The organism is Staphylococcus sp. HMSC06C11 (genome assembly GCF_001808345.1).
GTDB classification, from domain to species: Bacteria; Bacillota; Bacilli; order Staphylococcales; family Staphylococcaceae; genus Staphylococcus; species Staphylococcus capitis.
Window position 1 is genome coordinate 286,683 of the sequence record NZ_KV793047.1, and the last position, 115,343, is coordinate 402,025.

Here is a 115,343-nt window from a genome sequence, read left to right on the forward strand (position 1 = left end):
GTGAGAAAAGCATCTGGTAAAAGACTCGCTGAAGAAAGCCCTGCAAAAGCTGATATGGTTATTGGAGTACCTAATTCTTCACTGTCTGCAGCGAGTGGTTATGCTGAACAAATTGGCCTTCCTTATGAGATGGGTCTCGTTAAAAACCAATATGTTGCACGTACATTTATTCAACCGACACAAGAATTACGTGAACAGGGCGTACGTGTTAAATTATCGGCAGTTAAAGATATTGTCGAAGGTAAAAAAATTATTCTTGTAGATGATTCAATCGTGCGTGGCACTACGTGTAAAAGAATTGTGAAAATGCTTAAAGATTCAGGAGCTGATGAAGTGCATGTGAGAATCGCTTCTCCAGAGTTCATGTTCCCTAGTTTCTATGGTATTGATGTGTCGACTACTGCAGAGTTAATTTCAGCAAGTAAATCACCAGAAGAAATTAAAGATTACATTGGTGCTGATTCACTAGCATATCTAAGTGTTGATGGGCTCATTGACTCAATTGGTTTAAATTATGATGCACCGTATCGTGGATTATGTGTTGAAAGTTTCACAGGAGATTATCCAGCAGGTCTTTACGATTATGAAAAGAATTACAAATCACATTTAAGCGATCGTCAGAAAGCTTATATAGCTAATAATAAACATTATTTTGATAGTGAGGGAAACTTACATGTCTAAAGCGTATGAACAATCAGGTGTAAATATTCATGCAGGTTATGAAGCGGTAGAGAGAATATCAAGTCATGTTGAACGTACAATGCGTAAAGAAGTCTTAGGTGGACTTGGAGGTTTTGGTGCTACTTTTGATTTATCTCAACTTAATATGAAAGCACCCGTACTCGTTTCTGGTACAGATGGTGTAGGTACGAAATTAAAACTTGCTATTGATCATGGCAAGCACGATACGATTGGTATTGATGCTGTAGCCATGTGTGTGAATGATATTTTAACGACTGGAGCAGAACCTCTATATTTCTTAGACTACATTGCTACAAATAAGGTAGTTCCATCAATTATTGAACAAATCGTCAAAGGTGTGAGTGATGGGTGTGAACAAACGAATACCGCATTAATTGGTGGAGAAACTGCTGAGATGGGTGAAATGTATCACGAAGGTGAGTACGATATTGCAGGTTTTGCAGTGGGCGCTGTTGAAAAAGATGAGTACATAGATGGTTCTAAAGTAGAAGCAGGACAAGCAATTATAGGTTTAGCATCGAATGGTATTCATTCTAATGGCTATAGTTTAGTTAGAAAGCTTATTAAAGAATCTGGCATCAATTTACATGATAACTTTAATGGAAAGACTTACTTAGAAACGTTTTTAGCACCCACTGAATTATATGTAAAACCAATTCTAGAATTGAAAAAACATGTAGATATTAAAGCAATGAATCATATTACTGGTGGCGGATTCTATGAAAATATACCAAGAGCTTTACCTAAAGGGTTGTCGGCTAGAATAGATACAACTTCGTTCCCAACATTAGACGTTTTTAATTGGTTACAGCAACAAGGGAACATTAGTACAGATGAAATGTATAATATCTTCAATATGGGTATAGGCTATACCGTTATAGTAGATAAAAAAGATGTATCAACAGCTTTAGCGGCTTTACAAGAGCTTGATGTGAAAGCTTATGAAATTGGTGAAGTGATTGAAGACGCTGATACGCCACTTCATTTAATGGGGGTAGAATCGTGATTAAAATAGCGATTTTTGCCTCAGGTTCAGGTAGTAACTTTGAAAATATCGTTAAACGTGTTAAAGATGGCGATTTGCAGAACATAGAAGTGACTGCACTATATACTGATAAAGCTAATGCTCAGTGTATAGAACGAGCTAGAAAATTAAATATACCTGTTCATGTTAACCAACCTAAAGACTTTGCTTCAAAGTCATCTTATGAACAACAGTTGCTTAAACATTTATCCGATGAAGGGGTTCAATGGATAGTTTTAGCAGGTTACATGAGATTGGTTGGTCAAGATTTACTTCAAGCCTTTGAAGGACGAATGTTAAATATACATCCTTCACTATTGCCTAAATATAAGGGGTTAGATGCAATAGGCCAAGCATTTGATAGTGGAGATACAGTGACAGGTTCAACCGTGCATTATGTAGATAGTGGCATGGATACGGGAGAAATTATTGAACAACAACAATGTGATATTAGAACGGACGACACGAAAGAAGATTTAGAAGAGAGAGTCAAAAATTTAGAATATGAACTTTATCCTAGAGTTATCACTAAAATCATTAAATAGAGGAGTATCTAAGAAATGAAAAAAGCAATTTTAAGTGTTTCAAATAAAAGTGGAATTGTAGAATTCGCTAAATCATTAACTTCATTAGATTATGAATTATATTCTACAGGTGGCACTAAACGTGCGCTAGAAGATGCGGGTATCGCTGTAAAGTCAGTATCTGAATTAACTCAATTTCCTGAAATAATGGATGGTCGAGTAAAAACATTACATCCAGCTGTCCATGGGGGGATCCTAGCAGATCGTGATAAACAAGAACATCTCGATCAATTGAATGAACAACATATCGACCTTATCGATATGGTTGTCGTCAACTTATATCCTTTCCAAAAAACAGTAGAAAATCCGGATGTTACTGAAGCAGATGCTATTGAAAATATTGATATTGGCGGACCAACGATGTTGCGTGCTGCAGCTAAAAACTTTAAACATGTAACAACAATAGTACATCCTTCAGATTACAATGAAGTCATTGATAGAATTAAAAATAATCAATTAGATGAAGATTATAAAAAATCCTTAATGATTAAAGTATTTGAACATACAAATCAATATGATCATGCCATTGTAAGTTTCTTTAAAGGTGATAAAGAAACTCTTAGATATGGTGAGAACCCTCAACAATCTGCATACTTTGTAAGAACATCAAATAGTAAACACACAATTGCTGGTGCAAAACAATTACATGGTAAACAGTTAAGCTTTAATAACATTAAAGATGCGGATGCGGCTTTAAGTTTGGTTAAAAAATTTGAAGAACCTACAGCAGTAGCAGTTAAACATATGAATCCTTGTGGCGTAGGTGTTGGAGAAACGATTGAAGATGCATTTAAAAATGCATATGATGCTGATAATCAATCCATTTTCGGTGGAATTATTGCATTGAACCGTACTATAGATGCTAAATTAGCAGAAACATTACATTCAATTTTCTTAGAAGTAGTTATTGCTCCTAAATTTACTGAAGAAGCACTTGAAATTTTAACTCAAAAGAAAAATATACGTTTACTTGAAATAGATATGACCATTGATAACGCTGAACAAGAATTTGTTTCTGTTTCTGGTGGTTATTTAGTGCAAGATAAAGATAATAAGGATGTCACTCGTGAAGACATGACTGTTGCTACTGAAGTACGTCCAACTGAATCACAGTGGGAAGCAATGTTATTAGGATGGAAAGTTGTAAGTTCTGTAAAAAGTAACGCTGTGATTCTAAGTAATGATAAACAAACTGTTGGTATAGGTGCAGGGCAAATGAATCGCGTAGGTTCAGCTAAAATTGCTATCGAGAGAGCAATTGAAATTAATGATAATGTTGCGCTAATTTCTGATGGTTTCTTCCCAATGGGGGATACAGTAGAATATGCGGCAGAACATGGTATTAAAGCCATTATTCAACCTGGTGGCTCTATTAAAGATCAAGAATCTATTGATATGGCTAATAAATATGGTATCACAATGGTTATGACTGGAATGCGTCACTTTAAGCACTAAGTTTTACTTAAAGAAAGGAGTAAACTTATGAAAGTTTTAGTTATCGGAGCAGGTGGACGTGAACACGCATTAGCTTCTAAAATTAATCAATCCTCACTCGTTGAAAAGGTCTATGCTATACCAGGTAATGAAGCAATGGTTAACGTTGCTGAAATTCATAATGAAATAGCCGAGTCAAGTCATCAAGAGATAATAGATTTCGCTATAAATAATAACATTGACTGGGTGGTCATAGGACCTGAACAACCATTAATTGATGGCCTAGGAGATTTACTTAGACAACAAGGAATAAAAGTGTTTGGCCCAGGGCAAGCTGCTGCTCAAATTGAGGGTTCGAAGCTCTTTGCGAAACAACTTATGGAGAAGTATGACATTCCTACTGCAGATTATAAAGAAGTAACGAATCGATCTGACGCGCTAACGTATGTTAAAACGTGTGAATTGCCGGTAGTTATTAAGAAGGATGGTTTAGCAGCTGGGAAAGGAGTAATAATTGCCAAAACCCGAGATGAAGCTATCGAAGGTGTAGAAACGCTTTACACTAAAGAGCAAGGGCAAGTGGTTTTTGAGAGCTTTTTAGAGGGTGAAGAGTTTTCATTAATGACATTTGTTAATGGTGATTATGCAGTTCCTTTTGATTGTATCGCTCAGGATCATAAACGTGCTTATGATAATGATGAAGGTCCTAATACTGGAGGCATGGGGGCATATTGTCCTGTTCCGCATATTAGTGAGGATGTACTTCATCAAACCAATGAGCGCATTGCTCAACCTATTGCTCAAGCGATGAGTAAAGAAGGGTATCATTTCTTTGGCTTGCTCTATATTGGTGCTATTTTAACAAAAGAGGGTCCTAAAGTGATAGAGTTCAATGCAAGATTTGGTGATCCAGAAGCGCAAGTGTTACTCACGCGTTTAGAAAGTGATTTAATGCAACATATTATTGATTTAGAACAACGTCAACCAATTCATTTTAAATGGAAAGATGAAGCAGTTGTAGGAGTCATGTTAGCATCTAAAGGGTATCCAGGATCATATGATAAAGGATATAAAGTTAGTGGTTTCGACCCAGATTCTCATTATTTTGTTAGTGGTTTAAAGAAAGAGAGAGACCATTTTGTTAATGCTGGTGGTCGTGTGATCCTAGCCATTGGTGAAGGAGCTACGGTTAAGGATGCACAAGCTGCTGCATATAACAACGCTGAAAAAATTAAAAGCGATAATCTTTTCTATCGTAATGATATAGGCAATAAAGCAATAAAATAGTAAAAAAGGAGATGCACAATAAATGTTGCATCTCCTTTTTAATGTCTATCATTTAATTGATTAAACTTTATTAAATATAGTGAAATTTTTATCCTAATTTTCCAAAACGTACATCATGAATGCCAGTTAATGGTAAATAGCCTGATAGTATGAAAGATAGACCAATAATCATTAACACACAAACAATAAATACTACATCTTTATATGAGAAAGGTGTCTCGTAGTAATACGTTCTAGGGCCATCTTTAAAACCTTTAGATTCCATAGCAACTGAGAGTTGATGTGCACGTCGTATGTTTTGACTCAATAATGGAATAACTAAATGATTTAATCTTTTTAGTCCTTTATAATTTGAGGCATCAATCATTTGGTATCTCATTTTTAATGAGCGTCTCAATTGGATTAATGAACTTATAATTAAAGGAACCATTCGTATTGCTGCCATGAAGGCATAGGCAATTTTGGGTTTGATTTTTAGATGTTGCATTAAACTATAAAAAATCATAACTATTTGAGATGTTAATGCTATAAGAATCCCGAACATTGATACTGTGATTGTTCTTAAAGAGAGATGTAAGCCTCGTACTATACTTTCTTCACTAATTTGAACGATTCCAAATTTAACTAACATATGCTCACCATCACCATAAAGTATCATAAATAATGAGGATAGTAAGGCGAATAGGGTGGTAACTAGTATGAATATACCTGTAATTTTAAATTCTGTACCATTAAATAATAGTAAGAAAATAAACATGAGTAACACGATATAAATCATAAAATCGAAATTATGAATGAAGATAATAAAGAAAAAAAGTGCGATTCCTAGTATTAATTTCGTTATAATATTTACATCATCAACAAAGGTGTGACGTTTCTTCCATCTTTCAAACAACGTGCTCACCTTCAATCTCTTTAAGTATTCCATCTTCAACATGTAAACGACGTGTTGGATATCGACGAATGATTTCCGAATCATGTGTGACCATAACTATTGTTTGCCCTTGTTTAACGCGTTCTTGAAAAAGTTTAATAAGTTGGAACGTATTATGACTATCTAAACCAAATGTAGGTTCATCTAACAATACAATTTCTGCCTTTGAACTAAGGGCAGTTGCTACGCTTAATCGGCGTTTTTGTCCCGTTGATATTTCAAAGGGATGATGATTTTTAACCTGATCTAGATGAAGTAATTTAAGCAATTGAATAGTTTCTTGTTCAGCATTTTCAGGGTCTAAATGGTTATAATGAATGTAAACTTCATCATAAACTGAATTCGTAATAAATTGTAATTCTGGATTTTGATACACGAGATACATGTGTTTTGCTGCTTGTTTAATCTTTTTCAGTTCTTCATTATTATAAGTCATTCGACCTTTATATTTTATTAATTGAAGTATTGATTCGAGCAAAGATGTTTTACCAGCACCATTTTCTCCTGTTATAGTTAGCCATTCTCCTTTATGTAATTCAAAGTCATCAACAGAGAAGAGCGTTTGTTTACCACGTACGATTTGGCCTTGTTGAAATTCAAATAAACTATTGGAAGGTTGAATATCTAGTTTAATAGGACGTGGCGCATAATTCCAGGCTTTAGGATGCCACACGCCATACTCAGTTAATAAATGTTCGTAGTCATTAAGAATGTGTTGAGGAGTATCATCAGCTATGATTTTTCCTTCATAATTCATTAGTAGTACGCGATCGACATGTTGCCAAATATGTTCAACCTTATGTTCGACGATTAATACTGTTTGTTCATCCCACAATTCTATTAATTTCTTCCATAAATCCTCAGTTGCTTGAACATCTAACATAGCAGTTGGTTCATCTAAGAATAAGGTTTCCGCTCTTTGTAAAATGGTTTCTACGATAGCTAACTTCTGCTTCATACCTCCGCTTAGTTGATTTACATAAGTTTGGTCAGAGACTTTAAGATTTACAGATTCAAGTGCTTTTTTAATTTCATTATCCATTTCACTACGAGGGATTTTGCGGTTCTCTAACACAAAAGCTAACTCTTCATATACTTTAGGCATACAGAATTGTGTATCAGGATTTTGGAAAATGACACCACTTTGATGATCGACATGTAATTCATCATATTTCATTGGTAGTTCAATTAAATTAGGAACAATACCACTTAGTACATTAAGTAATGTGCTTTTACCCGACCCTGATGGGCCGAGTAAAAGCACTTTTTCCTTATCATTAATCTCTATATTTAAGTTATCAAAAATTTTTCTATCCCCGTTAGGGTATTTCAAGCGTAAATTTTTTACTTTTAACAATTAAAAAATCCCCTTATAGGTTATCGTAGTCATGTTTAGAAGCTGGTCTAAAGAGTTTAGTAACTCCCGTTTTATCAAGTGCTCTAACAAGCCAATAGGACACTAATCCTGTGATAACAATTCCGCTAATTGATCGGAATAGAATGAATAAGAATAAGTTCCATCCCGCGACTTCATTTAAGTAACCGTAAAAATAATCTACTGGGAAAGTGGCCAGTGCAGTGACCAAACCAGCAAGCATTGCTACTGCTGCAGAACGAGATTGATATTTAAAAATTGCGAAGATAATTTCGCATGCTACACCTTGTAATAAAGCATAGATAATTGTAGGTATATCAAATTTACCCATGACAATTGTTTCGCCAGCCCCTGCAGCTAGTTCAGCTAAGATTGCGATACCTGGTTTTGGAATAATTAAGTAGCAAACAACTGCTGCCATAAACCAAACACCATATGTAAGCTGCTCTAAGTGAATACCAGCAACTTGTGTAATATTGTAGAAGAACCACCATAAGTTATAGATGATTGCGAAGACTACAGATATTAATACAGTTACAAGTATTTCTGATAGTTTTAAACCTTTTGACATTGTGTCTCCTCCTAAAAAAACGCACAACCCTCCCTAGGAAAGTTGTGCGTCAGAAGATATATCTTAATGAAGTAAGTTCATCAGATTCTATAGTTAACTACACTTTCCTACGCTAGTATCTAGCTAGATCAGGTTCGAAGGGTTTGAGGATTTCCTCATCTCAGTAAATATACACCCCTAGTGCGTCGATATTTTAATTTAAATTAAATGTATGATTTTTCTATTGTATTGTCAAGGTAGTTTGAGGATTTTGAGGATATGGATAAATAAGTTAATAAAGTTTTTATAAAAAGCTCTCAAAGTATAAACTTTGAGAGCTTTTCAATGGCAAATATTTATAGTAATTAATCTAATGTATCTTGTACATCTTTTTTCGTTTGTTCAATATCATCAGTTTTTTCTTCATTTTGTTCTTTTAGTTTTTCTTCTGCCTCTTTAGCTTTTTCAGCAGATTTCTTTTCGAATTCTTCTTTTCCCATAGTATTTCCACCCCTTAAATAGGAATAATTGTTTACACAACAACTTTACCCCGTTATTCTATAGATAAACCCTAATAGGTCTATAGACGTATTTCATGGTTAATTTAAAGACAATTAGAAAATCTTCATATATAATAACGTTTGAGGTGAACAGTATGTCTTTTCTTAGGAAACACACCGAGATCATATTTAGCTACATTATCGGTATCGTTTCACTTTTCACAGGTCTCATCATTCTAATTAACTTACCATTGATTAAACAATTTAATGGTGATAAAAAAGTTAATACTCATGTACATAATGTATGGGAATTTCTTAATGCATTCTTCGCTGAAATTATAAAAGTGATGAGTAGGTTTATAGGTAGTTTCCCAGTTATAAGTGCCATTATTATTATTTTGTTTGGTATCTTAGTTATGCTTTTAGGTCATACTTTATTCAGAACTATTAAATATGACTATGACATATCCATTTTCTTCTTAGTTATTGGTATTATGTATTTTATTATTACACTAATATTAATGACTCAAGTTTATGGTTTCTTCGCAATTGTGTTTATTATACCGTTCATCGTTCACATCGGATACATTGTTTATAAAGATGAATTAAATAAAAATAATCGTAAAAGTCATTATATGTGGATTATCGTGACATATGGTATTAGTTATTTAATTACACAAATTTCTTTATACGGACGTATAGATGCGAATGAAATTGAATCTATAGATATTTTAAGTGTGAACACATTCTTCATTATTATGTGGTTATTAGGACAGATGTCTATATGGAATTTCTTATTCTTAAGACGATCATTACCATTAACTAAAGAAGAGTTAGGCGAGGAAGAACCTGAACTTTCTAGAACAAATAAAGGAAACGTATCTAATCAAACTAAAGTTCACTTAAAACAACTACAAGATAAGACAACAGAGTATGCACGTAAGACTAGAAGAAGTGTAGATTTAGATAAAATAAGAGCTAAAAGAGATAAATTTAAGGAAAAAGTTAAAAATATTGTAGATATTCAAGAAGATGATATTCCTAATTGGATGAGAAAGCCAAAATGGATTAAACCAATGTATGTTGAGTTGTTCTGTGGAGCTGTTATTTTATTCTTTACATTTCTTGAATTTAATAACCGCAACGCCCTATTCTTATCAGGAGAATGGGAACTTTCTCAAACGCAATATGTAGTAGAGTGGGTCACACTCATATTATTACTATTCATAATCATCATCTTTATTGCTACAACTTTAACTTATTATTTAAGAAATAAATTTTATTACTTACAGCTCTTCATGGGTAGTATTTTATTCTTTAAATTCTTAACTGAATTTATCAATATTATGATTCACGGTCTATTGTTATCAATTTTCATCACACCAATTTTACTGTTAATGTTAATTGCAATGATTGTTGCTTATTCATTACAGTTAAGAGAGAAACCATAATTGATTACTAAAAGTCATTGTTATTGTTTATTCAATAACAGTGGCTTTTTTACATATAATTAAAGACTGATATTTGTTAAAATGATTTTGAAATTGTGCTTACGTATTAATTTTTGAAAAAAGAGAATAGAAAGTGAGGTAAAAGTAAAAAATGAAAATAGCAACATTGAATAGAGGTAAAGAAACTAAATATCTTAATCAATATCCTTTAATTGATGAGGAAGATATTTACCAACATGACCACCTTAAAGAAGGGGATTTAGTTAAAATTGTGACTGATCAACAACAGTATATCGCAACTGGCTATGTTGGCCGTCAACATAAAGGATTAGGTTGGGTATTAAGTTATGATGAAAATGAGGACATTAACACTCAATTCTTCGTAAAATTATTTGAAAGTGCATTAGAGGAAAGAGAATATTATTTCAACATTGATGGTACAAATGCTTTTAGACTTTTTAATGCTGAGGGTGACGGCGTAGGAGGCCTCACAATTGATAATTATGATAGTCATTTATTAATTCAATGGTATTCCAAAGGCATTTATAAATTTAGATATCTTATCATAGAAGCAATTAAAACAGTATTTGGTTATACGTCTTTATATGAAAAAATGAGATTTAAGGATACAACATACACAGGTGGATTTGTTGATGGTGAAGCCCCTGAGTTTCCAATTACTATTGAAGAAAATTTCACATTTTATAATGTAGATTTAGAAGATGGTTTAATGACTGGTATCTTTTTAGATCAAAAGGAAGTACGTAAAAAATTAAGAGACCAATTTTCTGAAGATAGAGATGTATTAAATTTATTTAGTTATACAGGAGCGTTTTCAGTTATAGCAGCTCAGAATGCACGTTCAACTACAAGTGTTGACTTAGCAAATCGTTCAAGAGGCTTAACGGAAGAAAACTTTGGTTTAAATGGTATTGATCCTAAATCTCAATACATTTATGTGATGGATACGTTTGACTATTATAATTACGCGGCACGTCATGGTCTTCAGTATGAAACGGTAGTCATTGATCCGCCAAGTTTTGCACGCAATAAGAAAAAGACATTCTCAGTTCAGAAAGACTATGGTTCACTCGTTAAAGGCGCCTTAAGTGTATTAGCTCCAGAGGGTTCACTGCTATTATGTACAAATTCAAGTGCATTTTCTTTAAAAGCGTTCAAAAATGTGATTAAAAAGACATTAGATGAAGAGGGGGTAGAGTTTGAAATAAGAGAGGTCATGGGACTTCCTAAAGATTTCAAGACTCATCCACATTACAAACCTTCAAAATATTTAAAAGCTGTATTTATAGATATTAAGCATTAAATTTTTAAATATTGGGTATAAGATTTTATTGAAACAATACTAAGAAAGGATGTATGAATTTGGGTATTAGAAGTAAATTCACAAATGATATCACTAATAAAGTGGGCAATGAACTTTTAAATATAGAAGAAATTAAAGAAAAAAATAATTTACCTAAGACTAAAGAAGAATTAGCGCGTCGCCGAGAACAGGCGTTAACGTTAGTTAAAAAGAAATCAATACTTTCATCAGGCGCAAGTATTGTACCTATCCCAGGATTAGACTTCGGTGTAGATATTAAATTAATGAGAGACATTATTGAGGATGTTAACAAAATTTATGGTTTAGATCATAAAGAAGTGAATTCGTTAGGGGATGATGTAAGAGAGAGAGTGATGTCTGCTGCAGCGATTCAAGGGAGTCAATTTGTAGGAAGAAAAGTTTCAGAAGCACTCTTAAAAGTTGTTATTAAAGATGTAGCGAAACGAGCAGCTGCTAAACAAACAAAATGGTTCCCAGTAATCGGTCAAGCTGTTTCAGCTTCAATTAGTTACTACTTTATGAATAAACTTGGTAAAGATCACGTTGAAAAATGTGAAAAAGTTATCAATAACCTATAGTAAGTGATATAATTTCTAATGTAACGTAAATAATGATATTGAAACCGGTTTTAAACGAATTGAATTTAACAATCGGTTTTGGTAAAGTTATTGTATAAAATATATGTTAGATTGTAATAATATTGAAGATTCTAACTATACGAAGGAGAATATAACTATGGAACAAAAATCATATGTAATTATCGACGAAACAGGGATTCACGCTCGCCCTGCTACAATGCTAGTTCAAACTGCATCAAAATTTGATTCAGATATTCAATTAGAATATAACGGTAAAAAAGTTAACTTAAAATCAATCATGGGTGTTATGAGTTTAGGTGTAGGTAAAGATGCTGAAATCACTATTTATGCTGACGGTAGCGATGAAACTGATGCTATTGAATCTATCAGTGATGTCTTATCAAAAGAAGGATTAACTAAATAATTATGTCTAACTTAATTAAAGGGATTGCTGCCTCTGATGGTGTAGCAATCGCAAAAGCTTACTTATTAGTAGAGCCAGATTTATCTTTTGACAGTAACGAACAGGTCACTGATGTAGAAGGCGAAGTTAATAAATTCAATAAAGCTATCGAAGCATCTAAAGTTGAATTAACTAAGATTAGAAATAATGCAGAAGTTCAATTAGGCGCTGATAAAGCAGCTATTTTTGATGCTCATTTATTAGTTCTAGATGATCCAGAATTAATTCAACCTATCCAAGATAAAATTAGAAATGATAAAGTTAATGCGGCTACAGCATTAAACGATGTGACAACTCAATTTGTTACTATTTTCGAATCTATGGATAATGAATACATGAAAGAACGTGCAGCAGATATTAGAGACGTTTCTAAACGTGTTTTAGCGCACATTCTAGGTGTAGAATTACCAAACCCAAGTATGATTGATGAAAGCGTTGTTATAATTGGTAACGATTTAACACCTTCAGATACTGCACAATTAAACAAGGAATTCGTCCAAGGCTTTGTAACTAACATCGGTGGTAGAACGAGCCACTCTGCAATAATGAGTCGTTCACTTGAAATTGCAGCAGTTGTAGGTACGCAAACTATTACTCAGCAAGTTAAACAAGGTGATATGATTGTTGTAGATGGAATTACAGGTGATGTAATTATCGATCCAACTGAAGACGAATTAATCGCTTATCAAAACAAACGTGAACGTTTCTTTGAAGATAAGAAGGAACTACAAAAATTACGTGACGCGGATACGGTAACTGTTGATGGTGTGCATGCTGAATTAGCAGCGAATATTGGTACGCCAAATGATTTACCAGGAGTTATTGAAAACGGTGCTCAAGGTATAGGTTTATACCGTACAGAATTCCTTTATATGGGAAGAGACCAAATGCCAACTGAGGAAGAACAATTTGAAGCCTACAAACAAGTACTAGAAACAATGGATGGTAAACGTGTTGTTGTACGTACTTTAGATATCGGTGGAGATAAAGAGCTTCCTTACTTAAATTTACCTGAAGAAATGAATCCATTCTTAGGTTATAGAGCAATTCGTTTATGTTTAGCTCAACAAGATATTTTTAGACCGCAATTACGTGCATTATTACGTGCATCTGCTTACGGTAAATTAAATATCATGTTCCCAATGGTTGCTACTATCAAAGAATTCCGTGATGCTAAAGCGATTCTTTTAGAAGAAAAGAAAAACCTTGAAAATGAAGGTTATGACATTTCTGACGATATCGAATTAGGTATCATGGTTGAAATTCCAGCAACTGCTGCATTAGCAGATGTCTTTGCGAAGGAAGTAGACTTCTTTAGTATCGGTACTAATGACTTAATTCAATACACACTAGCTGCTGATCGTATGTCAGAACGTGTATCTTATTTATATCAACCATATAATCCTTCTATTTTACGTCTTGTTAAGCAAGTAATAGAGGCTTCTCATAAAGAAGGTAAATGGACTGGTATGTGTGGTGAAATGGCCGGAGATGAAACAGCTATTCCATTATTACTAGGTTTAGGATTAGATGAGTTCTCAATGAGTGCAACTTCTATTCTTAAAGCTAGAAGACAAATTAATGGTTTAAGTAAAAATGAAATGGCTGAATTAGCTAATCGCGCTATTGAATGTGCTACACAAGAAGAAGTTATGGAATTAGTTAACAATAAAGCAAAATAATATAGCTTAATAATACAGCATGAGAGAGTGAATGCAACATTGCATTTACTCTCTTTTTAATCTGTAATTGAAATAAGCTGGCCTCAATTATTAAAAAATCACTCAACATCCTAGAAAAGATAATGTTGAGTGATTTTTATGACTAATTTTTACTATTTAAATTCAATGTAGAATTTATTTTGTCCATGTCTACACTATACATTGGTTCATTATTTAATAAAATAAAAGGCGTTGCAAATGCATCATAATCAATCATTTCATTACGATATTGATTATTTTTAATATTCTTTTCAATAAAATCAACGCCTTGCTCTGATAAATAATTTTTCACGAAAGTGCATGGTGGACAATCATCTTGGGTATAAATGACAATGTTCGAAGTCATATAGGTCGTCCTTTCATTAGTATTTCTCAAAATACTATATAGAAAAATGTTGAGAATTTCAAACATGTGAACATTATGTGTCTTGTCAAAAAATGTACATATAAATTTAAAGCAATTTAATTTTGTTCAAAGTCATGAGGTTTTATAATTTTAGACACTTGTGACTCCAATTATTAATAAAAATAGATAAAAAAGGTGATTTATATATGGATTCAGTTGAAATTAGCCGATTTCTCACTGGTATGACATTAGCAGTGCATATTATATTTGCCACAATCGGCGTAGGTATGCCTTTAATGTTTGCGATTGCAGAATTTATCGGTATTAGAAAGAATGATGCAAACTACATTGCATTAGCGAAAAGATGGTCAAAAGGGTACACAATTACAGTAGCCGTTGGAGTCGTGACAGGTACTATTATAGGCTTACAACTTTCGCTTGTGTGGCCAACATTTATGAAAATGGGTGGGCATGTTATTGCTTTACCTTTATTTATGGAAACTTTCGCTTTCTTCTTTGAAGCAATCTTCTTAAGTATTTATCTGTATACTTGGGATAGATTTAAAAATAAATGGACGCATTTTATTATTTCATTACCTGTAATTATTGGTGGTTCATTCTCGGCGTTTTTTATTACATCAGTTAACTCATTTATGAATACACCAGCAGGTTTTGAAATGAAAAATGGACGCATGGTTAATGTACAACCATTAGAGGCAATGTTTAACTCCTCATTTATTGTCAGAGCATTCCATGTAGTAGCTACTGCTGGCATGACGATGGCATTTATATTGGCTGCAATAGCGGCGTTTAAATTATTACGTAATAAACACTCTGAAGATAAAACTTATCATAAAAAAGCATTGAAAATGACAATGATAGTTGGTTTCTTATCAACGATATTATCGATGGTAGCTGGAGATCTTTCCGCTAAATTCTTGCACAAAGTGCAACCAGAAAAACTAGCTGCTTATGAGTGGCATTATGATACTCAATCACATGCTAACTTAGTATTCTTTGGTGTGCTCAATGAGAAGACACATGAAGTAACTGGTGCTATTGAGATTCCGGGATTACTTAGTTTCTTAGCAGATGACAGTTTCAAAACAAAAGTTAAAGGATTAACTGATTTTCCTAAAAATGATTTACCACCTATGATTGTTCATTATTTCTTTGATTTGATGGTTTCTATGGGTGTGTTCTGTTTCATTATTTCAGGACTATATATGTTAATTTTATTCTTCAAGAAATTACGTAAATTTAAAGTTAATAAAGCTATGCTATATGCAATACTTTTAACTGGCCCAGCCTCATTACTTGCAATAGAATTTGGTTGGTTCTTAACTGAAATGGGTCGTCAACCTTGGATCATTAGAGGTTATATGCGTGTGTCTCAGGCTGCTACACAAGCAGGTGGTATCACGTTAGTTACGATTCTCTTCGGTATACTGTATCTCGTGCTTATGGTAACAGCAGCTTATGTACTTATTCGTATGTATCGAAATAAACCTGCTTATCAAGATGTAGACAAAGTGATTGAAGAAAGAGGTGGAGCAAAATGATTTACGCATATATTGGGATAACAGTATTATGGATATTTTTATTTTGTTACATCATCGTAGCATCAATTGACTTTGGTGCTGGATTTTTCGCTTTACATTCTAGAATTACTGGTGAAGAGAAGAAGATCAATCACTTAATTCATCGTTATCTTAATCCAGTGTGGGAAGTTACAAATGTTTTCTTCGTCTTTTTCTTCGTTGGATTTATTGGGTTCTTCCCTGATTCTGCAAAGTATTTGGGAACCGTTTTATTAGTTCCAGGTTCAATAGCATTAATTCTTATCTCCATTAGAAGTAGTTTTTATGCTTTTGAAAATTACGGACAAGATACGAAGTTACCATGGATAGTTCTCTACGGTTTTACAGGATTACTTATTCCAGCATCATTAGCTACTGCACTAACTATCTCGGAAGGTGGATATATCAGAGAACATGGGTCTCATATAGATTTGAACTGGGTACAATTACTATTAAGTCCATTTGCCTGGTCTGTGGTATTCTTGGCTATCATTTCGGTTCTATATATTTCTTCAGGTTTCTTAACATTTTATGCTAGTAAAGCGAAAGATAAACCTGCATACCACTTAACAAGACAATGGCATATTTTCTGGGGCCCGCCTATGATTGTTATTTCATTGTTTGTATTTTTATCTTTAAGAATACAAAATGCAGATCATTTCAATAATGCTGTATTTAACTATTGGTGGATGTTTGTAATCAGTTTTATCTTCTTTTTAATTGCAGGTGTATTAACGATTCTTAAGAAAAATCATGGATTAGCTTTTGTCATGGTCATATTACAGATGTTCTTTGCATTCTTTGGCTATGGTATGAGTAAATTGCCATTTTTATTACATCCATTTGTGAAAATCACAAGTTCTCATGTTAATCCAGAAATGGGATTAGCATTAGTTATAGCCTTTATTTTAGGTTTACTTTTATTAATTCCATCGTTAATATTATTATTAAGATTATTTGTATTCGATAAAGAGTACGTAGAAGGAAAGAAATAATATAACCTTTGAGTATAAGGGGAGATATGTTGATATATTTTATCATCAAACTCTCTTTTTCTCTTTTATTTAATGGAGGACGCATATGGATAAAGAATACGTCGTTATTGGACTAGGTCGTTTTGGTGGCAGTATTGTTAGAGAACTTAACGCTTTAGATATGGATGTCATGGCAATTGATAATGATGAAAATCGTGTTAATGAATATAGTGATATCGCAACACATGCAGTTGTAGCTGATACGACTGATGAAGCGGTCATGAAAAGTTTAGGTATACGTAACTTTGATCATGTCATTGTGGCCATTGGTGAAAACATTCAATCAAGTACGTTAACTACTTTAATTTTAAAAGAGTTAGGTGTTAAAAAGGTAACTGCAAAAGCACAAAACGACTACCATGCTAAAATATTAAATAAAATAGGTGCAGACACTGTCGTTCACCCAGAACGTGATATGGGTAGACGTATAGCGCATAATGTAGCAAGTGCGAGTGTATTAGATTATTTAGAACTTGCTGATGAGCATTCAATTGTAGAGCTTAAAGCGACTGAAAAAATGGCTGGACAGACTATAATTAATTTAGACATCCGAGCACAATATGGCATAAATATCATTGCAATTAAACGAGCGAAAGAATTTATCGTTTCCCCAGATCCGAATCTTAGTATAGAGATTGGTGATATTTTAATCATGATTGGTCATGATAATGATTTAGGTCGTTTCGAGAAAAATATAGCCAAATAATCGGTGACGATAAATTAAGATATACGTTTTTTCTTTTAGCTTATAAATGAATTGAGTTAAAATTCATTTATAAGCTTTTTTGTATAGAATTATTTAATTGAGTCGGTTATACCCATCATACGATTTCATGCTAATCTATACATAAAAAAATAATAAAGCTTCAATCAATTTAAAAACAAAATAAAATATGAAATATTGTGATTGATTAAATCTATAATTTATTAAGTTTTGCGTAAACACTTGAGAAATAGAATATATCAATTAGGGAAGATAACAAAAATTTTAAAACAATGATGTTAACATTAAATTTGAAAAAATTAATAAGGAGAGTGGATATGTGTAAATTTGTTTTAAAATGCACATCATTGTTAGTAATTGTTTTGTTATTATGTAGTTGTTCGAACATAAAAAATGGCTCATTTAATAATCATTCAAACCGCACTAAATGCATAACAATTTATGGTGATTACAAATGTGCCTATTGTAAAAAAATTGAAAATACTATCGTTCCTAAATTGAAAAAAGATTATATAAAAAAAGACAAAGCGGAAGTTAATTTTGTTAATCTCGGTTTCTTAGGTAAAGACTCTATGAAAGCTGGACGAGCAGCATTAGCAGTCAAACTCATATCTGATAAAGAGTATTTAAAATTTAATCACTTAATTTTTAACGAACAACCTAAAAATAGCCATAAAACTTGGATTACTAATAGATTATTAGATAAGCAAATAGATAAACTTAACTTGAATGATGAAGAAATAAAAAAAGTTAAGAAAATGTATAAAGAAAAAGATAGTAAAGCATGGGAAATGGCTAATGATGATAAAAAAGTTGCTAAAAAGAAAAAAGTTAAGAAAGTTCCTTTAGTATACATAAATGGTGAAAAAGTAAAAAACCCATATAAATATAAAGAATATCAACGCATATTAGACAAAAAGACATCGTAAAATTATATATTCATGCAACAACTAGAGTGAAAACTAAAGGAGAAAAAAAGTTAATTAAAAACAAGCAATATATACTTAGTATTATCACACTCATGATTATAGACATTATCTAATTTAATAATGATAATGTTATCAAAAGCCCAATTGGTTACAGACTTATTTATTTAATTATGTTTATTTCATTTCTAATGATTGTAATAGGAACTACTGTTAGAAAGAGAAATAAATAAAAGGCAAGGACATGTGTCCTTGCCTTAAATATTTAAACAGATAAATTTTATAAGTTAAAATTATTTAGATTCATTTTTATCTTGTTTGTTATTTTTCTTATTAGAAGGTTTATTGTTACCTTTATCTTCATTCACTTTCATAATTACTGGTAAAATCATCGGTCTACGAGCTGTCTTTTCATATAGATAAGGTTGAAGTGTTTCAATAATTGATGATTTAATCTGATGCCATTGAATATCTTTGTTACCATTTAATTTAGATATCACGTCTGTTTTAATTTTACGTTGTGCGTCATAAATTAGTTGACCGGATTCGCGCATATAAACAAAGCCACGTGAAATGATATCAGGTCCTGATAATAACTTATTAGTATTAAAATCGATACTTACAACAACAATGACTAAACCTTCTTCAGAAAGTAGTTTACGATCTCTAATAACTACATTTCCGATATCTCCAATACCGCTACCGTCTACTAACACATTACCTGATGGGATTCTTCCAGCTTTACGAGCTGAATCATGTGTTAAAGCTAAGACATCACCGATATCGAAAATGAATACCTTATCCTCATCTACACCACATTCAACACCCGTTTGACCATGTGCTTTCAACATACGATATTCACCATGAATAGGTAAGAAATACTTAGGTTGAATTAAACGTAGCATCAATTGTTGGTCACCTTGTGAACCATGACCTGACGTGTGAATATTTGAAATCTTACTGTGAATGACATCCGCACCAGCTTTATATAAAGCATTTATAGTGCGATTGATACTTTTGGTGTTACCTGGAATAGGAGATGAACTGAATACTACAGTATCTTCAGGTATAATTTTGATTTGTTTATGTGTACCATTTGCAATTCTTGATAATGCAGCCATTGGTTCACCTTGTGAACCAGTACAAAGAATTAACAATTCGTGTTTAGGTATATTGTTAATTTTATTAGGTTCAACAAATGTTTCAGGTGGAGCTTTAATATATCCAAGCTCCATACCAATTTTTATGTTATTTTCCATTGAACGACCAAAAGTAACGATTTTACGATTATATTTTATCGCTGCTTCAACTGCTTGTTGTACACGATAAATATTAGATGCGAAGGTCGCAAAAATGATACGGCCCTTGCAATTTCTAAAAATCTTATCAACGTTTTGTCCAACTTCACGTTCGCTAAGCGTAAAATCAGGTACTAGTGAATTTGTTGAGTCAGATAACAAACATAGTACGCCTTCTTCTCCAAGTTTAGCCATTTTAGCTATATTAGCTGGCTCTCCAACTGGAGTGAAATCAAACTTAAAGTCACCAGTATGAACAATTTTACCTTCTGGTGTATCAACGATAACTCCGTATGCTTCAGGAATACTATGAGTAGTTAAATAGAATGATATTTCAAAATGCTTAGATTTTATTACACTACTCTCATCAATTTCATGTAACTCAGTAGTTCTAAGTAAATGATGTTCTTCTAATTTATTGCGTATGAGACCTAATGCTAATGGACCACCGTAAATAGGTACATTAATTTGTTTTAATAGGAAGGGCACACCACCTATATGGTCTTCGTGTCCATGAGTAATAAACAGACCTACAATTTTGTCTTGGTTCTGTTCTAAGTAAGTGTAGTCAGGAATAACATAATCTATTCCTAGTAAGTTATCATCTGGGAATTTAATACCTGCATCAATGATAACAATTTCATTCTTGTACTCGATGGCGTAGGTATTTTTACCAACTTCACCTAAACCACCAAGTGCATACACACCTACTTCATTAGAATGTAATTGCTTCATTATTCAGCATTCTCCACATTGAAGTGAGTTGAGTGTTCTTTCTCATAGTCTAAATGTGCGCCCTCTAATTTAGTAATAAACTCAATATTATAATTACGATCTTTCAAATAACGTCGAACCTGTTCTTCAGTTTGTCCTTCAACATAAATTGTTTGAGTGTTCTCACGAACGATGACTTCGTCTTTATTATGTTGATAAAATACTTTAAATACTGCCATTTTATATATTTCCTCCTAGAATAATTTCCATAATTTATTTACGACCCTAGTCATTAATACTCGGGTTATTAAAGAATATTCATGCGTACAATTAAGTCTTCAATAATCTAGTGTTCTAATATTTTATTTAGAAACATACCAGCTCAATCTAAACTTTAATATATATGTTCGTTTAATTTCACTGCCCAGTATGTTTTCTAGGGTAATAGTGTCGTTCCTAATTAGAAATTAGTATTGATATACTAAGATTTCAGTTAAGTTATATTTTACATGATGTATTTGAATAAATAAAGCAGTTTTATCTTACTAATTATTGAGTCATACGTATTATTATATATAGTAATATTTTTATTTTGAAAAATAAAAAATACACTTCATCAAGCGTGATAAGTTGTCAACTTGATAAAGTGTATATAAGTTTAATAATTTTACTTAAACTTCGACTGCATCGTCGTGAGGTTTAAGTGGTTCATTAGCGTCAATATAATCATAAAACATAACGCCATTTAAATGATCAATTTCGTGTTGAAACACAATTGCTGGATAGCCTTTTAATCTTAGTTTAACTTCATTACCGTCTATATCTTGAGCTTTAATTGTCACTCTATTATGACGGTGTACTAATCCTGGAATGTTTTCGTCAACACTCAAACAACCTTCGCCAGTTGGTAGATAAGCTTCCTGCACACTGTAGCTCATAACTTTAGGATTGACGAGCATATAATCATAAGATTTTCCATTACCATCGTCTGGTAAATAAACTGCTATCATTCTTTTAGCCACATCAATTTGTGGAGCTGCCAAACCAACGCCAGAACGTAATCCATAACGTTTTGCAGTTTCTTCATCTTGACTATTAATTAAAAACTCTCGCATAGAGCGTAAAGTTTCTTTATCTTCTTCAGAAAGAGGAAAACTTAATTCTTTAGCCTTCTCACGAAGCGTTGGATGACCGTCTCTAATAATATCTTTCATAGTTAACATGTCATACACCTTCCTTAAGTAATAATATATCAGATACCATAGAGATTAGTACATTAATAGGTATTTGATTTTGAATGAAGGTTTTATATTATATGTGGAACAGACATTTTAGACTATTCCATTTAGCTTCAATGAATCGTTTTATTAGTGTATATTGATTTATGAACAATAATTATTTAATATTACAAGCGAACAACTATGAGGAGGTAACAGTTAATGAAGTTCGGTAAAACTGTCGCAATTGTCCTAACATCAACAGTGTTATTAGCTGGATGTACAACTGACAAAAAAGAAATTAAAAAATATGACAACCAAGTTCAAAAAGCTTTTGACCAAGAAAAATCAGTAAATAGTACTAGTAAAAAAATAAATGATTTAGAAGAAAAGAAACAAAAATTATTTAAAAAAGTAAATGGTAAAGATCAGAATACAAGAAAACAAGCTGCAGAAGATATCGTAAAAAATGTAGAGAAGCGTCAAAAAGAATTTAAAAACGAAGAACAAGCATTGAATAATTCTGAAAAAGAATTTAAAAAAGCTAAACAGTATATGAATCATATTGATAACTCGGCTAAGAAAAAAGAAGTAACTCAACTTAATGATGCACTCAAAGAAAAATACGAAGCACATGATGCATATGCAAAGGCTTACAAAAAAGCTTTAAACAAAGAAAAAGAACTGTTTACATTCTTGAACCAAGATGGTGCTACACAATCAGAAGTAGACAGTAAATCTAAAGATTTATCAAAAGCATATAAAGATATGAATAAAAAATTCAATACCTACTCAAAAGCGATGAGAAAGGTTACTCAAGAGAAACAAGACGTAGATCAATTGAAATAAATTATCAGACTGATACAGTTGTGCGGAAAGTACTATAACAGACCGTGCAACTGTATCTTTTTCTATTGAAACAGAACTTTATGAAATCGTTTAACAGGAAAAATCATTTGTGATACAATTAGGGAGGATAAAATGAATTTCTATTTACATGGGAAAGGTATGGTGAATTGAATGGCTCCTAAGTTACAAGCCCAATTCGATGCAGTTAAAGTATTAAATGAAACTCAATCGAAATTTGAAATGGTTCAAATTTTGGATGAGGATGGTAATGTCGTAAATGAAGACTTAGTACCTGATTTAACAGATGAACAATTAGTAGAATTAATGGAAAGAATGGTATGGACGCGTATTCTTGACCAACGTTCTATCTCATTAAACAGACAAGGACGTTTAGGTTTCTATGCACCTACAGCAGGTCAAGAAGCATCTCAACTTGCTTCACAATATGCTTTAGAAAAAGAAGACTTCATCCTACCTGGTTATCGTGATGTTCCTCAAATTATTTGGCATGGTTTACCACTTACAGAAGCTTTCTTATTCTCTAGAGGACACTTCAAAGGTAACCAATTCCCTGAAGGCGTTAATGCACTAAGTCCACAAATTATTATCGGTGCTCAATATGTACAAACAGCTGGAGTAGCATTCGGTCTTAAAAAACGTGGTAAAAACGCAGTAGCAATTACTTATACTGGTGATGGTGGTTCTTCACAAGGTGACTTCTATGAAGGTATCAATTTTGCATCAGCGTATAAAGCGCCTGCTATTTTTGTAATTCAAAATAATAATTACGCTATTTCAACACCACGTAGTAAACAAACTGCTGCAACAACATTAGCTCAAAAAGCTATCGCAGTTGGTGTACCAGGTATTCAAGTAGATGGTATGGATGCTTTAGCTGTATATCAAGCTACATTAGAAGCGCGTGAAAGAGCTGTTGCAGGTGAAGGTCCAACAGTAATTGAAACATTAACTTATCGTTATGGACCACATACAATGGCTGGTGATGATCCAACTCGTTACAGAACCTCAGATGAAGACGCAGAGTGGGAGAAAAAAGACCCATTAGTACGTTTTAGAAAATATTTAGAAGCAAAAGGTCTTTGGAATGAAGATAAAGAAAATGAAGTCATTGAACGTGCTAAATCTGAAATTAAAACAGCTATTAAAGAGGCTGACAATACAGACAAACAAACTGTTACTTCTCTAATGGATATTATGTATGAAGATATGCCTCAAAATTTATCAGAACAATATGAAATTTACAAAGAGAAGGAGTCGAAGTAAGCCATGGCACAAATGACAATGGTTCAAGCGATTAACGACGCGCTTAAAAGTGAACTTAAAAGAGACGAAGACGTTTTAGTTTTCGGTGAAGACGTTGGTGTTAACGGCGGTGTATTCCGTGTTACTGAAGGTTTACAAAAAGAATTTGGTGAAGATCGAGTATTTGACACACCATTAGCGGAATCTGGTATTGGTGGTTTAGCGTTAGGATTAGCTGTAACAGGTTATCGCCCAGTTATGGAAATCCAATTCTTAGGATTCGTATTTGAAGTATTTGACGAAGTTGCAGGTCAAATTGCTCGTACACGTTTCCGTTCAGGCGGGTCTAAACCAGCACCAGTTACTATTCGTGCACCATTTGGTGGTGGAGTACACACTCCAGAATTACACGCCGATAATTTAGAAGGTATCTTAGCACAATCACCTGGTTTAAAAGTGATTATTCCATCTGGGCCATATGATGCGAAAGGCTTATTAATTTCAGCAATTCAAAGTAATGACCCTGTTGTCTACTTAGAACATATGAAATTGTATCGTTCTTTCCGTGAAGAGGTACCGGAAGAAGAATATACAATTGACATTGGTAAAGCTAATGTTAAAAAAGAAGGTAATGATATATCTCTAATTGCGTACGGTGCTATGGTTCAAGAATCTATCAAAGCAGCTGAAGAGCTTGAAAAAGATGGATACTCTGTCGAAGTCATCGACTTACGTACAGTTCAACCAATTGACATTGATACATTAGTTGCATCAGTAGAAAAAACTGGTCGTGCAGTAGTTGTTCAAGAAGCACAACGCCAAGCTGGTGTAGGTGCACAGGTTGCTGCAGAATTAGCTGAGCGTGCAATTCTTTCATTAGAAGCACCTATCGCTCGTGTAGCTGCAGCTGATACTGTATATCCATTCACTCAAGCTGAGAATGTTTGGTTACCAAACAAAAATGACATCGTTGAACAAGCTAAAGCTACATTAGAGTTCTAATTTAAACTCATTAATAAATTAAGTAGCTAACTATAGCAATGAGTAATGAATAAGTGTAAACTAGGTTGTAAGGGCTTCCTTAACTTGCAACTTTAGTATATAAGTATTTGAAATGATTTGATTAAGTAAAATCTTAGGAGGACAAGAACGTGGCATTTGAATTTAGATTACCCGATATCGGGGAAGGTATCCACGAAGGTGAAATTGTAAAATGGTTTGTTAAAGCTGGAGATACCATCGAAGAAGATGATGTCTTAGCAGAAGTGCAAAACGACAAATCTGTAGTAGAAATCCCATCGCCTGTTAGCGGAACTGTTGAAGAAGTTTTAGTAGATGAAGGAACTGTTGCAGTAGTTGGTGACGTTATTGTAAAAATTGATGCTCCTGATGCTGAAGAAATGCAATTTAAAGGTAGCCATAGTGATGACTCTTCTAAACAAGAAGAGAAACAAGAAGAAGCACCAGCTGAAAAAGAATCAACTTCATCATCACAATCTCAGGAAGCTTCAACAGCTTCTACTCAAGAAGCAGAAGTTGATGAGAATAAAACAGTTAAGGCTATGCCTTCTGTACGTAAATACGCTCGTGAGAATGGTGTAAACATTAAAGCTGTTACAGGCTCTGGTAAAAACGGACGTATTACTAAAGAAGACGTAGACGCATACTTAAATGGTGGAAGCACGGATTCAGCTTCTAACGAAAGTGCAGCTGCATCATCTACAGGTAGTGAAGAAACTAGTGCTTCAGCTAGTCAATCAGTACCAGAAGGTGACTTCCCAGAAACAACTGAGAAAATCCCTGCAATGCGTAAAGCAATTGCTAAAGCAATGGTTAACTCAAAACATACAGCACCTCATGTTACATTAATGGATGAAATTGATGTACAAGAATTATGGGATCACCGTAAAAAATTCAAAGAAATTGCAGCTGAACAAGGTACTAAACTAACGTTCTTACCATATGTTGTTAAGGCTTTAGTTTCTGCACTTAAAAAATATCCAGCACTTAACACTTCATTTAATGAAGAAGCTGGCGAAGTTGTACACAAACATTATTGGAATATCGGTATCGCAGCTGACACAGATAAAGGTTTATTAGTTCCTGTTGTTAAACATGCGGATCGTAAATCAATCTTCGAAATTTCAGATGAAATCAATGAACTTGCAGTTAAAGCTCGTGACGGTAAATTGACTTCAGATGAAATGAAAGGTGCAACTTGTACAATCAGTAATATCGGTTCAGCTGGTGGACAATGGTTCACTCCAGTTATCAATCACCCAGAAGTAGCCATCTTAGGAATTGGCCGTATTGCTCAAAAACCTATTGTTAAGGATGGAGAAATTATAGCAGCTCCAGTATTAGCGTTATCACTAAGCTTTGACCACAGACAAATTGATGGCGCAACTGGTCAAAATGCTATGAATCACATTAAACGTTTATTAAATAATCCAGAACTATTATTAATGGAGGGGTAAAAACATGGTAGTTGGAGATTTCCCAATTGAAACAGATACTATTGTAATCGGAGCAGGTCCTGGCGGATACGTTGCAGCAATTCGCGCAGCGCAATTAGGACAAAAAGTAACAATCGTTGAGAAAGGTAATTTAGGTGGTGTGTGCTTAAACGTTGGTTGTATTCCATCTAAAGCATTATTACACGCGTCTCATCGTTTTGTTGAAGCGCAACATTCAGAAATCTTAGGGGTTATTGCTGAAAGCGTGTCTTTAAACTACGAGAAAGTCCAAGAATTCAAATCATCAGTAGTAAATAAATTAACTGGTGGTGTTGAAGGATTACTAAAAGGTAACAAAGTTGAAATCGTTAAAGGTGAAGCATACTTTGTTGATAATAATAGCCTTCGCGTTATGGACGAAAAAAGTGCTCAAACTTACAATTTCAAACATGCTATTATCGCAACTGGTTCTAGACCAATTGAAATTCCTAATTTTGAATTTGGTGAGCGTGTTATCGATTCAACTGGCGCTTTAAATTTACAAGAAGTTCCTGGTAAACTTGTTGTTGTTGGTGGCGGTTATATCGGCTCTGAATTAGGTACAGCATTTGCTAACTTCGGTTCAGAAGTAACAATCCTTGAAGGTGCTAAAGACATCTTAGGTGGATTCGAAAAACAAATGACTCAACCAGTTAAAAAAGGCATGAAAGAAAAAGGTATCGAAATTGTCACTGAAGCTATGGCTAAATCTGCTGAAGAAACTGACAATGGCGTTAAAGTTACGTATGAAGCTAATGGTGAAGAACAAACTATTGAAGCTGACTACGTATTAGTTACTGTAGGACGTCGTCCAAACACTGATGAATTAGGCTTAGAGGAATTAGGTCTTAAATTCGCAGATCGTGGTTTATTAGAAGTAGATAAACAAAGCCGTACTTCTATTGAGAATATCTTTGCAATTGGTGATATCGTTCCTGGTTTACCACTTGCACATAAAGCAAGTTACGAAGCTAAAGTAGCTGCTGAAGCAATTGATGGTCAAGCTGCTGAAGTTGATTACATTGGTATGCCTGCAGTATGCTTCACTGAACCAGAATTAGCTCAAGTAGGTTACACTGAGGCTCAAGCTAAAGAAGAAGGTTTATCAATTAAAGCTTCTAAATTCCCATATGCAGCTAATGGACGTGCGTTATCATTAGATGATACTAATGGTTTTGTTAAATTAATTACACTTAAAGAAGATGATACTTTAATTGGTGCTCAAGTTGTTGGTACTGGCGCATCTGATATCATCTCTGAATTAGGTTTAGCAATTGAATCAGGTATGAATGCAGAAGATATCGCATTAACTGTTCATGCTCACCCAACTTTAGGTGAAATGTCAATGGAAGCTGCTGAAAAAGCAATTGGTTATCCAATCCATACTATGTAATTATTAAACCTTAATCACAATAGTTAAAGATTAATCATTATATACTGCTGAGACTCGTCATGTGCGGGTCTCAGCTTTTTTAATTATTTTTTGTATCGGTTGTTTTATAAAAATGGCTCCGATACACTGTACTTACATAATTATTACAGGAGGTTATTAAGACAATGGAATATCAATATCCTTTAGATTTAGATTGGACGAATGAAGAAATGATGCAAGTCATTCATTTTTTTAATAAAATTGAAAATTACTATGAATCTTCTGTTAAAGGTGAAGATGTAAAAAAAGCTTATAAAAAATTTAAAGACATTGTACCTGGCAAAGCTGAAGAAAAACAAATCTTTAAAGAATTTGAAAATAAAAGCGGATATAATAGTTATAAAGTTGTTCAAGAGGTAAATAAATATCCTGAACAGCAGAGATTTGGTAAAGAATCTTAATTGATTTTAGATACACTTATTATCTAAAAATTTATACTTACTTGTTTTCTAAAACAATTGAATAAAACTATTGCTTACAAAGCTATATTCTGTTACTTTTATAAAGCACTAAACAAAATGTTTGATATTAGTAAACTTAATGTAGCTTTTTTAGGTGGTTAAAAATATGGATATAGGATATAAATTAAGAAATTTAAGACGTATTAAAAATTTTACTCAGGAAGAACTTGCTGAACGTACGGATTTGTCAAAAGGGTATATCTCTCAGATTGAGAGTCAACATGCGTCTCCAAGTATAGAGACGTTTTTAAACATTTTAGAAGTTCTTGGGACATCAGCTAGTGACTTTTTTCAAGAGCGCCCAAGTGAGAAAGTGTTATATAAAAAGAAAGATCAAATTACATATGATGAATACGATCGGGGTTATATTCTAAATTGGCTAGTTACAGATTCAAATGAATTTGAAATGGAACCATTGATCCTTACATTGAAACCTGGAGCATCCTATAAAAATTTTAAACCATCTGAGTCAGACACGTTTATATACTGCTTAGAAGGTGAAGTGTCATTGCTACTTGGTAATCAAACTTATAAAGCGAGTACTGAAGATGTACTTTATTTTAAGGCGAGAGATAAACATCGCTTATACAATGAAACTCATGAAGAAGTGAAAATATTAATTGTTGCCACAGCTTCATATTTATAGGGAGGAATGTTTATGAATCCGTTACTTTCATTCAAATCTGTAAGTAAAGGCTTTGATGATGTACAAATTTTAGATGAAATTGATTTAGATATTGAATCAGGTTATTTTTATACATTATTAGGACCTTCTGGCTGTGAAAAAACAACAATATTAAAGTTGATTGCTGGGTTCGAGTATCCTGACAGTGGAGAAGTGATATACCAAAATAAACCTATCGGAAAGTTACCCCCAAATAAACGTAAAGTAAATACAGTATTCCAAGATTATGCGCTCTTTCCACATCTTAACGTTTATGACAATATTGCCTATGGCTTAAAATTAAAAAAATTAAGCAAGTCTGAGATAGATGAAAAGGTCATAGAAGCTTTAAAACTAGTGAAGTTACAAGGTTATGAACAACGACAAATTGAAGGCATGAGTGGGGGACAAAAACAACGTGTAGCGATTGCTCGAGCGATAGTAAACGAACCTGAAATACTTTTACTTGATGAATCATTATCTGCATTAGATTTAAAATTGCGTACGGAAATGCAATATGAGTTACGTGAACTTCAATCTCGTTTAGGAATCACTTTCATATTTGTGACCCATGATCAAGAAGAGGCTTTAGCATTAAGTGATTATATCTTTGTTATGAAAGATGGGAAAATTCAACAGTTTGGTACGCCTATTGATATATATGATGAACCAGTTAATCGTTATGTCGCTGATTTTATTGGTGAATCAAATATCGTTGAAGGAAGAATGGTTAAAGATTTCGTGGTGAATATTTATGGTCAAAACTTTGAATGTGTAGATATGGGGATACCTGAAAATAAAAAAGTAGAAGTTGTAATTAGACCAGAAGACATATCACTCATTGATAAAGAACAAGGACTTTTTAAAGCAACTGTAGATTCAATGCTATTTAGAGGTGTACATTACGAAATTTGTTGTATTGATAGAAAAGGCTACGAATGGGTTATTCAATCTACTAAGAAAGCTGAAGTTGGAAGTGAAGTAGGTCTATTCTTTGAACCAGAAGCAATTCATATTATGGTACCTGGTGAAACTGAGGAAGAATTTGATAAGCGTATAGAGAGTTATGAGGATGTAGACCATGCGTAATATCAATAAATTACTACTTGTTCCATATTTATTATGGATGGTTATTTTTATTATTATACCTGTAATTTTACTTGTTTATTTCTCATTCACTGACGTGCATGGTCATTTTAGTTTTACAAATTATGAACAAATTTTTTCGTTGCGTTATTTTAAAATGTTTGCGGATTCCATATGGTATGCATTTCTAATCACTCTCATTACTTTATTGATCAGTTATCCAGCAGCATACTTTATTGCTCAATCTAGATTTCAGAATATATTACTAATGGTAATGATTATTCCAACGTGGATTAATTTACTTCTGAAGACCTATGCTTTTATAGGGTTATTAAGTCATGATGGTATTATAAATCAAGCACTACATGTTTTTCACTTACCAGTATTTAATATGCTTTTCACAAGTGGAGCGTTTTTATTGGTTGCAAGTTATATTTATATCCCTTTTATGATTTTACCTATATTCAATAGTATGAAAGCAATACCTAATAACTTATTACAAGCCTCTAGTGATTTAGGTGCTAGTCCGTTAATTACTTTCAGAAAGGTCATCATTCCTTTAACTAAAGAGGGAGTAATGACGGGGATTCAAGTGACCTTTATACCTGCGTTATCACTATTCATGATTACGCGATTGATTGCAGGTAATAAAGTTATTAATATAGGTACATCGATTGAAGAGCAATTTCTAACAATTCAAAATTACGGTATGGGCTCTACAATTGCGTTATTCCTAATTATATTTATGGCCTTTATCTTAATCTTAACTAAATCTAAGTCATCTAATGGGAAGGGGTGAACGACGTGAAATGGTATGGAAAGATGTACATAGGTATTTTAATAGCAATACTTTATATACCGATATTTTTCTTGATGATATATTCATTTAACTCAGCTGGAAATATGATTCATTTTGAGCATTTCTCGTTAGAACATTATCGTACTCTCTTCCAAGATGATCGATTAATATCTGTAATATTTAACACGGTCGCGGTTGCCCTATTAGCTGCATCAGTGTCTACGGTAATTGGTACGTTTGGCGCGATTGCTTTATATTATTTACGCAATAAAAAATTCAAAGTAACATTATTGACTTTGAATAATGTACTCATGGTCTCATCGGATGTAGTTATTGGTGCATCATTTTTAATTATGTTTACCGCAATTGGACATTTTACTGGTTTAGGTTTAGGATTCTTTACTGTATTAGCATCACATATCGCATTTTGTATACCTATCGTAGTGATTATTGTGTTACCACAACTTTATGAAATGAACGATAACATGTTGAACGCAGCTAGAGATTTAGGAGCTAATGAATCGCAATTATTGAGTAGCGTCATTATACCTAATATCATGCCTTCAATTATTGGTGGATTTTTCATGGCTCTAACATATTCTTTAGATGACTTTACAGTTAGCTTTTTCGTAACAGGAAACGGATTTAGTGTCTTATCTGTGGAAGTTTATGCAATGGCTAGAAAAGGTATAAGTATGGAAATTAATGCTATATCGACTATATTATTTATAGTTATTTTATTAGGTATCATTGGATATTATTTAATGCAACACTTTGTTAAATGTCAAAAGACGGTGAAACGGGGTGTAAGTGAATGAAACGATTTCTACAACTTATCTTTTCTGCAGTAATTATTGGTATTTTATGTTTAGTTATGAGTCATTGGTTTAAATCTAAAGAGAACACCCATACGCAAGAAAAGATTTATGTTTATAACTGGGGAGAATACATTGATCCTAGTTTGATTAAAAAGTTCGAAAAACAAACAGGCATACAAGTTGTATATGAAACGTTTGATTCAAATGAAGCCATGGAGGCCAAAATACGTAATGGGGGTACACATTATGATGTGGCATTTCCAAGTGAGTACACCGTGCAAAAGCTTAAGCGTTCCAATTTGTTAGTTCCTTTAGATCATACTAAAATACCCAATATCAAAAATCTTGATTCTGATTATATGAATATGTCTTATGATCCTCATAATAAATATTCATTACCTTATTTCTTTGGTACAGTGGGTATTTTATATAATAAAGATAAATATCCTCATGATAATTTCAATAGTTGGAGTGATTTGTATCAATCTAAGTATAAAAATGATATTTTATTAGTAGATGGTGCTCGAGAAATGATGGGAATGGGATTAAACAAATTAGGTTATAGTTTGAATGATAACCATTCTTCTCATATTAAAAGAGCTGAAGTGGATTTGAAAAAGTTAGTTCCGCAAGTAAGAGGTGTCGTTGGTGATGAGATAACAATGATGCTTCAACAACATGAAGGTAACATCGCTGTAGTTTGGAGTGGTGTGGCAGCACCTTTAGTTCAAGGTAGTAATAAGTATAACTATGTCATTCCCAAAGAGGGATCTAATCTTTGGTTTGATAACATGGTTATTCCTAAAACTGCTCAGAATAAAGAAGGCGCATATAAATTTATGAACTTCTTATTAGATGAGAAAAATAATAAACAGAATACAGAGTGGGTAGGCTATGCAACGCCTAATAAAGCAGCTAGAGATAAGCTACCTAAAGAAGTTAGAGAAGACCATAGATTTTACCCAACAAAAAAAGAACAAAATCGTTTGGAAGTTTATAAGGACTTAGGCCAGAAAACACTTAGCGAATATAACGAAAGCTTTTTAAATTTTAAAATGAACTTAAAATAGATTGATGATAAATAGTAGTTATTTACTCATATTTCTTATATAATGATTTGATAGTAAAGTAAGGAGTTGTAGCGGATGTCAGGAGAGCAATACACACAAATTAAGCGTCCAGTCGGTCGGCTAACTGAAAAAGTACTAGGTTGGTTTAGTTGGGTATTTTTACTCATATTAACGATTGTAACGATGTTTATTGCACTTGTATCATTTAGTAATGATACATCGATTGCTAATTTAGAAAATTCATTAAATAATAATGAGTTGGTTCAACAAATTTTAGGTAACAATGATTTAAGTACAACTCAATTTGTTATATGGTTACAAAATGGTGTTTGGGCTATCATTGTTTACTTCATCATTTGTTTATTGATTTCATTCTTAGCTTTAATTTCAATGAATATTAGAATACTTTCAGGTTTCTTATTTCTATTAGCAGCTATAGTTACGATTCCATTGGTATTATTAGTTGTCACATTAATTATTCCAATTTTATTCTTTATCGTCGCTATCATGATGTTTGCTAGAAAAGATCGGGTAGAAACCGTACCAGCATACTATAATGATGATTATGGACAACCATACTATGATAATTATGAATACTATGATAAACGTAGACCACAGTCTACCTCTCATAATGACTATTACGAAGATGGGTACAATCACGGTTATTACGATGATTACGAACAACCACGTGATAATAAAGAATATAGAAACACACGTCGTAAACGCAGAAAAGAACGTCAACAAAGAGAAGCCTATGAAGCAGAGCACCAATATGAACCTCAACAACATGACGCTTATATGAATGATGAGTCAGAGAGTCATAATTATGATGAGACAGATGATAAATATGCTCAATTTCCAAAACGCGCTGTAGAAAGTGAATACAAGTCCACTCAGCAGGAAGAAGAAGAACCGGCGATTATGTCTAGACAGGCGAAATACAATAAGAAATCTAAAAAAGCTAAGCGTGATGAACAATTCCAAGAAGATTATTATCAAAATGAAGATGATAGTTACGGTTATGAGGATGGTTATGCTTACAACCAAGAGCCACAAGAACCTCAAGTTGATCCTAGAGAACTTAAGGCTCAACGCAAGAAAGAAAAAGCTGAAATTCGTGCGAAGAAAAGAGAAAAGAAAAAAGCTTATAATAAACGCATGAAAGAAAGAAGAAAGAATCAACCTAGTGCAGTCAATCAACGGAGAATGAATTACGAGGAACGTCGTCAAATGTTCCAAGGTGAACAACCTCAAGAAGATAATCAAGAGAACCAAGTTGAACACAAAGACGACACGGAAAATAAATAACACTATATAAGTGATTGACTTAGAATGAAAAGTCAATCACTTTTTTTTATGTGTTCGCTATAAGTTCTAATTTTTAGTATTATTGTTTTAAGAATGTAACTAAGAGGAGTGTAGCCTAATATGAATAGAAAAACAGAAACTATCTTAGCATGGATAGCTAATGGTTTAAGTATTATATATTTATTATTAACTTGTTTATCACTTTTAGTAATGAAAAGTGGTCAAAATCAACAACAATATAAAGATATAATGAAACAAATGTATGGCAATAATCAAAATGTATCCTCTGATATTTTGTTAGCCTCAATGATGATTTCAATTGGATTTTTAGCATTCTCTACAATATTAGGGATATTTGGAGCCTTAACAATCAAAGGGCGTAAAAATTTAGCAGGGGCCTTACTTATAGCTGCTGCAGTAACAGGTTTAATAACTATGAATTTCATTGCAATGATTTTATGGATTATTGCTGCTATTATGTTGTTTAGTAAAAAGAAAGACCACAACAATCATGCACATTATAATCAATCTCATAATAGAGATCAATTTAACGATAATTACCATGAAAACAAACAATCACATAATGAAGAATGGGATCCAGACAAAGAACTAAAAAATCACAAGAAAGATGATCCATACATTTATTAGGATTAAAAAAGGTAGAAATTTTACAATTTAAAATCTTTTTAAAGTAGATTATTTAAAGATGTAAATTATTCGACATACTTAATCTACTAAAAAGCACAAAGATGATTTTTAATTGAATCATCTTTGTGCTTCTTTTTATGAGTATATTGTATAAATTTTTTATAATTCTTGGAACGTTTGAATGATTAAGTAAACATTTAATCCACTTAGAATGACAATTAGCGTCCATGAAATAATATTAACCCACGTTTTATTAATAAAAGGTCCCATTAATTTTTTATTACTTGTAGCAAGTTGAAGCGGTATTAATGAGAAAGGTAATGCGATACTTAGAAATACTTGCGAAAATACAAGAAGTTGTTCAATTTTTTCAGAGTTGCCTTTAAAAATAATTAAACAAATGATAACTGGGATGACTGCAAGCGCTCGAGTAATCAAACGACGTAACCAGTTAGGAATTGATAATCGTAAAAATCCTTCCATCACAATTTGACCAGCCAAAGTACCTGTAATAGTAGAATTTTGTCCAGAAGCTAATAAAGCTACTGCAAATAGTGTACTCATCACGCCGCCTAAAGTTGCGCCTAATACGGGTTCAGTTTTTAAGGCATGATATAAATCGTAGAAACCACCTAAATCATTTGTTTTAGTTCCAAAAAATAGAGCTGCACCTAAAGTTAATAATAAACAATTAACTACAAAAGCTATAGATAATTGAAGGTTTGAATCAATTGTAGCGTACTTAATTGCTTGGGCTTTCTCTTCATTGTCATGTCGATCATATTTACGTGATTGAACAATTGAAGAATGTAGATATAAATTGTGAGGCATGATTGTCGCTCCAATAATACCTAAAGCAATATATAAAATGCCTTGATTAGTAACAATTTCTTTATGTGGTACAAAGCCATTCAATATATCAGTTAATTGTGGAGAAGATATAAAAACTTCAAATACAAATATCGCTAATACAGTAAATATCAATGTTCCAACGATGGCTTCAATTTTTCTGAAACCGAAGCGCATAATGAATAACAATAAGAAAACGTCGAATACGGTAATTAAGGCGCCGACAATTAATGGAATACCAAAAATTAAGTCTAACGCGATAGCACTACCAATAACTTCTGCGATGTCAGTAGCTATGATGGCTAATTCAGCGATAATCCAAAATATGATAGCTACAGGTTTACTTAAAAAATGACGTGTCATTTGCGCAAGATCTTTACCGGTTGCTATTCCTAATCTAACCGTCATACTTTGTAATAACATTGCTGCTAAACTTGAGATTAAAATCACGAATAGCAAGGTATAGCCATATTGTGCGCCACCCTGCATGGATGTAATCCAGTTGCCGGGGTCCATATAACCTACTGCCACGAGTAAACCAGGACCTAAAAATGCTAAAAACTTCTGACTTGCACTACTTTTATGGTCAAAATGAATAGTATTATTTATTTCGTCTAAACTTTGTTGTTGTTCATAGTTGTCGTCTTTTAACTTCAATCATATCACTCCTAAAATCTTATGAAAATATATTAACCTAAACAAAAAGTTAGGTCAACCTAAAAATATTGTGCGACTATAAAAAAGCTTGAATAGAATTGTAATCATTCCATTCAAGCTTAAAAATGAAGATGTATTATTGGTAAAATCTTAAAAACGCATCAAATGTTTCTTCAATAAACTGTAGAAAGGCTTTATCACTTTTTAATCTTTGATCAGAAGGCTGAATTTCTCGTGCTATGAAAAATTCACCTTTCTTAACATTAATTGCGCGATCAATAGCTTTGTGAAGATCGTCATCGTTCATATCTTTAATAAGTGTCTTTTCAGGTTTCATATGATCTAAGCAAACACTATAGTCTTCAGGTAAGTCTTTAATTTTATCGAAATGCTTTTTAAAGACTTTCATCTGATTGGCTTTATTTTTAGCCTCATGCATTACGCCGAACATTACAAATAATTGGTCTCTAAATAATCCAATTTGAAAATGTGGCAACATCTTATATCCACGTTTATTAGGAGCAAATGCTACCCACGTATCTTTTGGTGGATTAACACTACGACGCGCATGTTTAGCTACATGAGGGTAGAACTCTTCGCCAGTTTGAGTACTAAAATAATCTGCAAAGTATGTTCCTAAATTATTTAATTGAGGTCTAACATATTCATTGAGTGCTTCCATACGATTGTCTAGACCTTCGACATCGAAAGCTTTAAAATCTTTTGGAGCAAATGTATATTGAGTCATTTTATGCCTCCTAATAATTGATTACATATATTGTAGCATAGTTAAGGATTTCTAACCTAAAGTATAAGCTTGTTAATTAGGCGTTTGAATTCTTTAAAATAAGGTAAATCTATGTGTATTAATATAATTTTGAAGATGACATCATGTATAATGGTAAGTAATAGGAGATGATACGATGGCATTATATGATTTTGCAAAGGGAATAATACTAGAGGCTGGTAATAAAGTTCGTCATATGATGAAAGATGATCTGGATATAGAAATGAAATCTAATCCGAATGATTTAGTCACGAATGTTGATAAGGCCACTGAAAATTATCTTTATGAAACGATTCATCACAATTATCCTGAACACCGAGTTATAGGTGAAGAAGGGCACGGACATAATTTAAAAGATACACAAGGCATCATTTGGGTCATAGATCCCATAGACGGTACGCTAAACTTCGTTCATCAAAAAGAAAATTTTGCGATATCAATTGGTATTTACCATGATGGTAAACCATACGCTGGGTTCGTATATGATGTAATGAGAGACGTTCTATACCACACTAAAGTTGGTGAAGGTGCCTTTGAAAATAGCCATCAATTAAAGCCACTAGAAGATTCCGAACTTAAAACAAGTATCATTGGTATAAATCCTAACTGGTTAACTAAACCAATAATGGGCAAAGTGTTTGCGCCAATAGTAGAGGACGCTAGAAGTGCAAGAGCTTATGGTAGTGCTGCATTAGAAATTATAAGTGTGGCTAAAGGTCAACTCGCTGCGTACCTTACACCAAGATTACAACCATGGGATTTTGCTGGAGGCTTAATGATATTGAATGAAGTGGGAGGCGTAGGTAGTAACTTATTAGGGGACAGACTTGAAATGAACCACCCTAATTCTATTTTAATGGCTAACGCAAAACTTCATCGAGAGATCCTTAATAACTATTTAAGTGAATTTGAAGAGACGATTGCTAAACATCATGAACAACGATTTGGTAGAAAACGAGAAAAATAAAAGCAGAGACGACATTGAATCGTCTCTGCTTTAACTTGTTGATCTAACATTATAATGTTAGATTTCTATGTTACAGCCAGTTGTTTTCTCTGTATTTCTTTTTAACAGTGAAACCAACGCCAAATGTTGCAATGAGTAATATAAATGTTAAAATCATCCATGGAACATTAGCAGCACCTAATGCAAAACTAAAAGATACTAAGAAAATGACTGCTAAAATAGAGAATATCCAGAAGATGCCTTTTGATTTTTTTTGTTGCATCCCATACCCCACCTTTTACTTATCTTTTCACTAATATATGATATAATAAAACAGTTGTAATTAAAAGTGGGAGTTTACTCAAGAAAGGAAATTTATAAAATGACTAATTTAAGAGAAGATGTTCGTAATATAGCGATTATTGCGCACGTTGACCATGGTAAAACAACTTTAGTAGATGAGTTGCTTAAACAGTCTGGTATTTTCAGAGAAAATGAACATGTAGACGAACGTGCAATGGATTCAAACGATTTAGAAAGAGAACGTGGTATTACGATTCTTGCTAAAAATACAGCAATTGATTATAAAGGCACACGTATTAATATCTTAGACACACCTGGCCATGCCGATTTCGGTGGGGAAGTTGAACGTATTATGAAAATGGTTGATGGTGTTGTTCTTGTAGTTGATGCATATGAAGGTACAATGCCACAAACTCGTTTTGTTCTTAAGAAAGCATTAGAACAAAATTTAAAACCAGTAGTAGTTGTAAATAAAATTGATAAACCAGCTGCACGTCCTGAAGGCGTAGTAGATGAAGTATTAGACTTATTTATTGAATTAGAAGCAAATGATGAACAGTTAGATTTTCCAGTTGTTTATGCTTCAGCGGTAAACGGTACAGCAAGCCTTGAATCAGATAACCAAGATGAAAACATGCAATCATTATTTGAAACAATAATTGATTATGTTCCCGCTCCAATTGATAATCAAGATGAACCGTTACAATTCCAAGTCGCATTATTAGATTATAACGACTATGTTGGACGTATTGGAGTTGGTCGCGTATTTAGAGGTAAAATGCGTGTTGGAGATAACGTATCATTAATCAAGTTAGATGGCTCAATCAAGAATTTCCGAGTAACTAAAATATTTGGTTACTTTGGTTTGAAACGTGAAGAAATTGAAGAAGCACAAGCTGGAGACTTAATCGCTGTGTCAGGAATGGAAGATATCAATGTTGGTGAAACTGTGACACCTCATGATCATCAAGAAGCGTTACCTGTGTTACGTATTGACGAACCAACACTTGAAATGACTTTCCGAGTAAATAATTCACCATTTGCTGGTCGAGAAGGTGACTATGTCACTGCACGTCAAATTCAAGAAAGATTAGAGCAACAACTTGAAACAGACGTTTCATTAAAAGTAACTCCAACAGACCAACCAGATGCTTGGATTGTAGCTGGACGCGGTGAGTTACACCTTTCAATCTTAATTGAAAATATGAGACGTGAAGGTTTTGAATTACAAGTTTCTAAACCTCAAGTTATTTTAAGAGAAATCGACGGCGTGTTAAGTGAACCATTTGAACGTGTACAATGTGAGGTACCTTCTGAAAACGCTGGTGCAGTAATTGAATCTCTAGGTGCACGTAAAGGTGAAATGTTAGATATGATGACTACTGATAATGGTCTTACGCGTCTTATCTTTATGGTACCAGCACGTGGTATGATTGGTTATACTACAGAATTTATGTCTATGACACGTGGTTATGGTATTATTAACCATACTTTCGAAGAATTTAGACCTCGTGTTAAAGCTCAAATAGGTGGGCGTCGTAACGGTGCTTTAATCTCAATGGACCAAGGTCAAGCTACATCATATGCAATTATTAACTTAGAAGACCGTGGTGTAAACTTCATGGAACCAGGTACAGAAGTTTATGAAGGTATGATAGTTGGTGAACATAACCGTGAAAATGATTTAACAGTTAATATTACGAAAGCGAAGCATCAAACTAACGTACGCTCTGCTACGAAAGATCAAACTCAAACGATGAATCGTCCTAGAATTTTAACTTTAGAAGAAGCATTACAATTTATCAATGACGATGAATTAGTTGAAGTTACACCAGAAAATATTAGATTAAGAAAGAAAATCTTAAACAAATCAGCACGTGAAAAAGAAGCAAAACGCGTTAAACAAATGATGCAAGAAGATCAATAATATAGATAAAAGGTGCGGCTTAAGTTATGGGTAACTTAAACCGCACCTTTTTTTATAATTCATCTTTATCGATTGAATGATTTTCTGTTTTAGAAATGTATTCCATCACTTGTGGTTTGCGTTGTTTAGGTGTATCTAAACGACTTTTACAATCATCGCACATAAAGGTGCGAATAGGATTGTTTCTTAAGCGTTTAGCCTCAACTGTTTGTTCATCAATAAACACTTTTGTATCACAAATGATACATTGAACTTCTAGCACATTAAATCACCTCTATATGAGTTACATATTTGAATTCATATGTATACCCATCCTCTGGCACATAAACAAAGCTATCAACGGCATTGTCGCTATATAATCGTTTGCCATCTTTCGCGAATTGGAAGAATAAGTAAGGTAATAATTCAATTGGTATTTCGATAGCATCATTATCATTATAAAGTTTTATTGCTGTTGCTTTATCGTGTGGTTCAGCATTTTTGAAAAATGGTGTCATATTAATGACGAAAGATCCTTCTAAAACTGAACGCTTTTTATATTTAATTTCTGAATCAAGTGTAGGTGGATTGGTTTGTCCTTCTAAAATAGCTCGATTCCATTCAGTGTTATCTTCGAAGTTAACAGGTCTAGTACCGTCGAAAACCCCACGCTCTAAATCATCGATACTCACTTTTCTGTCATCGAAAATCCAAGTTGTACTATCCAAAGAGATAGGAAACTTAACTGCACCCTTAATTTGGATCATATATGCCCACTCCCTCATTTTTTATCTTTAATTATTTTAACATAAAATCATAGTGACTTAATTTAAATTCACTTGCTTTTTAATACCTATTAAGATAAACTTCTAATGTGAAGATATTAATTGAAATGATAGGGGGAGTATGTCATGGCTAACCAATCGAAATTAAATAATGCGGCATATGACCAGTTGAATAAAGATGCTGATAGAATCTTACATCTTATTAAAGTTCAGATGGATAACTTAACTTTACCTTCTTGTCCGCTTTATGAAGAAGTGTTAGATACTCAAATGTTTGGCCTTCAAAAAGAGGTTGATTTCGCTGTTCAACTTGGTTTAGTTGATAAAGAAGATGGTAAGCAATTAATGTTAAGATTAGAAAAAGAACTTTCTAAATTACATGAAGCTTTCACAAATGTTTAATGTTTTACTTCCAATAGATTTAGCATAACGCACGTATTTAAAGTGTCAATATGAATGCGTTAATAACATATATATTTACGACAACGTATAGACTTAATCGTACATATACGTCATCGTATGAGTGACTGAGATGATATCTGAACGTGATATCTTTCTCAGTCATTTTTGTTTCAGGCTTATCCTATAAAATAAGTTGATGCTTAACCTAATAATATTTGTTTAATTGAAGGGTTCAAGTATATAATAGGTAAGACAGCTTTTTAAAAAGTGAAGATAAATGAATTAAGTCAACGAAGTGATTAACTTTAAAAATTTAGAATTGGATGATCTAGTATATGAATAATTTTAAAAATATAATGCGGTATATTGGAAAAACTTCTAAATTTATCGATTATCCATTATTAATTACATACGTACTCCTGTGTTTGATTGGATTAGTAATGGTATACAGCGCAAGTATGGTAGCTGCAACTAAAGGTACTTTAACTGGTGGTGTAGCCGTTGCAGGAACTTACTTCTATAATAGACAACTTTTATACGTTATTATGAGTTTCGCTATAGTCTTTTTTATGGCATTTATTATGAATGTAAAAGTCCTAAAGAAGCCTAATGTTCAAAAAGGAATGATGATTGGTATTTTCGTACTACTATTACTGACTTTAGTTATTGGTAAAAATATCAATGGTTCCAAGAGTTGGATTAATTTAGGTTTTATGAATCTACAAGCATCAGAGTTACTAAAAATTGCCATCATTCTTTACATACCATTTATGATTGAAAAGAAAATGCCTGCAGTAAGACAGAACATCAAGTTAATCTTAGGTCCAATTCTATTCGTAGTAACGTGTTTGGTTCTTGTTCTTTTCCAAAAGGACGTTGGGCAAACGATGTTAATACTAATCATCTTTTTCTCAATTATTTTCTATTCTGGTATTGGTGTTCAGAATATGTTGAAGTGGGGATTATTAGTAGCTTTAGGATTTGTTATTATTGCATCGTTTATGTTGATACTACATATGGTTCCTAGTTATTTAGAAGCACGTTTTAGTACGTTAACAAATCCATTTGGACAAGAATCAGGAACAGGGTATCATATTTCTAATTCCTTAATGGCGATAGGTAATGGTGGGCTATTTGGACGTGGATTAGGTAACAGTATAATGAAATTGGGTTACTTGCCAGAACCTCATACTGATTTTATCTTTGCGGTGATATGCGAAGAGTTAGGTTTAGTGGGTGGCTTATTAGTAATTATTTTAGAATATTTCATTGTATATCGAGCATTCCAATTAGCTAATAAAACAAATTCTTATTTTTACAAATTAGTTTGCGTCGGTATCGCAAGTTATATAGGAAGCCAAACATTTGTTAATATCGGTGGTATTTCAGCTACAATCCCATTAACAGGTGTACCGTTACCATTTATTAGTTTTGGTGGTTCAGCAATGATTAGTTTAAGTATTGCCATGGGTCTTTTATTAATTACTGCTAAACAAATCAAACAAGATGATAAACGCCAAAAGCAACGTAAAATCGATATGAAACGCCGTTATAATTAAATAAGTTATTAAAGACAATCTATAGTTAAATGATTTTCAAGAAGTTGAGATCAAGCTACTATAGATTGTCTTTTTTATTATTTTAAAAATTAAAATAATGTAAAGCTTTTATTCTAAACTAGCACATATGTACTATTAATGATAAAATTATGTTATCGATAATAATAAGATTATCTGAAGTTATAGATTTGATAGTGTAGAGAAATTTCATGATCATTTTGTTGCATTGTAAAGTGTTACAAAAAATTAAATTATCTTTAACTTTGTAAATTACTATAGAATTATTCAATCATTTAAGATAAAATCTTATTATCTAATTAGTTAGAAAATTCAAAAAATATGAGGGGTGTCTTCGCTTTTGAAACATATAAAGAAGTTACTTGTTGCTAACCGTGGTGAAATTGCCATCAGGATTTTTAGAGCAGCAGCAGAGTTAAATATCAATACAGTAGCAATATATTCTAATGAAGATAAAAGTTCATTACATAGATATAAGGCAGACGAATCTTACTTAGTTGGTAGTGATTTGGGACCTGCTGAAAGTTATTTAAACATTGAACGCATCATCGAGGTAGCGAAACGTGCAGGTGTAGATGCGATTCACCCTGGATATGGTTTTCTAAGTGAAAATGAACAGTTCGCACGTCGTTGTGCGGAAGAAAATATTAAATTTATAGGTCCCCATCTTGAACATTTAGATATGTTTGGAGATAAGGTCAAAGCGAGAACAACTGCTATTAAAGCCGATTTGCCTGTTATTCCAGGTACAGATGGGCCTATTGAAAGTTTTGAAGCAGCCAAACAATTCGCAGAAGAAGCTGGCTTTCCACTAATGATTAAAGCAACTAGTGGTGGAGGCGGTAAAGGTATGCGTATTGTACGTGAAGAAAGTGAACTTGAAGATGCTTTCCACCGTGCTAAATCAGAAGCTGAAAAGTCTTTTGGCAATAGCGAAGTTTATATTGAAAGATATATTGATAATCCTAAACATATTGAAGTACAAGTTATTGGTGATGAATTAGGCAATATTATACATTTGTATGAAAGAGATTGTTCGGTACAACGACGCCATCAGAAAGTTGTTGAAGTTGCGCCTTCAGTAGGATTATCAAACAGTTTAAGAGAACGTATTTGTGAAGCAGCTATTCAGTTGATGGAGAATATTAAATACGTAAATGCCGGAACAGTTGAATTTTTAGTCTCAGGTGATGAATTCTTCTTTATTGAAGTCAATCCACGTGTACAAGTTGAACATACAATTACTGAGATGATCACAGGTATAGATATTGTTAAAACTCAAATTTTAGTGGCTGATGGCGAGTCACTTTTTGGTGATAGAATTGCTATGCCAAAACAACAAGATATTCAAACGCTTGGATATGCGATTCAATGTCGTATTACTACTGAAGACCCATTGAATGATTTTATGCCAGATTCAGGAACAATCATCGCATACCGTTCGAGCGGTGGATTTGGAGTTAGATTGGATGCTGGCGATGGTTTCCAAGGAGCTGAAATCTCACCATATTATGATTCTCTATTGGTTAAATTATCTACACATGCGTTTTCTTATAAACAAGCTGAAGAAAAAATGGAACGTTCACTACGAGAAATGCGTATACGTGGAGTTAAAACCAACATTCCGTTTTTAATCAACGTGATGCGAAATGATAAATTTAGAAGTGGAGATTATACAACTAAATTTATAGAAGAAACACCAGAATTATTCGATATTGCACCTACACTTGATAGAGGTACTAAGACACTGGAATATATTGGGAATGTAACTATAAATGGCTTCCCTAATGTGGAACAACGTCCTAAACCAGATTACGAATCAACATCAATCCCGAGAGTATCTCAAGATCGTATTAATCAATTATCTGGAACGAAACAAATTTTAGATGACCAAGGACCTAGGGGGCTTGCTGATTGGGTACGAGCACAGGAAGACGTACTCATTACAGATACCACATTCAGAGATGCGCATCAGTCATTATTAGCTACTCGTGTAAGAACGAAAGACATGATGAATATTGCATCTAAAACTGCTGAAGTATTTAAAGATAGCTTTTCATTAGAAATGTGGGGTGGCGCAACCTTTGATGTGGCATATAATTTCTTAAAAGAGAATCCTTGGGAACGTTTAGAAAGATTGCGTAAAGCAATACCTAATGTCTTGTTCCAAATGTTATTACGTGCATCTAACGCCGTTGGTTACAAAAACTATCCTGATAATGTAATTAAGAAATTTGTACATGAAAGTGCTAACGCAGGTGTAGATGTCTTCCGTATCTTCGACTCATTAAACTGGGTCGATCAAATGAAAATTGCTAATGAAGCCGTGCAAGAAGCAGGTAAAATATCTGAAGGTGCAATTTGTTACACAGGCGATATTTTAAATGTCGAACGTTCTAATATCTATACATTAGATTACTACGTGAAAATGGCTAAAGAATTAGAAAGAGAAGGATTCCATATTTTAGCAATTAAAGACATGGCTGGACTGCTGAAACCAAAAGCAGCAAATGAATTAATCGGTGAATTACGTGCAGCAGTTAATTTACCAATTCATCTCCATACACATGATACAAGTGGAAATGGTTTGCTAACTTATAAACAAGCTATTGACGCAGGTGTAGATATCATAGATACAGCTGTTGCTTCAATGAGTGGATTGACAAGTCAGCCTAGTGCGAATTCTTTATATTATGCACTTAATGGTTTCCCACGCAACTTAAGAACTGATATTGAAGGTTTAGAAGAATTAAGTCATTACTGGGCTACTGTTCGTCCTTATTATGCTGACTTTGAAAGTGATATTAAATCACCTAATACTGAAATATATCAACACGAAATGCCTGGAGGTCAGTACTCTAATTTAAGTCAACAAGCTAAAAGTTTAGGTTTAGGTGGGCGCTTTGACGAAGTAAAAGATATGTATCGTAGAGTGAATTTCTTATTTGGTGATATAGTTAAGGTAACACCATCTTCTAAAGTAGTGGGAGATATGGCGCTCTACATGGTTCAGAATGATTTAGATGAATCATCAGTACTTAGCGATGGGTATAAACTTGATTTTCCTGAATCAGTGGTTTCATTCTTTAAAGGTGAAATTGGTCAGCCAGTAAATGGGTTTAATCGAAAATTACAAGAAGTTATTCTCAAAGGTCAACAACCACTTACTGAGAGACCTGGAGAATATTTAGAGCCTGTTGACTTTGACGAGATTCGTGAAGAGTTAGCTGAAAAGCAACAGGGTGAAGTGACAGAACAAGATGTTATAAGCTATGTCCTATATCCGAAAGTGGATAACCAATATATTCAAACAAAAGAGCAATATGGTGATCTATCATTACTTGATACACCGACCTTCTTGTTTGGTATGCGTAATGGTGAAACCGTTGAAATAGAAATTGATACGGGTAAACGTTTAATAATTAAACTCGAAACAATTAGTGAACCTGATGAAAATGGTAATCGTACAATTTATTATGCTATGAATGGTCAAGCACGTCGAATTTATATTAAAGACGAAAATGTGAAGACAAATGCTAATGTGAAACCTAAAGCTGATAAAACTAATCCTAGCCATATAGGAGCTCAAATGCCTGGATCTGTCACTGAGGTTAAAGTTGCTGTAGGTGATGAAGTTAAAGCAAATCAACCATTGTTGATTACTGAAGCTATGAAGATGGAAACTACTATACAAGCACCATTTGATGGTGTAATTAAACAAGTTACTGTAGTAAGTGGTGATGCCATTGCAACCGGCGATCTACTTATTGAAATAGAAAAGCTATCATAATATGCGAAACCCGCCCAATTGTGTGATGATTAAAAGTTTACACAATCGGGCGGCTTTTATATACGCTGGCAATAATGTATGACATATGTGTGGGTATACAGAACGCGCCCTTCAAGGTAAACTTATACTCATTATCCTTGAAGGGCGCGGGTAGCAAATAAATTTGTATTTTCCATTTAACTTAGAAATGAAGGTTAAAAATTTATAGTAATACTATTTCATACTACGTGTTGTTCTTAACATCAATAAGATGAAGTAGGCAATCATTCCAAATAAATATGTGATAAATAATGCATGGAATAATGCAATAATTAAATTTACATTTGTTATAACAGATAGCGCACCTGTAATAACTTGTAAAATAACTAAAATAAATGCAGCAGTATACCCATAGCGTACTGTGCGATTGTCTGAATAATTTTTAATAGCATGAATAAATGTGAACATAATCCACATAAATGTGATAAATGCCATACCTCTATGGGCGAATTGTACCCAATCATGCGCATTATGTGGCACAATATCATTAAATGGCACTGGCCATGCACCATAAGCAAGACTCGACTTAGTATGTCTTACTAATGCACCAGTATAAATTGTAAGGTACACAATAATTGCCATCAGCCATGTTAATGTACGAAGTGGCTTCTTAATAAATAATTCATCAGCTTCATATTTTTGGTCAACAGAAAATATGATTAGAGTCATTACGAATACTGATGAAAAACTAATTAAAGAAATACCAAAATGTAATGCAAGAACATAAGCATTCTGTTGCCATATTACGGCTGCGGCTCCTATTAGTGCTTGGACAAGTAAGAAAGCAACACTAATGATTGAAAGTGGTTTGATTTCTTTAATATATCCAATATTCTTCCATGCTGTGATGACTAACCAAAGCACGACGATAAGAGATAGACCTGATACAGCTCTGTGACTTAATTCAATAATCGTCTGAATTGGTAAATTTTGAGGAAGAAGTGCACCATTACATAATGGCCATGATGATCCACAACCATCTTCTGATCCTGTTTTAGTTACGAGGGCGCCACCCAATTGAACAAAGGTCATAATAATCGTAGCTAAAACACCTAACCATTTAAGGTTCTGCTTTCTAAACAATGATAAACACCCCATCATTAATTAAAGTACGCATTTTTTGCCATCTTTTGTCATTCATTTTAACGTTATTTATTGCATCACATATTGTGGTTATAAGACAAAAAAGACAATATAAATTGTTTTGACACTTGTTATTTTAGTACTTTAAATTAATGTACATATTTTTACTTTTAACTCATTATAACAAGAATACCATTTTTAATTGTGTCACAAAATCGACGATTTATAATGTCGCTAAAGTGTCACAATTTAATTTTATAAAACCTAGTCTTTTAATAAAATATACTATATCATTGTACTATATGAAAAATTCAAGGAGGGGAACTATGAGCAAAGAACACACTTTGTCACAGGATACGGGCCGAGTAACCTTCAAAGAATTACAACAAATCATTAAAATGGGCCTCGTTCAAGGTAACTTGATACCTGCATTTGCAGGCGCATGGCTTGCAGTTGTAATGACAAACCATTCCTTCCTATCGTCTATACCTCAAATATTATTGATGATTGTTGGCTCTACTTTAATCATGGGGGGCGCATGTGCTTTAAATAATTATTATGATCAAGATATTGATAGCATCATGCCTAGTAAACAAAGTAGACCGACTGTAAACGATAGAATCTCAGATAGAAACTTATTAATATTAAGCTTTGGTATGATGTTAATTGGTGAAGCTAGTCTTTTCCTATTGAACGTACCTTCAGGCGTTTTAGGTTTAATAGGTATTGTAGGATATGTTTCTTATTATTCAATTTGGTCTAAGCGACATACAACTTGGAATACAGTTGTTGGAAGTTTTCCTGGTGCTGTACCACCTTTAATTGGTTGGGTAGCTATCGATGGCAATATTAGCTTAGCAGCCATTGCACTATTTTTAGTTGTCTTTTGTTGGCAACCCGTTCACTTTTATGCACTTGCTATTAAAAGAAGTGACGAATATTCATTAGCTAATATTCCGATGTTACCATCAGTTAAAGGTTTTAAACGCACTAGAATTAGCATGTTCATTTGGTTAGTATTCTTATTACCTTTACCATTCTTATTGTCTGGCTTAGGTGTAACATTTGTAGTCATCGCTACATTACTTAATCTAGGATGGTTGGCATTAGGATTGACTACCTTCAAGAAAGATTCTGACCAAACAAAATGGGCGACAAAAATGTTCATTTATTCATTGAACTACTTAGTTGTATTTTTCGTACTTGTTGTTGTCGTTTCATTAATTAAAATGATCTAAATTTACTTAAGTAAGGATGAAACTTATGAGCGTACCCATTTTACCCACGATAAGTACTTCATGTATCGTCATTAGTGCAATCTTAGTGGCTATCGGATGGAGATTAATTTGGAAACGTCAAATTGATAAACATAAAAAAGTCATGTTATGGGCAGCAGTTTTTGCATTAACTTTCTTTATTATTTATGCTAGTAGAACAATTTTCATAGGGAATACTGCCTTTGGTGGTCCAGATTCAGTGAAAATCTACTACACCATCTTTTTAGTTTTCCATATCAACTTAGCTACTATTGGCGGTGTATTAGGATTAGTACAAATTATTTTAGCTTTTAATGATAAATTTAATATTCATAGAAAGATTGGACCGGTTGCATCGATTATTTGGTTCTTCACAGCAATTACTGGCGTGGCGGTGTACATTCTATTGTATGTACTTTACCCAGGCGGAGAAACAACCTCATTAATTAAAGCAACTCTAGGACTATAATTTATTTATTCGTTCTTTCTATTCAACTATACTGATAAAACTTCATTGTAGGTTTTGTCAGTTTTTTTAATTTTAGCTACAATACTAAACTAGAAAACTATAAATTAGCGTTGAAGGTTTAATCGCTTGTCTTGATAAATAATAGACTATTTTTGTACAATAAACTTAATTCTGTAGAGGTGGGTGAGTAATGAAAAAGCTAGTTATCAAAGTAGTAGGTGTTATTTTTTTAATTACTTTTTTAATTTATTTATTTTACTCACCACGTCTTAAATTTGATGTATTAGAGAATCCAAATAAAAGTAATAAAAGTAATCATTCAGAACAATTCCAAAAGTCTAATAAGAATGTTGAAAATCCTAAACCTAAACATGGCATTGGTACTTGGATTGGTAAGGATATTAAATTTATGACTAAACACTATGGTCAAGCTGATCGTACATATCCATTTAAATATGGTTATAAAAATTACATATTCAAAAAAGATAATGAATATTATATCGTAAGTACTAAGAAAGATATTATTACTTCAGTTTATGCAACCGGAAAAGACGTCAAAGTTGATCCGTTAACTATCGGTGAGAGTGCCTCACATCTATTTGAAAATACAAGCATTAACCCGGAACCAACGATACAATCTAATGGTAAGACGTATCGATTTGAAATGTCGGATGAAGACATGAAAACTCAAACATTAATTAAATATGGTAATGTCTACGCGCAAGTTTATTCTGACCAAGAATCAAACAAAATCTTAGCAGTTCGATTCTTAGATTCAGATACATTAGCGGCACTACAACCATATAAATTAAATACCGATGAAGGTGACACTTCAGATTCTAAAGATAAAGCAACACCGTTTGAACAGAACCCGAATCAACTCATTACACTTTATGAAGTAACTAATCAAATGAGAGAGTTAAAGGGGTTAAAACCTCTAAAAATTAATGACGATATTGCACATATAGCTTCAATTAACTTGTATGAAGCAACTGAAAAGGGTACTGATAGTGCCGAATTCACTGAGAATGCATTGACACAACAACTCGATGAAAACAATGTGTCCTACACATCAACGAGTCAGAACGTAGGGTATGATTTTGATGATGTACCAACTTTAATTCATAGTTGGATGAACTCAGATATCCACCGCTCTCGTATGTTAAATAATAAGTATGACGAAATGGGCGGAGAGGTTATGAAAGATTATTATTCATTAATTTTCTTGGAAAAGTAAAATACGAAAGGGTGAGAATATGATTACTGAAGAAACATTATCCATTTTAGATGAGATAGAAAATTTATCTGATATGATTGTTCAATCAGATGTATATCAAACTTATCAATATGCTAAAGATAATTTAGAAAATGATGACGAAGCACATTTACTTTATCAAGCATTTTTAAAGTCAAAAGATCAATACGATGATGTCATGAGATTTGGTAAATATCACCCTGACTATAAAAGAATTATGATGGAGACACGTCAACGTAAGCGTACATATGAAATGTTACCTGTTGTCATGGAATATAAGACAAAGGAAGTCGCATTACAGAATTTAATTGATGAAGTACTGACAAAAATTGCATTTGCAGTTTCGGAAAATGTGAAAATTGAAGCGGGGAATCCATTCTTCCAAACAGGTCATAATGGGTGTGCAACTGGTGGATCTTGCAATTGTTCATTATAAATATAGATAAAAAGAAGATACGAAGAGAGTATTTAATCTAGCAATAAAAACACTTTCGATGAATAAAAAAATGTCATCGAAAGTGTTTTTTAATTATGATTTGATTTATGATGATGCGTCTATGTGAAATGAAATGCTTTTATACAATGAGTTGAAAATCTAACTTTAGGATGCATATTATTTTATATAAAGTCTCTACTGTATCGATAAGTTTAAAGCAATAGTGTTTTACTTATTAAGTAAGGTTTCTTTAAATTGTTTAGCTAAGTCAGGGCGGTCTGTAACTAAGGTGTGAACGCCTTTATTATAAAGGTCTGTCATTAAATCAATACTGTTCACACCATAGAAACCTGGAACAATATTATTTAAATTTAGCCAGTCGATAAAGCGTTTAGACGTTAACGGCACACCTTTAAACTCAGTTGGCATTTGAAATGTATCAGCTTGAGGCGTGAATGTATTTCCAAGCATACTATTAAATTTCAAGAAACATTCAGCTACTTCAGCTTGACTAGCACCGACGGCTATTTCATCATTGCTATACTCAACAAAGCGTCGAATTTGAGTTTTATGAAAACTTGTTACGAGCACACGATCTTGCGCTTGATGTTTAACAATAGTATTGTACATCACCTCAGGAGCAAGTCGACCTTCATACGTATTAGGTGCATCTTTTAAATCAACATTGATATACATGTTTGGGTACATCTCTAATAATTCTTCAAATGAAAGTATTTTGGCATGAGGATCATTGCGATAAGGCGTAGCGCCATTAATATCTGTAAAATGATAGCCTGCGTCTAGACGTTTCAATTCTTCTAAAGTATGTTCGCTGACTTTACCTGAACCATTAGTAGTACGGTCGACAAGCGCATCATGAAAGACAATTAATTTACCATCTTGAGTTAAACGTACATCTGTTTCAAAACCGTCTAGTCCATATTCTACTGCATTGTCGAATGCTAATTGAGTTTGTTCAGGACGAACTGCCATCCCGCCTCTATGGGCAAATAAATAGGGTGCTTGTCCTGAAAAGAATGCTGGAATAGACTTAACTTGTTTAGGTGCTTTATTTTTATTAAAGTAAAACAAACTTCCTAAGATACCAGCGGTTGCTAAAGAACCTTTGACTAACCATCTTTTATTATTACTCATCTATGAGCCTCCTCTTTATTATTAGACATAGCTTAACAAATATTATCTTATTATTAAAAGTATAGTATCTTCATCTTGTATTATCATAATAGTATTCATTTTCATAAATAGTGTGCGTAAGGATAAACTTACATAGAGTGGTTAGGGTGTTTCAAGAACAATCATAGTCATTTCAATACAAACATAGACGTGATATGATTACTTATGTATGAATAATGGAGTGAGCAAGATATGAATTTAATTCCTAGAGTAAGTTTAATTATTTATTTAAAACATATTAAGCACGAACGACAAATAAGAAAATATGGACATATTGTTCATTCAAATAGACAAAGAAAATATGTGGTGATGTACGTCAATGAAGCAGATGCTGATTATGTAGTACATAAACTCATGCAGCTTAAATATGTGAGAGATATTGATGGGTCACCATATAAGTTTTTAAAGAAAACTTATGAGAAGGAAAAACATGAAGTGCTATAAACACTCATGTTTTATTGTAATGGTGGAATCCAACGTTGTAGACGTAAAACGCTGATAAGATAATTAAAATATAAGTCTATATCAGGATAAGTTTCTGGTGGTTGAACATCAATGCCTACAATTGGGATATTATACTTTTCAGCTTCAGTATTAATGATTTCAAATTTCTTATTTCCATCTGGATATGGATAGTTTAAAGCATTAACCATGATATACATAGCTTGGAAGTGGTTGCCAGATGTCGGATTCATAATCATTGCTACTGAAGATAGTTGTTTCTCAGATTGTGGCGAATGAAAGTAAATGATGCGATTGATACGAGGGTGATTGAACTCGATAAGGGTAGTGAATTCAAATAAATCTGTTAAACCTTCACCGATTTTGATAAACGATTGTTTCATAAATTAATCAGTCTCCTTTAATACAACAAATTATATTAAATAACTTATTGAAATGGAAGTGTGAGCGATGCGCGTAATTGCAGGTAAACATAAAAGTAAAGCGTTAGAAAGTCTTGAAGGACGAAATACAAGACCTACTATGGATAAAGTAAAAGAAGGCATTTTTAACAGTTTGCATGAAGTTTCAGGTTTAGGATTAGATTTATTCGCAGGAAGCGGAGCATTAGGCATAGAAGCTTTATCACGTGGTATGGAAAAAGTTATTTTTGTAGATCAAAACTTTAAGGCTGTTAAAGTCATCAAAGCTAATCTAAATCAATTGGATTTAATGCCTCAAGCTGAAGTATATAAAAATAATGCCGATAGAGCGTTAAAAGCACTTGCTAAACGTGATATTCAATTTGATGTCATTTTCTTAGATCCTCCTTACAAAAAGGGGTTAATTGATGAAGCAATTGAGCGAATTTCGGAGTTTAATTTATTAAAAGAAAATGGTATTATCGTTTGTGAGTTTAGTAATCATGAGGATATTAAATTTGAGCCGTTCCAAGTGATTAAGCGTTATCATTACGGTTTGACAGATACTTTGTTACTTGAAAAAGGAGAATAAAATGAGTAAGACGAGAGCAGTTATTCCCGGTAGTTTCGATCCTATTACATATGGACACTTAGACATTATAGAGCGAAGCGCCGATCGCTTTGATGAAATTCATGTATGTGTGTTAAAAAATAGCAGCAAAGGTGGAACATTTGATTTAGAAGAACGAATTGATTTAATAAGAGATTCTGTTCAACATTTATCAAATGTAGAAGTTCATCACTTTAATGGATTGTTAGTCGACTTCTGTGATCAAGTAGGAGCAAGAACGATTATCAGAGGTCTACGTGCAGTCAGTGACTTTGAATATGAATTACGTTTAACCTCCATGAATAAGAAGTTAAACAATAATATTGAAACAATGTACATGATGACAAGCACGAATTATTCATTTATTAGTTCAAGCATTGTAAAAGAGGTAGCAGCCTATAAAGCAGATATTTCAGCATTTGTACCACCAAATGTTGAGAAAGCATTAAAAGATAAATTTGATGTTTAAAAAATAACCATTTCAACAATTTTTACTGAACGAAATTCAATCAGTAAGGGTATGTGTTGAAATGGTTTTTATTTGCGTATGATAGGTGTGTTGAAATCTGTTTGAGATTGTTTGCTGATAAGATTATACACTTGTGTAGCTTTAATTTCATTTTGGAAATAGTGTGCATTTTTTTTATTTATATTAGTGATAAATTGACGCTCAGGAAATTTATTTTTTAAATATTTTAAGTAATTTCTACCAGTATCGTTCATTCCTAAAATTCTAACAGCGGGGATGTCTTTTTTTACATTATGAGCACGTACATTGATTAATACATTCATAAGCACACGTTGTATATGAGTATAAGTGTAACGTTTCGTTTTAAGCTTCTCCATTAGTTCTTTGAACGAGTAACTTTCTTGAACTATAGATTTTAAACGATTCTCAAAGCCTTCATTTACAGTGTATATTGATGCTAAAGCCTCAGTATCTTGCACCATAAGTTGATACTTAATGAAAGGGAATGTATCTTCGATTGAAGCATGAGGTTTATGATACAAAGCGTGTACTGATTCAGGAACCACACGTTTCCACTCATTATCGTTCTTTATTAAAGACTGACGAATAGATGTTCCACTTGCAAAGGTAGGATGCTGTATTTCAGAGTGGTGATGATGTGAACCTTCACGTTTAATTGTCATTGCTTTTATAATTGGTGCAAATCGTTTGATTGCCTTAAGATAACTTATACCTAACATGTTGTTCGGCGATTGAATAAGTTCATGATGATCAGTGAGTTCACTCAATATACGAGGGTAACTCTTTCCTTCTTTAAGTTTACTTTTAAAATCGGGGTGGCTTTCTAAAGTTGAAATAGTAGACGCAAGTTGTTGTAATTCTTCTATATTTGCACTTTCACTACCAAAAGAAATTTCATCAATATCTAAATAATGAGCTACTTTAATAGCCATTTCAGCAAATGTATCTCCTGAAGAGAGACTAGCTATTAACGGTAATTCCACGACTAAATCAACGCCAGTGAGGGCCATTTCAGCACGAGTAAATTTATTATAAATTGCAGGTTCTCCACGCATAACAAAGTTGCCACTCATCAACGCAATTGTTACATTTGAATTGGAGTGAAGTTGAGTTTGTTGTGAGTGATATAAATGTCCGTTATGAAATGGATTATATTCAGTTATGAGCCCAACACTTTTCATTTGCATTTCGTCCTTTCAATATTCATCATTAGTATTGTAACAGAACAATATATGTTAAGAAAAAATCTTGACAACTTTTGTTGGGAAAGTTAAAATAAATTTTGTGCTTGTTAGAGGTGAAGCCATATGAAATGGTCAATAACACAATTGAGAAAGTATCAAGGTAAGCCGTTTGAGTTTAACCAAAAGGCTCATTTTGATCATTTGAAAGAGTCATTAGATTTAATTGATCTATCAGAAATAAATGTTGAAGGCCTATTAACAGTGAAATCTAATGAAGTGATTGCAGATATGCATGTTACTGGTACATATACTATGCCATGTGCACGTACGCTAGAGCCAGTAGATGTGCCTCTAGATGTAACTACTTCAGAAGTATTTGACTTAGAAGGCTACGATGATTATACCGATGATGACGATCAAGAAGATGAACATTATCATCTTGTCACTGATGGTATGATTAATATCAAAGACATTGCTGAAGAACTTGTAATTATTGAAAAGCCTATGCGCGCCTTTTCTGAAAATAGTGATCAAATGCTAACAGAAGGTAATGGCTGGGAAGTCATTGATGAAGATCAATTAATTGAAGTTCAAAAAGAACAAGAAGATGATTCTGAAACTAAGCAAGTTGATCCAAGGCTTCAGAAATTACAACAATTATATGATAAAGAGCAATAGCAGTTTAATTAATGGTATAATAGTATTAATTGAACTGACATTTTAATTAAGTGTCTATTCTTAAGGAGGATTAATCATGGCAGTACCAAAAAGAAGAACGTCTAAAACAAGAAAAAATAAACGCCGTACGCATTTCAAAATTTCAGTACCTGGTATGACTGAATGCCCAAGCTGTGGCGAATACAAATTATCTCACCGCGTATGTAAAAACTGTGGTTCTTACAACGGTGAAGAAGTCGTTTCTAAATAATAAATTTATATATTTATTTTTATCCAGTAATCTGTCTAAGGTTACTGGATTTTTTATTTATTATAAACATCGACCTACAGCATTGTAGGGGATTGCTGTAGGCCGACGATAAATTATTGATTAATATTTTGTAAGATAGTGCTATTAATGTTTGTCACTTTTACGGTTCTTTCTATTTATGAGTAACGTACTACCTAAGAATGCTATTAAGCTTGCCCATATTGTTGTTTGAGAAGAATCTAAACCAGTATTAGGTAAAGTTTTAGATTTGTCAGTTGATTGAGATTTGTTTGACTTACTATCTTTAATAACTGTTACTGTTTGAGATTGGTCAGATTTTCTATCTTTAGTAACTGTTAAAGTTTTAGTTTTTGAAGAAGTCTTTGTAAGTTTTGTTGGACGCTTAGGATTTGGTTTTTCTTTTTTAGGAATTGGAATAGGTTCGAATTCTTTATTAGGTTCATCATTAATTATTCTAATATCATAATTTCCTTTATAGCCGATTTTGGGTACTTCAATACTTACAAATGCGTTATAAACCTTTTGACCCTTTACATAAGGGAACGCAACAGTACGCGTATCATGTTCTTTATCTCTTGCTATTGTAGTTACACGTTGGCCCTCAACTTTAAATTCTTTCCAATAAGAATCATTTTTAATTGTAAGAACTACAAGTTTGTTGCCTTTTTCATCTACAGCTACTTTGATAGGTTTTTGAACGTAATTTTCTATTGCAGAAGGTTGATCTTTTAATTTTTTCAGTATAGAAAAATCAACGGCTTTTTCATCTTTTAATACTGTAGGTGTAGTAATAGCACTTTCAAACTCTGTTGAATTTGGTTTTACTGATGATGTTGTGTTTTGAGTTTCCGCAGGTTTAGCTGTTGGTGTTTCTACAGGGTTAGTCGTTGCATTATTATTGTTTGGATTATTATTTGTAGGATTGTTCGTTTGGTTAGAATCAGCTTTTGGTTTCTCTATAACAGGGAAGTCAAGTGCAAGAGTTGTATCTACTTCATTACCAGTTTTATCTTGTTTAGAAACGACAGTTGTTTTAAGTTGGATTTTATCTAGTAATTTATCAGTAGTTAAAACTGCTTCTTTAACTTTATTACCTTGATCAGTTAATATTATGTTTTCACCATTATGGGTAATTTTAGAGAATTGATATTTAGTTCTCTTAGTGATAAGTGAATTACCATTTGCTTCTTTGACTTTAAAAGTATATTGATATTTGTCTCCAACTTTTTCTACTTTTACATCCTTTTCAAATAAATTAGCGTATGTTGAATCTTGGGCATTGTCTTTTTGATATTTCAAATCTCCTTTGATAGTTACAGGGAAAGCAGTTGGAACTTTAGCTGTTTCAACTTCATGATCTGGAACTGATGATTGGTCATTATTGTTTGTTTGAGTAGTAGTTTGTTGATTCTGTGATGATGGTGCCGGTTTAGTTGTTTTAGCTGGTTTAGATGGACGCTCTTTAGGGTCATTCCATAAGTCATTATTAAATTGACGCGCACTATCATAGTATAATTGAAGTGTTACGTCATGAGCTTGATCTCTACTTTTATTAGGATTATTAATATTTTCAGGATATTTAGTTGTTCCTGTGAGTTGAATTTTCTCTAATAAATCTTTAGAGGTTACGGTGAATTCCTTAATTTTATTCTTTTCATTAATTGTTTTAAGTTCTAATGGTTGGTCTTTATATTCTACTCTGAAAAGTTCAAAATCATAGAATTCTCCGCCGACATCAGCAATTCCAGGATGTAAGTGAACAGTATATTTATATAAATCATTTAATTTTTCAATTTTTACATTAGGATTTAAAGCACCTTCGTATAAAGATGATTCCTCATTATTAATTGCATTTCTAAAATGTCCACTTACAAAAATTGGTAATTCTTTATGTAATTTATTTTTATCATACACAACATCTTTATAAATATTTTTATACGTTGTTGCTTGATAATCTTTAGCAGTTACTTTTTTAGATGAATCACTGTTTTGTGATACATTTGAAGTACTCGTGTCTGTAGAAGTTGATTTATTTTCCGTTGAATCACTTGAAACACGTTTCTTCGCAAATTCATTATTTTGAATTCTTACATGATATTGACCATCATAACCAATATTTTTAACTACAACTTTTACAATCGCATTGTATACATCTTTACCATCTTCATAAGGGAAAATGATTGTACGTGTATCATTCGTTTTATCACGAGAAATAGTCACCACACGTTTACCTTCAACTTTTAAATCTTTCCAATATGAGTCAGTTTTAGTTTGCATTACAACGTATTTTTTACCATCAATAGTCGCTGTTTTAAAAGGATGTTGAACAAAGCCGTCCATAACTGAAGGATTATCTTCAGTACTTTCAAGTACTACGAAATCAGCATTTTTTTCGTCAGTTAAAGTTTTGGGAGTAGGTTTTACATTTTCAAACTCAGGTTTAGCGGACGTTACTTCTTGTTCTAAATCACTTTTAGCTTTGGCAAGTTTTTCCTTGTATTCTTGTTTTAAATTATCAGGTAGTTTATCTTGAATCTTTTCTAATTCATAAACTTGTCTTTCCAATGTTTTAGATTTTCTATAAGGTTCTAATAACTTCTCAGTATCATATTCCTGTTGAGTTTGGAATTGGGATGTATCATTCTGAATTGGCTTTTTAAATACTAATCTTGCGTCATAATATTCTTTGTTGGTACCACCACCCCATACTACTGTAGCAAGAACTCTGACTTCTTTAGTTCCATCTGTAACTGGAAATCTTACATATGCATAATCTTTTTCTGAATCAAATGAAACAAGGTTAACGGGTAATTTAGTATCGCCATTATATACTTCAAATTTTTCAAATGAATCTGCGGTCTGAACTTCAAATTCAACTTTTGCGCCATCTCTTGTAAATATGACATCAGCCGGGTTTTTTGTGCTCGCTTCTATATAGAAAGTTTTTTCACTACTACCTTCTAAACTAAATTCTATAGGGCGTCTGGGCCCTTCATCATGTGGTTGATTTGCGACTGCTGGATCTTTAATTGCTTCTTTTAAATTATCAGCAGAGTGAAATTTAGTTTGTGCATTTTGGCTAGTGTTTGAAGTGGATTGAGTTGTATTACTAGCATTATTATTTGAATTATTTTGAGAAGTTGATGTGCTCTGTGTATCAGATGAAGCTTGAGTAGTATTTTTCGGTTGAGCTTGATCACTTTGATTAGTTGAACTTGAGGTAGAAGCCCCAGTTGGGTGAGCTGTATTAGTGTTTTGTCCAGAAGAAGCAGCCGAATTAGTAATAGCTTGGGAAGTAGTATCTTCAGCAGCTTGAGCTTCATGATTGGTACCTAAGAAGATGGCAGTTCCTAACGTGATTGAAGCTACTCCTACGGTTAATTTACGTATTGAAAAGTAATTGGCATACCTCAATGAATGATTCTTATGTTGTTTGTTCATGGTGTTAACCACTCCTGAAAATAAATTTATAATTGATAAACCTTATCAATTAGCTTAGGGTTATTATACACTATTTATTTTTAATTTGAATACTATTTTAAAAATATTTTATTGATTTAATTTTATAATAAAAAACAAGTACATCGTATAATGATGTACTTGTAGTAAGTCATTAGATATTTTTATTGTTTTTTCTTTTAAGAAGTAATAATGAAGATAATAGGGCGATAAGACTAAATACTAGACTGTTACTATTTGATTCTTGTTTTGAACCTGTTTCTGGTAATTCTTTTGAAGTTTTAGATTTACTATTGTCTTTAACTACAGAATCTTTTCCTTTGGTTTCTTTAGAATCTTTATCATGTTTTTGGTCTTTCTTAGGTTTAGGGCCGTTGGAGTCTTTATGTATTTTATCGCGTTTTTCAGAATGTTTAGCAGCATCAAGTTGTTTATCTTTAGAAGTATCATCTTTTTTATTAGTTTTTACATCTTGCTTTTTAGTAGTATCGCTTACTTGAGCTTCCGGTGTTTTAGTATCTTGTTTTTTGTCAGTAGCTGTTTGTTGATTTTTAGAAGTGTCATCTTTTTTAGCTTGATTATCAGTTTTATCATTTTGATTGTTAGTAACAGTATCACTTACAGGCGCTGAAGGTTTTTTAGCCTTATCCTGTTTATTATCAGCATCAGGTTGTTTATCTTTAGAAGTATCATCTTTTTTATTAGTTTTTACATCTTGCTTTTTAGTAGTATCGCTTACTTGAGCTTCCGGTGTTTTAGTATCTTGTTTTTTGTCAGTAGCTGTTTGTTGATTTTTAGAAGTGTCATCTTTTTTAGCTTGATTATCAGTTTTATCATTTTGATTGTTAGTAACAGTATCGCTTACAGGCGCTGAAGGCTTTTGAGTCGTGTCTTGTTTTTTATTAGCATCAGGTTGTTGATCTGTAGAAGCGTTATCTTTTTTGTCCTGACTATCAATTTTAGTGTTTTGATTATTAGTATCAGTATGGTTTACCGGAGCTGATGGTTTTTCATTTTTAGCTTGATTATTACCAGCATCAGGTTGTTCTACATTCATATTATCATTTTGTTTAGCTTGGTTTTGAGTAGCCGTTGGTTCTGGGTCCTCAATAGTAGGGATGACACTTTCTAATTCAATATGTGTTGTATATTCATGATCATATTTTAAAGCAGGTATTACAATATGAACTTTACTAATAATATTATTCATACCTGGTGTTACTTCCATATTTACTGTTTTAGTATCTTTCTCAGTATTATCATCTACAACTGTAGTGGGTAATTCAGTTTCATTTTCATCGAAAAATCGAAAACTCTTCCACCATGAGGCGTTGTCTAAAGTGATTTGGAAGTAGTACTTATCATCTTTTTTTATTACTTTACCAGGATGCTGCACATATTGATCCATGTGAGAAACGTCGTTTGTTTTATCTTTTTGAACTTGGAAATTTAAAGTTTGAGAAAGTTCATTCGACTTTGAATTACTATTGTTTGTATTAGTAGTTGGCGCATTTTGCGTAGTAGCTTGGTTATTTTGAGTATTTGAATTTTGAGTAGCAACCGTATCGGCTGGTTTGGACTGCGCTTGTTGCGCTGATTGATTCGTATTTTTGTTAGTTTGGTCAATAGTTGTAGAGTTTTGAGTACCTTGACTATTATTGCTTTCAGCGGCTTGAGCTTCATGGTGTGCACCAATAATAAGTGCTGAACCTAATGTGATTGAAGCTACTCCAAATTTAAGCTTTCTAATTGAAAAGAAATTATTTAAAATGAGTGTGTTTTTCTTATGTTGATGTTTCATGTTGTGAACAACTCCTATGTAATTTTTATTGATATTATTTATCAATTAACACAAAGATATTATACACTAATATAAAATTAAGTGAATGATTTTTTAATAATTTCATTATTATATTTTAAAACATAAAAAACGAGCTAATCTTGATTAGATTAGCTCGCCATGAAATTTATAACTATTTAGATTCTTTTCTTTGTCTTCTTAATAGTAATAATGATGCAGCTAAAGTTATTGTGCCGAATACAGTAGTAGCGTAGTCTGATTCATCGCTTAATCCAGTTTCCGGTAATTCAGATTTATCTTTTGAACCATTTGAAGTTTTAACCTCATCGTTAACAACAGTTTGTTTGTTATCACTATCAGTGTTGCCAGTGTCTCCACCAGTTTGACCACCTTTGTCTTCACCAGTATTTCGTCCAGTGTCTCCACCAGTTTGAGTATCTTTGTTTGAACCAGTATTTCCGCTAGTGTCTCCACCAGTTTGGCCATTTCCAGGTTTTTGATCAGTACCAGGTTTAGGATTACCGTTTTCATTAGGTGTTGTTACTTCAGTATTTTGATCTGGATTAGCTGTACCAGGTTTAACACCAGCACCTAATTGGCCATTTTGTTCCGGAGTAGTAGGTTTAGCTTGTCCATTATTATTAGTATCTGGTTTTTCTTGATTATCTTGACCACTTGGTGTTGTTTGACCAGGAGTACCAGTTGAACCGTTATTAGTATCAGGAGCAGGAGTTCCTGTAGTACCAGTAGTACCTTGTCCAGATTGGTTGTTTTGATCAGGAGTAACTGTACCAGGTTTAGGATTACCGTTTTCATTAGGTTTAACTTCAGTATTTTGATCAGGATTAGCTGTACCAGGTTTAACACCAGCACCTAATTGGCCATTTTGTTCCGGAGTAGTAGGTTTAGCTTGTTCAGCATTATTAGTATCTGGTTTTTCTTGATTTTCATTGCCAGGAGTACTTGGTTTTTCTTGATTATCTTGACCACTTGGTGTTGTTTGACCAGGAGTACCAGTTGCACCGATATTAGTATCAGGAGCAGGAGTTCCTGTAGCACCAGTAGTGCCTTGTCCAGCTTGGTTGTTTTGATCTGGAGTATCTGTACCAGGTTTTTGATCAGTGTCAGTACCTTGGTTAGGAGTAGTAGCACCAGCATTATTGTTAGTATCAGGTTTAGCGACACCATTGTCATTAGGTTTTACTTCAGTATTTTGATCAGGAGAAGGCGTTACAGTAGTGCCTGCACCATTTTCACCCGTTTGAGTACCTTGACCAGGAGTACCTGTTTGAGGTGTGTTTTGGCCTTGTTGATCATTACCAGGAGTACTTGGTTTTTCTTGATTATCTTGACCACTTGGTGTTGTTTGACCAGGAGTACCAGTCGCACCGTTATTAGTATCAGGAGCAGGAGTACCTGTAGTACCAGTAGTGCCTTGTCCAGCTTGGTTGTTTTGATCTGGAGTATCTGTTCCAGGATTTTGATCAGTGCCAGGTTTAGGTGCAGTACCTTGGTCAGGAGTAGTAACCCCAGCGTTGTTATCAGTACCTGGTTTAGTTTGGTTTTCATTACCAGCTTGGTTTTGATTAGGAGAAGGCGTTACAGTAGTGCCTGTACCATTTTCACCCGTTTGAGTATCTTGACCAGGAGTACCTGTTTGAGGTGTGTCTTGGCCTTGTTGATCAGTACCAGGAGCGCTTGGTTTTTCTTGACCATTTGGCGTTGTTTGACCAGGAGTACCAGTTGCACCGTTATTAGTATCAGGAGCAGGAGTTCCTGCAGTGCCTGCAGTACCTTGTCCAGCTTGGTTGTTATTTTCAGGTGCAGTAGTTCCAGGAGTACCAGTCGCACCGTTATTAGTTTCAGGTGCAGGAGTACCTGCAGTGCCTGCAGTACCTTGTCCAGCTTGATTATCTTTATCAGCAGGTGGAGTCACAGTAGTTCCTGCATTTTGATTGCCAGCCTCAGGTTTAGCTTGTGTATCTGTAGTCCCTGTATTTTGAGCTGTCCCTGTTTCAGTTGTACCAGGTTTAGATTGAGTACCTTGAGTATCTTGTCCTGTAGTTCCAGGTTGTGGAGTTGTGGCAGCATCATTATTAGTATTACCTGGTTGAGTATCTTGATTGTTTGGAGCAGGTGTAGCTTGATTAGGTTTAGTTTCGCCAGGAGTACCTGCAGCATTTTGAGCATTACCAGCTGAAGTACCTGTTTGTTCTCCATGATCTTCTGTATTAGGTTTCTCTTGATCAGTAGTACTAGTACTTGGTTTAGCTGAACCTGTAGTGTCTGTATTAGGTTGTGTTTCAGGTTGAGATGGAGTAGGTGTTCCAGCACCTACAGTACCAGCTTGAGCACCTTGACCTGTACTATTGTTTTCAGTAGTACCTGGTTTAGATGTAGCATCTTGACCAGTCGTTGCCTCTGGTTTTGTTGAAGCTGCTGGGGAAGTTGCATCATTTTGAGGACTAGGAGTCACAGTAGCTCCATTACCTTGATCTGCTGTTTCAGCATGAGGTTTAGCTTGAGTATCTCCAGTAGCTGTAGTTGGCGCAGTTTGACCTGTGCCAGCAGTTTGAGTTCCTTGTGGAGTACTAGTAGCTTGGTTATCTTGTCCGGTAGTATTTGGACTAGGGTTTGTTTGTGTAGCATCGGCTTGATTAGTTTGAGTTCCTGTAGCTTCTGCAGTGCCTTGACCTTGGTGGTCGGCAGTGTTTGTTTTAGCTCCATCTTGACCTGTTTGTGTAGCAGCAGGAGTACCTGTACCAGCTTGATTATTTTGGTCTTGACTTGTAGTGCTCGGTTGACCAGCTGTGTTAACGGTACCTACAGCTTCTCTTTGCCAAGTATTACCTTCCGTGCCTTCTTCAGCATGTGCCTGTCCGAAGAAAAGGAATGAACCTACAATAATAGAAGCAGTACCAACCGTGAATTTTCTAATTGAATAGTGATTTTTCTGAGTGGGTTTGTCATTTGAAAAATTGTTAGGTTTGTTCATAACTTATTCTCTCCTTTGATAAGTAGTTGTCTCAGTTGTCTTTTGAGAAGTTATAGAATTAGAGTGAAATAAAACATTATCCAATGATAATGGTCAAACAATATATTAGCATATTTTTATAACTTTAAACAACTAATTAAAAATATTATCAATTTTATATTGACGTTGATAACTATTTTCATTTATTATTTTTACAAGAATTAGGGTGAGTAATTTATCAAGTTTTATCACTCTTATGGAGGTTGTATAAATGAAAGTGACTTATAAAACGTTAAGTTTTGTTTTAGTTTTAATAATATTTTTAGTGAATTGGGGACCTAATGTAAGTTACGCAGCCGAAGGTAAGTCTATTAATTTTGAAGTTTTAAAATATAATACAAATGATACTTCGATGGCAAATGACTATTTTGAGAAGCCTGCAAAATTAATTGAAAAAGATGGGAAGAAAGTACTTCAAATCACAGTTAATCATAGTCATTGGATTACTGGAATGACTATTGAGGGTAGCAAAGAGAAAATTATTAGCAAAGATGCTAGTAAAGACATGAGAACATCTGAATTTGTGGTAAACAAAGCTTCTGGTAAAGTAAACGGAACAATTGCAGTTTACATCAATGAGCCAGTAAATGGTAAGCCATTTAAATATGATCATCATTACAATATTACTTTTAAATTTGATGGTAAAGATGGTGGAGCGACTGGATCACCAAATATTGTCCAAGATAAATCAACTGCTGAAAATCCTCAAACTAGTGGTGGAATCCCTACATATACATATTTAATTCCTATAGCTTCTCTATTTGTATTAATTACAATTTCAGTTTTGTCATTCAAATTAAAAAAAGGTAATGAATAATGAAATATTGTAGTCGCTTAATGATGAAATTATTCGTTATAGCGTTTACTTTAGGAATATCTTTAAATAATGATACTTATCAAGTAAAGGCTGATGATAAAAATCTATCATCAGCCGATTATTATATTAAAGAAAGCTTTGAAAAAGATAAAAATCATGCGAAACGCCATAGTGATCATCAACAAATTAGAAATAAGATAGAACAAACGATAGAATTTTACGTTCGTAAACAGAATAATAGGGATGTTTCACATATGGATGAGTATGTAAAACATCCTGGTTATATTGTTAATGACGGTAATCAAACATATTTTGTAATGACTTTATTAAACAGAGAATGGTGGGAAAGTTATAAATTCTACCAACATGATAAAGAATTAAAAGTGAAGATTGTAAATGAGGATAAAGAACAAGATACGGTAACCATTCAAATACCCCTTATTAACATAAAAGAAGAAATAAAATCTCGTATCCACATTAAAATACCATCGATACATTACGACCATACGTATACCACTTATATCGTTATGAAACATAGCGAAAAGAATGATGAAAAGGTTAACCACAAAGACGCTCAGAATAACAAGTCTAATCAGTTTGATGATAAAGAGAGCCTAAAAAAAAATTTAAAAACAGAAGAAGGACAATTTAATGAAATAAAAAATGAGAATAGTCATCTAAAAGAGTCAAAACAATCAACTCAACAAGATATGTCGTCAAATCAGATTATCAATAGAGAAGAACAAAATAAATTTTCTAATTCAAATAGCAATCTATCAATTAAACCAAGTACAGATAAACCGAGCTCAGATTCATTAAATCGGACTAATTCAAATACTCCAGCTAGTTTAAATACAAATACTAATTCTAGGTATAGCCAATTGCCTCAACTTAATCCTTTTAAAAAGGAAAAAGATAAACCTAATCCAAGCTTCAATAGAGATGCTGATAAGAAGAAAGTTGCAAAAAAAGACCATAATGAGGATGTACTCCCTAATCATAGAAATACATACTATCTTCTTGGCTCTGTTATTTTATTGGCAATTTTAGCTTTAATCGCAACATATTTTGTTAAAAGAAAGAGTGAGTCGAAAAAATGAGAAAAACCCGAAAAATTTTTACTATCATATTATTTATCGTTTTACTCAGTGGTTGCGAGGCGGATAATAGCAATAAAAAGAAAGATAAAGCTGAATCGAAGGGTATTCGTATCGTACCTACTACCGTCGCTTTAACGATGACATTAGATAAGTTAGATTTACCTATTGTAGGTAAGCCCACATCTTATAAAAAGTTACCAGATCGATATAAAAATGTTCCAGAAGTCGGCCAACCGATGGAACCAAGTGTAGAGGCAGTTAAAAAAGTGAATCCTACACATGTTTTGAGTGTATCTACTATTAAAGATGAAATGAAGCCCTTTTATAAACAGTTAAACATGAAAGGTTACTTCTATGATTATGATAGTTTAGATGGCATGGAGAAATCTATTACTGAACTTGGTAAACAGTTTAATAGGGAGAAGAAGGCTAAAGAACTAAATCATCACCTTAATTCCGTGAAAGCGAATATTGAAAGTAAAGTTGCAAAACAAAAGAAACATCCTAAGGTACTGATACTTATGGGGATACCTGGCAGTTATTTAGTTGCCACTGATAAATCATATATTGGAGATCTCGTAAAAATCGCTGGTGGAGAGAATGTCATACAAGACCATTCTAAACAGTATATTTCTTCTAACACGGAACATTTAGTTAATGTTAATCCCGATATTATATTAAGACTTCCTCACGGGATGCCAGATGAAGTTAAGAAAATGTTCCAAAAAGAATTTAAACAAAATGATATTTGGAAGCATTTCAAAGCAGTTAAAACGGATCAAGTTTATGATTTAGAGGAAGTACCATTTGGTATCACTGCAAATGTAGACGCTGATGATGCTATGACACAGTTATACAATCTATTTTATAAAAAGTGATGGGGGAAATAATGTTACAACACTACTCTAAATTACTCTTTCTAATTTCAATTATTCTCCTATGTGTGACAGTATATGTGTCATTTATTGTTGGTACGATACCTATTTCTCTTAAAGATATATTAACCCAATTTACTACTGGTCATGTTTCTAATGTAGACACAATCATTGATTTAAGATTACCTAGAATCATTATCGCTTTATGTGTTGGTGCAATGCTTTCGGTATCTGGAGCATTATTGCAAGCAGTTTTGCAAAACCCTTTAGCTGACGCGCAACTACTCGGTGTTTCATCAGGAGCACTTGTCATGCGTATGATTCTATTATTGGTGACACCCCAATTATTTTTTGTCGTACCTTTACTTAGTTTTCTAGGAGGAATGATACCTTTTCTATTATTATTTCTCTTAAGTGTGAAATTCAAATTTCAACCGACACGTATGATATTAATCGGTGTAGCAATGTATGCAATGCTAACCGGAGTACTTGATTTATTTGCACAGAATCCATTTCTGAAAATACCTCAAGGACTAACTATGAAAACATGGAATGATGTTAAGATTATCGGAATATCAGCGAGTATAGGTTTAGTAATCACATTGCTTTTAACATCTAAAGTAAATTTATTAGCTTTAGAGGATAAGCAAGCTAATAATTTAGGCTTTCACATTACTAAATATAGATTAATCATTGGGGGCGTAGCTGTACTTCTAGCGAGTGCTTCTTCTGCAATTGTAGGTCCACTAGCTTTTGTAGGCTTAATTATTCCACATATTGTACGTAAGTTAATTGGTAGTAATTATAAAGAAGTGATACCACTATCTATAATTTTAGGAGGATGGTTTGTTGTTACAACTGATTTGTTAGGTAGAACGTTACATCCACCACTCGAAATACCAGCGAATGTCATTATGATGCTTATAGGTGGCCCAATTTTAATCTATCTTATTTGTAAGGGAGCTGTTAATGATGCGAGTTAAGGGGCTTCATTTTCAATATAAGAATGATTCGGAAATTATAAAAAATCTCTCATTAACATTTAGCTCTAGTGCAATTACTTCTATTATCGGACCGAATGGATGTGGAAAATCCACTTTGTTAAAGTTACTTTCTCGAAATTTGAAGCCTTCAAAAGGAGTTATATATTTAGATGAGTTAGATTTGAAAACATTTAGTAAGAAAGCATTTGCACGTAAACTTGCTACAGTACATCAAAAGATGAATATTCCGGAAGGATTCACTGTAAGACAATACATAGAACTTGGAAGATATAGTCATGAAAGTTGGTTGAAAATGGATGTTAAAAAAGAAACAATTGTTCAAAACATTCTTCAACAACTGAATTTAGTAAATCTTCAGAATAAAAAATTGGCGTCATTATCTGGAGGTGAAGCACAAAGAGTATTTTTAGCAACTGCATTAGTGCAAGAACCTCGTTACATCTTATTGGATGAGCCAACCACTTATTTAGATATTCATTACCAATATCAAGTTTTAGATACTATTCGTACTTTAAAAGATCATTATCATATTACTTTTATTATGGTACTTCATGATATTAATCAAGCAATAGAATATAGTGATGAAGTGATTTGCCTAAATGATAAAGGAGTTATTGCGCAAGGTGCGCCTCAAGAAGTGATTAATGAAACAATTTTAAAAGAAATGTATCAAATTGACGCTAAAGTTATAAATGACAGTGAATGTGGCATGATTGTTTGTAGAAAAAGGGTGAGGGATTCAAATGATTAAATTCGTTAGACTTATTCAAATTGTATTAATAGCAGTCATCCTTATCTTTAGTTATCAGTTGTTTAAAACTTATCTTGAAGACAAAGCGTCAGCTAAAAGGTATAAAAATTTACAACAACAATTTAAGTCAGAGTCCCTGTCTAACGAAAATGAGGTACGTCCACAATTTTCTAAATTAGAATCTATTAATAAAGATATTGTTGGATGGATACAACTTAAAGGGACATCATTAAATTATCCAGTATTACAAGGTAAAACCAATCATGACTATTTAAGAGAAGATTTTGATCATGAAAAGACACGTAAGGGAAGTATTTTTATGGATTATCGAAATTCTGTAAAAACTCCTAATTCGAATACTATTATTTATGGTCACCACATGGGTGATAATACAATGTTTGATGTACTAGAAAAGTATTTAAAGCAAAGTTACTTTGATCAGCATCAAAATATTCAATACGACACGAAATATGGTAAATATCAATTGCAAGTCTTTAGTGCATATCGCACTACTACGAAAGATAACTATATACAAACAGATTTTAAAACACCATCTGAATTTCAACATTTTATAGATAATACAAAGAAAAAATCGGAGATACAAACAAAAGTTCAAATTACTAATCAAGACAAGATAGTTACTTTGTCTACTTGCGAGGACGCTTATAACCAAACATCAGGAAGAATTGTTGTTGTGGCGAAGATAGTCAAAATAAATTAACAGAAAAGAGGAAAACATCATGAAATTTATGGCTGAAAATAAATTAAAATTAGATAAAGGAACAGCTCAAGATATAATAGAAAGGTTCTACACAAGACATGGTATTGAAACACTTGAAGGCTTTAAAGGGATGTTTGTAACAAATACTAAAGAACAACCAGATTATGATGAAGTAAAAATTTTAACATTATGGGAATCTGAACAAGCTTTTATTGATTGGTTACAATCAGATGTGTTTAAAAAAGCACATAAAAATGTTCGTCACCAATCAGCAGATGCATCAAGCCCAATTCTTGAAAATGTAGTTAAGAAATATGATATTGGATACCAATACTTTAAATAATGTGTACTGTAATTAAAAGAAGTAAGTGTGATTAATTGAAATTAAAAAAACTTGATTTCGATACAAACTAAAGCAAGTCGAGAGTTTGTTGTCTAAACATAATTGAAACAAATTATGTCAATTTCAAACCTTCGCTTGCTTCTTTTTATAGTAGTAATTAAATTTAAAAATTATAGTGGACTTTGAAATCAATTGATATTAGATTACAATATGAATACATTAACTTAAGAGTTGGAGAAATGATCATGGAACAAATTACGTCTGCTCAAAATAATAAAATAAAAAATGCAAATAAGTTAAAAAAGAAACGTGATCGTGATAAGACAGGTCTAGCTTTAATAGAAGGAATACACCTTATCGAAGAAGCGTATCAAAGTGGTATTGAAATAAAGCAATTATTTGTAATAGAACCTGACAGAACAGATGAGGACCTAATTGATTACGCGAATGAAACATATGAAATTAATATGAAAGTGGCTGAAGCTCTATCTGGTACTGTAACACCTCAAGGTTTCTTTGCGGTGATTGAAAAGCCACATTATAATGATACCGAAGCGCAACAAGTATTATTAATTGATCGAATTCAAGATCCAGGTAATTTAGGTACATTAATTCGCACTGCAGATGCTGCTGGCATAGATTTAATTGTAATGGAAAAGGGTACTGCAGACCCATATCAAGATAAGGTAATGAGAGCGAGTCAGGGTAGTATATTCCATATTCCTATTGTTATTAAGGGTTTAACAACTTACATTAATGAATTTGATGGCCCAGTGTATGGAACAGCACTCGAAGATGCAGTAAGCTTTAAAGAGATAGAGGCTCAATCACGATTTGCTTTATTATTAGGCAACGAAGGTGAAGGTGTAAACCAAGAATTATTACAACAAACAACACAAAATCTTATCATACCCATTTATGGTAAAGCTGAGAGTTTAAATGTTGCTATTGCAGGTAGTATATTACTCTACCAGTTGAAAGGTTGACCCTTTGTTCAAATTTCGGCTATAATAGTTGATGAATTTATTAAAAAATGAAGTATTCATTAGCTATACATCACTGAAACAATTAAATGATCAACCGATAAAAAGACGTAAATTATTTAGAAAGTTGAAAAGGGAGAATAACCGTGACTGAAAGTTATTCCAACTTGAAATAATTTTGTTCATCTTTTTGGTTACTTAAAGAAATTTAAGTCGGAATTGTCATTCCGTTATCAATAGATATACAAGTGTATGCTTAGGCATAAATTTGGGTGGTACCACGGAAAGCTTTCGTCCCAGTTCGATATGGGGTGAAAGCTTTTTTGATGTTGAAGTATTTGAGTTTTCATTTTCAAAAAATAAAATAGTGGCATTAAAAGGAGGAGTTCGGTCATGACTCAAAATGATACGATGGCGGAATTAAAACAACAAGCTCTCGTTGATATTAATGAAGCAGATAATGAACGTGCATTGCAAGATGTAAAGGTTAAGTATTTAGGTAAAAAAGGTTCAGTAAGTGGTCTAATGAAAAATATGAAAGATTTACCTAATGAAGAGAAACCTGCATATGGTCAAAAAGTAAATGAATTGCGTCAAACAATTCAGAATGAATTAGATGAAAGACAAAAGTTATTAAAAGAAGAGAAATTAAACCAACAGCTTGCTGAGGAAACGATTGATGTGACATTACCTAGTCGCCATATTGAGATGGGTTCAAAGCATCCTCTTACTCGCACAGTTGAAGAGATTGAGGATTTGTTCCTCGGTTTAGGTTATGAGATTGTAGATGGGTATGAAGTTGAACAAGATTATTATAATTTTGAAGCTTTAAATTTACCTAAGTCTCACCCTGCACGAGATATGCAGGATAGTTTCTATATTACTGAAGAAATATTAATGCGTACGCACACGTCACCAGTTCAAGCACGAACAATGGAGAAACGTGGTGGACAGGGTCCAGTTAAAATTATTTGTCCGGGTAAGGTGTACCGTCGTGACTCGGATGATGCGACACATAGTCATCAATTTACACAAATTGAAGGATTAGTCGTTGATAAAAATATTAAAATGAGTGATTTGAAAGGTACTTTAGAGTTATTAGCCAAGAAATTATTCGGTGCTGAACGAGAAATTCGTCTACGTCCAAGTTATTTCCCTTTTACAGAACCATCAGTCGAAGTTGATGTCTCTTGTTTCAAATGTAAAGGAGAAGGTTGCAATGTCTGCAAACATACAGGTTGGATAGAAATTTTAGGCGCTGGAATGGTACATCCAAACGTTCTTGAAATGGCGGGCTTTGATTCTAATGAATATTCAGGATTCGCATTTGGAATGGGGCCAGATCGAATCGCAATGTTGAAATATGGTATTGAAGATATTCGTCATTTCTATACAAATGATGTTAGATTCTTAGATCAATTTAAAGCAGTAGAAGATAGAGGTGACCAATAATGTTGATTTCAAATGAGTGGTTAAAAGATTATGTCAATGTTGATCAACCTGTTCAAGATTTAGCTGAAAGAATTACACGCACAGGTATTGAGGTTGATGACATTATCGATTATACGAAAGATATAAAAAATTTAGTGGTTGGTCATGTTGTGTCAAAAGCACCGCATCCAGACGCCGATAAATTGAATATTTGTCAAGTTGATTTAGGCGAGGATGAGCCGGTTCAAATCGTATGTGGTGCTCCAAATGTTGATGAAGGTCAGCATGTCATTGTTGCGAAAGTTGGAGGTCGTCTACCTGGTGGCGTTAAAATTAAACGTGCGAAGCTACGTGGTGAACGCTCAGAAGGTATGATTTGTTCGTTACAAGAAATAGGTATTTCAAGTCACGTTACGCCTAAAGCGTTCGAATCAGGTATTTATGTATTTCCAACAGAAGTGACTCCAGGTACAGATGCGCTTGAAGCATTATATTTTAATGATCAGGTGATGGAATTTGACTTAACTCCTAACCGTGCAGACGCATTAAGTATGGTGGGCACAGCTTATGAAGTAGCTGCTTTATACCAAACTGAAATGACAAAACCTCAAACTTCAAGTCAAGAAAGTGATAAATCAGCCAGTGATGAATTATCTGTTACAGTTCAAAATGAAGATAAAGTACCTTATTACAGTGCAAGAATCGTTCATGATGTAACGATTGCGCCATCACCAGTATGGATGCAAGCACGCTTGATGAAGGCGGGAATTCGCCCTATTAATAATGTGGTAGATATTTCTAACTATGTTCTATTAGAGTATGGTCAGCCACTTCATATGTTTGACCAAAATCAAATTGGTTCACAAAAGATTGAAGTAAGACAAGCAAATTCAAATGAAAAAATGACGACTTTAGATAACGCCGAGCGCGACTTATTAGATTCAGATATCGTTATTACAAACGGCAATGAGCCGATAGCTCTAGGTGGCGTTATGGGTGGAGACTTCTCAGAAGTTACTGATCAAACACGCAATGTTGTTATCGAAGGTGCGATCTTTGATCCAGTATCTATTCGTCATACTTCTCGTCGTTTAAACCTAAGAAGTGAATCATCAAGCCGTTTTGAAAAAGGTATTGCAACTGAATTTGTTGATGAAGCAGTTGATAGAGCTTGTTATTTACTAGAAAGATATGCAACAGGTACAGTGTTAAAAGATAGAGTAGCAGCAGGTGATTTAGGAGCAATGGTTACTCCAATCAATATTACTGCTGAAAAGGTAAACCAAACAATTGGATTTAACTTAAGTGACGATGATATCGTTAATATCTTTGAACAACTCGGGTTTGAAACCCAAAATCAAAATGGACAATTAACAGTTAATGTGCCATCTCGTCGTAAAGATATTTCAATTAAAGAAGATTTAATTGAAGAGGTTGCACGTATATATGGTTATGACGAAATTCCTTCAACGCTTCCTGTATTTGAAGATGTAACAAGTGGATCACTAACAGATCGTCAATATAAAACACGTACTGTAAAAGAAACTCTTGAAGGTGCTGGGCTTGATCAAGCTATCACTTATTCATTAATATCTAAAGATCACGCTAAGGACTTTGCTTTACAAGATCGTCCTACTATCGAATTATTGATGCCAATGAGTGAAGCGCATTCTACGTTAAGACAAAGTCTTTTACCTCATCTTATTGAAGCTGTGGCATACAATGTTGCGCGTAAAAACTCAGATGTTAAATTGTATGAAATTGGTCGTGTCTTCTTCGGTAATGGGGAAGGAGAGTTACCAGATGAAGTCGAATATTTAAGCGGTATTTTAACGGGACAATATGTTAATCATGCTTGGCAAAGTAAAAAAGAGTCAGTAGATTTCTATTTAGCTAAGGGTGTTGTTGATCGTGTAGCTGAAAAACTAAATATTAAATTTGATTATAGAGCAGGTCAAATCCAAGGTTTACACCCAGGTAGAACAGCTATAGTTTCGTTAAATGGAGAAGATATTGGTTTTATTGGTGAGTTACATCCAACACTTGCTGCAGAAAATGATTTAAAACGCACATATGTATTTGAATTAAATTATGACGCTATTATGAGAGTGTCTGTTGGTTATATTAATTATGAACCAATACCTAGATTCCCAGGTGTATCAAGAGATATAGCGTTAGAAGTGAATCATGAAGTTCCTGCTTCAGATTTAATATCTACTATTCATAATAATGGGGAAGACATTTTAAATGATACGTTAGTATTTGATGTATACGAAGGTGAACACTTAGAAGAAGGTAAAAAATCAGTAGCTATTAGATTGAATTATTTAGATACTGAAAATACTCTTACAGACGAACGTGTAACAGCAGTACACGACAAAATTTTAGAAGCCTTACAACAGCAAGGTGCTACAATAAGATAATTAACTAAAAAAGATCTATCCTTAAAATGAAATTTTTAATGAGGATAGGTCTTTGTATATTTAAGTATATTTTTTCTCGATTAAAGCTAGTGCTTTATCTCGATTTTTAAAATGTTTCTTAGATATAGCATCAAGTTGGCTTAAGCCAGATTTTTGAATGATTTTAGCCGCGAATAAGTCAACTTTATTACTTGCACCTTTTGGAACTTCCATTTTAATTTGTTGTGTTATTTGGTTCATATGTTTTACGAAAGCATATCGCGAGATAATACTAGCTGCTGCAATAGCTAGTGATTTTGATTCACCCTTAGTTTCAAATTGAGTTTTTTTAGGAAAAGGTAGTTCGGAAAGTGCATAATGCTGGTATACTTCCCGTTTAGCAAATTGGTCAATCACGATATAATCTAAGTGATCCACGTCAATTTTTTGAACAACATTTTTGATTGCTTCATTATGTAAAACGGCTTTCATTTTTACTTGTGACCAGCCCATCTTCTGACGCTCATTATACTTCACATTATTTAAAGTTAGTAGTGAGTGAGGGATAAAAGTAATAAGCTGTTCAGCTAGTTCAACAATTTTGTCATCTGTTAATTTTTTTGAATCATCCACGCCTAAGGTTTTTAAAACTTGTGCATTTTTCTCTGAGACGTATGCTGCACAGACGGTTAAAGGACCAAAGTAATCACCGCTACCTGCTTCATCACTACCTATGCAATTATATTTATTATATTGAATTGACGACTGTTTAGAGGTAGATGTTTTTGATTGAGAAGATGAATATATAGCTTGATTAGGTAACATGCGTTGAGCTACTAATTCTGCATTCTTTCCTTGGAACATGACCTTTCCTGAATGATATATATTAATTGTAGTGTTTTGGTATTTAGTTCGTGCTCTCATGCCTTGTGGCAATTGAGTTGTTTCAAATTGAATTTGTGATAATAATTGATCTATTTCACTTTGAGTTAATTTATGAACGACATTTCCCATAATAAGTAACCTCACTTTTAATTTCGTACTCATACATTCTATCAAATTTCATTTTCTATCTCATTGATGAATATAACAATATAACTATTAAATGATTTAACATGATACGATGTCTTAAATTGTTTGATAATAGCTACTTACATAATTTTTTACTCTCATGTATAATGTGTGTTGATAAGTAAAAATTGAAGTTAAATCATATAGCTATTTATTTTCAAGATTAAGAAAAAAATCTTGAAGTCTTAAATTATAGAAAGTTAAAATCATTTAAATATTAGGTCAGGAGCAATTAAACATGAGTGAATTTAAAAATAGAATAAATGTTACGATCAACGATCAACATTTCACAATCATTGGCGATGACAGTCCTGAGCATATTCGTTATGTTGCACATCTTGTAGATGAGAAAATGCAAGAATTAGGTCAAAAATCCGCAGGCTTAGATACTACTCGTAAATCGATTTTAACAGCGGTAAATATTATGCATGAGAAAGTTTTACTAGAAGAAGAAAATCGTCGATTACAACAAGAAATCAATCAATTTAAACAAAGTGAAGATTAGATGGTTGTTGATTTAGTTGTCATTATATTGATTTTCTACTTTATGATGATTGGTTTCCGTAGGGGGACGTGGTTGTCGACACTACATTTTATTTCTTCAATCGTATCATTATGGATTGCATCTCAGTTTTATAAGCCTATAGTGCAAAGGCTGATTGTGTTTGTACCATTTCCTAAAACGGTAGCATATGACACATCTTATGCAATTCATTTTAATCAATTGCAACAACGATTTGAAAATATTGTTGCATTCCTTATTTTAGCTACGCTAGCTAAGCTTATTTTGTATCTAATTATTGTTACATTTGATAATATAGTAGCGTATCAGAAACATCAATTAGTTAGTAGAATTATAGGAATTATTCTAGGTTTAATAATGAGCTTAATTGTGATTCAAATTGGACTATATTTTATTTCATTATATCCCGAGCCATTAATTCAAAATCAAATAGCACAATCGTTAATATGTAAAAGGATAATTTTAAATTTACCATACGTATCACAGGTTATTTTAAATTTATAAACTAATTATATAAGGTCAGGACTAGAGCTAACTTTAATGTTGTGTCCTGGTCTTCTTTTTATGGAGAGATGTATATGACTAAAAAAGATGTAATTCAATTGTTAGAAAAAATAGCAACATATATGGAGTTAAAAGGGGAAAACACATTTAAAGTATCTGCCTATCGAAAAGCAGCTCAAAGTTTGGAAATAGATGAGCGTCCTTTAGATGAAATTGAGGATGTTACCGAGCTTAAGGGTATCGGTAAAGGTGTGGGCGAAGTTATCAACGAATTTAGAAATCAAGGTGAGTCTAGCACCTTACAAGCCCTCCAAGAGGAAGTACCTGAAGGATTAGTCCCTTTATTAAAAATTCAAGGACTAGGTAGTAAGAAAATCGCTAAACTTTATAAAGAACTTCATATTATTGATAAAGAAAGTTTACAGAAAGCTTGTGAAGAAGGTGAAGTCAGTAAACTAAGTGGCTTCGCAAAGAAGACTGAACAGAATATTTTAGAAGCAGTTAAAGCACTAGGAGCCAAAAAAGACAGTTATCCGATTGATCAAATGAGAGGTCTGAATAATGAAATTATTGATTTCATTAAAAAGCTTAAACATGTAGATAATTATTCTTCTGCAGGAAGTTTTAGACGTTATAAAGAAATGAGTAAAGATTTAGACTTCATTATTAGTACGGAACAACCTCTAGAAGTTCAACAACAATTGCTTGATATTCCTAACAAAGTAAAAGAAGTTGCAGTTGGGGATACTAAAGTATCTTTAGAGTTATCTTATGATGATGAGACGATAGGTGTAGACTTTAGATTAATTGAGCCTAAAGCCTTCTACCATACGCTTCAACACTTTACCGGTTCTAAAGACCATAACATCCGTATTCGACAATTAGCTAAAGAACGTAATGAAAAAGTAAGTGAATACGGTATAGAACAAGCTGATGGTACATTACTGCAATTTCAAAGTGAAGAAGAGATTTATAACCATTTTGACGTAAATTGGATTGCACCTGCAATGCGAGAAGATGGCAGTGAATTTGATAAAGATTTAAGCGATATCATTTCTTTAGAGGATATTAATGGTGATATTCATATGCATACAACGTATAGTGATGGTGCTTTTTCAATTAGAGAAATGGTAGAAGCAAATATTGCTAAAGGTTATCAATTCATGGTAATCACAGATCACTCACAAAGTTTGAAAGTTGCAAATGGTTTACAGGTAGAGCGTCTCTTACGACAAAATGAAGAAATCAAAAAGTTAAATGAAGAATATGATGAAATTGATATTTATTCTGGTACAGAAATGGATATATTACCAGATGGTTCACTTGATTATGATGACGAAGTCTTAGCACAACTTGATTATGTGATAGCTGCTATCCATCAAAGTTTCAATCAATCTGAAGATGAGATTATGAAACGTTTAGAAGTAGCTTGTAAAAATCCATACGTGCGTCATATTGCGCATCCGACGGGTCGAATCATTGGACGACGACCTGGTTATAAACCTAATATAGAAAAATTAATGAAATTAGCTGAAGAAACAAATACGATATTAGAAATTAACGCGAATCCTAAACGTTTAGATTTAAATGCTGAGACTGTACGTAAATATCCTAACGTTAAGTTAACAATTAATACAGATGCACACCATACGAATCATTTAGAGTTTATGAAGTACGGTGTGGCTACGGCTCAAAAAGGTTTTGTAAAAAAAGATAGAGTGATCAATGCGTTATCACGAGAAGAGTTTAAATCACTCGTTGAAAATAATATTAAATTAAAGAAATAGAGGGATTGCATGAGACAAAAGACATTAGATGTTTTGGAATTCGACAAGATTAAATCCTTTGTTGCGGATGAAACAATAAGTGATTTAGGTCGTGAAAAAGTAGATGCAATGACACCAGCAACTGAATTTGAAACTGTTGAATTTCAAATCAATGAAACTGATGAAATTTCTCAAATATACAATAAACATCGATTACCAAGTTTAAGTGGTTTAGCTAAGGTATCACCACTTATTCATAGAGCGAATATTGGTGGCGTTCTAAATGTGACTGAATTGAATGTAATTAAACGACTTATTCAAGTTCAAAATCAATTTAAGACGTTTTACAACCAACTCTTAGAAGAAGATGAAGAAGTAAAGTACCCGATATTAGATGAAAAGATGAGTCAGCTTCCGGTACTAACTGATTTATTTCAAGAAATCAAAGATAAATGTGATACTTATGATTTATATGACCATGCAAGTTATGCACTACAAGGTATTAGAAGCAAAATTTCTAGTACTAATCAACGAATACGTCAGAATTTAGATCGTATTGTTAAAAGTCAGAGCAATCAAAAGAAGTTATCTGATGCCATTGTCACAGTTAGAAATGACCGTAACGTAATTCCAGTTAAAGCGGAATATCGTCAAGATTTTAATGGTATTGTGCATGATCAATCAGCCTCTGGACAAACTCTTTATATTGAACCCAGTTCAGTTGTAGAGATGAATAATCAAATCAGTCGTTTGCGTAACGATGAGGCTGTGGAACGCGAACGTATTCTTACTGAATTGACCGGTCAAGTAGCTGTAGAAGCCGATTCCATACTTATAGCTGAATCAGTGATGGGGCAAATTGATTTCTTAATTGCTAAAGCACGTTATGCACGTTCGATTAAGGGAACTAAACCTACTTTTAAGAAAGAGAGAACGGTTTATCTTCCCAACGCGTTTCATCCATTATTAGATAAAGAAACTGTCGTTTCAAATACGATTGAATTTATCGATGATGTTGAAACGGTGATTATTACAGGGCCAAATACAGGCGGTAAGACTGTTACTTTAAAGACACTTGGACTTATTATTGTCATGGCACAATCTGGTTTATTAATACCAACGCTTGATGGCAGTCAATTAAGTATTTTCGAAAATGTATACTGCGATATAGGCGATGAACAATCAATTGAACAGTCTTTATCAACTTTCTCATCTCATATGAAGAATATTGTTGAAATCTTACATGAAGCAGATAAAAATAGCTTAATATTATTTGATGAATTGGGCGCAGGGACTGATCCTAGTGAAGGTGCAGCGTTAGCAATGAGTATCCTAGATTACGTTCGCAACCTAGGATCACTTGTTATGGCAACAACCCATTACCCAGAGTTAAAAGCATATAGTTATAATCGCGAAGGTGTCATGAATGCTAGTGTGGAGTTCAATGTTGATACGTTAAGCCCAACCTATAAATTGCTCATGGGCGTACCTGGGCGTTCAAACGCATTCGATATTTCTAAAAAGTTGGGACTTGGCCTCAATATCATTAATAAAGCTAAAACAATGATTGGTACAGATGAACAAGAAATTAACTCAATGATAGAATCTTTGGAAAGAAATTCTAAGCGTGTAGATGAACAACGTATTGAACTAGATCGTCTTGTTCGTGAAGCTCAAGAAACTCACGATGCCCTTGCGAAGCAATATCAACAATATCAAAACTATGAACAATCATTGATGAATGAAGCGAAAGAAAAAGCGAATCAACGTGTTAAATCTGCGACTAAAGAAGCGGATACAATTCTTAAAGAATTAAGAGATTTACGTGACAACAAAGGTGCAGAAGTTAAAGAACATGAATTAATTGATAAGAAAAAACAATTAGATGACCAATATGAAGCGAAGTCAATTAAACAAAGTGTTCAGAAGAAAAAATACGATAAAATTAACGCTGGTGATGAAGTGAAAGTGCTCTCATATGGTCAAAAAGGTGAGGTGCTTGAACTTGTTGGTGAAGATGAAGCAGTTGTGCAAATGGGTATCATTAAAATGAAATTACCTATTGAAGATTTAGAGAAAACGAAGAAGAAAAAAGAAAAACCAGCTAAAATGGTTACACGTCAAAATAGACAAACGATTAAGACTGAACTTGATTTAAGAGGATATCGTTATGAGGAAGCACTAATAGAATTAGATCAATATCTAGATCAAGCAGTTTTAAGTAATTATGAGCAAGTTTACATTATTCATGGTAAAGGCACAGGCGCGCTTCAAAAAGGTGTTCAACAGCATTTAAAAAAACATAAAAGTGTCAGCAAATTTAGAGGTGGTATGCCTAGTGAAGGTGGATTTGGCGTAACGGTTGCAGAACTCAAATGATTAATGATTGATTAATTCAAGCACTGCATTTGATTTTTTGAGAAAATAACGTACAATAAACCCAGTATTATTAGTTAATAAAATGATGTGATGAAGCAAATGAGATAATCATACTTTAATTGAGCAATAGCAATGCAGTTGTTATTAAAGTCTGTTATAATTTGCTCATCATTTAAAAATTAAGGAGGATTGGCATTTATGGCAATCGTAAAAGTAACTGACTCTGATTTCGATACTAAAATTGAATCTGGCGTTAAATTAGTAGACTTCTGGGCTACTTGGTGCGGACCTTGTAAAATGATCGCTCCAGTACTAGAGGAGTTAGCCGGAGATTATGACGGTAAAGCTGATATTTTAAAATTAGATGTTGATGAAAACCCATCAACTGCTGCAAAATACGAAGTAATGAGTATTCCAACTTTAATCGTGTTTAAAGATGGTCAACCAGTTGATAAAGTTGTAGGTTTCCAACCAAAAGAAAACTTAGCAGAAGTATTAGATAAACATCTATAAGAATTATATGACTTAAGACTGGGGCATTTCATTATGTAAATGCTCCAGCTTTATTTTGTTTATAAATAATAATTATAAAAATTAAAAGAAAGGAGGAAAAAATTGGAGGACTATCAAAAGAAAATTAAGGAAAAATTGAATGTAGTGCCGTTAGAACCTGGTTGCTATTTAATGAAAGATAGAAATGACCAAGTGATTTATGTAGGTAAAGCAAAAAAATTAAGAAATCGCCTACGTTCTTACTTTACTGGTGCACATGATGCTAAGACGACCCGACTTGTTAGTGAGATACGAAACTTTGAATTTATTGTGACTTCAAGTGAGACTGAATCTTTATTACTAGAATTAAATTTAATTAAACAATATCAACCGCGTTACAATATTTTACTTAAAGATGACAAAAGTTATCCTTTTATTAAAATCACAAAAGAAAAGCATCCAAGACTGATTGTTACACGCACTGTGAAAAAAGGAACTGGAAAATACTTCGGTCCTTATCCTAATGCGTATTCTGCTCAAGAGACAAAGAAATTGTTAGATCGTATTTATCCTTTTAGAAAATGTGATAATATGCCTGATAAACTGTGCTTATACTACCATATAGGCCAATGTATGGGGCCGTGTGTTTATGATGTTGATTTAGATAAATATGCACAAATGACTAAAGAAATTACGGATTTTCTAAATGGTGAAGATAAAACGATTATTCATAATTTAGAGAGTAGAATGACAAAAGCTAGTGAAGATTTAGACTTTGAACAAGCGAAAGAGTATCGTGATATGATTCAACATATTCACAACTTAACGAAAAAACAAAAAATTATGTCTACTGATAATACAATTAGAGATGTCTTTGGATATAACGTTTCTAAGGGGTGGATGTGTGTACAAGTTTTCTTCATTAGACAAGGAAATATGATAAAACGAGATGCAACAATGATACCGATACAACAATCAGAGGAAGAAGAGTTTTATACTTTCATAGGACAATTCTATAGCTTAAATCAACATATCTTACCTAAGGAAGTTCATGTTCCAAAGAACCTTGATAAAGAGATGATTCATTCAGTTGTAGATACAAAGATTGTTCAACCTTCTCGTGGGGCTAAGAAAGAAATGGTTGATTTAGCTAATCACAATGCTGAAGTGCAACTTGAAAATAAATTCGAGTTAATTGCAAGAGATGAATCTAGAACTATTAAAGCTATAGAAGAGTTAGGAGAACGCATGGGAATTCAAACTCCTATTAGAATAGAAGCTTTTGATAATTCCAATATTCAAGGTGTGGATCCTGTTTCTGCAATGGTGACCTTTGTAGATGGTAAACCAGATAAAAAAGGATACCGTAAATATAAAATTAAAACCGTAGAAGGGCCTGATGATTATAAATCGATGAGAGAAGTAGTACGTCGGCGTTATACGCGCGTTTTAAATGAGGGCTTACCCTTACCAGATTTAATTATTGTTGATGGTGGTAAAGGTCATATGAACGGTGTGATGGATGTCCTTGAAAATGAATTAGGCTTAGACATTCCAGTTGCAGGACTTCAAAAGAACGACAAACACCAAACATCTGAATTACTCTATGGAGCAAGTGCTGAAATTGTACCGTTGAAGAAAAACAGCCAAGCCTTTTACTTACTCCATAGAATTCAAGATGAGGTACATCGTTTTGCGATAACGTTCCATAGACAAACTCGACAAAAAACAGGACTTAAATCAGTCTTAGACGATATAGATGGTATTGGCGCCAAGAGAAAAACTACACTTTTAAGAACTTTTGGGTCAATTAAGAAAATGAAGGAAGCAAATTTAGATGATTTAAAAGGTGCAGGCCTACCTGAAAAAGTTGCTAAAAACCTACAAAAAGCACTACAAAATAAATAAATTTCAAAAAAATGGGCATGAGAATTATTCTCATGCCCAAAAGTAGTATAAAAAATGTTACAATATGGTTAACAAAAGCTAATTTTTTTAAGGTTGTGTGGAAGCGTTTTCTAAATGAGAAATGTTATCAATTAAGTGTTGGTAACTTCAACTATGAGTCGTCACATCTTTATTAAAGAATTCTTTATAATCACTAGCCTTTTACTTTTTTAAGCCATACTTGTGTGGATTTATTTCTCATTTAATTAAAGTGTTTACACGTACAAGTACCAAATAAAGAAGTAAATGTAAGCTAGTCTTTTATATGGAATTTCAGGGCATATTGCATACAATTTTCTGGGAATTAGCAAATTTAAATATTTGTTTCACAGGGGGGACTCCTTTTGGCTCAATCAAAAAACGAATTTTACCTTAGACGACTACATTCGTTATTAGGTATTATCCCAATTGGTGCATTCTTAATTGTTCACTTATTGGTAAACCATCAAGCAACACAAGGCGCAGAGGCTTTCAATAAAGCATCTGGTTTCATGGAATCATTACCATTCTTAATTGTGGTAGAATTTTTACTTATTTATATTCCATTGCTATACCATGGACTTTTTGGACTACATATCGCATTTACTGCAAAAGAAAACATCGGTCATTATTCTCTATTTAGAAACTGGATGTTCTTCTTCCAACGTGTAAGTGGTATTTTAGCTTTCATTTTCATTGCGATGCACTTATGGCAAACACGCTTACAGAAAGCATTTTTCGGTAAAGCAGTAGATTACGACATGATGCATGAAACGTTAAAAAATCCATTATGGGCAATTTTCTATATCATTTGTATCATTGCGGTAGTATTCCACTTTGCAAATGGTTTATGGTCATTCTGTGTTACGTGGGGCTTTTTACAATCTAAAAAATCTCAACGCGTATTCACTTGGATTTCTTTAATTGTATTCTTAGTGGTTTCTTATATCGGTGTATCAGCTATTATCGCATTTATGTAACAACGATGATTTCAACTTAAGTCTTAGATTTTTAATATCAGGGGAGTGACATTTCTATGGCAGAGAAAAAAGTTATTGTTGTCGGTGGAGGACTTGCCGGTCTGATGTCAACAATTAAAGCGGCAGAACAAGGTGCACATGTAGATTTATTCTCATTAGTACCTGTAAAACGTTCGCACTCTGTTTGTGCCCAGGGGGGCATTAATGGTGCGGTTAATACTAAAGGTGAAGGAGATTCTCCGTGGATTCACTTTGACGACACAGTATATGGGGGAGACTTCTTAGCTAACCAACCACCAGTAAAAGCGATGGCTGAAGCAGCACCAAAAATTATACACTTATTAGACCGTATGGGCGTAATGTTTAGTAGAACAAACGAAGGTTTATTAGACTTCAGACGTTTTGGTGGTACGTTATATCACAGAACTGCATTTGCCGGTGCTACAACAGGACAACAATTATTATACGCTTTAGATGAACAAGTTCGTTCTTATGAAGTAGATGGATTAGTAACTAAATACGAAGGCTGGGAATTCCTAGGTATCGTTAAAGATGATGAAGATGCAGCAAGAGGTATCGTTGCTCAAAATATGACAACATCAGAAATTCAATCATTTGGATCAGATGCAGTTATTATGGCTACAGGTGGTCCTGGTATCATCTTCGGTAAAACAACAAACTCAATGATTAATACAGGATCTGCAGCATCAATTGTTTATCAAGAAGGTGCAATTTATGCTAATGGTGAGTTTATTCAAATCCATCCAACAGCTATTCCTGGAGATGACAAATTACGTCTTATGAGTGAATCAGCTCGTGGGGAAGGTGGACGTATTTGGACATATAAAGATGGTAAACCTTGGTACTTCTTAGAAGAGAAATACCCAGATTATGGTAACTTAGTACCTCGTGATATCGCAACGCGTGAAATTTTTGATGTATGTATTAACCAAAAATTAGGTATCAACGGCGAGAACATGGTATACCTTGATTTATCTCATAAAGATCCACATGAATTAGACGTTAAATTAGGTGGTATCATTGAGATCTATGAAAAATTCACAGGTGATGATCCTCGTAAAGTACCAATGAAAATCTTCCCAGCTGTACACTACTCAATGGGTGGACTATATGTAGACTATGATCAAATGACAAATATCAAAGGTCTATTCGCTGCTGGTGAGTGTGATTTCTCTCAACATGGCGGTAACCGTTTAGGAGCTAATTCTCTATTATCTGCAATTTATGGTGGTACTGTTGCAGGTCCTAACGCAGTTAAATATGTTCAAAACATCGAAACTTCTTATTCAGAGTTAGACGACAGTATTTATGAAAAACGCGTTAAAGAAGAACAAGAACGTTTTGACAAGCTGTTAAATATGCGTGGTACTGAAAATGCTTATAAACTTCACCGTGAGTTAGGTGAAATTATGACAGCTAACGTAACAGTTGTACGTGAAAATGATAAATTATTAGAAACAGATAAGAAAATCCAAGAATTGATGAAACGTTATGAAGATATCGATATGGAAGATACACAAACTTGGAGTAACCAAGCCGTATTCTTCACTCGTCAATTATGGAATATGCTAGTATTAGCACGTGTTATTACTATTGGGGCTTACAACCGTAATGAATCTCGTGGTGCACACTACAAACCTGAATTCCCAGATCGTAATGATGATGAATGGTTAAAAACTACAATGGCTCATTATAGAGGTAGAACTGAAAAACCAGAATTTACTTACGAGCCAGTTGATGTAAGTTTAATTCCACCACGTAAACGTGATTACACTAGTAAGTCTAAGGGAGGTAAAAAATAATGGCTGAACAATCAGTAAAAGAAACTCCAGAAACTCAAGGTAATCAACAAACAAAAGAACAGAATCAACAATCTAATCAAAAAACAGTTAAATTAATCATTAAAAGACAGGACAATAACGAATCTAAACCATATGAAGAAACTTTTGAAATTCCTTACAAAGAGAATTTAAATGTTATCGCATGTTTAATGGAGATTAGACGTAACCCTGTTAATGCTAAAGGTGAGAAGACGACTCCAGTCACTTGGGATATGAACTGTCTTGAAGAAGTATGCGGAGCTTGTTCAATGGTTATCAATGGTCGCGCAAGACAATCTTGTTCAGCAATCGTTGACCAATTAGAACAACCTATCCGTTTAGAACCTATGAGTACGTTCCCAGTTATTCGTGACTTACAAGTTGACCGTTCAAGAATGTTCGACAACTTAAAACGAATGAAAGCTTGGATTCCAATTGATGGTACGTACGATTTAGGTCCTGGACCACGTATGCCAGAGAAAAAACGTCAAACAGCTTACGAATTATCTAAATGTATGACATGTGGTGTTTGCTTGGAAGTATGTCCAAATGTAACGCCTAATAACAAATTCGTTGGGGCTCAAGCGATTTCTCAAGTGCGTTTATTCGACTTACATCCAACTGGTTCAATGACTAAAGATGAACGTTTAGATGCTTTAATGAGCACTGGTGGTTTACAAGAATGTGGTAACTCTCAAAACTGTGTGAATGCTTGTCCTAAAGGTATTCCATTGACAACTTCTATCGCAGCTTTAAACAGAGAAACATCATTCCATATGTTTAAATCATTCTTCGGTTCTGACCATAAAGTAGATTAATATCGATTATATTACGACTAAGACGTTAAAGTCTTAGTCGTTTTTTGTTTTAAAAAAATTTCCCATCAATATGAGTGTCTTTTTAAATTAGTATGCTTCTTAGAAATCATTTTCAAAATAGAAAGTAAAACTAGATTCGTAATAATAAACAGTATAAGTCCATTGTGATAAAATAAAGGTTAACTGAAAAAATAAGGATGAAGATATATGAATAAACCTATAGGTGTTATCGACTCAGGTGTGGGAGGTTTAACGGTAGCCAAAGAAATCATGAGACAATTACCAAATGAGACGATATATTATCTTGGTGATATTGGACGATGCCCTTATGGACCTAGACCTGGAGATGAAGTTAAACAGTTTACTACAGAAATTGCTCAAAAATTAATGGAATTTGATATAAAAATGTTAGTCATTGCTTGTAATACAGCAACAGCTGTTGCATTAGAGCATTTACAAACATTGTTGCCTATTCCTGTTATTGGAGTTATTGAACCAGGTGCACGAACTGCGATTATGACGACTAAAAATCAAAATGTTTTAGTATTAGGAACTGAAGGTACAATTAAATCAGAAGCTTATCGTACTCATATTAAAAAGATTAATCCTAACGTCAATGTTTATGGTGTGGCATGTCCAGGTTTTGTACCGTTAGTTGAACAAATGAGATATAATGACCCAACTATCACAAGTATTGTTATTCATCAGACATTAAAACAATGGAGAAACAGTGATGCTGATACTGTAATTTTAGGTTGTACGCATTATCCTCTATTATACAAACCTATTTATGATTATTTTGATGGTGAAAAAACTGTAATTTCTTCAGGATTAGAAACTGCACGTGAAGTAAGTGCGTTATTAACGTTTAGTAATGAACATGCGAGTTATACAGAACATCCAAAACATCGATTCTTTGCGACTGGTGATACCACACATATCAAAAATATTATTGCCGAATGGCTTAAAATGAATGTACAAGTTGAACAAATTACAGTAGGTGAGTAAGAGAAGGGAGTAAGTATAGTTATGTCAGATATTGTCATTGCATCGAATAACAAAGGTAAAATTAATGACTTTAAAGTTATTTTCAAAGAAGATAATGTCATAGGTATTTCTGAACTTTTACCAAATTTCGATGTTGAGGAAACAGGTACTACATTTGAAGAGAATGTTAAATTAAAATCAGAAGCTGCAGCCAAGGTGTTAAATAAGCGTGTGATTGCTGATGATAGTGGGCTTGAAGTGTTCGCACTTAAAGGTGAACCAGGTGTCTATTCAGCAAGATATGCAGGACTAGATAAAAGTGATGATGCTAATATTGATAAGCTATTGGCTAATTTAGAGAATGAATCTGATCGACGAGCACAATTTGTTTGTGTGATTAGTATGAGTGCACCAGGTGAAGAAACTAAAACATTTAAAGGCACAGTTTCTGGTGAAATTACTCATGCAAGACAAGGGACTCATGGATTTGGTTATGATCCAATCTTCTTTGTGCCTGATAAAAAGAGAACAATGGCAGAACTTACTGACGAAGAGAAAAGTGAGATAAGTCACAGAGGAAATGCGATTCAATTGTTGAAAGCGTATCTAGAAGGTGGTCAAAATGAGTAAGTGGATTATTATTAGTGATAATCATAATGAATCAGGGATTTTGTATCACGTGTTTGAAAAGCATCAAGATGCTGATGCCTTTCTACATCTAGGTGATTCGGAGTTTCAATATAATGATACGGAATTAAGTCTATATCATCGTGTTAAAGGCAATTGTGATTTTTATCCTGAATTTCCTGAAGAAGAGATAATTGAAGAAGAGGGTATGAAAGCTTTTTACACACATGGACATTTTTACGATGTCAATCGTACGCGTATGAAACTTGCTGAAAAAGCAAAATCTCTATCTTGCCAATTTGCATTTTATGGACATACTCATGTTGCTAAATATGAGAATATTGCTGGAGTACATGTTATTAATCCAGGTAGCATCTCACAATCACGCAGTAATATAGAAGAAACATTTGCTGAACTTATTATTAATGATACCGGCTCACAGGCTGAACTAAATTTTAGAAATAGAGAAAATAAAATAATAGATACAGTTTTGATAAATATTTAAACAGATAAGCATTAGAAAACGATACCTGCCCGTAAAAGGGCAGGTATTTTTTTAGATTACGACACTTTAGCATTGTTTAAATACAGTTAGGCACAAGTAATGGAAAATTTTAGCGGATTTAATGATTGTTATGCATTTTCTTTTTAGAAGAGCGATATTTAAGTAATTAAAAGATAGCGTAATTAAACTACGCATCTTTTGTGATCAATCTAATTAAACCATCCGCTTTGTGTAAATAATCTTTATTAACTAAAAAATGAGGGATACTACATTTGTAGTATCCCTCATCGTCTTAAAAGTATATTATTAGCGTCCTGGGAGGGATTCGAACCCCCGACCGATGGCTTAGAAGGCCATTGCTCTATCCAGCTGAGCTACCAGGACATTTTTTAACACAAGAATTATTATATCTAAATGGGGGAGTTTTAGCAATAGTTCTCTTATAAAAAATGTTTATATTTTTCACTATAGTAGTGCTTTTTATACTAGAATGTTAATTTATTGTAAAGATGCAAGGAATTTTTAACAATTGAATTGTAAACAATACACTAAGGAATTCCAAACTGTTGTGTAAACGTTTTCATTTCACAGTTTAGACCTTTAAATACCGACTTAAGAAAATATAAACAAATTGTGCTAAATCCGCTTTATAGTATAAGTAACAAAACGATAGATAAACAAACAACACAAGTTCATTCATCGTTTTAAATTAATTAACTCACGCATTATCACATTTTACTGAAGGAGTGTTTGTAATGGAAAAATTATTCGACGCAATTAGAAACACAGTCGATGCTGGAATCAACCAAGATTGGACAAAATTAGGAACTAGCATTGTTGACATCGTTGACAATGGTGTAAAAGTTATTTCTAAATTTATTGGTGCATAATTCAGATTATTAATATCGTTTTAATAATAAAGGAGAGATTATAATGCAAAAATTAGCAGAAGCAATCGCAAACACAGTAAAAGCAGGACAAGATCATGATTGGACAAAATTAGGTACAAGCATCGTTGATATCGTAGAAAACGGTGTAAGTGCATTAACTAAAGTATTCGGTGGTTAATTTTCGATAAATAAGAACTTAATTATAAATAAAATAAACTAAAGGAGAGACTATAATGACTAAATTAGCAGAAGCAATCGCAAACGCAGTAAAAGCAGGACAAGACCAAGATTGGGCAAAATTAGGTACAAGCATCGTAGGTATCGCTGAAAATGGAATCAGCTTATTAGGTAAAGTATTCGGATTCTAATTTAATCAACTTACTCATTTTTTAATAAACTACTAAAAGGAGAGATTATAATGCAAAAATTAGCAGAAGCAATCGCAAACACTGTAAAAGCAGGTCAAGATCACGATTGGGCAAAATTAGGTACAAGCATTGTTGGTATCGCTGAAAATGGTATTAACGCTATCACTAAAATCTTTGGTGGTTAATTATCACATTTAATGAAATTCTAAATCTAAAATATAAATAAAGGGAGAGATTTTAATGACTAAATTAGCAGAAGCAATTGCAAACACAGTAAAAGCAGGACAAGACCACGACTGGGCAAAATTAGGTACAAGCATCGTAGGAATCGCTGAAAATGGTATCGGTGCATTAAGTAAAATCTTCGGTGGTTAATTAGCGAATTTAATAATATTTAAATCTAAAATATATAAATAAAGGGAGAGATTTTAATGACTAAATTAGCAGAAGCAATCGCAAACACAGTAAAAGCAGGACAAGACCATGACTGGGCAAAATTAGGTACAAGCATCGTGGGTATCGCAGAAAACGGAATCGGTTTATTAGGTAAAGTATTCGGATTCTAATATATGATTAGATGGACCAGGGCAAGCGCTCTGGTCTTTTTTTATTTGCAGATTATTTGTTATTATTAAAAAGAATAAGAAGTTTGTTCATTAAAATTTGAAACGGGGATAAATTGTGACATATAAACATATCTTATTAGATTTCGATGGTACAATAGTTGATTTTTACGATGCAGAGGAAAAGGCATTTTATAATATGGCAAAACATTACGGTCATTTTCCGACTAAACAAGATTTCCAACATTTTAGAAAGGTCAATCAATCACACTGGGAAGCTTTTCAACAAAATGAATTGACGAAAGAACAAGTTTTATCTCATCGATTTATTAATTATTTCAATGATTATTACATAGAAGTAGATGGTAAAGAAGCGGATGAGATATTTAGAGATGAATTAGCTAAAGCGCCGCTTAAATTTTTCGATCAAACGATTGAAACTATTAACCAGCTGAAAGATAAACATTCATTATATATTGTTACGAATGGTGTGACAATCACGCAACAGCGTCGTATTGCTCAGACAAATTTTAATGATATATTTAATGGAATATTTATTTCAGAGCAGACTGGTTACCAGAAACCTATGCGAGAATTCTTTGATTACATCTTTAATGAGATTGGAAACATTAATAGAGAGGAAACAATTATAGTTGGAGATTCGTTGACCTCTGATGTTATGGGTGGCCTCAATGCTAATATTCAAACATGTTGGTTTAATTACCGTGAAAAAGAAAATAACTCTAATATACAACCTCATTACGAGATCAGTAATTTGTCAGAACTAATTAATATTGTTGAATAGAAAAAAGCCATTGAATGTATGCTAAATACATTTAATGGCTTTTTATATAACGTTAAGGTTTCCAAATTAATACATCGTGACCTTCAGGGTTTTTAGCTTCGACATCCTCAAAACCATGTTTTAAGAAATAGTCTTTTGAGTTGTTTCTAGCAATGGCTTTGATAGGTTTATTATTTTCTTTAGCAAAATCGATAAGCTTTTTAGCATAGCCACGACCTTGATATTTTTCAAGAACTTCTAATTTCCATAATAAAATGTAATCATCACAATCTGGGAAATAAGTTTCTTCAACTTCGCCTTTGTCGAGTAAAGCCATTCTTGCCGCTAATTTATCTCCTACAAAAATGCCATAAAAAGGTGAATCTGAACTTGCATCTATCATTTGACCTTTTAATTCTTCAACCATATAGAGATCTTTATTGCCGAACTCTCTAAAATCTTCAAAGAGCTCATCAGTTTTATAATTTATCTCTAGATGTTTTACCTCGCTCATATTTTCTCTCCCCTTTAATTTCTTTTCTCTATTATACCTTATTTTAATGTTAACTTTCATTTATTTAAAATTATAGAAAATTCCAGTTTTAAAATGAATATATAAATAAATTTAAGCCGTAAAATTGTCATAAATGAGTATAGTCTTTATACTATATGAGTAATAGTGATACTGAAGGAGTTAAAACATGAAGTGCAATGTAATAAAGTTAAATGAAGATGATCAGTTTATCTCTAAAATAAAAAATGGCGATTCTCAAATTGCGAGGTTTTATGAATATGATGCAAGTTTAAGAGATAGTTTCTCTAAAAGACTTAATACTCCAAATAATGGTAGAGAAGAGCAACTTTCTTCTGTTATAAAATCTTATATGAGTGATTTAGATTTGTCAGAATCACAAATTATGAATATTAAAGATTTAGCTGAGGGAGCTAAAGTAGTAATTGGAGGACAGCAAGCGGGATTGTTTGGAGGACCTCTCTACACTTTTCATAAAATTTTTTCAATTATTACTCTAAGTAATCAACTGACAAATCAATATAATGAAAAAATTATTCCCGTTTTTTGGATTGCTGGAGAAGACCATGATTTTGATGAAGTTAATCATACTTTTGTATTTAATCATAAGAAGGCAACGCTCGATAAGATTAAATATCATACGATGACTCCACCTGAAACTAGTGTTACTCGTTTTACTCCTGATAAAGAAGCTTTATTGGAGTCGCTTAATCAGTTTTTTAAAGAATTAACAGAGACTTCCCATAGCAATGAAGTGTATCAGTTATGTCGTAACATCATCTTACGCTACGAAAATTGGACTGATATCTTCAAAGGACTTCTACATGAAATTTTCAAAGAATATGGGGTATTATTCCTAGATGCTCAATTCACAGAGTTAAGGAAAATGGAAAAGCCTATTTTCAAAGATATACTAGATAAAAGTGAAAAATTGGATCAAGCTTTTCGAGACACACAATCCAAAATTGAAGCACAAGGATTAAATCCAATGATTCAGACAGACACTAATACTCATTTATTTATTCATGATGAAAATATGAGACAGTTATTAAAATATAAAGATGGCAGATTTATTACTAGTAAATCGGAGAAGTCATATTCAAAAGAAGATTTATTTAACATTATTGAAAATGAGCCCGAGAGAATATCAAATAATGTTGTTACTCGTCCAGTTATGGAAGAGTGGTTATTTAATACTGTTGCATTTATTGGTGGACCAAGCGAAATAAAGTACTGGTCAGAATTAAAAGAAGTGTTTAATTTACTTAATGTTGAAATGCCCATTGTTTTACCTAGACTTAGAATAAGCTATATGTATGATAGAACTAAAAAATTATTGAAACAATATAATCTGAAAACTGAAACTATCATTTCATATGGAGTAGAACAAGATAGACAGAAATTTGTACGTGAAAAAGCCTCTCAAGAATTAATAGATGAAGTAGAGCAAATGAAAGTAAAACAGCAACAACTAACTGAAAGATTGAAATCTCAAGTTGCAGGAAATCATGATAATGAATTATTGATAGAGAAGAATAATGAAATTCACCAAGAACAATATCATTACTTGTTAAAACGCTACTTATTAAATGTAGAAAGGGAAAATGATATTAGTATGCGCCAATTTAGAGAAATTAATGAAGTGCTCCATCCAATGGGTGGATTACAAGAAAGAATTTGGAATCCATTACAAATAATGAATGATTTTGGGAAAAATGTGTTCCATCCCTCCACCTACCCACCACTTCATTACACTTTTGATCATATAATTATAAAACCTTGATATAAAGGCGTTTGAACCCGTTTTATCTTTTTGATAAAACGGGTTTTTTTGTGTTTGAGCAAATAAATTGAACTAATTTTGCATAATTAGTGGAGGATAGTGGGGAGATGTGGTAAATTATAAATAAGGTGAGGTGATAAAAAATGTTCATGGGAGAATACGATCATCAATTAGATACAAAAGGACGTATGATAGTACCGTCCAAGTTTCGTTATGACTTAAATGAACGTTTTATTATCACTAGAGGCCTTGATAAATGCTTATTTGGTTACACACTTGAAGAATGGCAACAAATTGAAGAGAAGATGAAAACCTTACCTATGACTAAAAAAGACGCACGTAAATTTATGCGTATGTTCTTCTCTGGTGCTGTAGAAGTAGAATTAGATAAGCAAGGTCGTATTAACATACCTCAGAATTTGAGGAAATACGCTAATTTAACCAAAGAATGTACAGTAATAGGTGTGTCTAATCGTATTGAGATTTGGGACAGAGAAACTTGGAATGACTTCTATGAAGAATCAGAAGATAGTTTCGAAGATATTGCTGAAGATTTAATAGATTTTGATTTTTAAATGGAGGTATTCAAGTGTTTCATCACGTCAGCGTCATGTTAAACGAAACCATTGATTATTTAAATATTAAAGAAGATGGTGTGTATGTTGACTGTACGCTTGGTGGTGCAGGTCACGCCCTTTATTTACTTAATCAATTAAATGATGAAGGTAGACTTATTGCGATTGATCAAGATTTAACAGCCTTAGAAAATGCAAAAGTTGTTTTGAAAGAACACTTACATAAAGTCACTTTTGTTCATAACAACTTTCGAGAATTAACGAATATTTTAAAAGATTTAAACATTGAAAAAGTAGACGGCATCTATTACGACCTCGGTGTTTCGAGTCCGCAATTGGATGTCCCTGAAAGAGGATTTAGTTATCATCACGATGCGAAATTAGACATGCGGATGGATCAAACTCAATCACTATCTGCTTATGAGGTAGTGAATGAATGGTCTTATGAAGCATTGGTAAAGATTTTTTATCGTTACGGTGAAGAAAAGTTTTCAAAACAAATTGCAAGAAGAATAGAAGCTAATCGAGAACAACATCCAATAGAAACGACTTTACAACTCGTTGACATCATCAAAGAAGGTATACCTGCCAAGGCGAGACGTAAAGGGGGACATCCTGCTAAAAGAGTTTTTCAAGCAATTCGAATAGCTGTAAACGATGAATTATCCGCGTTTGAAGATTCAATTGAACAAGCAATTGAGAGTGTAAATGTTAATGGAAGGATTTCGGTCATCACGTTCCATTCTTTGGAGGACCGCTTATGTAAGCAAATTTTCCAAGAATATGAGAAAGGACCAGAAGTTCCGAGAGGGATACCAATTATTCCTGAAGGTTACTCGCCGAAATTAAAACGTGTAAATCGCAAACCGATAACTGCTACTGAAGAAGATTTAGACGAAAACAATCGTGCGCGTAGTGCAAAACTACGTGTTGCAGAAATTTTAAAATAAGGAGTAATTGAAATGGCTGTAGAAAAAATTTATCAACCTTATGATGAAGCAACTCAAACCAGTATTCCACAAAGACAACCGCAATCTCGTCCAGAAAAACAGACTGTTAAAAGAAAAGTAGTCGTACAATTAACTAGATTTGAAAAAGTTTTATACATAACGCTTATTACAGTAATTGCCATGATTAGTATTTATATGCTATCTTTAAAAATGGATGCGTATGATACGCGGGGAAAAATTGCAGATTTAGATCAAAAAATAGAAAAACAATCTAGTGAAAACAGCGCATTAAAGTCTGAAATCAAGAAAAATTCTTCATATGAACGCATTTACGATAAGGCTAAAAAACAAGGTATGAGCCTACAGAACGATAATGTAAAGGTAGTGCGTAGTAATGGCGAAGCGAAAAATTAAAATTAAAAAAAATAAAATAGGGGCAGTCCTTCTAGTTGGTTTATTCGGACTGCTCTTTTTTATATTGGTTTTAAGGTTCTCATATATTATGGTAACTGGTCATTCAAATGGTCAGAATCTTGTGATGAAGGCAAATGAAAAATACTTAGTAAAAAATTCTGAGCAACCAGAGCGTGGTAAAATTTATGATCGCAATGGGAAGGTTCTTGCAGAAGATGTTGAAAGGTATAAAGTTGTTGCAGTTGTCGATAAAAAGGCAAGTCAAAATAGTAAAAAGCCACGTCACGTAGTAGATAAGAAGAAAACAGCTAAACAATTATCTAAAGTTATAGATATGAAAGCTTCTGATATTGAAAAACGACTCAATCAAAAGAAAGCTTTCCAAGTTGAGTTTGGTCAAAAAGGAACTAACTTAACTTATCAAGATAAAGAAAAAATTGAAAAAATGAATTTACCTGGGGTTTCATTATATCCTGAGACAGAACGTTTCTATCCTAATGGAAACTTTGCCTCTCATTTAATTGGTATGGCTCAAAAAGACCCTGACACAGGACAACTAAATGGTGCATTAGGTGTTGAAAAAATCTTTAATAGCTACTTAAATGGAACGCAAGGTACTCTTAAATATATCCAAGATATTTGGGGTTATATTGCTCCTAATACTAAAAAAGAACAAACTCCTAAACGAGGAGACGATGTTCATTTAACGCTTGATTCTAATATTCAAGTCTTTGTTGAAGAAGCGTTAGATGGCATGGTAGAGAAATATGCACCTAAAGATTTATTTGCAGTTGTAATGGACGCTAAAACAGGTGAAATACTCGCTTATAGTCAACGACCTACCTTTAACCCTGAAACAGGTAAGGATTTTGGTAAAAAGTGGGCTAACGATTTATACCAAAATACGTATGAACCAGGTTCTACATTCAAGTCTTACGGATTAGCTGCTGCTATCCAAGAAGGTAAATTTAAACCTAATGAAAAATATAAATCTGGACACAGAGACATTATGGGTTCTGAGATCTCAGATTGGAATAAAGAAGGTTGGGGCAATATACCTATGACTCTAGGCTTCACCTATTCATCTAACACATTAATGATGCATTTACAAGATTTAGTTGGTGCAGATAAGATGAAGTCATGGTATGAACGTTTTGGCTTTGGTAAGAAAACAGATGGAATGTTTGATGGAGAAGCATCAGGCCACGTAGCTTGGGCTAATGAGTTACAACAAAAAACATCTGCGTTTGGACAATCTACGACTGTTACACCTGTACAGATGATTCAAGCACAATCAGCATTTTTCAATAAAGGTAATATGTTAAAACCTTGGTTTGTAAATAGTATTGATAATCCTGTCACTAAGAAAAACTTCTATAGTGGTAAAAAAGAGTACGCAGGAAAACCAATTTCAAAAGATACTGCTGATAAAGTTGAAAAAGAGTTAGACAAAGTTGTTAATAGTAAACAAAGTCATGCGATGAATTATCGCGTTAAAGGTTACGACATCGAAGGTAAAACTGGTACCGCTCAAGTAGCAGATTCAAATGGTGGCGGATATGTTAAAGGTGAAAATCCTTACTTTGTAAGCTTTATAGGTGACGCGCCGAAGAAAAATCCTAAAGTCATCGTTTACGCGGGTATGAGTTTAGCTCAGAAAAATGATGAAGAAGCTTACGAGATGGGTGTAAGTAAAGCATTTAAACCTATTATGGAAAACACACTCAAGTATCTCAATGTAGGTAAATCAAGTGATTCTGCATCTAAAGCTGATTACAGTAAGGTACCTAACGTTGAAGGTCAAGAAACACAAAAAGCAGAAGATAGTATGAATGCTCAGTCGCTCAAACCAGTTACTATAGGTAGTGGTAAGCAAATTAAATCTCAATCTGTCAAAGCAGGGACTAAGATTTTACCTCATAGTAAAGTAATGTTACTTACAGATGGTGATATCACTATGCCGGATATGACAGGTTGGACAAAAGAAGATGTACTCGCATTTGAAGACTTAACACATATTAAAGTTTCCACTAAAGGTAATGGTTTTGTAACTAACCAAAGTATTACTAAAGGCCAAGCGTTGAAAAACAAAGATAAAGTAGAAGTGACACTATCTGCTGATAAAACTGATGATAGTGAAGATGATTCAAATGCAACAGAAGCTAGTAAAAATTCGAAAGATGAAAGTAAGTCTAAAGATAAAAACTCTAAACAAGATTCAAGCTCATCTTCTAAATCAGAATCAAAGGATAGTTCAAGTTCTGACTCTAAAAAAGACTCCAATAGCAATTCAAAAAATAATTCAAGTTCCAGCGATGACAGCTGATTGAACTAAGCAGACAACAGAGGTTGGGATGATCATTTTAGGGATTAACTAAGAGATGGTCCCAACCTCATTTGTTTATGTTTAAAGATTTATATGAAAATAAACCGAAAACTGATAAACTATTAAAGGTTATTTACAATTAACGAATATATTAGAAAGTGAAGAAAAGGAGATTCATATGTTATTTATATATGCGATCATCGCACTACTCATAACATTTATATTAGTACCAGTGCTCATTCCTACGTTAAAAAGAATGAAATTTGGCCAAAGCATTAGAGAAGAAGGGCCTCAAAGCCACATGAAAAAAACAGGAACACCAACTATGGGTGGACTCACGTTTTTAATAAGTATTATTATTACATCTATTATTGCAATCATATTTGTCGATAAATCAAATCCTATTATTTTATTATTATTAGTCACTATTGGATTCGGACTAATTGGATTTATTGATGATTATATTATAGTAGTTAAGAAAAACAACCAAGGTTTAACGAGTAAACAAAAATTCTTAGCTCAAATTTTAATTGCAGTTATATTCTTTGTGCTAGGTGATGTTTTTCATTTAGTTAATTTCACTACAAATTTACATATTCCGTTTACTCATTTTGATTTACCACTCTCCTTCGCGTATGTAATATTTATAATCTTTTGGCAGGTTGGTTTCTCAAATGCGGTAAACTTAACTGATGGACTGGATGGCTTAGCTACAGGGTTATCTATCATTGGATTTGCTATCTATGCAATAATGAGCTTTATATTAGATTCCCCAGCAATCGGTACGTTCTGTGTCATTATGGTGTTTGCATTAATAGGCTTTTTACCTTATAACCTAAACCCAGCAAAAGTATTTATGGGTGACACAGGTAGTCTTGCATTAGGAGGAATATTCGCTACAATCTCAATTATGTTAAATCAGGAATTGTCGCTTTTCTTTGTAGGATTAGTTTTCGTTATTGAAACATTATCAGTTATGATGCAAGTAGCATCTTATAAATTAACTAAGAAACGTATATTTAAAATGAGTCCTATTCACCATCATTTTGAATTAAGTGGATGGGGAGAATGGAAAGTAGTAACTGTATTCTGGACAGTAGGTTTAATTTCAGGATTAATAGGTTTATGGATTGGAGTGCATTAGAGTGCTGAATTACACAGGATTAGAAAATAAAAATGTTCTAGTAGTTGGCTTAGCTAAAAGTGGTTATGAAGCTGCAAAATTATTAGCTAAATTGGGTGCAAACGTCAAAGTGAATGATGGAAAGGACCTTTCCCAAGACGCACATGCAAAAGATCTTGAATCAATGGGGATAGAGGTAATAAGTGGTGAACATCCTCTTTCGCTACTTGATAATAATCCTATTATTGTCAAAAATCCGGGTATCCCTTATACTGTTTCAATTATTGATGAGGCAGTTCGCAGAGGTTTAAAAATCTTAACCGAGGTCGAATTAAGTTACCTTATTTCTGAGGCACCTATTATAGGTGTGACTGGCACAAATGGTAAGACGACTGTGACATCTCTAATAGGGGATATGTTTAAAAAAAGTGTCTTAACAGGTCGTCTATCAGGAAACATAGGTTATGTTGCTTCTAAGGTAGCTCAAGAAGTTAAAGCTGATGAATATTTGATTACAGAACTTTCATCTTTCCAATTATTAGGTATTGATGAATACAAACCTCACATAGCAATCATTACAAACATATATTCAGCACATCTAGATTATCATGAGTCTTTAGAAAATTATCAAAATGCGAAAAAACAAATTTATAAAAATCAAACTGAAGATGATTATCTCATTTGTAACTATCATCAAAGACATTTAATTGAAACAGAGAATTTAAAATCAAAAACACTTTATTTTTCAACACAGCAAGAAGTTAATGGAATATATATTAAAGACGGATTTATCGTATTTAATGGCGTTCGTATCATAAATGTTAAAGATTTAGTTTTACCAGGCGAACACAACTTAGAAAACATTTTGGCTGCAGTATTAGCTGCTATTTTGGCAGGCGTACCAGTTAAAGCCATCGTAGATAGTCTGACAACTTTCTCTGGAATTGATCATAGACTGCAATACATTGGTACTCACCGTACGAATAAATATTATAATGATTCCAAAGCAACTAATACTTTAGCTACACAATTCGCTTTAAATTCATTCACACAACCTATTATTTGGTTATGTGGCGGTTTAGATAGAGGCAATGACTTTGATGAACTTATACCATATATGAATAATGTCCGTGTAATGATTGTTTTTGGAGAAACACAAGAAAAATTTGCTAAACTAGGTAATAGCCAAGGTAAATATGTAATTAAAGCAACGAACGTTGAAGATGCAGTTGATAAAATTCAAGACATTATCGAACCTAATGATGTGGTGTTACTTTCACCAGCTTGTGCAAGTTGGGATCAATATAAAACATTTGAAGAACGTGGTGAGAAATTTATCGAGAGATTCCGAGCACACTTGCCATCTTATTAAGGAGTGTGAATGCTCATGGATGAAAATAATAAAAACAAAAATGATAAAGTTTCGCGCATTGAAGATTTTACTACATCTAAGAAAGACAATAATGATAAAGATGATGTGAGTCTTTTTAGAAGAAATAAAGATTTTCGTAATAGAAAAAGAAAACGTTTCGGTGACAGAGTTAATAACGATGAATATTCGAATGAGGAAACACAAGAAAATGATGTTCCCTATAATGATTCTCCAGAGATGGAAAGTACTAATGAAGATAAAAAGACTCAATCCGAAAATGAACATGATAAAGATAGTCTAAATCACGGTGATGAAGCAATACAACATCATAAAGACTCTCAAACAGAGATTAATGAAGACAATACAAATGAAGACATCGAAGATATAGAAGAACAATCTCAATCGGATAGTAAAAGTGATGCTTCTGAATCTAGTAAAGATGAGAGTGGTAAGGCGAATAAAGACGTTCATGAAGAGAAAAGTTATAAAAAAGGTTTTATAAATAAGATCCCTTTTATTAATAATAATAGTGATCACAACACAGAAAAAGATAAAAATGAACAACATAAACCTTTAACATTAGAAGAAAAAAGAGCGTTACGCCGAAAAAGACAAAAAAGAATACAGTATATCATTATTACTGTATTAGTATTATTGATTGTTATATTCTTACTTTATATGTTCACTCCTTTAAGCAAGATTTCTAATGTGAATATTAAAGGTAATAATAATGTTAGTAAAAGTAAAATCAATAAAGAGTTAAATGTTACATCTCATTCAAGAATGTACACATTTAGTAAGAGGAAAGCAATTAACAATTTGAAGAAGAATCCTTTGATCAAGGATGTTGAAATTCATAAACAATTGCCTAACACCATAAATGTAAAAGTAACTGAGTACCAAGTTGTTGGTTTAGAAAAAAATAAAGACAGTTACGTTCCAATTATAGAAGATGGCAAAGAATTAAAAGATTACAGTGATGATGTTTCACATGACGGACCAATTATCGATGGTTTTAAAGGAAATAAAAAAACACGAATCATTCAAGCTTTATCTGAAATGTCACCTGAAGTAAGAAGTTTAATTGCTGAAGTTAGTTATGCTCCAGAGAAGAACAAACAAAATAGAATTGAAATCTTCACTAAAGATGACATGCAAGTTGTCGGAGATATTACTACAATAGCCGATAAAATGAAATATTACCCGCAGATGTCACAATCATTAAGTAGAGATGATTCAGGTAATCTTAAGACTGATGGGTATATTGATTTATCAGTGGGTGCTTCATTCATACCTTATAATGGAGCAACAGGTGCTGAGTCTGAATCCGACCAGAATGTAACAAAATCTACACAACAAGAAAGTGAAGCTAAAGAAGAACTTCAAAGTGTTTTAAATAAAATTAATAATCAATCAAAAGATAATAATTAAAAAATTTCGTTAATACTATGTGTTTATAGTTCACAAGCTATTCAACGTATTGTAAACTAAACATAGTGTATTTTAATAGTAATTTGTCAGGAGGTGCCTATCTATGGAGGAACATTACTATGTAAGTATAGATATAGGTTCATCAAGTGTAAAAACGATAGTAGGCGAAAAATTTCACAATGGAATAAATGTGATAGGTACAGGACAAACCTACACTAGCGGTATCAAGAATGGTCTTATTGATGATTTTGATATTGCGAGACAAGCAATCAAAGATACAATTAAGAAGGCTTCAATTGCCTCTGGTGTAGATATAAAAGAAGTATTCTTAAAGTTACCTATCATTGGTACCGAAGTATACGATGAATCAAATGAAATTGAATTTTATGAAGATACTGAAATTAATGGAACACACATTGAATCAGTTTTAGACGGAATTCGTGATAAGAATGATGTAACAGAAACAGAAGTGATTAATGTCTTTCCTATTCGATTCGTAGTTGATAAAGACAATGAAGTTTCTGACCCTAAAGAATTAATTGCTAGACATTCATTGAAAGTTGATGCAGGCGTTATAGCTATACAGAAATCTATTTTAATTAATATGATTAAATGTGTTGAAGCATGTGGCGTAGATGTATTAGATGTTTACTCTGATGCATACAATTATGGTTCAATTTTAACCGCTACAGAAAAAGAATTAGGCGCTTGTGTCATTGATATTGGCGAAGATTTAACTCAAATTGCTTTTTATGAGCGTGGTGAGTTAGTAGATGCTGATTCAATTGAAATGGCTGGTCGTGATATTACAGATGATATTGCGCAAGGCTTAAATACTACATATGATACTGCTGAGAAGATTAAGCATCAATATGGACATGCTTTCTATGATTCAGCTTCAGAACAAGATGTATTCTCAGTAGATCAAATTGATAGTGAAGAACATGTTCAATATACTCAAAAAGATTTAAGCGATTTTATCGAACAACGTGTAGAGGATATATTCTTTGAAGTGTTCGATGTGTTACAAGAACTTGGACTTACTAAAGTAAATGGCGGATTTATTGTAACAGGTGGTTCTGCTAACTTACTTGGTGTAAAAGAATTACTGCAAGACATGGTAAGTGAGAAAGTAAGAATTCATACTCCATCTCAAATGGGTATTAGAAAACCTGAGTTCTCTTCTGCTATTTCGACAATTTCTAGTAGTATCGCTTTTGACGAGTTATTAGATTATGTTACAATTAGTTATCAAGATAATGAAGGATTTGAAGAGGAAGTTATCGAATCTGAAGATAAAGATAACGAATCTAAATCGAGCGGTTTTGATTGGTTTAAACGTAAATCAAACAAAAAAGAGAATCATGAGGAAGAACCTGAATCACCTCGTGAGGAAACATATGAAGACCGCAGAGAACATCACGAAGATGATTATCATCAATCAGAAGGTAAGGACAAAGAAGAAGGTAAATTTAAAAAACTAATGAAATCTCTATTTGAATGATTATTGGCCATTAAGACTAGGAGGAAATTTAAATGTTAGAATTTGAACAAGGATTTAATCATTTAGCTACATTGAAAGTCATCGGTGTAGGTGGCGGCGGTAACAACGCTGTTAATCGTATGATTGACCACGGCATGAATAACGTTGAGTTTATCGCTATCAATACAGATGGACAAGCGCTTAACTTATCTAAAGCGGAATCAAAAATCCAAATTGGTGAAAAGTTAACGCGAGGTCTTGGTGCAGGTGCAAATCCTGAAATTGGTAAAAAAGCTGCTGAAGAATCTCGTGAACAAATCGAAGATGCTATCCAAGGTGCAGATATGGTATTCGTTACTGCTGGTATGGGTGGCGGTACTGGTACAGGAGCTGCTCCAGTAGTTGCTAAAATCGCTAAAGAAATGGGCGCTTTAACAGTAGGCGTTGTAACTCGCCCATTCGGTTTTGAGGGACGTAAACGTCAAACTCAAGCTGCCGCTGGCGTTGAAGCAATGAAAGCTGCAGTTGATACATTAATTGTTATTCCTAATGATCGTTTATTAGATATCGTAGACAAATCTACACCTATGATGGAAGCATTCAAGGAAGCAGATAATGTGTTACGTCAAGGTGTACAAGGTATCTCAGATTTAATCGCTGTATCAGGTGAGGTAAACTTAGACTTTGCCGACGTTAAAACTATTATGTCTAACCAAGGTTCAGCATTAATGGGTATCGGTGTATCTTCTGGTGAAAATAGAGCGGTTGAAGCTGCTAAAAAAGCTATTTCATCACCATTATTAGAAACTTCAATTGTTGGTGCTCAAGGCGTACTTATGAACATTACTGGTGGAGAATCACTCTCACTATTTGAAGCTCAAGAAGCTGCTGATATTGTTCAAGATGCGGCTGACGAAGATGTAAACATGATCTTCGGTACAGTAATTAATCCTGAACTTCAAGACGAAATTGTTGTTACAGTGATTGCTACAGGTTTCGAAGATAAACCGTCATCTCAAGGTCGTAAAGCTACAAGTACTGGTTTCGGTTCAAGTGTTAATAGTAGTTCTTCTAACCAAAGTCATGCTACTCCTAAAGAAGACTCATTTGCTACAAACACTTCAACTAGCTCTCAATCTTCAGAAGGCGTAAGCGAAAGAAGTCACTCTACAAAAGATGACGACATTCCTAGCTTTATTAGAAATAGAGAAGAAAGACGTTCTAGAAGAACAAGACGCTAATTATATAAGATAATTTAGATAAAAAGCCATCAGAGTTTGTACTGATGGCTTTTTAAATTACAGTTTATGAATTACATAATATTACTAATTAATTTTCATGACACCAACATTAAGTATATATTTAAATTATTTATTCTTGTAACTTGTAGTTTAAATGGTAGAAAGTATGATATATAATAGTTTTATAATATACTTAATTGTCATGAATTATAATAATTGCTTTATTAACATTCTCAAATGGTGGTGAAACATAATGACTGAAAAGTTTATAAAGAAAGAACATTATTTAGATTATGATGTAAAACCTACTCATAGTATTAAGCTTGGTTTCACAACTAGAGAGAATGGACTGAGTCATTATCCAGAACACGCTTTTAACATGGCTAGATACGTGGATGATAATCAAGCTAATATTACTCAACATCAGGAAATTCTTGCAAATGAAATAGGCTTCGATAGAAATAATTGGGTTTTCCCAATTCAGACACATGGAAATAAAGTCACAGAAATTACTAAAGAACATCGAGGTATGAATATTGAAGAATTAACTGATGACTTATATGGGTTAGATGGCATTTTTACTTATGATTCCAATATATTATTAACCATGTGTTATGCTGATTGTGTTCCTGTTTACTTTTATAGTGAGAAGCATGGTTATGTGGGCCTTGCCCATGCTGGATGGCGTGGTACTTATGGTGAGATCGTAAAAGAGATGGTTAGAAAAATTGACTTTGATTTAAATGATTTACAAGTGGTTATTGGACCAGCAACATCTAATTCCTATGAAATCAATGATGATATCAAAGGTAAATTTGAAACATTAACAATTGACTCATCTAAATATATTGACTCGCGTGCAGCAGACAAACATGGTATTGATTTAAAAAAAGCCAATGCTTTATTACTTGAAGAAGTAGGCGTCCCATCAGATAATATCTATATTACTGAGTATGCTACTTCTGAAAATTTAGACTTATTTTTCTCTTATAGAATTGAAAAAGGTCAGACTGGACGTATGTTAGCATTTATAGGACGCAAGTAAAGTGAGGAGGAACGATAGTGAGTGTTAAACAAAATTTAAAACAAATTGAACAAGAAATAAGTGAACATTTAGAAAAAAGTTCTAATTCAGCACACCCTCACGTGATTGCAGTGACAAAGTATGTTACAATAGAGCGAGCTAAAGAAGCTTATGAAGCAGGTATTAGGCACTTTGGCGAAAATAGATTAGAAGGCTTCAAAGAGAAAAAAGCAGCATTACCTGATGATGTTGTATTTCACTTTATTGGTTCTTTGCAATCTAGAAAAGTTAAAGAAGTAATTAACGAAGTTGACTATTTTCACGCTTTAGATCGCCTGAGTTTAGCTAAGGAGATTAATAAGAGAGCAGACCATGTTGTATCTTGTTTTTTACAAGTTAATGTTTCTGGGGAAGAATCTAAACATGGTATAGCATTAGACGAAGTTAATGAATTTTTAAAAGAACTGAAAGCTTATGAAAACATCAAAGTAATTGGTTTAATGACAATGGCACCTCTAACTGATGATAGTGTGTACATAAAATCAATTTTCAATGATTTAAGACATAAAAAAGAAGAAATTCAACAATTCAATTTAGAACATGCACCTTGCACAGAATTATCTATGGGAATGAGTAATGACTATCAGATAGCAGTTGAAGAAGGTGCAACCTTTGTCAGAATTGGGACTAAACTTGTAGGAGAAGAGGAGTGAGCCCCTTGGCTTTAAAGGATTTATTTAATGGATTTTTTGTAGTAGAAGATGAAGAAGAAGTTGAAGCACCAGAAGAACGTGAAACATCTCAGACACGTGAGCGTGTACAAGAACGTGATGTTGAATCACGAAATGAAAACAATGTACCATCAACGCAATCACAAAACAGTGTAAACAAACAAAATGCAATCAAATCTGTGCCTCAAAAGAGCACAACAAGAAAAGGTGCAACTTCTGAAGAAAGGAATTATCGTATGAATAATAATTCAAAGAGTAATTCTCGTAATGTTGTAACTATGAACCAATCATCACAAAATTATGCGACACAAGAAAGCTCTAAAATGTGCTTATTTGAACCACGTGTGTTTTCTGATACACAAGATATTGCGGATGAATTGAAAAATAGACGTGCTACTTTAGTAAACTTACAACGCATTGATAAAGTATCTGCTAAACGTATTATTGACTTCTTAAGTGGAACAGTATATGCGATTGGTGGAGATATTCAGCGTGTAGGAACTGATATATTCTTATGTACACCTGATAACGTAGAAGTTGCTGGAAGCATAACTGATCATATCGAAAACATGGAGCAACATTACGAATAAGGAGTCTAATTATGGATATCGGTCTACTTAGTACTATATTCCGATTTATATTATTTTTGGTTCAAATTTATTATATAGGAATGATTATTTATTTCTTCACGTCTTGGGTTCCAAGCATTAGAGAATCAAAAGTGGGGGAATTTCTTGGTAAAATTTATGAACCTTTTTTAGAACCATTTAGGAAAATCATTCCTCCCATTGGCATCATAGATATTTCTTCTATAGCAGCTATTATAGTATTAGTATTATTTCAAAGAGGTTTAGTTTCAATTTTTAACATCATACTTACACATTTATCATAAAAATGAACTAGTTTGAATTTTATATGAGTATTTTAAGCGAGGCAAAGTATTTATTAAACTTTGACCTCGTTTTTGTCATGTGAAATTGAAGTTACCTTAATTGAATGTTGTTAAAATAAAATGTTAGGAGTGTCTCACATCGATATATATCAACATTTTAGAAGAGAAGAACAAGAATTGATAGATCAATTAATAGATAAGTGTAATCAAGCTGAAAATCACTATGCGCCTGTGCTCACTGCATTTTTAGATCCGAGAGGCCAATACATCTTAGAAGTCATCGTGGGGAGTTATGAAATGTTAAAAGTCAACTTTTATGGTGGTCCCTACGCTGAGAGAAAACGTGCTATCATAGCTCCATCATATTATGAGGCACAAGTAGAAGATTTTGAACTGTCACTATTACGAATCGATTATCCTGAGAAATTCGTTTCAATTCAACATCAACATGTGTTAGGCACCTTAATGTCTTTAGGTATTGAGAGAGAACAATTGGGGGATATTATAGTTGCAGATGATATACAATTTGTTTTGACAGAGCGTTTGGAATCTTATATTATGTTTGAATTAAATAGGATTAAAGGTGCCACAGTTAAACTTAATTCTATTCCTATAAAAGATATGATACAATCAAAAGAGAATTGGAAAATTCAAAGCACGACTGTTAGTGCAATGAGATTGGACGTTGTATTAAAAGATATGATCCATAAATCTCGTAATATAGCAAAGCAATTAATAGAAAAGAAAAGAGTCAAAGTGAATCATACTATAATTGATACACCTGACTTTCAATTAGAACAAAATGATCTACTTTCTATCCAAGGATTTGGCAGAGCTCAAATCACTCAAATTGGAGGAAGAACTAAAAAAGATAAACTACACATTACCTATCAGACATTATTTAAATAGTGATGAATTAAGGAGGATATATCATGCCTTTCACACCAAGTGAGATTAAAAATAAAGAGTTTAGTCGAGTGAAGAATGGTTTAGAACCCACTGAGGTTGCTAATTATTTAGATCAATTAAGCACTGAGATTGAACGACTTAAAGAAGATAAAAAGCAACTTGAAAAAGTAGTTGAAGATAGAGACACTAATATCAAATCTTATCAAGATGTGCATCAGTCTGTAAGTGATGCTTTAATTCAAGCTCAAAAAGTTGGAGAAGAAACAAAATTAGCTGCTAATAAAGATGCCGAAGCTACACTTGCTAAAGCTCAAGTTCAAGCTGATAAAATTGTAAATGATGCGATTGAAAAAGCACGTCGTTTATCATTCCAAACTGAAGATATGAAACGTCAATCTAAAGTATTTAGATCTCGTTTCCGTATGTTGGTAGAAGCTCAATTAGATTTACTTAAAAGTGAAGATTGGGATTACTTATTAAATTATGATTTAGATGCTGAACAAGTGACTTTAGAAGATATTCATCACTTAAATGATAATGATCTTACACCAGAAGAACGCGCTATGAAGGAAAGCCAATCTCAAGCAGAGAATAATAATGGAACAACTTCTACTTCTGAATCTTCACGTACGTCTAATAATCAATCAGAGACTTCTACAACTCATAGTAATTTATAAGCATTCTATTGATAAATGATTAATAGATAGAGACGCAATTGAAGAATTTTAAACTTGTAAATGTATTTATGTTAAAAATACATTTTCTTAATGACAATTTATTGATATGATATAAAAAGACAGACGCGTAAGAAACACTAAACATATTCCAGCGAGTTAGGAATGGTGAGAGCCTAACATATCGTTTGTTTCTTATATCACTGGCTTTTATTTTAATATGTTTATGAGAGAACTCTAAGTTGAGTTAAATAGGGTGGTACCGCGGTTTAGCCGTCCCTTTTAATTGAACTTAGAGTTCTTTTTATCATTAGAAGGAGTGAACAGTATGAATTTTAAAGATACTTTATTAATGCCCAAAACTGACTTTCCTATGAGAGGTGGTTTACCTAATAAAGAGCCTCAAATTCAAGAAAAATGGGATGCAGAAGATCAATATAAAAAAGCATTAGAAAAAAATAAAGGTAATCAATCTTATATCTTGCATGATGGTCCACCATATGCAAATGGTAGTTTACATATGGGACATGCACTTAATAAAATTATTAAGGATTTTATCGTCCGTTATAAAACAATGCAAGGATTCTATGCACCATATGTTCCAGGCTGGGATACGCATGGTTTACCAATTGAACAGGCTTTAACTAAAAAAGGCGTAGACCGTAAAAAAATGTCAATTGCTGAATTTAGAGAAAAGTGTAAAGAATTTGCACTTAAGCAAGTAGATATTCAGAAGAAGGATTTCAAACGTCTAGGTGTTCGCGGTGACTTTGATAATCCTTATATTACACTTACCCCTGAATATGAAGCAGCACAAATTCGTTTATTTGGTGAAATGGCAGACAAAGGTTTAATTTATAAAGGTAAGAAACCAGTTTATTGGTCACCTTCAAGTGAATCTTCATTAGCTGAAGCGGAAATTGAATATCATGATAAACGTTCTGCCTCTATTTATGTAGCATTTAACGTTAAAGACGATAAAGGAGTCGTTGATTCAGATGCTAAGTTTATTATCTGGACTACAACACCTTGGACAATTCCTTCAAACGTAGCTATCACTGTTCATCCAGAACTTAAGTATGGCCAATACAATGTAGAAGGACAGAAATTTATTGTTGCTCAAGCCTTATCTGAGACTGTAGCTGATGCTTTAGGTTGGGATAAAGATACAATTCAACTTGAAAAAGAATTTACAGGTAAAGAGTTAGAATATGTTGAAGCGCAACATCCATTCTTAGATCGTACGTCACTTGTGATTAATGGAGATCACGTCACAACAGATGCGGGTACTGGATGTGTTCATACTGCTCCTGGACACGGGGAAGATGACTATATCGTTGGACAAAAATATGACTTACCTGTCATCAGTCCTCTAAATGACAAGGGTGTATTTACTGAAGAGGGCGGCCAATTTGAAGGTATGTTCTATGACAAAGCGAATAAAGCTGTCACTGACTTATTAACTGAAAAGGATGCACTTCTTAAATTAGACTTTATTACACATAGCTACCCACATGATTGGCGTACAAAAAAACCAGTTATCTTTAGAGCGACACCTCAATGGTTTGCTTCAATTAACAAAGTAAGACAAGATATCTTAGATGCGATTGAAGAGACTAACTTTAAAGTAGATTGGGGTAAAACACGTATCTACAATATGATTCGTGATCGTGGCGAATGGGTTATTTCTCGTCAACGTGTATGGGGTGTTCCATTACCAGTATTTTATGCTGAAAATGGTGACATCATCATGACGAAAGAAACAGTTAATCATATCGCTGATTTATTCGCAGAACATGGATCAAATGTGTGGTTTGAACGTGAAGCGAAAGATTTATTACCAGAAGGATTTACACATCCTGGAAGTCCTAATGGTGAATTTACTAAAGAAACAGACATCATGGATGTATGGTTCGATTCAGGTTCATCTCACCGTGGTGTATTAGAAACAAGACCAGAGTTAAGTTTCCCTGCAGATCTTTACTTTGAAGGAAGTGACCAATATCGTGGTTGGTTTAACTCTTCAATAACTACTGCTGTAGCAACTCGTGGACAAGCACCTTATAAATTCCTACTTTCACACGGTTTCGTTATGGATGGTGAAGGTAAAAAAATGAGTAAATCGCTTGGTAACGTCATCGTTCCGGACCAAGTTGTTAAGCAAAAAGGTGCAGATATCGCACGTCTATGGGTAAGTAGTACTGATTATTTAGCAGACGTCCGTATTTCAGATGAAATTTTAAAACAAACTTCTGATGTTTATCGTAAAATAAGAAATACACTCAGATTCATGTTAGGTAATATTAATGATTATAACCCTGAGACAGATCGTATCCCTGAAAATGAATTACTCGACGTAGATCGTTATTTACTTAATCGTTTACGTGAATTCACAGCTAGTACTATCAACAACTATGAGAATTTTGATTATCTTAACATCTATCAAGAAGTTCAAAACTTTATCAATGTAGAATTAAGTAACTTCTATTTAGACTATGGTAAAGATATTCTTTACATTGAGAAGAAAGACTCTCATAAACGTCGCAGCATGCAAACAGTGCTTTATCAAATCTTAGTAGATATGACAAAATTATTAGCACCAATCCTAGTGCATACTGCAGAAGAAGTATGGTCACATACACCTCACGTTAAAGAGGAAAGTGTTCATTTAGCAGATATGCCAGAAGTTGTTGAAGTAGATAGAGAATTATTAGATAAATGGAATACTCTTATGGATCTACGCGACGACGTAAACCGTGCTTTAGAACAAGCTCGTAATGAAAAAGTCATTGGTAAATCATTAGAAGCTAAAGTGGTTATTGGCAATAATGAATCATTTAAAGCTGCTGAATTCTTACAAGAATTTAATGATTTACAACAATTATTCATCGTTTCTCAAGTTGAAGTTGTTGATTCAGTTGAAAATGGTGAAACATATAAATATGGTGATATTCGCATCGAACACGCAGAAGGCGAAAAGTGTGAAAGATGTTGGAACTATAGCGATGAATTAGGTTCTGTTGGAGAACTTGATCATCTATGTCCACGTTGCCAAGAAGTAGTGAAAACATTAGTTTAATTTCTAAATGATTGGTAACCATTAATCATAGACCTGAGGAGATTTTATTATAAAGAAGTCTTCTTAGGTCTTTTATACTTTAAGAAACAAATTGATTAGAAAAATTAAAGTAAGATTTATAAGACTTAAATGAGAAAATGTTGATATATTTAAAAATCTCTTTAAATTCACATCATAAATTAGAAATTTGAATTCTTAAATATATTTAGTCATAATGTTAAAATTATAGTAATGAAATCTTATATATAGACAACCATTCAGAGTACAAGTCATTGTTGAGAGGGTAGAATGATGTTTCATAGTAAAGATGCACATTTCGTTAATGGAATAATAATAAATGTACGTGATATAGAAGTTATAAGAGCCTTTTATGAAGAAGTTTTAGGATTTAATTTTGTTAATGAATCTATGAAGGCTGTTCAATATAAGGTTGGAGCAAACAATCAATATATAACTTTTAATGAAATTCAAAATGGTAGAGAGCCACTCATGTCTGAAGCTGGCTTATTTCATATAGGAATTAAGTTGCCAGAACTATCCTCTCTAGCTGATTTATTAGTACAATTAAGTGATTTTGAGATACCGGTTAATGGAGGAGAACAAAGTGTTGGAACATCACTCTTTGTTGAAGATCCTGAAGGTAATGCGCTTAAATTTTACGTCGATTATGACTTTGAAATGTGGAAATACGATGAAGATAATAGAGTGAAATTGGATATTAGACCAATTAACGTACCTCGATTGTTAAAAGAAGTTTCTAATGAAAAATGGCAAGGTGTACCTAATGAAGCGAAATTAGGTCATTTGCATCTTAAAACTATTAGAATCTCAGAAATTAAATCATATTATCTTAATTATTTCGGTTTAGAAGAGTCAGCTTATATAGACGATTTCTCATTATTTTTGTCCTCAAATCATTATTACAATCATTTAGCAATGAATCAGTGGTTATCAGGGACCAAGCGTGTTGATAATGAAAACACATATGGTTTAGCGTTAATAGATTTTCACTATCCTGAATCTACGCATTTAAATTTAAAAGGACCAGATGGCTTGTACTTCAGGTTTAATCGAATAAAAGATGAATAATTGAGTAAGCTAAATATTTACTAAAATTAAGTTGAGACACGATTAAGTCTCAACTTTTTGTATGATATTATTGCTCAACATTTCTAATAATTAGATTTATACTCAGCAATCTTTTTTTATGTCTTGGAGTAGGATATAATGTTAAGTGTTGTCAAAAGTGACGTTGAACTGAATGGAGGCACATGAATGAAAAAGAAATATTATATTGGAATCTCACTTCTTTTAGCATTTTTAATTATAATTTTTGACCAAATTTCAAAGTGGATAATTGCTTCATCCATGAAAATTGGCGATTCCTACGAAGTAATTCCTCATTTTCTTAATATTACTTCACATAGAAATAATGGAGCTGCTTGGGGAATTTTAAGTGGTAAAATGGGATTTTTCTATATTATCACATTAGTTATTTTAGTAGTTCTCGTGCTGTTTTATATTAAAGAAGCTAAATATAATTTATTTATGCAAGTTGCAATTACCTTACTCTTTGCTGGTGCGTTAGGTAACTTTATTGATCGCGTATTCAATGGTGAAGTTGTCGATTTTATAGATACAAACATCTTTGGTTATGATTTCCCAATCTTTAATATTGCAGATTCAAGTTTAACTATAGGCGTTATCTTCGTAATTATCGCATTATTAAAGGATACAACTAAAAAGAACTAAGGAGGTATACTTTTGGAAACACATGAATTTAAGATCACAGATGAAACACAAGTTGGTCAAAGAATAGATAAATTTCTATCTGAGTCGAATGATGCTTGGTCTCGTAGCCAACTTCAAGATTGGATTAAAGAAGATTTAGTTAAAGTTAATGATAAAGTGATTAAATCAAATTATAAAGTTAAATTAAATGATCATATCATTGTCACTGAAAAGGAAGTAGTAGAAGCAGACATTCAACCAGAAGATTTAGATTTAGATATCTATTATGAGGATGATGATGTGGCGATTGTTTATAAACCTAAAGGTATGGTAGTACATCCATCTCCAGGTCATTATACGGGCACACTTGTGAACGGCTTAATGTATCAAATCAAAAATTTATCTGGTATTAACGGTGAAATACGTCCTGGTATTGTTCACCGTATTGATAAAGATACTTCTGGTTTATTAATGGTTGCTAAAAATGACATCGCTCATCGAGGTCTTGTCGAACAACTAATGGCTAAAAGTGTTAAACGTAAATACACTGCGTTAGTTCACGGTAATATTCCGCATGATTATGGTACGGTAGATGCTCCAATTGGTCGTAATAAGAATGACCGTCAAGCAATGGCTGTAGTTGATGATGGTAAAGAAGCTGTAACGCATTTCAATGTAATAGAGCATTTTAAAGACTATACTTTGATAGAATGTGAATTGGAAACTGGACGAACTCACCAAATTCGTGTGCATATGAAATATATTGGCTACCCGCTTGTGGGTGACCCTAAATATGGACCTAAGAGAACATTAGATAT

At 33.2% G+C, this 115,343-nt stretch carries 112 protein-coding genes, 1 tRNA gene and 1 riboswitch (2 of these 114 cut by a window edge); of the genes, 90 read left to right on the plus strand and 23 right to left on the minus strand.

Features of this window, described 5'->3' with window-relative positions:
• The 5 genes in view from purF to purD are tightly spaced (at most 27 nt apart) and all read left to right on the plus strand, a layout consistent with a single transcriptional unit that may run on beyond the window.
• Positions 1-681: the 3' portion of an amidophosphoribosyltransferase gene (purF, locus tag HMPREF3154_RS09780; protein WP_002435420.1), read on the plus strand. Its footprint begins 804 nt before the window's first position; only the last 681 of its 1,485 coding nucleotides appear in the window; its start codon lies off the left edge, out of view; its stop codon occupies positions 679-681.
• Complete coding sequence (purM, locus tag HMPREF3154_RS09785; RefSeq protein ID WP_037548668.1) at positions 674-1,708, plus strand: phosphoribosylformylglycinamidine cyclo-ligase; 1,035 nt, start codon at positions 674-676, stop codon at positions 1,706-1,708. The genes purF and purM overlap by 8 nt, the downstream gene beginning before the upstream one ends.
• Entirely contained in the window at positions 1,705-2,271 is a 567-nt protein-coding gene (gene purN / locus HMPREF3154_RS09790; RefSeq protein ID WP_070474701.1) for a phosphoribosylglycinamide formyltransferase, read from the plus strand. Before purM ends, purN begins: the two co-directional genes overlap by 4 nt.
• Positions 2,272-2,286: 15 nt before the next feature.
• On the plus strand, positions 2,287-3,765 hold the full coding sequence (gene purH / locus HMPREF3154_RS09795) for a bifunctional phosphoribosylaminoimidazolecarboxamide formyltransferase/IMP cyclohydrolase (protein ID WP_023350475.1): 1,479 nt from the start codon (positions 2,287-2,289) through the stop codon (positions 3,763-3,765).
• Between the two features lie 27 nt (positions 3,766-3,792).
• Entirely contained in the window at positions 3,793-5,031 is a 1,239-nt protein-coding gene (gene purD / locus HMPREF3154_RS09800; protein ID WP_002435343.1) for a phosphoribosylamine--glycine ligase, read from the plus strand.
• An 88-nt stretch (positions 5,032-5,119) separates the two neighbouring features.
• Here the strand turns inward: purD and HMPREF3154_RS09805 are convergent, their stop codons facing one another.
• The 4 genes from HMPREF3154_RS09805 to graF form a co-directional block, all read right to left on the minus strand.
• On the minus strand, positions 5,120-5,926 hold the full coding sequence (locus tag HMPREF3154_RS09805; protein WP_002435305.1) for an energy-coupling factor transporter transmembrane component T family protein: 807 nt from the start codon (positions 5,924-5,926) through the stop codon (positions 5,120-5,122).
• On the minus strand, positions 5,919-7,322 hold the full coding sequence (locus tag HMPREF3154_RS09810) for an ABC transporter ATP-binding protein (protein WP_030065184.1): 1,404 nt from the start codon (positions 7,320-7,322) through the stop codon (positions 5,919-5,921). The genes HMPREF3154_RS09805 and HMPREF3154_RS09810 overlap by 8 nt, the downstream gene beginning before the upstream one ends.
• Before the next feature lie 13 nt (positions 7,323-7,335).
• Positions 7,336-7,911 carry an ECF transporter S component gene (locus HMPREF3154_RS09815; protein ID WP_002435415.1) on the minus strand — a complete coding sequence of 192 codons (576 nt, stop codon included), beginning with the start codon at positions 7,909-7,911 and terminating at the stop codon, positions 7,336-7,338.
• An 87-nt stretch (positions 7,912-7,998) separates the two neighbouring features.
• Positions 7,999-8,100: riboswitch (TPP riboswitch) on the minus strand.
• A gap of 155 nt (positions 8,101-8,255) precedes the next feature.
• Positions 8,256-8,390, minus strand: a complete 135-nt coding sequence (graF, locus tag HMPREF3154_RS11580; protein ID WP_002435469.1) for a glycopeptide resistance-associated protein GraF — start codon at positions 8,388-8,390, stop codon at positions 8,256-8,258.
• A gap of 155 nt (positions 8,391-8,545) precedes the next feature.
• On the opposite strand from graF, the gene auxA reads away from it, so the two are divergent.
• The 5 genes from auxA to ptsP all read left to right on the plus strand — a co-directional run bounded on the left by auxA (position 8,546) and on the right by ptsP (position 13,909).
• The gene (gene auxA, locus HMPREF3154_RS09820; RefSeq protein WP_002435336.1) at positions 8,546-9,841 is read left to right on the plus strand and encodes a lipoteichoic acid stability factor AuxA; all 1,296 of its coding nucleotides are present in this window, start codon (positions 8,546-8,548) and stop codon (positions 9,839-9,841) included.
• A gap of 151 nt (positions 9,842-9,992) precedes the next feature.
• On the plus strand, positions 9,993-11,165 hold the full coding sequence (locus HMPREF3154_RS09825) for a class I SAM-dependent rRNA methyltransferase (protein WP_023350473.1): 1,173 nt from the start codon (positions 9,993-9,995) through the stop codon (positions 11,163-11,165).
• A 59-nt stretch (positions 11,166-11,224) separates the two neighbouring features.
• Positions 11,225-11,764 carry a hypothetical protein gene (locus tag HMPREF3154_RS09830; protein ID WP_002435405.1) on the plus strand — a complete coding sequence of 180 codons (540 nt, stop codon included), beginning with the start codon at positions 11,225-11,227 and terminating at the stop codon, positions 11,762-11,764.
• A gap of 157 nt (positions 11,765-11,921) precedes the next feature.
• Complete coding sequence (locus HMPREF3154_RS09835; RefSeq protein ID WP_002435387.1) at positions 11,922-12,188, plus strand: phosphocarrier protein HPr; 267 nt, start codon at positions 11,922-11,924, stop codon at positions 12,186-12,188.
• Between the two features lie 2 nt (positions 12,189-12,190).
• Complete coding sequence (gene ptsP, locus HMPREF3154_RS09840) at positions 12,191-13,909, plus strand: phosphoenolpyruvate--protein phosphotransferase (RefSeq protein ID WP_002469960.1); 1,719 nt, start codon at positions 12,191-12,193, stop codon at positions 13,907-13,909.
• 142 nt (positions 13,910-14,051) lie between these two features.
• On the opposite strand, the gene HMPREF3154_RS09845 is transcribed toward ptsP, so the two are convergent.
• Complete coding sequence (locus HMPREF3154_RS09845; protein ID WP_002435401.1) at positions 14,052-14,294, minus strand: glutaredoxin family protein; 243 nt, start codon at positions 14,292-14,294, stop codon at positions 14,052-14,054.
• 206 nt (positions 14,295-14,500) lie between these two features.
• On the opposite strand from HMPREF3154_RS09845, the gene HMPREF3154_RS09850 reads away from it, so the two are divergent.
• The 4 genes from HMPREF3154_RS09850 to HMPREF3154_RS09865 all read left to right on the plus strand — a co-directional run bounded on the left by HMPREF3154_RS09850 (position 14,501) and on the right by HMPREF3154_RS09865 (position 18,561).
• Positions 14,501-15,856 carry a cytochrome ubiquinol oxidase subunit I gene (locus HMPREF3154_RS09850; protein WP_023350472.1) on the plus strand — a complete coding sequence of 452 codons (1,356 nt, stop codon included), beginning with the start codon at positions 14,501-14,503 and terminating at the stop codon, positions 15,854-15,856.
• Positions 15,853-16,869 carry a cytochrome d ubiquinol oxidase subunit II gene (locus HMPREF3154_RS09855; protein ID WP_023350471.1) on the plus strand — a complete coding sequence of 339 codons (1,017 nt, stop codon included), beginning with the start codon at positions 15,853-15,855 and terminating at the stop codon, positions 16,867-16,869. The genes HMPREF3154_RS09850 and HMPREF3154_RS09855 overlap by 4 nt, the downstream gene beginning before the upstream one ends.
• An 85-nt stretch (positions 16,870-16,954) precedes the next feature.
• Positions 16,955-17,614, plus strand: a complete 660-nt coding sequence (locus HMPREF3154_RS09860; RefSeq protein WP_002435479.1) for a potassium channel family protein — start codon at positions 16,955-16,957, stop codon at positions 17,612-17,614.
• A gap of 335 nt (positions 17,615-17,949) precedes the next feature.
• A complete protein-coding gene (locus tag HMPREF3154_RS09865) occupies positions 17,950-18,561 on the plus strand; it encodes a DsbA family protein (RefSeq protein ID WP_002435464.1) in 612 nt (203 codons plus the stop codon).
• A gap of 290 nt (positions 18,562-18,851) precedes the next feature.
• Here the strand turns inward: HMPREF3154_RS09865 and rnjA are convergent, their stop codons facing one another.
• The 3 genes from rnjA to def form a co-directional block, all read right to left on the minus strand.
• Complete coding sequence (gene rnjA, locus HMPREF3154_RS09870; protein ID WP_023350469.1) at positions 18,852-20,591, minus strand: ribonuclease J1; 1,740 nt, start codon at positions 20,589-20,591, stop codon at positions 18,852-18,854.
• Positions 20,591-20,809, minus strand: coding sequence for a DNA-dependent RNA polymerase subunit epsilon (locus tag HMPREF3154_RS09875; RefSeq protein ID WP_002435438.1), 219 nt, complete (start codon positions 20,807-20,809; stop codon positions 20,591-20,593). Before HMPREF3154_RS09875 ends, rnjA begins: the two co-directional genes overlap by 1 nt.
• 432 nt (positions 20,810-21,241) lie before the next feature.
• The gene (gene def, locus HMPREF3154_RS09880) at positions 21,242-21,793 is read right to left on the minus strand and encodes a peptide deformylase (protein WP_023350468.1); all 552 of its coding nucleotides are present in this window, start codon (positions 21,791-21,793) and stop codon (positions 21,242-21,244) included.
• Between the two features lie 216 nt (positions 21,794-22,009).
• On the opposite strand from def, the gene HMPREF3154_RS09885 reads away from it, so the two are divergent.
• From HMPREF3154_RS09885 to HMPREF3154_RS09945, 13 genes are all read left to right on the plus strand, one after another.
• Complete coding sequence (locus HMPREF3154_RS09885; RefSeq protein WP_023350467.1) at positions 22,010-22,636, plus strand: YkyA family protein; 627 nt, start codon at positions 22,010-22,012, stop codon at positions 22,634-22,636.
• Between the two features lie 171 nt (positions 22,637-22,807).
• Positions 22,808-23,920, plus strand: a complete 1,113-nt coding sequence (gene pdhA, locus HMPREF3154_RS09890; RefSeq protein WP_002435429.1) for a pyruvate dehydrogenase (acetyl-transferring) E1 component subunit alpha — start codon at positions 22,808-22,810, stop codon at positions 23,918-23,920.
• Between the two features lie 3 nt (positions 23,921-23,923).
• Positions 23,924-24,901, plus strand: a complete 978-nt coding sequence (locus HMPREF3154_RS09895) for an alpha-ketoacid dehydrogenase subunit beta (RefSeq protein ID WP_002435445.1) — start codon at positions 23,924-23,926, stop codon at positions 24,899-24,901.
• Positions 24,902-25,050: 149 nt separating this feature from the next.
• The gene (locus HMPREF3154_RS09900) at positions 25,051-26,376 is read left to right on the plus strand and encodes a dihydrolipoamide acetyltransferase family protein (protein ID WP_002435418.1); all 1,326 of its coding nucleotides are present in this window, start codon (positions 25,051-25,053) and stop codon (positions 26,374-26,376) included.
• Positions 26,377-26,380: 4 nt separating this feature from the next.
• Complete coding sequence (gene lpdA, locus HMPREF3154_RS09905) at positions 26,381-27,787, plus strand: dihydrolipoyl dehydrogenase (protein WP_070474703.1); 1,407 nt, start codon at positions 26,381-26,383, stop codon at positions 27,785-27,787.
• Between the two features lie 164 nt (positions 27,788-27,951).
• Positions 27,952-28,227 carry a UPF0223 family protein gene (locus HMPREF3154_RS09910; protein ID WP_002435331.1) on the plus strand — a complete coding sequence of 92 codons (276 nt, stop codon included), beginning with the start codon at positions 27,952-27,954 and terminating at the stop codon, positions 28,225-28,227.
• Positions 28,228-28,393: 166 nt separating this feature from the next.
• Positions 28,394-28,933 (plus strand): helix-turn-helix domain-containing protein, encoded by a 540-nt coding sequence (locus tag HMPREF3154_RS09915; protein ID WP_002435290.1) that lies wholly within the window; start codon positions 28,394-28,396, stop codon positions 28,931-28,933.
• Positions 28,934-28,945: 12 nt separating this feature from the next.
• On the plus strand, positions 28,946-30,040 hold the full coding sequence (locus HMPREF3154_RS09920; protein ID WP_070474705.1) for an ABC transporter ATP-binding protein: 1,095 nt from the start codon (positions 28,946-28,948) through the stop codon (positions 30,038-30,040).
• Positions 30,033-30,836 (plus strand): ABC transporter permease, encoded by an 804-nt coding sequence (locus tag HMPREF3154_RS09925; protein WP_023350465.1) that lies wholly within the window; start codon positions 30,033-30,035, stop codon positions 30,834-30,836. The genes HMPREF3154_RS09920 and HMPREF3154_RS09925 overlap by 8 nt, the downstream gene beginning before the upstream one ends.
• 5 nt (positions 30,837-30,841) lie before the next feature.
• Entirely contained in the window at positions 30,842-31,654 is an 813-nt protein-coding gene (locus tag HMPREF3154_RS09930; protein WP_037560592.1) for an ABC transporter permease, read from the plus strand.
• Positions 31,651-32,724: an ABC transporter substrate-binding protein gene (locus tag HMPREF3154_RS09935; RefSeq protein WP_049307288.1), complete on the plus strand. Its 1,074-nt coding sequence runs from the start codon at positions 31,651-31,653 to the stop codon at positions 32,722-32,724. The genes HMPREF3154_RS09930 and HMPREF3154_RS09935 overlap by 4 nt, the downstream gene beginning before the upstream one ends.
• 75 nt (positions 32,725-32,799) lie before the next feature.
• Entirely contained in the window at positions 32,800-34,032 is a 1,233-nt protein-coding gene (auxB, locus tag HMPREF3154_RS09940) for a lipoteichoic acid stability factor AuxB (RefSeq protein WP_023350462.1), read from the plus strand.
• Between the two features lie 120 nt (positions 34,033-34,152).
• Positions 34,153-34,680: a DUF4064 domain-containing protein gene (locus HMPREF3154_RS09945; RefSeq protein ID WP_023350461.1), complete on the plus strand. Its 528-nt coding sequence runs from the start codon at positions 34,153-34,155 to the stop codon at positions 34,678-34,680.
• Between the two features lie 159 nt (positions 34,681-34,839).
• On the opposite strand, the gene HMPREF3154_RS09950 is transcribed toward HMPREF3154_RS09945, so the two are convergent.
• Positions 34,840-36,186, minus strand: coding sequence for an Nramp family divalent metal transporter (locus HMPREF3154_RS09950; RefSeq protein WP_023350460.1), 1,347 nt, complete (start codon positions 36,184-36,186; stop codon positions 34,840-34,842).
• Positions 36,187-36,322: 136 nt separating this feature from the next.
• Positions 36,323-36,934: a YktB family protein gene (locus HMPREF3154_RS09955; protein WP_002435449.1), complete on the minus strand. Its 612-nt coding sequence runs from the start codon at positions 36,932-36,934 to the stop codon at positions 36,323-36,325.
• Positions 36,935-37,109: 175 nt separating this feature from the next.
• Between HMPREF3154_RS09955 and HMPREF3154_RS09960 the strand changes: the two genes are divergently transcribed.
• A complete protein-coding gene (locus HMPREF3154_RS09960; RefSeq protein ID WP_002435395.1) occupies positions 37,110-37,940 on the plus strand; it encodes an inositol monophosphatase family protein in 831 nt (276 codons plus the stop codon).
• 70 nt (positions 37,941-38,010) lie between these two features.
• On the opposite strand, the gene HMPREF3154_RS09965 is transcribed toward HMPREF3154_RS09960, so the two are convergent.
• Entirely contained in the window at positions 38,011-38,202 is a 192-nt protein-coding gene (locus HMPREF3154_RS09965; RefSeq protein ID WP_002435391.1) for a DUF5325 family protein, read from the minus strand.
• Positions 38,203-38,301: 99 nt separating this feature from the next.
• Here HMPREF3154_RS09965 and typA point away from each other — a divergent pair, with 99 nt between their 5' ends.
• The gene (gene typA, locus HMPREF3154_RS09970) at positions 38,302-40,149 is read left to right on the plus strand and encodes a translational GTPase TypA (RefSeq protein ID WP_023350459.1); all 1,848 of its coding nucleotides are present in this window, start codon (positions 38,302-38,304) and stop codon (positions 40,147-40,149) included.
• Positions 40,150-40,201: 52 nt separating this feature from the next.
• On the opposite strand, the gene HMPREF3154_RS09975 is transcribed toward typA, so the two are convergent.
• A complete protein-coding gene (locus HMPREF3154_RS09975) occupies positions 40,202-40,411 on the minus strand; it encodes a DUF2197 domain-containing protein (protein ID WP_002435364.1) in 210 nt (69 codons plus the stop codon).
• Between the two features lies 1 nt (position 40,412).
• Positions 40,413-40,895: a hypothetical protein gene (locus tag HMPREF3154_RS09980; RefSeq protein WP_023350458.1), complete on the minus strand. Its 483-nt coding sequence runs from the start codon at positions 40,893-40,895 to the stop codon at positions 40,413-40,415.
• A gap of 144 nt (positions 40,896-41,039) precedes the next feature.
• Here HMPREF3154_RS09980 and HMPREF3154_RS09985 point away from each other — a divergent pair, with 144 nt between their 5' ends.
• The 3 genes from HMPREF3154_RS09985 (at position 41,040) to HMPREF3154_RS09995 (ending at position 46,682) form a co-directional block, all read left to right on the plus strand.
• Positions 41,040-41,315 carry an Fpa/YlaN family protein gene (locus HMPREF3154_RS09985; RefSeq protein ID WP_002435383.1) on the plus strand — a complete coding sequence of 92 codons (276 nt, stop codon included), beginning with the start codon at positions 41,040-41,042 and terminating at the stop codon, positions 41,313-41,315.
• 335 nt (positions 41,316-41,650) lie between these two features.
• Complete coding sequence (gene ftsW / locus HMPREF3154_RS09990; RefSeq protein WP_002435326.1) at positions 41,651-42,874, plus strand: cell division peptidoglycan polymerase FtsW; 1,224 nt, start codon at positions 41,651-41,653, stop codon at positions 42,872-42,874.
• A gap of 358 nt (positions 42,875-43,232) precedes the next feature.
• Positions 43,233-46,682: a pyruvate carboxylase gene (locus tag HMPREF3154_RS09995; RefSeq protein WP_070474707.1), complete on the plus strand. Its 3,450-nt coding sequence runs from the start codon at positions 43,233-43,235 to the stop codon at positions 46,680-46,682.
• Positions 46,683-46,895: 213 nt separating this feature from the next.
• Here HMPREF3154_RS09995 and HMPREF3154_RS10000 read toward each other — a convergent pair whose 3' ends face one another.
• Positions 46,896-47,804, minus strand: a complete 909-nt coding sequence (locus tag HMPREF3154_RS10000; RefSeq protein WP_002435308.1) for a COX15/CtaA family protein — start codon at positions 47,802-47,804, stop codon at positions 46,896-46,898.
• A 326-nt stretch (positions 47,805-48,130) separates the two neighbouring features.
• Here HMPREF3154_RS10000 and cyoE point away from each other — a divergent pair, with 326 nt between their 5' ends.
• The 4 genes from cyoE to HMPREF3154_RS10020 all read left to right on the plus strand — a co-directional run bounded on the left by cyoE (position 48,131) and on the right by HMPREF3154_RS10020 (position 51,220).
• Positions 48,131-49,042 carry a heme o synthase gene (gene cyoE / locus HMPREF3154_RS10005; RefSeq protein WP_002435363.1) on the plus strand — a complete coding sequence of 304 codons (912 nt, stop codon included), beginning with the start codon at positions 48,131-48,133 and terminating at the stop codon, positions 49,040-49,042.
• A 25-nt stretch (positions 49,043-49,067) separates the two neighbouring features.
• Positions 49,068-49,529, plus strand: coding sequence for a DUF420 domain-containing protein (locus HMPREF3154_RS10010; protein ID WP_002435338.1), 462 nt, complete (start codon positions 49,068-49,070; stop codon positions 49,527-49,529).
• 190 nt (positions 49,530-49,719) lie between these two features.
• Complete coding sequence (locus tag HMPREF3154_RS10015; protein WP_023350455.1) at positions 49,720-50,766, plus strand: CAP-associated domain-containing protein; 1,047 nt, start codon at positions 49,720-49,722, stop codon at positions 50,764-50,766.
• Positions 50,767-50,785: 19 nt separating this feature from the next.
• Positions 50,786-51,220, plus strand: coding sequence for a YlbF/YmcA family competence regulator (locus tag HMPREF3154_RS10020; protein ID WP_002435434.1), 435 nt, complete (start codon positions 50,786-50,788; stop codon positions 51,218-51,220).
• A 228-nt stretch (positions 51,221-51,448) separates the two neighbouring features.
• Here HMPREF3154_RS10020 and HMPREF3154_RS10025 read toward each other — a convergent pair whose 3' ends face one another.
• Complete coding sequence (locus tag HMPREF3154_RS10025) at positions 51,449-52,375, minus strand: glycerophosphodiester phosphodiesterase family protein (RefSeq protein ID WP_023350454.1); 927 nt, start codon at positions 52,373-52,375, stop codon at positions 51,449-51,451.
• 231 nt (positions 52,376-52,606) lie between these two features.
• On the opposite strand from HMPREF3154_RS10025, the gene HMPREF3154_RS10030 reads away from it, so the two are divergent.
• Positions 52,607-52,858 carry a DUF2129 domain-containing protein gene (locus HMPREF3154_RS10030; protein WP_002435298.1) on the plus strand — a complete coding sequence of 84 codons (252 nt, stop codon included), beginning with the start codon at positions 52,607-52,609 and terminating at the stop codon, positions 52,856-52,858.
• Positions 52,859-52,869: 11 nt separating this feature from the next.
• Here HMPREF3154_RS10030 and HMPREF3154_RS10035 read toward each other — a convergent pair whose 3' ends face one another.
• Positions 52,870-53,259, minus strand: coding sequence for a DUF7147 family protein (locus tag HMPREF3154_RS10035; protein WP_002435389.1), 390 nt, complete (start codon positions 53,257-53,259; stop codon positions 52,870-52,872).
• Positions 53,260-53,326: 67 nt separating this feature from the next.
• Here HMPREF3154_RS10035 and rsmD point away from each other — a divergent pair, with 67 nt between their 5' ends.
• Complete coding sequence (rsmD, locus tag HMPREF3154_RS10040) at positions 53,327-53,869, plus strand: 16S rRNA (guanine(966)-N(2))-methyltransferase RsmD (protein ID WP_002435311.1); 543 nt, start codon at positions 53,327-53,329, stop codon at positions 53,867-53,869.
• Between the two features lies 1 nt (position 53,870).
• Positions 53,871-54,356 carry a pantetheine-phosphate adenylyltransferase gene (coaD, locus tag HMPREF3154_RS10045; RefSeq protein ID WP_002435417.1) on the plus strand — a complete coding sequence of 162 codons (486 nt, stop codon included), beginning with the start codon at positions 53,871-53,873 and terminating at the stop codon, positions 54,354-54,356.
• Positions 54,357-54,424: 68 nt separating this feature from the next.
• Here the strand turns inward: coaD and HMPREF3154_RS10050 are convergent, their stop codons facing one another.
• On the minus strand, positions 54,425-55,558 hold the full coding sequence (locus tag HMPREF3154_RS10050; RefSeq protein ID WP_002435309.1) for a nucleotidyltransferase: 1,134 nt from the start codon (positions 55,556-55,558) through the stop codon (positions 54,425-54,427).
• A 126-nt stretch (positions 55,559-55,684) separates the two neighbouring features.
• Here HMPREF3154_RS10050 and HMPREF3154_RS10055 point away from each other — a divergent pair, with 126 nt between their 5' ends.
• Both HMPREF3154_RS10055 and rpmF read left to right on the plus strand, forming a co-directional pair.
• Entirely contained in the window at positions 55,685-56,239 is a 555-nt protein-coding gene (locus HMPREF3154_RS10055) for a YceD family protein (protein ID WP_002435440.1), read from the plus strand.
• Positions 56,240-56,315: 76 nt separating this feature from the next.
• Positions 56,316-56,489 carry a 50S ribosomal protein L32 gene (gene rpmF, locus HMPREF3154_RS10060; protein WP_002435373.1) on the plus strand — a complete coding sequence of 58 codons (174 nt, stop codon included), beginning with the start codon at positions 56,316-56,318 and terminating at the stop codon, positions 56,487-56,489.
• A 144-nt stretch (positions 56,490-56,633) separates the two neighbouring features.
• Here the strand turns inward: rpmF and HMPREF3154_RS10065 are convergent, their stop codons facing one another.
• From HMPREF3154_RS10065 to HMPREF3154_RS11720, 3 genes are all read right to left on the minus strand, one after another.
• The gene (locus HMPREF3154_RS10065; protein ID WP_023350453.1) at positions 56,634-59,951 is read right to left on the minus strand and encodes an NEAT domain-containing protein; all 3,318 of its coding nucleotides are present in this window, start codon (positions 59,949-59,951) and stop codon (positions 56,634-56,636) included.
• 172 nt (positions 59,952-60,123) lie between these two features.
• Positions 60,124-61,770: an NEAT domain-containing protein gene (locus HMPREF3154_RS10070; protein WP_070474709.1), complete on the minus strand. Its 1,647-nt coding sequence runs from the start codon at positions 61,768-61,770 to the stop codon at positions 60,124-60,126.
• Between the two features lie 172 nt (positions 61,771-61,942).
• Positions 61,943-64,765 carry a YSIRK-type signal peptide-containing protein gene (locus tag HMPREF3154_RS11720; RefSeq protein WP_023350451.1) on the minus strand — a complete coding sequence of 941 codons (2,823 nt, stop codon included), beginning with the start codon at positions 64,763-64,765 and terminating at the stop codon, positions 61,943-61,945.
• A 250-nt stretch (positions 64,766-65,015) separates the two neighbouring features.
• Between HMPREF3154_RS11720 and isdC the strand changes: the two genes are divergently transcribed.
• The 10 genes from isdC to pheT all read left to right on the plus strand — a co-directional run bounded on the left by isdC (position 65,016) and on the right by pheT (position 75,252).
• Positions 65,016-65,621, plus strand: coding sequence for a heme uptake protein IsdC (isdC, locus tag HMPREF3154_RS10080; RefSeq protein ID WP_023350450.1), 606 nt, complete (start codon positions 65,016-65,018; stop codon positions 65,619-65,621).
• A gap of 23 nt (positions 65,622-65,644) precedes the next feature.
• On the plus strand, positions 65,645-66,721 hold the full coding sequence (locus tag HMPREF3154_RS10085; RefSeq protein WP_239666265.1) for an NEAT domain-containing protein: 1,077 nt from the start codon (positions 65,645-65,647) through the stop codon (positions 66,719-66,721).
• Positions 66,718-67,599 carry a heme ABC transporter substrate-binding protein IsdE gene (gene isdE, locus HMPREF3154_RS10090; protein ID WP_023350448.1) on the plus strand — a complete coding sequence of 294 codons (882 nt, stop codon included), beginning with the start codon at positions 66,718-66,720 and terminating at the stop codon, positions 67,597-67,599. Before HMPREF3154_RS10085 ends, isdE begins: the two co-directional genes overlap by 4 nt.
• 11 nt (positions 67,600-67,610) lie before the next feature.
• Complete coding sequence (locus tag HMPREF3154_RS10095; protein ID WP_037560588.1) at positions 67,611-68,579, plus strand: FecCD family ABC transporter permease; 969 nt, start codon at positions 67,611-67,613, stop codon at positions 68,577-68,579.
• The gene (locus HMPREF3154_RS10100) at positions 68,569-69,351 is read left to right on the plus strand and encodes an ABC transporter ATP-binding protein (protein ID WP_037560586.1); all 783 of its coding nucleotides are present in this window, start codon (positions 68,569-68,571) and stop codon (positions 69,349-69,351) included. Before HMPREF3154_RS10095 ends, HMPREF3154_RS10100 begins: the two co-directional genes overlap by 11 nt.
• A complete protein-coding gene (gene srtB / locus HMPREF3154_RS10105) occupies positions 69,344-70,072 on the plus strand; it encodes a class B sortase (protein ID WP_023350445.1) in 729 nt (242 codons plus the stop codon). Before HMPREF3154_RS10100 ends, srtB begins: the two co-directional genes overlap by 8 nt.
• A 19-nt stretch (positions 70,073-70,091) precedes the next feature.
• Entirely contained in the window at positions 70,092-70,415 is a 324-nt protein-coding gene (locus tag HMPREF3154_RS10110) for an antibiotic biosynthesis monooxygenase (RefSeq protein ID WP_002435201.1), read from the plus strand.
• A gap of 245 nt (positions 70,416-70,660) precedes the next feature.
• Positions 70,661-71,401, plus strand: coding sequence for a TrmH family RNA methyltransferase (locus tag HMPREF3154_RS10115; protein ID WP_002435147.1), 741 nt, complete (start codon positions 70,661-70,663; stop codon positions 71,399-71,401).
• Positions 71,402-71,791: 390 nt separating this feature from the next.
• Positions 71,792-72,850: a phenylalanine--tRNA ligase subunit alpha gene (gene pheS, locus HMPREF3154_RS10120; protein WP_002435139.1), complete on the plus strand. Its 1,059-nt coding sequence runs from the start codon at positions 71,792-71,794 to the stop codon at positions 72,848-72,850.
• Positions 72,850-75,252, plus strand: coding sequence for a phenylalanine--tRNA ligase subunit beta (gene pheT / locus HMPREF3154_RS10125; protein ID WP_002435179.1), 2,403 nt, complete (start codon positions 72,850-72,852; stop codon positions 75,250-75,252). The genes pheS and pheT overlap by 1 nt, the downstream gene beginning before the upstream one ends.
• A gap of 60 nt (positions 75,253-75,312) precedes the next feature.
• On the opposite strand, the gene rnhC is transcribed toward pheT, so the two are convergent.
• Entirely contained in the window at positions 75,313-76,245 is a 933-nt protein-coding gene (gene rnhC, locus HMPREF3154_RS10130; protein ID WP_002435164.1) for a ribonuclease HIII, read from the minus strand.
• 295 nt (positions 76,246-76,540) lie between these two features.
• Here rnhC and zapA point away from each other — a divergent pair, with 295 nt between their 5' ends.
• From zapA to HMPREF3154_RS10190, 12 genes are all read left to right on the plus strand, one after another.
• Positions 76,541-76,807 (plus strand): cell division protein ZapA, encoded by a 267-nt coding sequence (gene zapA / locus HMPREF3154_RS10135; protein WP_002435154.1) that lies wholly within the window; start codon positions 76,541-76,543, stop codon positions 76,805-76,807.
• Positions 76,808-77,329, plus strand: coding sequence for a CvpA family protein (locus HMPREF3154_RS10140; RefSeq protein ID WP_023350443.1), 522 nt, complete (start codon positions 76,808-76,810; stop codon positions 77,327-77,329).
• A 74-nt stretch (positions 77,330-77,403) separates the two neighbouring features.
• The gene (gene polX, locus HMPREF3154_RS10145; protein WP_023350442.1) at positions 77,404-79,116 is read left to right on the plus strand and encodes a DNA polymerase/3'-5' exonuclease PolX; all 1,713 of its coding nucleotides are present in this window, start codon (positions 77,404-77,406) and stop codon (positions 79,114-79,116) included.
• A 9-nt stretch (positions 79,117-79,125) separates the two neighbouring features.
• Positions 79,126-81,474, plus strand: a complete 2,349-nt coding sequence (locus tag HMPREF3154_RS10150; protein ID WP_002435268.1) for an endonuclease MutS2 — start codon at positions 79,126-79,128, stop codon at positions 81,472-81,474.
• A 198-nt stretch (positions 81,475-81,672) separates the two neighbouring features.
• A complete protein-coding gene (gene trxA / locus HMPREF3154_RS10155) occupies positions 81,673-81,987 on the plus strand; it encodes a thioredoxin (RefSeq protein WP_002435174.1) in 315 nt (104 codons plus the stop codon).
• Positions 81,988-82,089: 102 nt separating this feature from the next.
• Positions 82,090-83,874: an excinuclease ABC subunit UvrC gene (gene uvrC, locus HMPREF3154_RS10160; protein ID WP_023350441.1), complete on the plus strand. Its 1,785-nt coding sequence runs from the start codon at positions 82,090-82,092 to the stop codon at positions 83,872-83,874.
• 383 nt (positions 83,875-84,257) lie between these two features.
• Positions 84,258-84,872, plus strand: coding sequence for a succinate dehydrogenase cytochrome b558 subunit (locus HMPREF3154_RS10165; protein WP_002435177.1), 615 nt, complete (start codon positions 84,258-84,260; stop codon positions 84,870-84,872).
• 56 nt (positions 84,873-84,928) lie between these two features.
• Positions 84,929-86,695, plus strand: a complete 1,767-nt coding sequence (gene sdhA / locus HMPREF3154_RS10170; protein WP_002435075.1) for a succinate dehydrogenase flavoprotein subunit — start codon at positions 84,929-84,931, stop codon at positions 86,693-86,695.
• The gene (gene sdhB, locus HMPREF3154_RS10175) at positions 86,695-87,531 is read left to right on the plus strand and encodes a succinate dehydrogenase iron-sulfur subunit (protein ID WP_002435188.1); all 837 of its coding nucleotides are present in this window, start codon (positions 86,695-86,697) and stop codon (positions 87,529-87,531) included. Before sdhA ends, sdhB begins: the two co-directional genes overlap by 1 nt.
• 207 nt (positions 87,532-87,738) lie before the next feature.
• Positions 87,739-88,539, plus strand: coding sequence for a glutamate racemase (racE, locus tag HMPREF3154_RS10180; RefSeq protein ID WP_002435221.1), 801 nt, complete (start codon positions 87,739-87,741; stop codon positions 88,537-88,539).
• Between the two features lie 21 nt (positions 88,540-88,560).
• Positions 88,561-89,148, plus strand: coding sequence for an XTP/dITP diphosphatase (locus tag HMPREF3154_RS10185; protein ID WP_070474711.1), 588 nt, complete (start codon positions 88,561-88,563; stop codon positions 89,146-89,148).
• Positions 89,141-89,650 carry a YfcE family phosphodiesterase gene (locus HMPREF3154_RS10190; protein WP_023350439.1) on the plus strand — a complete coding sequence of 170 codons (510 nt, stop codon included), beginning with the start codon at positions 89,141-89,143 and terminating at the stop codon, positions 89,648-89,650. The genes HMPREF3154_RS10185 and HMPREF3154_RS10190 overlap by 8 nt, the downstream gene beginning before the upstream one ends.
• A 310-nt stretch (positions 89,651-89,960) precedes the next feature.
• On the opposite strand, the gene HMPREF3154_RS10195 is transcribed toward HMPREF3154_RS10190, so the two are convergent.
• Positions 89,961-90,034 (minus strand) — tRNA-Arg (locus tag HMPREF3154_RS10195).
• 371 nt (positions 90,035-90,405) lie between these two features.
• Here HMPREF3154_RS10195 and HMPREF3154_RS10200 point away from each other — a divergent pair.
• From HMPREF3154_RS10200 to HMPREF3154_RS10230, 7 genes are all read left to right on the plus strand, one after another.
• Positions 90,406-90,540: a beta-class phenol-soluble modulin gene (locus tag HMPREF3154_RS10200; RefSeq protein ID WP_002435197.1), complete on the plus strand. Its 135-nt coding sequence runs from the start codon at positions 90,406-90,408 to the stop codon at positions 90,538-90,540.
• A 43-nt stretch (positions 90,541-90,583) separates the two neighbouring features.
• Positions 90,584-90,718 (plus strand): beta-class phenol-soluble modulin, encoded by a 135-nt coding sequence (locus HMPREF3154_RS10205; protein ID WP_002435168.1) that lies wholly within the window; start codon positions 90,584-90,586, stop codon positions 90,716-90,718.
• Between the two features lie 55 nt (positions 90,719-90,773).
• Positions 90,774-90,908, plus strand: a complete 135-nt coding sequence (locus HMPREF3154_RS10210) for a beta-class phenol-soluble modulin (protein ID WP_002435169.1) — start codon at positions 90,774-90,776, stop codon at positions 90,906-90,908.
• A 50-nt stretch (positions 90,909-90,958) separates the two neighbouring features.
• Positions 90,959-91,093: a beta-class phenol-soluble modulin gene (locus HMPREF3154_RS10215; protein WP_002435067.1), complete on the plus strand. Its 135-nt coding sequence runs from the start codon at positions 90,959-90,961 to the stop codon at positions 91,091-91,093.
• A gap of 55 nt (positions 91,094-91,148) precedes the next feature.
• The gene (locus HMPREF3154_RS10220; RefSeq protein ID WP_023350438.1) at positions 91,149-91,283 is read left to right on the plus strand and encodes a beta-class phenol-soluble modulin; all 135 of its coding nucleotides are present in this window, start codon (positions 91,149-91,151) and stop codon (positions 91,281-91,283) included.
• 56 nt (positions 91,284-91,339) lie between these two features.
• On the plus strand, positions 91,340-91,474 hold the full coding sequence (locus HMPREF3154_RS10225; protein ID WP_002435157.1) for a beta-class phenol-soluble modulin: 135 nt from the start codon (positions 91,340-91,342) through the stop codon (positions 91,472-91,474).
• 115 nt (positions 91,475-91,589) lie between these two features.
• Positions 91,590-92,276: a YjjG family noncanonical pyrimidine nucleotidase gene (locus HMPREF3154_RS10230; RefSeq protein ID WP_023350437.1), complete on the plus strand. Its 687-nt coding sequence runs from the start codon at positions 91,590-91,592 to the stop codon at positions 92,274-92,276.
• Between the two features lie 52 nt (positions 92,277-92,328).
• Here the strand turns inward: HMPREF3154_RS10230 and HMPREF3154_RS10235 are convergent, their stop codons facing one another.
• Complete coding sequence (locus HMPREF3154_RS10235; RefSeq protein WP_002435175.1) at positions 92,329-92,769, minus strand: N-acetyltransferase; 441 nt, start codon at positions 92,767-92,769, stop codon at positions 92,329-92,331.
• 187 nt (positions 92,770-92,956) lie between these two features.
• Between HMPREF3154_RS10235 and bshC the strand changes: the two genes are divergently transcribed.
• The 20 genes from bshC to HMPREF3154_RS10335 form a co-directional block, all read left to right on the plus strand.
• Complete coding sequence (gene bshC / locus HMPREF3154_RS10240) at positions 92,957-94,570, plus strand: bacillithiol biosynthesis cysteine-adding enzyme BshC (RefSeq protein WP_023350436.1); 1,614 nt, start codon at positions 92,957-92,959, stop codon at positions 94,568-94,570.
• Positions 94,571-94,713: 143 nt separating this feature from the next.
• Positions 94,714-95,145: a division/cell wall cluster transcriptional repressor MraZ gene (gene mraZ, locus HMPREF3154_RS10245; protein WP_002435248.1), complete on the plus strand. Its 432-nt coding sequence runs from the start codon at positions 94,714-94,716 to the stop codon at positions 95,143-95,145.
• Positions 95,146-95,159: 14 nt separating this feature from the next.
• A complete protein-coding gene (gene rsmH, locus HMPREF3154_RS10250; RefSeq protein WP_002435203.1) occupies positions 95,160-96,095 on the plus strand; it encodes a 16S rRNA (cytosine(1402)-N(4))-methyltransferase RsmH in 936 nt (311 codons plus the stop codon).
• 12 nt (positions 96,096-96,107) lie between these two features.
• A complete protein-coding gene (gene ftsL / locus HMPREF3154_RS10255; RefSeq protein ID WP_023350435.1) occupies positions 96,108-96,509 on the plus strand; it encodes a cell division protein FtsL in 402 nt (133 codons plus the stop codon).
• Positions 96,490-98,835, plus strand: coding sequence for a penicillin-binding protein (locus tag HMPREF3154_RS10260; protein WP_023350434.1), 2,346 nt, complete (start codon positions 96,490-96,492; stop codon positions 98,833-98,835). The genes ftsL and HMPREF3154_RS10260 overlap by 20 nt, the downstream gene beginning before the upstream one ends.
• A 178-nt stretch (positions 98,836-99,013) precedes the next feature.
• Positions 99,014-99,979: a phospho-N-acetylmuramoyl-pentapeptide-transferase gene (gene mraY / locus HMPREF3154_RS10265; RefSeq protein ID WP_023350433.1), complete on the plus strand. Its 966-nt coding sequence runs from the start codon at positions 99,014-99,016 to the stop codon at positions 99,977-99,979.
• Between the two features lies 1 nt (position 99,980).
• Positions 99,981-101,330: a UDP-N-acetylmuramoyl-L-alanine--D-glutamate ligase gene (gene murD, locus HMPREF3154_RS10270; protein WP_002435137.1), complete on the plus strand. Its 1,350-nt coding sequence runs from the start codon at positions 99,981-99,983 to the stop codon at positions 101,328-101,330.
• A gap of 15 nt (positions 101,331-101,345) precedes the next feature.
• Positions 101,346-102,761 carry a cell division protein FtsQ/DivIB gene (locus tag HMPREF3154_RS10275; protein ID WP_037560582.1) on the plus strand — a complete coding sequence of 472 codons (1,416 nt, stop codon included), beginning with the start codon at positions 101,346-101,348 and terminating at the stop codon, positions 102,759-102,761.
• A gap of 103 nt (positions 102,762-102,864) precedes the next feature.
• Positions 102,865-104,265, plus strand: a complete 1,401-nt coding sequence (gene ftsA / locus HMPREF3154_RS10280; RefSeq protein ID WP_002435260.1) for a cell division protein FtsA — start codon at positions 102,865-102,867, stop codon at positions 104,263-104,265.
• 32 nt (positions 104,266-104,297) lie between these two features.
• Positions 104,298-105,485, plus strand: coding sequence for a cell division protein FtsZ (ftsZ, locus tag HMPREF3154_RS10285; RefSeq protein ID WP_002435258.1), 1,188 nt, complete (start codon positions 104,298-104,300; stop codon positions 105,483-105,485).
• Positions 105,486-105,738: 253 nt separating this feature from the next.
• Complete coding sequence (gene pgeF, locus HMPREF3154_RS10290; protein ID WP_023350431.1) at positions 105,739-106,530, plus strand: peptidoglycan editing factor PgeF; 792 nt, start codon at positions 105,739-105,741, stop codon at positions 106,528-106,530.
• 17 nt (positions 106,531-106,547) lie between these two features.
• Positions 106,548-107,222 (plus strand): YggS family pyridoxal phosphate-dependent enzyme, encoded by a 675-nt coding sequence (locus HMPREF3154_RS10295; protein ID WP_002435178.1) that lies wholly within the window; start codon positions 106,548-106,550, stop codon positions 107,220-107,222.
• Positions 107,219-107,830: a cell division protein SepF gene (locus HMPREF3154_RS10300; protein WP_023350430.1), complete on the plus strand. Its 612-nt coding sequence runs from the start codon at positions 107,219-107,221 to the stop codon at positions 107,828-107,830. The genes HMPREF3154_RS10295 and HMPREF3154_RS10300 overlap by 4 nt, the downstream gene beginning before the upstream one ends.
• A gap of 11 nt (positions 107,831-107,841) precedes the next feature.
• Entirely contained in the window at positions 107,842-108,132 is a 291-nt protein-coding gene (locus HMPREF3154_RS10305) for a YggT family protein (protein ID WP_023350429.1), read from the plus strand.
• Between the two features lie 120 nt (positions 108,133-108,252).
• Positions 108,253-109,041 (plus strand): YlmH family RNA-binding protein, encoded by a 789-nt coding sequence (locus HMPREF3154_RS10310; RefSeq protein ID WP_023350428.1) that lies wholly within the window; start codon positions 108,253-108,255, stop codon positions 109,039-109,041.
• 23 nt (positions 109,042-109,064) lie between these two features.
• The gene (locus tag HMPREF3154_RS10315; protein ID WP_002435215.1) at positions 109,065-109,718 is read left to right on the plus strand and encodes a DivIVA domain-containing protein; all 654 of its coding nucleotides are present in this window, start codon (positions 109,065-109,067) and stop codon (positions 109,716-109,718) included.
• Positions 109,719-110,043: 325 nt separating this feature from the next.
• Positions 110,044-112,794, plus strand: coding sequence for an isoleucine--tRNA ligase (gene ileS, locus HMPREF3154_RS10320; RefSeq protein WP_002435232.1), 2,751 nt, complete (start codon positions 110,044-110,046; stop codon positions 112,792-112,794).
• A 291-nt stretch (positions 112,795-113,085) separates the two neighbouring features.
• Positions 113,086-113,883 carry a VOC family protein gene (locus HMPREF3154_RS10325; protein ID WP_030065296.1) on the plus strand — a complete coding sequence of 266 codons (798 nt, stop codon included), beginning with the start codon at positions 113,086-113,088 and terminating at the stop codon, positions 113,881-113,883.
• A gap of 186 nt (positions 113,884-114,069) precedes the next feature.
• Positions 114,070-114,546 carry a signal peptidase II gene (gene lspA / locus HMPREF3154_RS10330; protein WP_023350426.1) on the plus strand — a complete coding sequence of 159 codons (477 nt, stop codon included), beginning with the start codon at positions 114,070-114,072 and terminating at the stop codon, positions 114,544-114,546.
• Positions 114,547-114,558: 12 nt separating this feature from the next.
• Positions 114,559-115,343, plus strand: the 5' portion of a protein-coding gene (locus tag HMPREF3154_RS10335; protein ID WP_049326412.1) for an RluA family pseudouridine synthase. 133 nt of this gene lie beyond the right edge of the window; the window shows 785 of its 918 coding nt (coding positions 1-785); the start codon lies at positions 114,559-114,561; its stop codon lies off the right edge, out of view.

What these genes read in the sequence shown, in the direction of transcription:
- rnjA (WP_023350469.1), bottom strand. Translation starts at nt 20,591, where the DNA reads ATGAAGCAATTACATTCTAATGAAGTAGGTGTGTATGCACTTGGTGGT.
- HMPREF3154_RS10215 (WP_002435067.1), top strand. Translation starts at nt 90,959, where the DNA reads ATGCAAAAATTAGCAGAAGCAATCGCAAACACTGTAAAAGCAGGTCAA.
- HMPREF3154_RS09960 (WP_002435395.1), top strand. Translation starts at nt 37,110, where the DNA reads ATGGCATTATATGATTTTGCAAAGGGAATAATACTAGAGGCTGGTAAT.
- rnhC (WP_002435164.1), bottom strand. Translation starts at nt 76,245, where the DNA reads ATGGGAAATGTCGTTCATAAATTAACTCAAAGTGAAATAGATCAATTA.
- srtB (WP_023350445.1), top strand. Translation starts at nt 69,344, where the DNA reads ATGATTAAATTCGTTAGACTTATTCAAATTGTATTAATAGCAGTCATC.
- HMPREF3154_RS10190 (WP_023350439.1), top strand. Translation starts at nt 89,141, where the DNA reads ATGAGTAAGTGGATTATTATTAGTGATAATCATAATGAATCAGGGATT.
- HMPREF3154_RS10205 (WP_002435168.1), top strand. Translation starts at nt 90,584, where the DNA reads ATGCAAAAATTAGCAGAAGCAATCGCAAACACAGTAAAAGCAGGACAA.
- ileS (WP_002435232.1), top strand. Translation starts at nt 110,044, where the DNA reads ATGAATTTTAAAGATACTTTATTAATGCCCAAAACTGACTTTCCTATG.
- purD (WP_002435343.1), top strand. Translation starts at nt 3,793, where the DNA reads ATGAAAGTTTTAGTTATCGGAGCAGGTGGACGTGAACACGCATTAGCT.
- pdhA (WP_002435429.1), top strand. Translation starts at nt 22,808, where the DNA reads ATGGCTCCTAAGTTACAAGCCCAATTCGATGCAGTTAAAGTATTAAAT.
- HMPREF3154_RS10085 (WP_239666265.1), top strand. Translation starts at nt 65,645, where the DNA reads ATGAAATTATTCGTTATAGCGTTTACTTTAGGAATATCTTTAAATAAT.
- rsmD (WP_002435311.1), top strand. Translation starts at nt 53,327, where the DNA reads ATGCGCGTAATTGCAGGTAAACATAAAAGTAAAGCGTTAGAAAGTCTT.
- HMPREF3154_RS10235 (WP_002435175.1), bottom strand. Translation starts at nt 92,769, where the DNA reads ATGAGCGAGGTAAAACATCTAGAGATAAATTATAAAACTGATGAGCTC.
- HMPREF3154_RS10305 (WP_023350429.1), top strand. Translation starts at nt 107,842, where the DNA reads ATGGATATCGGTCTACTTAGTACTATATTCCGATTTATATTATTTTTG.
- HMPREF3154_RS10065 (WP_023350453.1), bottom strand. Translation starts at nt 59,951, where the DNA reads ATGAACAAACAACATAAGAATCATTCATTGAGGTATGCCAATTACTTT.
- ftsW (WP_002435326.1), top strand. Translation starts at nt 41,651, where the DNA reads ATGAATAATTTTAAAAATATAATGCGGTATATTGGAAAAACTTCTAAA.
- rpmF (WP_002435373.1), top strand. Translation starts at nt 56,316, where the DNA reads ATGGCAGTACCAAAAAGAAGAACGTCTAAAACAAGAAAAAATAAACGC.
- HMPREF3154_RS10070 (WP_070474709.1), bottom strand. Translation starts at nt 61,770, where the DNA reads ATGAAACATCAACATAAGAAAAACACACTCATTTTAAATAATTTCTTT.
- sdhA (WP_002435075.1), top strand. Translation starts at nt 84,929, where the DNA reads ATGGCAGAGAAAAAAGTTATTGTTGTCGGTGGAGGACTTGCCGGTCTG.
- HMPREF3154_RS09925 (WP_023350465.1), top strand. Translation starts at nt 30,033, where the DNA reads ATGCGTAATATCAATAAATTACTACTTGTTCCATATTTATTATGGATG.
- auxB (WP_023350462.1), top strand. Translation starts at nt 32,800, where the DNA reads ATGTCAGGAGAGCAATACACACAAATTAAGCGTCCAGTCGGTCGGCTA.
- bshC (WP_023350436.1), top strand. Translation starts at nt 92,957, where the DNA reads ATGAAGTGCAATGTAATAAAGTTAAATGAAGATGATCAGTTTATCTCT.
- HMPREF3154_RS10095 (WP_037560588.1), top strand. Translation starts at nt 67,611, where the DNA reads ATGTTACAACACTACTCTAAATTACTCTTTCTAATTTCAATTATTCTC.
- HMPREF3154_RS09850 (WP_023350472.1), top strand. Translation starts at nt 14,501, where the DNA reads ATGGATTCAGTTGAAATTAGCCGATTTCTCACTGGTATGACATTAGCA.
- HMPREF3154_RS09920 (WP_070474705.1), top strand. Translation starts at nt 28,946, where the DNA reads ATGAATCCGTTACTTTCATTCAAATCTGTAAGTAAAGGCTTTGATGAT.
- HMPREF3154_RS10025 (WP_023350454.1), bottom strand. Translation starts at nt 52,375, where the DNA reads ATGAGTAATAATAAAAGATGGTTAGTCAAAGGTTCTTTAGCAACCGCT.
- HMPREF3154_RS10210 (WP_002435169.1), top strand. Translation starts at nt 90,774, where the DNA reads ATGACTAAATTAGCAGAAGCAATCGCAAACGCAGTAAAAGCAGGACAA.
- HMPREF3154_RS09895 (WP_002435445.1), top strand. Translation starts at nt 23,924, where the DNA reads ATGGCACAAATGACAATGGTTCAAGCGATTAACGACGCGCTTAAAAGT.
- HMPREF3154_RS10140 (WP_023350443.1), top strand. Translation starts at nt 76,808, where the DNA reads ATGGTTGTTGATTTAGTTGTCATTATATTGATTTTCTACTTTATGATG.
- HMPREF3154_RS09910 (WP_002435331.1), top strand. Translation starts at nt 27,952, where the DNA reads ATGGAATATCAATATCCTTTAGATTTAGATTGGACGAATGAAGAAATG.
- mraZ (WP_002435248.1), top strand. Translation starts at nt 94,714, where the DNA reads ATGTTCATGGGAGAATACGATCATCAATTAGATACAAAAGGACGTATG.
- graF (WP_002435469.1), bottom strand. Translation starts at nt 8,390, where the DNA reads ATGGGAAAAGAAGAATTCGAAAAGAAATCTGCTGAAAAAGCTAAAGAG.
- coaD (WP_002435417.1), top strand. Translation starts at nt 53,871, where the DNA reads ATGAGTAAGACGAGAGCAGTTATTCCCGGTAGTTTCGATCCTATTACA.
- HMPREF3154_RS09915 (WP_002435290.1), top strand. Translation starts at nt 28,394, where the DNA reads ATGGATATAGGATATAAATTAAGAAATTTAAGACGTATTAAAAATTTT.
- HMPREF3154_RS10325 (WP_030065296.1), top strand. Translation starts at nt 113,086, where the DNA reads ATGTTTCATAGTAAAGATGCACATTTCGTTAATGGAATAATAATAAAT.
- HMPREF3154_RS09955 (WP_002435449.1), bottom strand. Translation starts at nt 36,934, where the DNA reads ATGACTCAATATACATTTGCTCCAAAAGATTTTAAAGCTTTCGATGTC.
- HMPREF3154_RS09860 (WP_002435479.1), top strand. Translation starts at nt 16,955, where the DNA reads ATGGATAAAGAATACGTCGTTATTGGACTAGGTCGTTTTGGTGGCAGT.
- cyoE (WP_002435363.1), top strand. Translation starts at nt 48,131, where the DNA reads ATGAGCAAAGAACACACTTTGTCACAGGATACGGGCCGAGTAACCTTC.
- HMPREF3154_RS10050 (WP_002435309.1), bottom strand. Translation starts at nt 55,558, where the DNA reads ATGAAAAGTGTTGGGCTCATAACTGAATATAATCCATTTCATAACGGA.
- polX (WP_023350442.1), top strand. Translation starts at nt 77,404, where the DNA reads ATGACTAAAAAAGATGTAATTCAATTGTTAGAAAAAATAGCAACATAT.
- HMPREF3154_RS11720 (WP_023350451.1), bottom strand. Translation starts at nt 64,765, where the DNA reads ATGAACAAACCTAACAATTTTTCAAATGACAAACCCACTCAGAAAAAT.
- racE (WP_002435221.1), top strand. Translation starts at nt 87,739, where the DNA reads ATGAATAAACCTATAGGTGTTATCGACTCAGGTGTGGGAGGTTTAACG.
- HMPREF3154_RS10220 (WP_023350438.1), top strand. Translation starts at nt 91,149, where the DNA reads ATGACTAAATTAGCAGAAGCAATTGCAAACACAGTAAAAGCAGGACAA.
- HMPREF3154_RS10010 (WP_002435338.1), top strand. Translation starts at nt 49,068, where the DNA reads ATGAGCGTACCCATTTTACCCACGATAAGTACTTCATGTATCGTCATT.
- zapA (WP_002435154.1), top strand. Translation starts at nt 76,541, where the DNA reads ATGAGTGAATTTAAAAATAGAATAAATGTTACGATCAACGATCAACAT.
- HMPREF3154_RS10275 (WP_037560582.1), top strand. Translation starts at nt 101,346, where the DNA reads ATGGATGAAAATAATAAAAACAAAAATGATAAAGTTTCGCGCATTGAA.
- HMPREF3154_RS09945 (WP_023350461.1), top strand. Translation starts at nt 34,153, where the DNA reads ATGAATAGAAAAACAGAAACTATCTTAGCATGGATAGCTAATGGTTTA.
- HMPREF3154_RS10100 (WP_037560586.1), top strand. Translation starts at nt 68,569, where the DNA reads ATGCGAGTTAAGGGGCTTCATTTTCAATATAAGAATGATTCGGAAATT.
- HMPREF3154_RS10030 (WP_002435298.1), top strand. Translation starts at nt 52,607, where the DNA reads ATGAATTTAATTCCTAGAGTAAGTTTAATTATTTATTTAAAACATATT.
- mraY (WP_023350433.1), top strand. Translation starts at nt 99,014, where the DNA reads ATGTTATTTATATATGCGATCATCGCACTACTCATAACATTTATATTA.
- HMPREF3154_RS09885 (WP_023350467.1), top strand. Translation starts at nt 22,010, where the DNA reads ATGAAGTTCGGTAAAACTGTCGCAATTGTCCTAACATCAACAGTGTTA.
- HMPREF3154_RS10225 (WP_002435157.1), top strand. Translation starts at nt 91,340, where the DNA reads ATGACTAAATTAGCAGAAGCAATCGCAAACACAGTAAAAGCAGGACAA.
- HMPREF3154_RS09980 (WP_023350458.1), bottom strand. Translation starts at nt 40,895, where the DNA reads ATGATCCAAATTAAGGGTGCAGTTAAGTTTCCTATCTCTTTGGATAGT.
- ftsA (WP_002435260.1), top strand. Translation starts at nt 102,865, where the DNA reads ATGGAGGAACATTACTATGTAAGTATAGATATAGGTTCATCAAGTGTA.
- HMPREF3154_RS09965 (WP_002435391.1), bottom strand. Translation starts at nt 38,202, where the DNA reads ATGCAACAAAAAAAATCAAAAGGCATCTTCTGGATATTCTCTATTTTA.
- HMPREF3154_RS10015 (WP_023350455.1), top strand. Translation starts at nt 49,720, where the DNA reads ATGAAAAAGCTAGTTATCAAAGTAGTAGGTGTTATTTTTTTAATTACT.
- HMPREF3154_RS10150 (WP_002435268.1), top strand. Translation starts at nt 79,126, where the DNA reads ATGAGACAAAAGACATTAGATGTTTTGGAATTCGACAAGATTAAATCC.
- HMPREF3154_RS09845 (WP_002435401.1), bottom strand. Translation starts at nt 14,294, where the DNA reads ATGACTTCGAACATTGTCATTTATACCCAAGATGATTGTCCACCATGC.
- sdhB (WP_002435188.1), top strand. Translation starts at nt 86,695, where the DNA reads ATGGCTGAACAATCAGTAAAAGAAACTCCAGAAACTCAAGGTAATCAA.
- HMPREF3154_RS10115 (WP_002435147.1), top strand. Translation starts at nt 70,661, where the DNA reads ATGGAACAAATTACGTCTGCTCAAAATAATAAAATAAAAAATGCAAAT.
- HMPREF3154_RS10310 (WP_023350428.1), top strand. Translation starts at nt 108,253, where the DNA reads ATGTTAGGAGTGTCTCACATCGATATATATCAACATTTTAGAAGAGAA.
- HMPREF3154_RS09815 (WP_002435415.1), bottom strand. Translation starts at nt 7,911, where the DNA reads ATGTCAAAAGGTTTAAAACTATCAGAAATACTTGTAACTGTATTAATA.
- HMPREF3154_RS09825 (WP_023350473.1), top strand. Translation starts at nt 9,993, where the DNA reads ATGAAAATAGCAACATTGAATAGAGGTAAAGAAACTAAATATCTTAAT.
- HMPREF3154_RS10035 (WP_002435389.1), bottom strand. Translation starts at nt 53,259, where the DNA reads ATGAAACAATCGTTTATCAAAATCGGTGAAGGTTTAACAGATTTATTT.
- HMPREF3154_RS09985 (WP_002435383.1), top strand. Translation starts at nt 41,040, where the DNA reads ATGGCTAACCAATCGAAATTAAATAATGCGGCATATGACCAGTTGAAT.
- lspA (WP_023350426.1), top strand. Translation starts at nt 114,070, where the DNA reads ATGAAAAAGAAATATTATATTGGAATCTCACTTCTTTTAGCATTTTTA.
- ftsZ (WP_002435258.1), top strand. Translation starts at nt 104,298, where the DNA reads ATGTTAGAATTTGAACAAGGATTTAATCATTTAGCTACATTGAAAGTC.
- HMPREF3154_RS10020 (WP_002435434.1), top strand. Translation starts at nt 50,786, where the DNA reads ATGATTACTGAAGAAACATTATCCATTTTAGATGAGATAGAAAATTTA.
- auxA (WP_002435336.1), top strand. Translation starts at nt 8,546, where the DNA reads ATGTCTTTTCTTAGGAAACACACCGAGATCATATTTAGCTACATTATC.
- HMPREF3154_RS09935 (WP_049307288.1), top strand. Translation starts at nt 31,651, where the DNA reads ATGAAACGATTTCTACAACTTATCTTTTCTGCAGTAATTATTGGTATT.
- HMPREF3154_RS09855 (WP_023350471.1), top strand. Translation starts at nt 15,853, where the DNA reads ATGATTTACGCATATATTGGGATAACAGTATTATGGATATTTTTATTT.
- pheS (WP_002435139.1), top strand. Translation starts at nt 71,792, where the DNA reads ATGACTCAAAATGATACGATGGCGGAATTAAAACAACAAGCTCTCGTT.
- pgeF (WP_023350431.1), top strand. Translation starts at nt 105,739, where the DNA reads ATGACTGAAAAGTTTATAAAGAAAGAACATTATTTAGATTATGATGTA.
- HMPREF3154_RS10055 (WP_002435440.1), top strand. Translation starts at nt 55,685, where the DNA reads ATGAAATGGTCAATAACACAATTGAGAAAGTATCAAGGTAAGCCGTTT.
- isdE (WP_023350448.1), top strand. Translation starts at nt 66,718, where the DNA reads ATGAGAAAAACCCGAAAAATTTTTACTATCATATTATTTATCGTTTTA.
- HMPREF3154_RS09875 (WP_002435438.1), bottom strand. Translation starts at nt 20,809, where the DNA reads ATGGCAGTATTTAAAGTATTTTATCAACATAATAAAGACGAAGTCATC.
- HMPREF3154_RS09835 (WP_002435387.1), top strand. Translation starts at nt 11,922, where the DNA reads ATGGAACAAAAATCATATGTAATTATCGACGAAACAGGGATTCACGCT.
- def (WP_023350468.1), bottom strand. Translation starts at nt 21,793, where the DNA reads ATGTTAACTATGAAAGATATTATTAGAGACGGTCATCCAACGCTTCGT.
- pheT (WP_002435179.1), top strand. Translation starts at nt 72,850, where the DNA reads ATGTTGATTTCAAATGAGTGGTTAAAAGATTATGTCAATGTTGATCAA.
- purM (WP_037548668.1), top strand. Translation starts at nt 674, where the DNA reads ATGTCTAAAGCGTATGAACAATCAGGTGTAAATATTCATGCAGGTTAT.
- purH (WP_023350475.1), top strand. Translation starts at nt 2,287, where the DNA reads ATGAAAAAAGCAATTTTAAGTGTTTCAAATAAAAGTGGAATTGTAGAA.
- HMPREF3154_RS10260 (WP_023350434.1), top strand. Translation starts at nt 96,490, where the DNA reads ATGGCGAAGCGAAAAATTAAAATTAAAAAAAATAAAATAGGGGCAGTC.
- lpdA (WP_070474703.1), top strand. Translation starts at nt 26,381, where the DNA reads ATGGTAGTTGGAGATTTCCCAATTGAAACAGATACTATTGTAATCGGA.
- HMPREF3154_RS10185 (WP_070474711.1), top strand. Translation starts at nt 88,561, where the DNA reads ATGTCAGATATTGTCATTGCATCGAATAACAAAGGTAAAATTAATGAC.
- HMPREF3154_RS09865 (WP_002435464.1), top strand. Translation starts at nt 17,950, where the DNA reads ATGTGTAAATTTGTTTTAAAATGCACATCATTGTTAGTAATTGTTTTG.
- trxA (WP_002435174.1), top strand. Translation starts at nt 81,673, where the DNA reads ATGGCAATCGTAAAAGTAACTGACTCTGATTTCGATACTAAAATTGAA.
- HMPREF3154_RS10315 (WP_002435215.1), top strand. Translation starts at nt 109,065, where the DNA reads ATGCCTTTCACACCAAGTGAGATTAAAAATAAAGAGTTTAGTCGAGTG.
- HMPREF3154_RS10200 (WP_002435197.1), top strand. Translation starts at nt 90,406, where the DNA reads ATGGAAAAATTATTCGACGCAATTAGAAACACAGTCGATGCTGGAATC.
- ptsP (WP_002469960.1), top strand. Translation starts at nt 12,191, where the DNA reads ATGTCTAACTTAATTAAAGGGATTGCTGCCTCTGATGGTGTAGCAATC.
- isdC (WP_023350450.1), top strand. Translation starts at nt 65,016, where the DNA reads ATGAAAGTGACTTATAAAACGTTAAGTTTTGTTTTAGTTTTAATAATA.
- HMPREF3154_RS10110 (WP_002435201.1), top strand. Translation starts at nt 70,092, where the DNA reads ATGAAATTTATGGCTGAAAATAAATTAAAATTAGATAAAGGAACAGCT.
- typA (WP_023350459.1), top strand. Translation starts at nt 38,302, where the DNA reads ATGACTAATTTAAGAGAAGATGTTCGTAATATAGCGATTATTGCGCAC.
- ftsL (WP_023350435.1), top strand. Translation starts at nt 96,108, where the DNA reads ATGGCTGTAGAAAAAATTTATCAACCTTATGATGAAGCAACTCAAACC.